This window comes from Microvirga subterranea, assembly GCF_003350535.1.
Lineage (GTDB): Bacteria > Pseudomonadota > Alphaproteobacteria > Rhizobiales > Beijerinckiaceae > Microvirga > Microvirga subterranea.
On sequence record NZ_QQBB01000001.1, the window covers coordinates 685198 to 795888 of the forward strand.

Annotated in this window: 108 protein-coding genes (1 of these 108 only partly in view); 63 read left to right on the top strand and 45 right to left on the bottom strand. The window is 68.1% G+C overall.

Translation table 11 applies throughout. From position 1 onward, the window contains the following. Nucleotides 1–443: the 5' portion of a DUF1772 domain-containing protein gene (locus DES45_RS03245; protein ID WP_114768510.1), read on the bottom strand. It extends 43 nt beyond the left edge of the window; 443 of the gene's 486 nt are visible here — the first part of the coding sequence; its start codon is at nt 441–443; the stop codon falls past the left edge of the window. A 320-nt stretch (nt 444–763) separates the two neighbouring features. Here DES45_RS03245 and DES45_RS03250 point away from each other — a divergent pair, with 320 nt between their 5' ends. Next, nucleotides 764–1243 carry a cupin domain-containing protein gene (locus tag DES45_RS03250; protein ID WP_114768511.1) on the top strand — a complete coding sequence of 160 codons (480 nt, stop codon included), beginning with the start codon at nt 764–766 and terminating at the stop codon, nt 1241–1243. A 354-nt stretch (nt 1244–1597) separates the two neighbouring features. Then, entirely contained in the window at nt 1598–3100 is a 1503-nt protein-coding gene (locus DES45_RS03255) for an MDR family MFS transporter (protein ID WP_114768512.1), read from the top strand. Between the two features lie 58 nt (nt 3101–3158). Here DES45_RS03255 and DES45_RS03260 read toward each other — a convergent pair whose 3' ends face one another. The 4 genes from DES45_RS03260 to DES45_RS03275 are packed head-to-tail and all read right to left on the bottom strand — an operon-like array spanning nt 3159 to nt 6910. Beyond that, nucleotides 3159–4331: an ABC transporter permease gene (locus DES45_RS03260; protein ID WP_114768513.1), complete on the bottom strand. Its 1173-nt coding sequence runs from the start codon at nt 4329–4331 to the stop codon at nt 3159–3161. Beyond that, entirely contained in the window at nt 4328–5284 is a 957-nt protein-coding gene (locus DES45_RS03265; RefSeq protein ID WP_425374251.1) for an ABC transporter ATP-binding protein, read from the bottom strand. The genes DES45_RS03260 and DES45_RS03265 overlap by 4 nt, the downstream gene beginning before the upstream one ends. Before the next feature lie 7 nt (nt 5285–5291). Further along, nucleotides 5292–6266, bottom strand: coding sequence for an HlyD family secretion protein (locus DES45_RS03270; protein WP_114768514.1), 975 nt, complete (start codon nt 6264–6266; stop codon nt 5292–5294). Continuing rightward, complete coding sequence (locus DES45_RS03275) at nt 6263–6910, bottom strand: TetR/AcrR family transcriptional regulator (protein WP_114768515.1); 648 nt, start codon at nt 6908–6910, stop codon at nt 6263–6265. Before DES45_RS03275 ends, DES45_RS03270 begins: the two co-directional genes overlap by 4 nt. A gap of 174 nt (nt 6911–7084) precedes the next feature. Between DES45_RS03275 and DES45_RS03280 the strand changes: the two genes are divergently transcribed. Continuing rightward, nucleotides 7085–7558: an AAC(3)-I family aminoglycoside N-acetyltransferase gene (locus DES45_RS03280; RefSeq protein ID WP_114768516.1), complete on the top strand. Its 474-nt coding sequence runs from the start codon at nt 7085–7087 to the stop codon at nt 7556–7558. Between the two features lie 22 nt (nt 7559–7580). Here DES45_RS03280 and DES45_RS03285 read toward each other — a convergent pair whose 3' ends face one another. Then, complete coding sequence (locus DES45_RS03285) at nt 7581–7811, bottom strand: hypothetical protein (RefSeq protein WP_114768517.1); 231 nt, start codon at nt 7809–7811, stop codon at nt 7581–7583. A 185-nt stretch (nt 7812–7996) separates the two neighbouring features. Here DES45_RS03285 and DES45_RS03290 point away from each other — a divergent pair, with 185 nt between their 5' ends. From DES45_RS03290 to DES45_RS03320, 7 genes are all read left to right on the top strand, one after another. After that, the gene (locus DES45_RS03290) at nt 7997–9541 is read left to right on the top strand and encodes a helicase HerA domain-containing protein (RefSeq protein ID WP_114768518.1); all 1545 of its coding nucleotides are present in this window, start codon (nt 7997–7999) and stop codon (nt 9539–9541) included. A 162-nt stretch (nt 9542–9703) separates the two neighbouring features. Further along, on the top strand, nt 9704–10129 hold the full coding sequence (locus DES45_RS03295; protein WP_114768519.1) for a GFA family protein: 426 nt from the start codon (nt 9704–9706) through the stop codon (nt 10127–10129). Between the two features lie 158 nt (nt 10130–10287). Next, complete coding sequence (locus tag DES45_RS03300; RefSeq protein ID WP_114768520.1) at nt 10288–11724, top strand: M20 family metallopeptidase; 1437 nt, start codon at nt 10288–10290, stop codon at nt 11722–11724. A gap of 17 nt (nt 11725–11741) precedes the next feature. Then, nucleotides 11742–12749, top strand: coding sequence for a D-cysteine desulfhydrase family protein (locus tag DES45_RS03305; RefSeq protein WP_114768521.1), 1008 nt, complete (start codon nt 11742–11744; stop codon nt 12747–12749). 118 nt (nt 12750–12867) lie between these two features. Next, on the top strand, nt 12868–13809 hold the full coding sequence (locus tag DES45_RS03310) for a ring-cleaving dioxygenase (protein ID WP_114768522.1): 942 nt from the start codon (nt 12868–12870) through the stop codon (nt 13807–13809). Between the two features lie 141 nt (nt 13810–13950). Then, nucleotides 13951–15504 carry a serine hydrolase gene (locus DES45_RS03315; RefSeq protein ID WP_114768523.1) on the top strand — a complete coding sequence of 518 codons (1554 nt, stop codon included), beginning with the start codon at nt 13951–13953 and terminating at the stop codon, nt 15502–15504. 20 nt (nt 15505–15524) lie between these two features. Further along, the gene (locus tag DES45_RS03320) at nt 15525–15845 is read left to right on the top strand and encodes a hypothetical protein (RefSeq protein WP_114768524.1); all 321 of its coding nucleotides are present in this window, start codon (nt 15525–15527) and stop codon (nt 15843–15845) included. A gap of 49 nt (nt 15846–15894) precedes the next feature. On the opposite strand, the gene DES45_RS03325 is transcribed toward DES45_RS03320, so the two are convergent. Further along, nucleotides 15895–16812, bottom strand: coding sequence for a Gfo/Idh/MocA family protein (locus tag DES45_RS03325; RefSeq protein ID WP_114768525.1), 918 nt, complete (start codon nt 16810–16812; stop codon nt 15895–15897). Nucleotides 16813–17016: 204 nt separating this feature from the next. Here DES45_RS03325 and DES45_RS03330 point away from each other — a divergent pair, with 204 nt between their 5' ends. The 11 genes from DES45_RS03330 to DES45_RS03380 all read left to right on the top strand — a co-directional run bounded on the left by DES45_RS03330 (nt 17017) and on the right by DES45_RS03380 (nt 26958). Further along, nucleotides 17017–17847, top strand: a complete 831-nt coding sequence (locus DES45_RS03330; RefSeq protein WP_114768526.1) for a MipA/OmpV family protein — start codon at nt 17017–17019, stop codon at nt 17845–17847. 35 nt (nt 17848–17882) lie between these two features. After that, the gene (locus DES45_RS03335; protein ID WP_114768527.1) at nt 17883–18977 is read left to right on the top strand and encodes an AbrB family transcriptional regulator; all 1095 of its coding nucleotides are present in this window, start codon (nt 17883–17885) and stop codon (nt 18975–18977) included. 259 nt (nt 18978–19236) lie between these two features. After that, a complete protein-coding gene (locus tag DES45_RS03340) occupies nt 19237–20313 on the top strand; it encodes an aromatic ring-hydroxylating dioxygenase subunit alpha (RefSeq protein WP_114768528.1) in 1077 nt (358 codons plus the stop codon). Between the two features lie 10 nt (nt 20314–20323). After that, nucleotides 20324–21298: a PDR/VanB family oxidoreductase gene (locus DES45_RS03345; RefSeq protein ID WP_114768529.1), complete on the top strand. Its 975-nt coding sequence runs from the start codon at nt 20324–20326 to the stop codon at nt 21296–21298. An 84-nt stretch (nt 21299–21382) separates the two neighbouring features. Then, on the top strand, nt 21383–22138 hold the full coding sequence (locus DES45_RS03350; RefSeq protein ID WP_114768829.1) for a GntR family transcriptional regulator: 756 nt from the start codon (nt 21383–21385) through the stop codon (nt 22136–22138). A gap of 22 nt (nt 22139–22160) precedes the next feature. Beyond that, on the top strand, nt 22161–22907 hold the full coding sequence (locus DES45_RS03355; protein ID WP_114768530.1) for an alpha/beta fold hydrolase: 747 nt from the start codon (nt 22161–22163) through the stop codon (nt 22905–22907). 5 nt (nt 22908–22912) lie between these two features. Further along, complete coding sequence (locus DES45_RS03360; protein ID WP_114768531.1) at nt 22913–23263, top strand: extradiol ring-cleavage dioxygenase; 351 nt, start codon at nt 22913–22915, stop codon at nt 23261–23263. A 2-nt stretch (nt 23264–23265) separates the two neighbouring features. Further along, nucleotides 23266–24132, top strand: a complete 867-nt coding sequence (locus tag DES45_RS03365) for a class III extradiol dioxygenase family protein (protein WP_114768532.1) — start codon at nt 23266–23268, stop codon at nt 24130–24132. A gap of 4 nt (nt 24133–24136) precedes the next feature. Further along, nucleotides 24137–24451 carry a YciI family protein gene (locus DES45_RS03370; RefSeq protein ID WP_114768533.1) on the top strand — a complete coding sequence of 105 codons (315 nt, stop codon included), beginning with the start codon at nt 24137–24139 and terminating at the stop codon, nt 24449–24451. Nucleotides 24452–24520: 69 nt separating this feature from the next. Continuing rightward, a complete protein-coding gene (locus tag DES45_RS03375) occupies nt 24521–25696 on the top strand; it encodes an ABC transporter substrate-binding protein (RefSeq protein WP_114768534.1) in 1176 nt (391 codons plus the stop codon). Nucleotides 25697–25830: 134 nt separating this feature from the next. Beyond that, nucleotides 25831–26958, top strand: coding sequence for a 5-methyltetrahydropteroyltriglutamate--homocysteine S-methyltransferase (locus DES45_RS03380; protein WP_114768535.1), 1128 nt, complete (start codon nt 25831–25833; stop codon nt 26956–26958). Nucleotides 26959–27027: 69 nt separating this feature from the next. Here DES45_RS03380 and DES45_RS03385 read toward each other — a convergent pair whose 3' ends face one another. Further along, entirely contained in the window at nt 27028–27249 is a 222-nt protein-coding gene (locus DES45_RS03385) for a dodecin (RefSeq protein ID WP_114768536.1), read from the bottom strand. Nucleotides 27250–27302: 53 nt separating this feature from the next. After that, nucleotides 27303–28019 (bottom strand): winged helix-turn-helix transcriptional regulator, encoded by a 717-nt coding sequence (locus DES45_RS03390; protein ID WP_114768537.1) that lies wholly within the window; start codon nt 28017–28019, stop codon nt 27303–27305. A gap of 57 nt (nt 28020–28076) precedes the next feature. Here DES45_RS03390 and DES45_RS03395 point away from each other — a divergent pair, with 57 nt between their 5' ends. Together DES45_RS03395 and DES45_RS03400 are read left to right on the top strand one after the other, a co-directional pair. Continuing rightward, on the top strand, nt 28077–28508 hold the full coding sequence (locus tag DES45_RS03395; RefSeq protein WP_114768538.1) for a VOC family protein: 432 nt from the start codon (nt 28077–28079) through the stop codon (nt 28506–28508). Nucleotides 28509–28539: 31 nt separating this feature from the next. Continuing rightward, a complete protein-coding gene (locus DES45_RS03400; protein WP_114768539.1) occupies nt 28540–29019 on the top strand; it encodes an SRPBCC family protein in 480 nt (159 codons plus the stop codon). A gap of 91 nt (nt 29020–29110) precedes the next feature. Here DES45_RS03400 and DES45_RS25985 read toward each other — a convergent pair whose 3' ends face one another. Then, nucleotides 29111–29629 (bottom strand): cold-shock protein, encoded by a 519-nt coding sequence (locus DES45_RS25985; RefSeq protein ID WP_342633498.1) that lies wholly within the window; start codon nt 29627–29629, stop codon nt 29111–29113. A 397-nt stretch (nt 29630–30026) separates the two neighbouring features. Here DES45_RS25985 and DES45_RS03410 point away from each other — a divergent pair, with 397 nt between their 5' ends. Both DES45_RS03410 and DES45_RS03415 read left to right on the top strand, forming a co-directional pair. Then, nucleotides 30027–30281, top strand: coding sequence for a hypothetical protein (locus tag DES45_RS03410; protein WP_114768541.1), 255 nt, complete (start codon nt 30027–30029; stop codon nt 30279–30281). 83 nt (nt 30282–30364) lie between these two features. Continuing rightward, entirely contained in the window at nt 30365–31027 is a 663-nt protein-coding gene (locus DES45_RS03415; protein WP_114768542.1) for a DUF6766 family protein, read from the top strand. 19 nt (nt 31028–31046) lie between these two features. Here DES45_RS03415 and DES45_RS03420 read toward each other — a convergent pair whose 3' ends face one another. After that, on the bottom strand, nt 31047–31859 hold the full coding sequence (locus tag DES45_RS03420; protein ID WP_114768543.1) for a Crp/Fnr family transcriptional regulator: 813 nt from the start codon (nt 31857–31859) through the stop codon (nt 31047–31049). A 200-nt stretch (nt 31860–32059) separates the two neighbouring features. On the opposite strand from DES45_RS03420, the gene DES45_RS03425 reads away from it, so the two are divergent. Continuing rightward, entirely contained in the window at nt 32060–33688 is a 1629-nt protein-coding gene (locus DES45_RS03425; protein WP_114768544.1) for a histidine kinase famiy protein, read from the top strand. 8 nt (nt 33689–33696) lie between these two features. Here the strand turns inward: DES45_RS03425 and DES45_RS03430 are convergent, their stop codons facing one another. Further along, nucleotides 33697–34095 (bottom strand): DUF983 domain-containing protein, encoded by a 399-nt coding sequence (locus DES45_RS03430; protein ID WP_114768545.1) that lies wholly within the window; start codon nt 34093–34095, stop codon nt 33697–33699. Between the two features lie 125 nt (nt 34096–34220). Between DES45_RS03430 and DES45_RS03435 the strand changes: the two genes are divergently transcribed. Further along, on the top strand, nt 34221–35600 hold the full coding sequence (locus DES45_RS03435; protein ID WP_114768546.1) for an aminotransferase-like domain-containing protein: 1380 nt from the start codon (nt 34221–34223) through the stop codon (nt 35598–35600). A 34-nt stretch (nt 35601–35634) separates the two neighbouring features. Here the strand turns inward: DES45_RS03435 and DES45_RS03440 are convergent, their stop codons facing one another. Then, the gene (locus DES45_RS03440; RefSeq protein ID WP_114768547.1) at nt 35635–36519 is read right to left on the bottom strand and encodes a LysR substrate-binding domain-containing protein; all 885 of its coding nucleotides are present in this window, start codon (nt 36517–36519) and stop codon (nt 35635–35637) included. A gap of 70 nt (nt 36520–36589) precedes the next feature. On the opposite strand from DES45_RS03440, the gene DES45_RS03445 reads away from it, so the two are divergent. From DES45_RS03445 to DES45_RS03460, 4 genes are all read left to right on the top strand, one after another. Next, nucleotides 36590–36802 (top strand): hypothetical protein, encoded by a 213-nt coding sequence (locus tag DES45_RS03445; protein WP_210210175.1) that lies wholly within the window; start codon nt 36590–36592, stop codon nt 36800–36802. Nucleotides 36803–36886: 84 nt separating this feature from the next. Beyond that, nucleotides 36887–37708, top strand: a complete 822-nt coding sequence (locus DES45_RS03450; protein WP_114768548.1) for an alpha/beta fold hydrolase — start codon at nt 36887–36889, stop codon at nt 37706–37708. Nucleotides 37709–37733: 25 nt separating this feature from the next. Then, the gene (locus DES45_RS03455) at nt 37734–38642 is read left to right on the top strand and encodes a DMT family transporter (protein WP_114768549.1); all 909 of its coding nucleotides are present in this window, start codon (nt 37734–37736) and stop codon (nt 38640–38642) included. A gap of 306 nt (nt 38643–38948) precedes the next feature. Next, nucleotides 38949–39230 carry a hypothetical protein gene (locus tag DES45_RS03460; RefSeq protein WP_114768550.1) on the top strand — a complete coding sequence of 94 codons (282 nt, stop codon included), beginning with the start codon at nt 38949–38951 and terminating at the stop codon, nt 39228–39230. Nucleotides 39231–39350: 120 nt separating this feature from the next. On the opposite strand, the gene gyrB is transcribed toward DES45_RS03460, so the two are convergent. The 11 genes from gyrB to mutM form a co-directional block, all read right to left on the bottom strand. Continuing rightward, nucleotides 39351–41777 (bottom strand): DNA topoisomerase (ATP-hydrolyzing) subunit B, encoded by a 2427-nt coding sequence (gyrB, locus tag DES45_RS03465; protein WP_114768551.1) that lies wholly within the window; start codon nt 41775–41777, stop codon nt 39351–39353. A gap of 163 nt (nt 41778–41940) precedes the next feature. Next, entirely contained in the window at nt 41941–42555 is a 615-nt protein-coding gene (locus DES45_RS03470; RefSeq protein ID WP_114768552.1) for a LysE family translocator, read from the bottom strand. Nucleotides 42556–42560: 5 nt separating this feature from the next. Next, the gene (locus DES45_RS03475; protein ID WP_114768553.1) at nt 42561–43331 is read right to left on the bottom strand and encodes a CPBP family glutamic-type intramembrane protease; all 771 of its coding nucleotides are present in this window, start codon (nt 43329–43331) and stop codon (nt 42561–42563) included. Further along, nucleotides 43328–44488, bottom strand: coding sequence for a DNA replication/repair protein RecF (recF, locus tag DES45_RS03480; RefSeq protein WP_114768554.1), 1161 nt, complete (start codon nt 44486–44488; stop codon nt 43328–43330). Before recF ends, DES45_RS03475 begins: the two co-directional genes overlap by 4 nt. A 111-nt stretch (nt 44489–44599) precedes the next feature. Next, nucleotides 44600–45718, bottom strand: coding sequence for a DNA polymerase III subunit beta (gene dnaN, locus DES45_RS03485; RefSeq protein WP_114768555.1), 1119 nt, complete (start codon nt 45716–45718; stop codon nt 44600–44602). Between the two features lie 156 nt (nt 45719–45874). Further along, the gene (dnaA, locus tag DES45_RS03490) at nt 45875–47380 is read right to left on the bottom strand and encodes a chromosomal replication initiator protein DnaA (protein ID WP_114768556.1); all 1506 of its coding nucleotides are present in this window, start codon (nt 47378–47380) and stop codon (nt 45875–45877) included. Nucleotides 47381–48287: 907 nt separating this feature from the next. Further along, complete coding sequence (gene rpsT / locus DES45_RS03495; RefSeq protein WP_114768557.1) at nt 48288–48554, bottom strand: 30S ribosomal protein S20; 267 nt, start codon at nt 48552–48554, stop codon at nt 48288–48290. Between the two features lie 170 nt (nt 48555–48724). Beyond that, nucleotides 48725–49516 carry a TSUP family transporter gene (locus DES45_RS03500; protein WP_114768558.1) on the bottom strand — a complete coding sequence of 264 codons (792 nt, stop codon included), beginning with the start codon at nt 49514–49516 and terminating at the stop codon, nt 48725–48727. Between the two features lie 3 nt (nt 49517–49519). Next, entirely contained in the window at nt 49520–50293 is a 774-nt protein-coding gene (locus DES45_RS03505) for an enoyl-CoA hydratase (protein WP_114768559.1), read from the bottom strand. 93 nt (nt 50294–50386) lie between these two features. Continuing rightward, entirely contained in the window at nt 50387–51181 is a 795-nt protein-coding gene (locus tag DES45_RS03510; RefSeq protein ID WP_114768560.1) for a DUF2189 domain-containing protein, read from the bottom strand. A gap of 139 nt (nt 51182–51320) precedes the next feature. Further along, on the bottom strand, nt 51321–52202 hold the full coding sequence (gene mutM / locus DES45_RS03515) for a bifunctional DNA-formamidopyrimidine glycosylase/DNA-(apurinic or apyrimidinic site) lyase (protein WP_114768561.1): 882 nt from the start codon (nt 52200–52202) through the stop codon (nt 51321–51323). Nucleotides 52203–52299: 97 nt separating this feature from the next. On the opposite strand from mutM, the gene ubiE reads away from it, so the two are divergent. From ubiE to DES45_RS25000, 11 genes are all read left to right on the top strand, one after another. Beyond that, entirely contained in the window at nt 52300–53049 is a 750-nt protein-coding gene (gene ubiE, locus DES45_RS03520) for a bifunctional demethylmenaquinone methyltransferase/2-methoxy-6-polyprenyl-1,4-benzoquinol methylase UbiE (RefSeq protein ID WP_114768562.1), read from the top strand. A 1-nt stretch (nt 53050) separates the two neighbouring features. Beyond that, on the top strand, nt 53051–54622 hold the full coding sequence (gene ubiB / locus DES45_RS03525) for a 2-polyprenylphenol 6-hydroxylase (RefSeq protein ID WP_114768563.1): 1572 nt from the start codon (nt 53051–53053) through the stop codon (nt 54620–54622). Nucleotides 54623–54624: 2 nt separating this feature from the next. Further along, the gene (gene coaBC, locus DES45_RS03530; protein WP_114768564.1) at nt 54625–55836 is read left to right on the top strand and encodes a bifunctional phosphopantothenoylcysteine decarboxylase/phosphopantothenate--cysteine ligase CoaBC; all 1212 of its coding nucleotides are present in this window, start codon (nt 54625–54627) and stop codon (nt 55834–55836) included. Beyond that, nucleotides 55833–56303, top strand: a complete 471-nt coding sequence (dut, locus tag DES45_RS03535) for a dUTP diphosphatase (RefSeq protein WP_114768565.1) — start codon at nt 55833–55835, stop codon at nt 56301–56303. Before coaBC ends, dut begins: the two co-directional genes overlap by 4 nt. Continuing rightward, nucleotides 56300–56749, top strand: coding sequence for an RrF2 family transcriptional regulator (locus tag DES45_RS03540; protein WP_114768566.1), 450 nt, complete (start codon nt 56300–56302; stop codon nt 56747–56749). The genes dut and DES45_RS03540 overlap by 4 nt, the downstream gene beginning before the upstream one ends. A 75-nt stretch (nt 56750–56824) precedes the next feature. Next, the gene (gene cysK, locus DES45_RS03545) at nt 56825–57808 is read left to right on the top strand and encodes a cysteine synthase A (RefSeq protein WP_114768567.1); all 984 of its coding nucleotides are present in this window, start codon (nt 56825–56827) and stop codon (nt 57806–57808) included. Between the two features lie 141 nt (nt 57809–57949). Beyond that, nucleotides 57950–58300, top strand: coding sequence for a hypothetical protein (locus DES45_RS03550; RefSeq protein ID WP_147282338.1), 351 nt, complete (start codon nt 57950–57952; stop codon nt 58298–58300). Between the two features lie 4 nt (nt 58301–58304). After that, nucleotides 58305–58589 (top strand): hypothetical protein, encoded by a 285-nt coding sequence (locus DES45_RS03555; protein ID WP_114768569.1) that lies wholly within the window; start codon nt 58305–58307, stop codon nt 58587–58589. 18 nt (nt 58590–58607) lie between these two features. Then, nucleotides 58608–58853, top strand: a complete 246-nt coding sequence (locus DES45_RS03560) for a hypothetical protein (RefSeq protein ID WP_114768570.1) — start codon at nt 58608–58610, stop codon at nt 58851–58853. A gap of 22 nt (nt 58854–58875) precedes the next feature. Beyond that, nucleotides 58876–59112 (top strand): hypothetical protein, encoded by a 237-nt coding sequence (locus DES45_RS03565; protein WP_114768571.1) that lies wholly within the window; start codon nt 58876–58878, stop codon nt 59110–59112. Nucleotides 59113–59131: 19 nt separating this feature from the next. Further along, entirely contained in the window at nt 59132–59299 is a 168-nt protein-coding gene (locus DES45_RS25000) for a hypothetical protein (protein WP_170151368.1), read from the top strand. 90 nt (nt 59300–59389) lie between these two features. On the opposite strand, the gene typA is transcribed toward DES45_RS25000, so the two are convergent. Both typA and DES45_RS03575 read right to left on the bottom strand, forming a co-directional pair. Beyond that, on the bottom strand, nt 59390–61216 hold the full coding sequence (gene typA, locus DES45_RS03570; protein WP_114768572.1) for a translational GTPase TypA: 1827 nt from the start codon (nt 61214–61216) through the stop codon (nt 59390–59392). Nucleotides 61217–61425: 209 nt separating this feature from the next. After that, a complete protein-coding gene (locus tag DES45_RS03575; RefSeq protein ID WP_114768573.1) occupies nt 61426–62109 on the bottom strand; it encodes a hypothetical protein in 684 nt (227 codons plus the stop codon). Between the two features lie 143 nt (nt 62110–62252). Between DES45_RS03575 and DES45_RS03580 the strand changes: the two genes are divergently transcribed. From DES45_RS03580 to DES45_RS03605, 6 genes are all read left to right on the top strand, one after another. After that, a complete protein-coding gene (locus DES45_RS03580) occupies nt 62253–62831 on the top strand; it encodes a PepSY domain-containing protein (protein WP_114768574.1) in 579 nt (192 codons plus the stop codon). After that, on the top strand, nt 62831–63493 hold the full coding sequence (locus DES45_RS03585; protein WP_114768575.1) for a response regulator transcription factor: 663 nt from the start codon (nt 62831–62833) through the stop codon (nt 63491–63493). Before DES45_RS03580 ends, DES45_RS03585 begins: the two co-directional genes overlap by 1 nt. Beyond that, a complete protein-coding gene (locus tag DES45_RS03590; protein WP_114768576.1) occupies nt 63490–64926 on the top strand; it encodes a sensor histidine kinase in 1437 nt (478 codons plus the stop codon). Before DES45_RS03585 ends, DES45_RS03590 begins: the two co-directional genes overlap by 4 nt. Nucleotides 64927–65008: 82 nt before the next feature. Next, nucleotides 65009–66802, top strand: coding sequence for a thiamine pyrophosphate-requiring protein (locus DES45_RS03595; protein WP_114768577.1), 1794 nt, complete (start codon nt 65009–65011; stop codon nt 66800–66802). A gap of 236 nt (nt 66803–67038) precedes the next feature. Beyond that, complete coding sequence (locus tag DES45_RS03600; protein WP_114768578.1) at nt 67039–68187, top strand: CAP domain-containing protein; 1149 nt, start codon at nt 67039–67041, stop codon at nt 68185–68187. A 136-nt stretch (nt 68188–68323) separates the two neighbouring features. After that, nucleotides 68324–69184: an urea carboxylase-associated family protein gene (locus DES45_RS03605; RefSeq protein ID WP_114768579.1), complete on the top strand. Its 861-nt coding sequence runs from the start codon at nt 68324–68326 to the stop codon at nt 69182–69184. Nucleotides 69185–69253: 69 nt separating this feature from the next. Here DES45_RS03605 and DES45_RS03610 read toward each other — a convergent pair whose 3' ends face one another. Further along, complete coding sequence (locus DES45_RS03610; protein WP_114768580.1) at nt 69254–70486, bottom strand: argininosuccinate synthase; 1233 nt, start codon at nt 70484–70486, stop codon at nt 69254–69256. Between the two features lie 192 nt (nt 70487–70678). On the opposite strand from DES45_RS03610, the gene DES45_RS03615 reads away from it, so the two are divergent. From DES45_RS03615 to DES45_RS03670, 12 genes are all read left to right on the top strand, one after another. Continuing rightward, nucleotides 70679–71305 (top strand): 2-hydroxychromene-2-carboxylate isomerase, encoded by a 627-nt coding sequence (locus tag DES45_RS03615; RefSeq protein ID WP_114768581.1) that lies wholly within the window; start codon nt 70679–70681, stop codon nt 71303–71305. 339 nt (nt 71306–71644) lie between these two features. Continuing rightward, nucleotides 71645–73348, top strand: coding sequence for a 30S ribosomal protein S1 (gene rpsA / locus DES45_RS03620; protein WP_114768582.1), 1704 nt, complete (start codon nt 71645–71647; stop codon nt 73346–73348). 124 nt (nt 73349–73472) lie between these two features. After that, nucleotides 73473–73880 (top strand): YkvA family protein, encoded by a 408-nt coding sequence (locus DES45_RS03625; protein WP_114768831.1) that lies wholly within the window; start codon nt 73473–73475, stop codon nt 73878–73880. 152 nt (nt 73881–74032) lie between these two features. After that, complete coding sequence (gene sppA / locus DES45_RS03630; protein ID WP_114768583.1) at nt 74033–75001, top strand: signal peptide peptidase SppA; 969 nt, start codon at nt 74033–74035, stop codon at nt 74999–75001. Nucleotides 75002–75028: 27 nt separating this feature from the next. Next, the gene (ihfB, locus tag DES45_RS03635) at nt 75029–75340 is read left to right on the top strand and encodes an integration host factor subunit beta (protein WP_114768584.1); all 312 of its coding nucleotides are present in this window, start codon (nt 75029–75031) and stop codon (nt 75338–75340) included. A gap of 15 nt (nt 75341–75355) precedes the next feature. Further along, nucleotides 75356–75709, top strand: coding sequence for a lipopolysaccharide assembly protein LapA domain-containing protein (locus DES45_RS03640; RefSeq protein WP_114768832.1), 354 nt, complete (start codon nt 75356–75358; stop codon nt 75707–75709). An 11-nt stretch (nt 75710–75720) separates the two neighbouring features. Beyond that, nucleotides 75721–76668: a bifunctional Delta(1)-pyrroline-2-carboxylate/Delta(1)-piperideine-2-carboxylate reductase gene (gene lhpI, locus DES45_RS03645; protein ID WP_114768585.1), complete on the top strand. Its 948-nt coding sequence runs from the start codon at nt 75721–75723 to the stop codon at nt 76666–76668. 9 nt (nt 76669–76677) lie between these two features. Continuing rightward, on the top strand, nt 76678–77337 hold the full coding sequence (locus DES45_RS03650; protein WP_114768586.1) for a phosphoribosylanthranilate isomerase: 660 nt from the start codon (nt 76678–76680) through the stop codon (nt 77335–77337). A 32-nt stretch (nt 77338–77369) separates the two neighbouring features. Next, nucleotides 77370–78590 carry a tryptophan synthase subunit beta gene (trpB, locus tag DES45_RS03655; RefSeq protein WP_114768587.1) on the top strand — a complete coding sequence of 407 codons (1221 nt, stop codon included), beginning with the start codon at nt 77370–77372 and terminating at the stop codon, nt 78588–78590. Between the two features lie 176 nt (nt 78591–78766). Then, a complete protein-coding gene (trpA, locus tag DES45_RS03660) occupies nt 78767–79609 on the top strand; it encodes a tryptophan synthase subunit alpha (protein ID WP_114768833.1) in 843 nt (280 codons plus the stop codon). A 163-nt stretch (nt 79610–79772) separates the two neighbouring features. Continuing rightward, nucleotides 79773–80654 (top strand): acetyl-CoA carboxylase, carboxyltransferase subunit beta, encoded by an 882-nt coding sequence (gene accD / locus DES45_RS03665; protein ID WP_114768588.1) that lies wholly within the window; start codon nt 79773–79775, stop codon nt 80652–80654. Nucleotides 80655–80674: 20 nt separating this feature from the next. After that, a complete protein-coding gene (locus DES45_RS03670) occupies nt 80675–82000 on the top strand; it encodes a bifunctional folylpolyglutamate synthase/dihydrofolate synthase (RefSeq protein WP_114768589.1) in 1326 nt (441 codons plus the stop codon). A 56-nt stretch (nt 82001–82056) separates the two neighbouring features. Here DES45_RS03670 and trxA read toward each other — a convergent pair whose 3' ends face one another. From trxA to DES45_RS03730, 12 genes are all read right to left on the bottom strand, one after another. After that, nucleotides 82057–82377 (bottom strand): thioredoxin, encoded by a 321-nt coding sequence (trxA, locus tag DES45_RS03675; protein ID WP_114768590.1) that lies wholly within the window; start codon nt 82375–82377, stop codon nt 82057–82059. Nucleotides 82378–82480: 103 nt separating this feature from the next. Beyond that, entirely contained in the window at nt 82481–85915 is a 3435-nt protein-coding gene (addA, locus tag DES45_RS03680; RefSeq protein WP_114768591.1) for a double-strand break repair helicase AddA, read from the bottom strand. Next, nucleotides 85912–89082: a double-strand break repair protein AddB gene (gene addB, locus DES45_RS03685; RefSeq protein ID WP_114768592.1), complete on the bottom strand. Its 3171-nt coding sequence runs from the start codon at nt 89080–89082 to the stop codon at nt 85912–85914. The genes addA and addB overlap by 4 nt, the downstream gene beginning before the upstream one ends. Nucleotides 89083–89091: 9 nt before the next feature. Further along, nucleotides 89092–89820 carry a nucleotidyltransferase family protein gene (locus DES45_RS03690; RefSeq protein WP_114768593.1) on the bottom strand — a complete coding sequence of 243 codons (729 nt, stop codon included), beginning with the start codon at nt 89818–89820 and terminating at the stop codon, nt 89092–89094. Nucleotides 89821–89837: 17 nt separating this feature from the next. Next, nucleotides 89838–91388 carry a tRNA (adenosine(37)-N6)-threonylcarbamoyltransferase complex ATPase subunit type 1 TsaE gene (gene tsaE / locus DES45_RS03695; RefSeq protein ID WP_245429718.1) on the bottom strand — a complete coding sequence of 517 codons (1551 nt, stop codon included), beginning with the start codon at nt 91386–91388 and terminating at the stop codon, nt 89838–89840. Nucleotides 91389–91417: 29 nt separating this feature from the next. Then, entirely contained in the window at nt 91418–93982 is a 2565-nt protein-coding gene (locus tag DES45_RS03700) for a sensor histidine kinase (protein WP_114768595.1), read from the bottom strand. A gap of 360 nt (nt 93983–94342) precedes the next feature. Further along, nucleotides 94343–95773 (bottom strand): adenosylhomocysteinase, encoded by a 1431-nt coding sequence (ahcY, locus tag DES45_RS03705; protein WP_114768596.1) that lies wholly within the window; start codon nt 95771–95773, stop codon nt 94343–94345. Between the two features lie 101 nt (nt 95774–95874). After that, a complete protein-coding gene (locus DES45_RS03710; protein WP_114768597.1) occupies nt 95875–96192 on the bottom strand; it encodes an HPr family phosphocarrier protein in 318 nt (105 codons plus the stop codon). Nucleotides 96193–96197: 5 nt separating this feature from the next. Continuing rightward, complete coding sequence (locus DES45_RS03715; RefSeq protein ID WP_114768598.1) at nt 96198–96599, bottom strand: PTS sugar transporter subunit IIA; 402 nt, start codon at nt 96597–96599, stop codon at nt 96198–96200. A gap of 88 nt (nt 96600–96687) precedes the next feature. After that, entirely contained in the window at nt 96688–97143 is a 456-nt protein-coding gene (locus tag DES45_RS03720; RefSeq protein ID WP_114768599.1) for an HPr kinase/phosphorylase, read from the bottom strand. A 7-nt stretch (nt 97144–97150) separates the two neighbouring features. Further along, the gene (locus tag DES45_RS03725; protein WP_114768600.1) at nt 97151–98965 is read right to left on the bottom strand and encodes a sensor histidine kinase; all 1815 of its coding nucleotides are present in this window, start codon (nt 98963–98965) and stop codon (nt 97151–97153) included. 26 nt (nt 98966–98991) lie between these two features. After that, a complete protein-coding gene (locus tag DES45_RS03730) occupies nt 98992–99690 on the bottom strand; it encodes a response regulator transcription factor (RefSeq protein WP_114768601.1) in 699 nt (232 codons plus the stop codon). 502 nt (nt 99691–100192) lie between these two features. Here DES45_RS03730 and DES45_RS03735 point away from each other — a divergent pair. Together DES45_RS03735 and DES45_RS03740 are read left to right on the top strand one after the other, a co-directional pair. Continuing rightward, nucleotides 100193–101803, top strand: coding sequence for a phosphoenolpyruvate carboxykinase (locus DES45_RS03735; RefSeq protein ID WP_114768602.1), 1611 nt, complete (start codon nt 100193–100195; stop codon nt 101801–101803). Nucleotides 101804–101870: 67 nt separating this feature from the next. After that, entirely contained in the window at nt 101871–102965 is a 1095-nt protein-coding gene (locus tag DES45_RS03740; protein ID WP_114768603.1) for an NAD(P)/FAD-dependent oxidoreductase, read from the top strand. 3 nt (nt 102966–102968) lie between these two features. On the opposite strand, the gene DES45_RS03745 is transcribed toward DES45_RS03740, so the two are convergent. Continuing rightward, nucleotides 102969–104375, bottom strand: coding sequence for a sodium:proton antiporter (locus DES45_RS03745; RefSeq protein WP_114768604.1), 1407 nt, complete (start codon nt 104373–104375; stop codon nt 102969–102971). 171 nt (nt 104376–104546) lie between these two features. On the opposite strand from DES45_RS03745, the gene DES45_RS03750 reads away from it, so the two are divergent. After that, entirely contained in the window at nt 104547–105338 is a 792-nt protein-coding gene (locus DES45_RS03750; protein ID WP_114768605.1) for a class II glutamine amidotransferase, read from the top strand. A 4-nt stretch (nt 105339–105342) separates the two neighbouring features. On the opposite strand, the gene DES45_RS03755 is transcribed toward DES45_RS03750, so the two are convergent. The 5 genes from DES45_RS03755 to DES45_RS03775 all read right to left on the bottom strand — a co-directional run bounded on the left by DES45_RS03755 (nt 105343) and on the right by DES45_RS03775 (nt 110658). Then, a complete protein-coding gene (locus DES45_RS03755) occupies nt 105343–105630 on the bottom strand; it encodes a hypothetical protein (RefSeq protein WP_114768606.1) in 288 nt (95 codons plus the stop codon). Between the two features lie 154 nt (nt 105631–105784). Further along, the gene (locus DES45_RS03760) at nt 105785–106495 is read right to left on the bottom strand and encodes a glutathione S-transferase (RefSeq protein WP_114768607.1); all 711 of its coding nucleotides are present in this window, start codon (nt 106493–106495) and stop codon (nt 105785–105787) included. A gap of 41 nt (nt 106496–106536) precedes the next feature. Continuing rightward, nucleotides 106537–106827, bottom strand: coding sequence for a hypothetical protein (locus tag DES45_RS03765; RefSeq protein WP_147282339.1), 291 nt, complete (start codon nt 106825–106827; stop codon nt 106537–106539). 150 nt (nt 106828–106977) lie between these two features. Beyond that, a complete protein-coding gene (gene polA / locus DES45_RS03770) occupies nt 106978–110019 on the bottom strand; it encodes a DNA polymerase I (protein ID WP_114768609.1) in 3042 nt (1013 codons plus the stop codon). 57 nt (nt 110020–110076) lie between these two features. Then, the gene (locus DES45_RS03775) at nt 110077–110658 is read right to left on the bottom strand and encodes a hydrolase (protein ID WP_245429720.1); all 582 of its coding nucleotides are present in this window, start codon (nt 110656–110658) and stop codon (nt 110077–110079) included. Nucleotides 110659–110691 lie beyond the last annotated feature (33 nt).

The following is a 110691-nucleotide window of genomic DNA, read 5'->3' on the forward strand; positions in this document are numbered from 1 at the left end:
GCCGTCGCCATGAAGCCGAGGAGCTTGAGGGCCGCCACCGCCATGTGGCCTGTCTCCCAGCGGTTGCGGACCCCGTGGAAGTCGTCCGGGACCGGGCCGGGCTGCCAGGTGGCCAGAACGGCGTTGGCCGGCGCCACCAGGGCGACCCAGGCGGCGAGCGCGAAGGCGAAGAGAACGGTGCCGGCCAGTGCGAAGCGGAAGCGGCCCGGTTCGTGGCGCAGCAGATAGGCCAGGACGCCGACGATCGGGATGATCCCGAGATCGAGCGGCGCTCCCACGAAGGCGAAGAGCCGGAACTGCCCATTGAACACGGTCGCGTCGCGCCACAGCTCCGGCGACCAGACGGCAAGCCGCGGCGGCGCCTCCAGCACATGGGCGAAGGAGGGCCCGAGGCTGAGGGCCGCGATGGTCAAGGCGACAAGGGTCCAGATCCGGAGCATCATGCGACACTCTCCCTTTCGGCCGCCGGCCCGAGGGCGAGCGGCCGACGGGCCACCTTAGAGCATCGGACCCAAAAGTGGACTTGCACTTTTGGGACCAATCCGATGCTCCACTCTTGGCGGCGCATCGTTCTTTGCGGAAAACCGGGTCCACTTTTCCGCACGATGCGCTGGCATCGCCCCCGAAGGCCCCCATCCCGCGTGGCGCCTCAAGCGGTTCCTTGACAACGCACGGCGAAAGGCAGAGCGTCGACCGTGCGGCAGATCATCCGATCCGGCCGCGTGCGTTTGCGTCCGCCACATCATCCTTTCGGGAGGTTGTGATGCAGTCGTTTATGCTTTCGGCAACAGCTTGCGCTTCAGCCCTTCTGTTCTTCGCGGCGCCAGCCGCCGCGCAACAGCAGCACCAACACACCATGGTCAATCCGGGCGACATCACCTGGAGGGACGGTCCTCCTTCCCTTCCCAAGGGGGCGCAGATGTCGCTCCTCTATGGGGATCCGTCGAAGGAAGGCATGTTCGTGATGCGGTTGAAGTTCCCGGAAAACTATAGGATTCCGCCCCACACCCATCCGACCGACGAGGTCGTCACCGTCGTCGACGGGGAGTTCAACATCGGCATGGGGCCGACCTTCGACCCGGGCAAGACGAAAACCATCACGGCCGGGGGCGTCATCGCCATGCCGCCGGGCACGCAGCACTTCGTGCAGACCGGGACGGAAACCGTGGTGCAGCTCAGCACCCGGGGTCCGTGGGGGATCACTTACGTGAATCCGGCGGACGATCCCCGAAAGACCCAGTAGACCGCCCCGCACGAGAAGACGGCCGAGGTTAAGGCCGGTCCGGGGCGTCCGATCGACGGGTTCCTACCCGCCACTGCGCTCCGGTCGGGGGCTGATATTGCTGTGGCCCGGCGCTCGAGGCCTGCGCCGGAACGAACGCATATCTGCCCTGCAGCCATGTCCTGGGACAAGCTCCGGCCTGTCCCCTAAAGCATCGGACCCCGGAACGGACAGGCGCTTTTCCGGCCCGATCCGATGCCCTCTCCTTGCTTGGGAGCATCGTCGATGGTGGAACTGGCGGTCCGCGTCAGCGCGAACCGGGTCCACTTTTCCGCACGATGCGCTACATCGGCTGCAGCGAGGCGAAGGACGAAGATGGACCAGTCGACACGAGAGACGCTGCGGCCCGGCACGGGGCACATGCTGAGCCAGGCCGAGATCCGCCGGATCATCTTCGGCATCATGCTGTCGATGCTGCTCGCGGCCCTCGACCAGACCATCATCGCCACGGCCCTGCCGACCATCGGGCGCGAGCTCGGCGACCTGGAGCACCTGCCCTGGGTGGTGACGGTCTATCTCCTCACCGCCACGGCCGTGACGCCCCTCTACGGCAAGTTCAGCGACAGCCATGGCCGGCGGGTCACCATGCTGATCGGCATCGTGGTCTTCATCATCGGGTCCGTGGCCTGCGCGCTCGCGCCCTCCATGATCGTCCTGATCCTCGCGCGCGGCCTGCAGGGGCTCGGCGGCGGCGGGCTCATTGCGCTCGCCCAGACCATCGTGGCCGATCTCGTACCCCCGAAGGAGCGCGGGCGCTACCAGGTCTATTTCGCCAGCGTGTTCATGACCTCGAGCCTGCTCGGGCCGGTCCTCGGCGGCTTCTTCGCCGAGCACCTGCACTGGTCGGTGATCTTCTGGATCAACCTGCCGCTCGGGCTCGTGGCCTTGTTCATCGCGTTCCACGGCCTCAAGAAGCTGCCGCAGGTGCACAGGCCCCACCGGCTCGACCTTCTGGGCGCGCTTGTCATGGTGACCGCGACCGTGTCGCTCCTGCTGGCGCTGAGCTGGGGTGGCCTGCGCCACCCGTGGGGCTCGTGGCAGATCCTCGGGCTCTTCGCCGGCTCCGCCATCCTCTGGGGCCTGTTCGCCCTGCGCATGCGGATGGCGCCGGAGCCGCTGATCCCGCCGGGCGTGCTGCACAATCCCGTGGTCCGCATGGGCACGCTCGCGGCCTGCTTCGGCATGGGCACCTATATCGGGCTGACCATCTACCTGCCGGTTTATTTCGAGGCGGTGCGCGGCCTCTCGGCCAGCGCCTCGGGCCTGGCGCTCATCCCCCTCATGGCCGGCACGGTGGTGGGCGCCACCCTGTCGGGCCGCATGATGGCGAAGGTGAAGCACTACAAGCGCCTGCCGGTCGGCGGGCTTCTGGTCGCCATGGCGGCCACGGGGGTGCTGGCGGCCTATGGCGCCGCGATCCCGCTCCTCGGGGTCGAGGCGGTCCTCGCGGTGATCAGCATCGGGCTCGGCACGCTCCTGCCGGTCTCGACGGTGGCGATCCAGAACGCGGTGAAGCCCCATGAACTCGGCACGGCGACCGGCGCAGCGAACTTTTTCCGCTCCCTCGGCGGCGCCCTGATCGTGGCGATCTTCGGCGCGATCGTGCTGACCGGCACGGGCCTGTCGGGTGCCGCGAGCTTCGAGAGCCTGGCGGCGACGGCAGCGCAGAGCGGCGTCAACCTGTCGGACGTGTTCAGCCATGTCTTCATGGCGGCCGTGATCGGCTTCGCGCTCGCCTTCCTGTTCCTCCTCGCCATGGAGGAGCGGCCCCTGCGCGGCAGCGCCGTCAAGGCCGCCGAGTCGGCGGTCGCGGATTGACGATTCAGGGGCCGCATTTCCTGACGGCGAACCGGAACCACTTCGCCTGAAAATGCTCTCAGTCGAGCGTCTGCCGGAAGCGCAGCACCGCGACCGTCATGGCCGCGAGCGTGAAGGCCCCGAGGGCCAGCACGTCGGTTTGCAGGTCCACGAAGCCCGCGCCTTTCAGCATGATGCCGCGCACGATGCGCAGGTAATGGGTCAGCGGCAGCGCCTCGCCGACGGCCTGCGCCCAGCCCGGCATGCCGCGGAACGGGAACATGAAGCCGGACAGCAGGATGTTGGGAAGGAAGAAGAAGAACGACATCTGCATGGCCTGGAGCTGGCTCGTGGCGATGGTCGAGAAGGTGTAGCCCACCGACAGGTTCGCCAGGATGAACAGCAGCGTCAGCGCCACGAGAAGCGCGAGGCTGCCGACGATCGGCACGCCGAACAGGAGCTTCGCGGCCCCGAGGATCAGCGCTCCCTGCAGCCCGCCGATCACCAGGTAGGGGGCGATCTTGCCGAGCATGATCTCGACGGGGCGGATCGGCATGGCGAGCAGGCTCTCCATGGTGCCGCGCTCCACCTCGCGGGTGACCGAGAGGGCCGTGAAGATCAGCATCGTCAGGGTCAGGATCGTGCCCATGAGGCCCGGCACGATGTTGAGCCGGGTCTCGCCGGCCGGGTTGTAGCGCCGGTGGATCCTGAGCTCGTAGGGCAGGGGCTTGGGCGCTAAATTCGCCACCGGCCCGGTGAGCTCGCGGGAGAACACGCTCGACGACAGGCCCTGCAGGGCCGAGACCGCGCCGCCCGCCGCCACCGGGTCGCTCGCATCCGCGATCACCAGCACGGCCGGCCGCTCGCCCCGGATCAGGTCGCGGCCGAAATGGGCCGGGATTTGGACCCCGAATTGCACCTTGCCGGAGAGGATCAGGTGATCGAGCTCCTGCTCGCTCGCGGCGCTCGCCCGGATGTCGAAGTAATCGCTTACCCGCATGGCCGAAAGGAAGGAGCGCGCGAAGGAACTCTCGTCCTGGATCAGCACCGCGGTCGGCAGGTGCTTCGGGTCGGTGTTGATGGCGTAGCCGAACAGGAAGAGCTGGAAGAGCGGGATGAAGATCATCGTCGCGAAGGTGATGCGGTCGCGGCGCAGCTGCAGCAGCTCCTTGACGAAGGCCGCGTAGATCCGCCCCAGGGAAGCGGCCAGCCCCCGTCCGCGCCCGTCGCCGGTGCCTGCGCCCGCGCTCATGCGAAATTGTCCTTCGTGCGGCTCATCAGGTCGATGAACACGTCCTCGAGGGTGGCGTCGCCCGGCGTCCAGACCTGCGGCCCGTGCTCGCGCAGCTCCCGGGTCGAGGCGTCGAGCGCCGCCGCGTCGCGTCCGCTCACATGCAGAGCCGTGCCGAAGGGCGCCACCATGTCGACGCCCGGCAGCGCCTTCAGGCGCTCCGCAAGATCGGCGAGATCCGGCCCGGTGACCGTGTAGGTGGCGAGATGCGCATCGGCGATCACCTCGTCGACGGTCCCCTGCGCGAGCAGGTCGCCATAGGCGATGTAGGCGATCTCGTGACAGCGCTCGGCCTCGTCCATGTAGTGGGTCGAGACCAGCACGGTGATGCCTTCGTGAGCCAGAGTGTGGATCTCGTCCCAGAAGTCGCGCCGCGCCTTCGGGTCGACGCCCGCGGTCGGCTCGTCGAGGAGGAGGAGCTGCGGCCCGGGCAGGATGCAGGCGCCGAGGGCGAGGCGCTGCTTCCAGCCGCCCGAGAGCTCGCCCGCGAGCTGGTCGGCCCGGTTCTCGAGCCCGAGCCGGCGGATTGCGTCGCGGGCGGCCGCGCGCGGGTCGGGGAGGTTGTAGACGCGGGCGACGAATTCCAGGTTCTCGCGGATCGAGAGGTCCGCATAGAGCGAGAAGCGCTGGGTCATGTAGCCGACATGGCGCTTGATCTCGGCCGACTGGGTCAGGATGTCGTAGCCGAGGCACGTGCCGCTGCCGCCGTCCGGCGTCAGCAGGCCGCAGAGCATGCGCAGGGTCGTGGTCTTGCCGCTGCCGTTCGGCCCGAGGAAGCCGTAGATCAGGCCGCGATGGACCTGCATGGAGAGGTTGCGCACCACCGTCCGGCCACCGAAGGACTTGGTGAGTCCGTGCACGTCGATGACGATCTCTGACGCAGGCTCGGGCTGGGTGGCGGGCTGCATGGTCATGATCCGCTCACTCGCCGAGAGGCAGGACGGTGACGGGCAGGCCGATCGGCAGGTTGGCGCCATCGGCGGGCTTCGCCTCGATCCGGAACACGAGCTTGGCGCGCTCCTCTTGGCTGAAGATCACCGGCGGCGTGAACTCCGCCTCTCGGGCGATGAAGCTGATGCGGGCGCGAAGCCCCGGCTGGCAGCTGTCGCAGGTCACGGCGACTTCCTGCCCGAGCGCGACCGTCGCGAGCTTGGGCTCGGGCACGTAGAAGCGGATGCGCCGGTTCTCCGGCGGCAGGAGGGACAGGACCGGCTGGCCCGCATTCACCGTCTCGCCGGCCCGGAAGAACACGTCCTGCACCTGGGCGTCGGCCGGGGCGGCGACCCGGCGCTTGGCGAGCCGCGTCTCGGCCTGGTTCAGGCCGGCCTCGGCGGCATTCACGGCGGCTTCCGCGGCCTCGATCGTGGCCGAGCGCGCCGCGATGCGGCCGGCCTCGATCTGCCGCTGCACCTCCTCGAGCGCCGCCTTGTCGCGATCGAAGGCGGTCCGGGCCTGGTCGTACTGGGCTTTCGCCGCGATGCCGCGCTCGTAGAGGGTCCGCTGCCGGTCGAGTTCCGTCTGCGACAGGCTGAGCTGCGCCTTCGCCCGCTCCTCCTGGGCCCTCAGAATCGCGATCTGCTCCGGGCGCTGGAGGGCGGCCTGGAGATCGGCGAGCTCGGCGCGCGCCTGCTGCAGCTTCGCGTCGGCTTCGTTGCGCTGGGCAAGCTGCGTGGAGGATTCGAGCACGAAGAGAGCGTCGCCCTTTTTCACCTGGTCGGCGGAATCGACCGAGAGCGTCTCGATGCGTCCCCCGTCCTCCGGCGCCATGAAGACGAGGTAGCCTTCCACATAGCCCTGGTATCCCTGGACGGTCCCTTTCGGGCGCAGCAGGTACCAGGCCCCGAACCCGCCGGCCGCGAGGATCACCGCCAGCCCGATGAGCAGCGCGCGCTTCATGACGGCGGTCCTTTGAGCGCTTTCATCATCAGGGCGAGATGCGCGTCGAGCATCCCGGCGACGTCGAGCGGATCGAGGCGCTGGAACAGGCTGGTCCAGATCAGCGCCATCAGTCCCGGCGCGATGGCGAGCTGCGGGAAGCGCACGATCTCGTCCGACCGGAACTCGCCGCTCGCGACGCCGCGCTCCGCGATGCCGCGCAGGAGGGCGAGGCCCCGGCTGATCACCTCGCGGTGGTAGATCTCCGCCAGTTCCGGAAACCGCGAGCCCTCGCGCAGGAACAGGCGCACGATGTCGAGGCGGCGGGTGCCGAGCACCTCCTGACGGAGGAAGGCGAACAGCGCCCGGAACTGCTCCTCGGCCGTCATGTCGAGGGTCAGGACCTTCTGCTCGATGGTGCCGAGCGCGCCGCCGATGCCCGATTGCACCAGGGCTTCGAACAGAGCCTGCTTGGACGGGACGTAGAGGTAGATCGTGCCCTTCGCGACCCCGGCGCGGGCCGCCACGTCGTCGAGGCGCGCCTCCGCGAAGCCCTTGTCGAGAAAGACGTCGAGGGCCGCATCCAGGATCGCCTGCAGCCGCGCCTGCCGGTCGTTCTCGCTCCGGGCCGGAGCCTTCTTGGCGGGGCGCTTCTTCAGCGACATGCCCTGGCCTCTCGTATATGACTGACTAGTCAGTCAGTAATACTCTCCTGTGATGCTCCTGTCGAGGGCTGATGGATCGCAACTCACGAGTCGGACGACATCGACGGGTCGTGCCGCTCAACCCACAATGTTTTGACAATTCATCAAGCCTCGGCAGCGCTATAGCTTAGGCTCATGAGCCAGCCCTCCATCGCCCTCCGCCGCCTCGCGCCCGCCGACCTGCCGCTGATGCGCAGGCTCAACGGCCTGTTCGCCGAGGTCTTCGACGAACCGGACACCTATGGGGCCGAGCCGCCGGACGATGCCTACCTCGAAGCCCTGCTCGCCAAGGAGCATGTGATCGCCCTCGCGGCGCTCTCGGGCGAGGAGGTGGTCGGCGGGCTGGTCGCCTATGAGCTCGACAAGTTCGAGAAGTCCCGGCGTGAGGTCTACATCTACGACCTCGCGGTCGACGAGGCGCATCGGCGGCAGGGCGTCGCCACGGCCCTGATCGAGCACCTTCGCGCCATCGCGGCGCGCCGGGACGTGTGGGTGATCTACGTCCAGGCCGATTACGGGGACGATCCGGCGGTCGCGCTCTACGAGAAGCTCGGGGTCCGGGAGGAGGTCATGCATTTCGACATCCCGGTCGACCGGGCGGCCCGCTGACCGTCTCGGGAGTCTTCAGGGCTCAGCGGCGCTGGCGGATCAGGATCCAGGCGGCCGCCACCGCGATCACCAGCATCAGGCCGATGCCCACCGTCTCGAACAGGGCTTCCATCCGGGCCTCGCCCGGAGGCGGCGCGTCCGTGCCGCCCTCGCTGCCTGGCGGTGACCCCGCCGAGCCGGTGAGGACGGGGGAAATTTCCGGCCAGAGAATCAGCAGGTCGGGAAGGGCGTGGTCCGGGGTGATCCGCGGCATCGGTCCTCCTGGCTGGCGTCCTGCATGGTTAATGATCGGTCCTCAGGCCGGTTTCCGCGCCCCTGCGGCCTCATGCCTGGGGATAGCCGCGCGAGCCTGTGGAGGATTCCGGGAATTCGGGCACTTTCCCGGCCCGCCGCGTGTTAGGACGAGGCGGGTTTCGAACATTCGCACGAGGGAGGCTGATGAAGGTCGGCATCGACATGGGACAGGTGTCCTCCGCGCCCGGAGGAGGGTCGGCGCTGCTCGATCTGGAGGAGCTTTTGGCGACGCGCCTGCTCGTCCAGGGCAATTCCGGCTCCGGCAAGTCGCATCTGCTGCGCCGGCTCCTGGAGCAGAGCGCATCCCTGGTCCAGCAGGCCATCATCGACCCGGAGGGCGACTTCGTCACGCTGGCCGACAAGTTCGGCCACGTGGTGGTGGACGCCTCGCGCAGCGAGGGCGACATCCAGCGCATCGCCGCCCGCGTGCGCCAGCACCGGGTCTCGGTGGTGCTGAGCCTGGAGGGCCTCGACGCCGAGGCGCAGATGCGCTGCGCGGCGGCTTTTCTCGGCGGCCTGTTCGATGCGGACCGCGACTACTGGTACCCGATGCTCGTGGTGGTGGACGAGGCGCAGCTCTTCGCGCCGGCCGCCGCGGGCGACGTGTCGGACGAGGCTCGGAAAGTCTCGCTCGGCGCCATGACCAACCTCATGTGCCGCGGCCGCAAGCGTGGGCTCGCCGGCATCATCGCGACCCAGCGCCTCGCCAAGCTCGCCAAGAACGTGGCGGCCGAGGCCTCGAACTTCCTCATGGGCCGCACCTTCCTGGACATCGACATGGCCCGCGCGGCCGATCTTCTTGGCATGGAGCGCCGCCAGGCGGAGATGTTCCGCGACCTCGAGCGCGGGCACTTCGTGGCGCTCGGCCCCGCCTTGTCGCGCCGCCCGGTGCCGATCCGCATCGGGACGGTCGAGACCTCGGCCCGCTCCGGCAGCTTCAAGCTCGTGCCGCTGCCGGAGCAGCCGAAGGAGGAAGCGCGCGATCTCATCTTCAAGCCGGGCGAGGACGAGCCCGTGCGTCCGGTCATGCCGCGCCGCGCCCCGCCGCCCCCGCCGGCGCCCTCCACCAACGACCTTCTCGCCCAGCTCGCCCGCACGCGGCCGGCCGCCGCGCCGGAGCCCGAGGCCGAGGCGACGGAGGAATCGAAGGCGGAGCGCGACGCGACCCTCGACGCCATCCTGCGGGAGATCCTCGACGATCCGGAGGCCGCCTTCCGCACGGTGGCGGTGCTCTACCAGGACTTTCTCGTGCGCTGCCGCATCCGCCGCGTCGCCGGCGAGCCATTGAGCCTTCCGGCTTTCCGCCGCCGGCTGGCGGTGGCGCGCGCCGGCGTCGACACGGCGACCGCCGAAGGGACGGAGTGGGACCGCGCGGTCGCCTTCGCGGCGGATCTGGCGGAGGACATCCAGGGGGTGTTCCTGCTGCTCGCCCGCGCCGCCATGGAAGGCTCGGCATGCCCGCCCGACGGCGAGATCGCCCGCGCCTGCGGCAGCCGCTCGCCGGGCCGCGCCCGGCGCCTCATCGCCTACATGGAAAGCCGCGGCATCGTGGTGACCCGCAACGACCCGCGGGGGCTTCGCATCATCGCGCTGCCCGATCTCGGCTGGGAGACCGGTCCGGGCGACCCGAACGCCTTCGAGGAGCCGGTGGGGAGTTCCGACAACCGGGACCTGTTCGCGGTCGGGTAGGGGCGGCGTCACCGCCGCCCGCCGTGCTGCTCAAAAGTGGCATCGACGATATCGCCGAGAGGGATGCCTTGTCAGGGTTCCGGTTCGCCTATTCAATCGCTCCCGGGGCCGTTCTCTTGCGCGTGTTGGCGGGGCTGCTGACGCCGAACCGGAGAGGGAGCCATGACGACCTATCACGGACAATGCTTTTGCGGCGCGGTTGAAGTCGAAGTCACCGGGGCGCCGGAGGGCATGGGCTACTGCCACTGCCGGTCGTGCCGCTCCTGGTCGGCCGGACCCGTCAACGCGTTCAGCCTATGGAAGCCCGAAGCGGTGCGCGTCACGGCCGGGGCCGAGCATGTCGCGACGTTCCAGAAGACGCCGTTCAGCCAGCGCCAGTACTGCGCCAAGTGCGGCGGACACCTGATGACCAACCATCCGACCATCGGCCTCGTGGATGTGTTCGCCGCGACGATCCCTACCTTCCCGTTCACCCCCGGCGTTCATGTCAACTACGCAGAGACAGTGCTGCCGATGCGCGACGGCTTGCCCAAGTTCAAGGATTTCCCCGCCGAGATCGGCGGCTCCGGAGAGACGGTGCCGGAGTGACGGCGGAAGCCGTCCGGCTCTTCATCGCGCTTCTTGATCTCGGCTGACACGGGCCGGGTTTGCGGGTAGGTCTTCTGCTTCAATGAGCCACCGCCGTCATTCAGGGACCGCGCAGCGGAGCCCGGAACGACGGCTGGGGTTAGGTACAGGGAAGCGACATGCACAACGACCGTCTGAGCCTCGATGAAATCGCCCGCCGCGTCGACGCGAAGGCCATCGATTATTGCGACCTCAGCGACCGGATCTGGGCGACGCCGGAGCTCGCCTTCGAGGAGCACCGCTCGGTCGAGGCGCAGATCGCCATGCTGGAGGCCGAGGGCTTCCGTATCACCCGCAATGTCGGCGGCATGGCGACCGCCTTCGTGGCCGAGTTCGGCCGCGGCGGACCGGTCGTGGGCATCCTCGGCGAGTTCGACGCGCTGCCCGATTTGGCGCAGAAGTCCGGGGAGATCTCCCACGCGCCGACAATCGCCGGCACGCCGGGCCACGGCTGCGGCCACAACCTGCTCGGCGCCGGCTCGGCCCTCGCGGCCGTCGCGTTGAAGGACGCGCTCGAGGCAGAGGGCATCGCCGGCACCGTGCGCTATTACGGCTGCCCGGCGGAAGAGAGCGGATCCGGCAAGACCTTCATGGCCCGGGCGGGCCTGTTCCACGATCTCGACGCCGCCTTCTGCTGGCATCCGAGCGTCGTGAACGAGGTGCAGACCACGTCGTCTCTCGCCTGCATCCAGGCCTACTTTCGCTTCCGGGGCCGCGCCTCCCATGCGGCCGCCGCGCCCCATGTGGGCCGCAGCGCGCTGGACGCGGTGGAATTGATGAACGTGGGCGTCAACTACATGCGCGAGCACATGCCCTCCGATGCGCGCGTGCATTACGCGATCACCAACACGGGCGGCGACGCGCCGAACGTGGTGCAGGCCTACGCCGAGTCGCTCTACCTCGTGCGCTCGCCCCACCTGCCCGACGCGGAGCGCCTGTTCGAGCGCGTGAAGAAGATCGCCGAAGGCGCGGCCCTGATGACGGAGACGAGCGTCTCGGTGCAGATCACCGACGCGACGTCAAATGTCGTGCCCAACAAGGTCCTGCAGGAGGCCATGTACGAGAACATGCGCCGCCTCGGGCCGCCGACCTTCGACGACGCCGACTTCGCCTTCGCGGAAAAACTGCGCAAGGCGGCGCTGACGGAAGAAGACGTCGTCGCCAGCGTGAAGCCGCACGACATGTCGCTGAAATCCCGGATCCTGCACGACGGCCTGCTCGCCATGCCGACCCGCGAGGAGGTCATGATGGGCACCACCGACGTGGGCGACGTGAGCTGGATCGTGCCGACCGTGCAGTGCCACACGGCCTGCTTCGCGATCGGCACCCCGTTCCACACCTGGCAGCTCGTGGCCCAAGGCAACCTGCCGGCCGCCCACAAGGGCATGGTGCTGGCCGCCAAGGCCATGGCGTCGACCGCCGCCGATTGCTTGCGCAACCCGGACCTCATCGCCCGCGCCAAGGCGGAGCTGAAGGAGCGCACCGGCGGCCGGGACTACGTGTGCCCGATTCCCGACGACGTGACGCCGGAGGATCTTCGCGCCAAGGCGGCGTGAGAGACGAGGAGCGTGCCATGACGAATGCCGATCATCCGGGGACGTGGCACAAGGTGCCGCTGGCGCATCTGCCCACCCCGCTCGAGCCGCTGCCCGCCCTGTCGCGTGCCCTCGGCGGCCCGGAAATCTGGGTGAAGCGGGACGACTGCACGGGGCTGGCGGGAGGCGGCAACAAGGCCCGCAAGCTCGAATACCTGATGGCCGAGGCCCTGGCCCGGAAAGCCGACAGGATCGTGACCGCAGGCGGCATCCAGTCGAACCACGCGCGCCAGACGGCGGCGGCAGCGGCGCGGCTCGGTCTGCGCTGCACCCTTGTCCTGACCGATTCTGTGCCCGGCCGGGGCACTGCCTATCACGGCAGCGCGAACCTGCTCCTCGACCGGCTCTTCGGCGCTGACATCCGCCTCTACGAGGGAAGCGCCGATCCGGATGCCGCCATGGCGGAGGTCGCAGCATCCCATGCGGCCGAAGGCGAGCGGCCCTACGTGATCCCGGTAGGCGGTTCGAATGCGGTCGGCGCCCGCGCCTACGTGGATGCGGCGGCCGAGTTGGCGGACCAAGCCGCGATGCTGGGCCAGCCGTTCAGCCACGTGATCCTGGCCACCGGCAGCGGCGGAACCCATGCGGGTCTCGCGCTCGGCCTCGCCGCCTGCGACCCGGCGATCCCGGTCATCGGCATCAGCGTCAGCCGCGCCCGCGATGCCGCGACGGAGCGCGTGCGGACGCTCGTCGAAAGCACCGCCGCACTGATCGGCGTCAAGCGCGATCCCGAGATCCTGGTGGATGACCGCTTCGTCGGTCCCGGCTACGGCCTGCCGACCGAGGCGATGAGGGAAGCGGTGGGTCTCGCCGCGCGGACGGAAGGGCTTCTGCTCGATCCGGTCTATACCGGCAAGGCGATGGCCGGTCTGATCGCCCTCGTGCGCGAGGGACGCCTCGCGCAGGGCGACCGGGTCCTGTTCTGGCACACCGGCGGCAGCGTCGCGCTGTTCGCCTATGACGAGGTCTTTGCCGAGAAGCGGTGATTTTCATCCGGTTAGGTGTGTCGACTTTGCGTTTCGGCAAGCGCATTTTGGCATTTCCCAGGGTCGCGCTTGCAAGTCTGCAACCTTATCTTCCGGGCAGACCGATAAGGAGAGCGTCATGAAGCTGACCGGAATCCATCACCTGACCGCCGTCACGGCGAACGCCGCCGGCAACCATGCCTTCTACACCCAGGCGCTCGGCCTGCGCCTCGTGAAGAAGACCGTGAACCAGGACGACGTCTCCGCCTATCACCTGTTCTACGCCGACGGGCTCGCCTCGCCCGGCACGGACATCACGTTCTTCGACTGGCCGGTGGAGCGCGAGCGGCGCGGCACGCACAGCATCGTCAACACGGCCATGCGGGTGAACGGCGAGAAGACGCTTGCGTGGTGGAAGGAGCGGTTCGATTCGCTGCGCGTTCCGCACCAGGGCATCGCCGAGCGCGACGGCCGCCTGTGGCTCTTCTTCGAGGATCCGGAAGGCCAGCGCCTCGCGCTGGTGGACGACGGCGGGCGCGGCGACGAGGCCCATCCGTGGGCGCGCAGCCCCGTCCCGGCCGAGCACCAGATCCGGGGCCTCGGCCCCATCACCATCAGCGTGCCGCGGATCGACCGCACGGCGGCGGTGCTCACCATGGGCATGGACATGCGCGCCGCGCGGGAATACCGCGCCGGCGACACCCCAGTTCATGTGTTCGAGATGGGCGAGGGCGGTCCCTCGGCCGAGCTGCACGTGGCGGTGGAGCCGCATCTCGACCCGGCGCAGCCGGGTGCGGGCGGCGTGCACCACGTGGCGTTCCGCACGCCCAACGACGAGACCTACCGGGAATGTGCCGAGCGCCTGCGGGCGATGCGGGCGCCGTCGAGCGGACCGGTCGACCGCTACTACTTCAAGAGCCTCTATTTCCGCGAGCCGAACGGCATCCTGTTCGAGATCGCCACGGACGGCCCGGGCTTCGCCACCGACGAGCCCATGGAGAGCCTGGGCGAGCGCCTCGCTCTGCCGCCCTTCCTGGAGCCGCGGAGGGCCGAGATCGAGGCGGGCCTCAAGCCGCTGTAGGACGCCGACCGTCTCCCCCGTCTGACGAAGGGCGGGGGAGATATAGGAATATGATCTAGGACTCGTGCCTTTCCGCATTGAGAACGCAACGAAGTTCTGACACCATCGCTCCGATCGCCAAAGGCGGACGAGGGGGCTCGGATGTCAAACTTCCTGTCGATGCGGATTTCGGCCTTTGCCGCAGCCCTGGCTCTTGCGGGCGCGGCGACCTCTCCGGCGCAGGCGCAGGGCGCCGGCCCAACGGCCATGCGAGAGCGGATCGACAGGCTGATCCCGGAATTCGAAGCCTACCTTCAAACCGGCATGAAAGGCTTCAAGGTGCCGGGCCTCGCCGTCGGCATCGTGCACGACGACAAGCTCATCTACATGAAGGCATTCGGCGCGAAGGAGCTGGGCAAGCCGGATCCGGTGAATCCCGCCACGATCTTCCAGATCGGCTCCACCACCAAGGCCTTCTTCAGCGCGACGCTGGCCCAGGCGGTCGATGCGGGCAGGCTCGAATGGAGCGACCGCGTCTCCGACCTCCTGCCGGAATTCCAGCTGAGCGATCCCTGGGTCGGACGCGACTTCCGCGTCGTCGATCTCGCCGCCCAGCGCAGCGGATTGACGCCTTACGTGAACGATGGCCTGACCGCGCTCGGCTATGACGCCACCACGCTCGTCCGTTCCCTGCGCGGCGCCCCCCTGACGCTGACGTTCCGCTCCGACTTCACCTACACCAACATCACCCATGTGGCCGGCGGGATGATCCTGGCGCGGAAGATGGGCGTGCCGTCCTGGGGCGACGTGGTCAGGAAGGGCCTCTTCGAGCCCCTGGGCATGACCTCGTCCACGACCTCGGCGGCTGCCATCGAGGCGGCGCCCGACCATGCCACCGGCCACCGTCAGGACAAGGACGCCACCGTCGTCATCCCGTTCCACGAATCCTTTCCCTACATTCATGGTCCGGCCGGCGGGATCAACTCCAACGTGCCCGACGTATCGCAATGGCTGCGCATGCAGCTCGGGCGCGGTCAGTTCGAGAACAAGATCATCGTCTCCGAGAAAAACCTCGACGCGACCTGGACCCCCCGCGTCGCCATGAACGAGCGGATTTCCTATGCGCTCGGGTGGGTCGTCACCTCGACCCCGAACGGACGGATCATCTGGCACAACGGCGGCACCATGGGCTTCGGCGCCCATATCGGCTTCCTGCCCGACCGCGACGTCGGCGTGGTCGTTCTCACCAATGCGCAGAATCAGGGGTTTCCCGACGCGGCCGCGCAATGGTTTTACGACCGCCTCCTCGACAACGATGCCGTCGACAACGTGGCGCTCGCCCTCGAGGCGGCTCGCGCGCGGGAGGTCGCCGACCAGGAGAAGGCCGGGCCTCCGGTCGAAGCTCCCGCCCAGGCCGCGGCGGACCTTGCCGGAACCTACGCCTCGCCGCTTCTGGGCGACGCCACGGTCAGCGTCGAAGGCCGGACGCTCCGGCTGAGGCTTGAGGATACGGAGGCCGTGCTGACCCTGACGATCCGCGACGACGATCTCTTCGACGCGCATCTCGATCCTGCCGGGGCCTACGCGCCCATCGTCGCCATGATGGGCGACGAGGTCGTCGCGCAGGTCCGGTTCGAGCGGGGCGCCAACGGCGCGGTGAAGACCATGAACTGGATCTCGCCGATCCTGCCGCAGGTCTTCGAGCGTCGACAGTAACGGGACAGGAGACGAGCCCCATGGCACAGATGAATCGCTTCGTCCTGACAGCCATCCTGGCCGGCCTCGGCGCCGCCCCGGCATCCGCCCTTCCGGCCGCGTCCCTGTCCGGCCCTGATCCGGTCGCCGTCCCGGCGCAGTTCTTCCAGTTCTCCATCGACAGCGAGGACGATGGATACATCCACGACCGGCACTACGACTGGAAACAGTATCGCGACGCCACCAGCCGCAAGGAGCGGGTCCGGGACTATTACCGGATGCAGAAGGAGGCGGAGAAGGATTACTGGCGGGCCCAGAAGGACATGCAGAAGCAGATGATCAAGCGCCAGCGCGGCTGGTAGACGAGCCTCGGAGCCCGGTTGCGGGAGCGGCGTCGCGTCTCAAGAGGCCTCAGGCCATCGCTCGGCCTGAAGCCGCCAGAATTCCTTCGATGAGATCGACCACGTCGGCCGCCTCGCGCACCGTCGCGAGGCGGCTTTTCTGTCCCGAAAGCAGCCTGGCGAGCTCCGCGATCTGATACCCGTCGGCGCGGGCCGGCTCGATGTCGCCGCCCGAATGGGTCAGCCGGTACCACTCGCTCATCGCGGCGATGTCCCTCGAGCCCTTCACCTCGAAGCGGTTGAACTCCTCGGCCTCGCCCTCGACCGCCGCATCGATGGTCATCCGCGCCTTCGCGAAGTGCAGCACGGCGTGCAGGCGCGTCTCGCTCCCGTTGGGGCCACGCTCGACCTGCTTCTCGACGATCCTGCCCGGTCCGAACAGGCGGCCGGCCAGGAACATGAAGTGGGACACGACCTCGCGGGTGAAGCCGCCCTGCTCGGGGCCCGCGAGCCACCCAGCCGCGCCCTGCTGCCAGCCCCGCGGCCAGGTGCGGAAGCGCAGGGTCAGATGGGCCGAGAGATCCTCCCCGAGGGCGCCGGTCTCGACCAGCTCCTTCATGCGCACGGCGGCCGGCGCCGTCGCGAAGGGAAAGTTCACGGCCGCCGGCACGCCGGCGCGCTCCACCGCCTCGAGGCAGCGGCGCGCGCTCGCCGGATCGGCTGTCAGAGGCTTTTCGCAGAACACCGCCTTGCCGGCGTCGACCACGGCCCGGACGAGCTCCTCGTGCGTCGCCGGCGGGGTCGCGATGTAGATGCACGCGACCGCCGGATCGGAGAGAAGCGCCGCGACGCTCTCCACGCGCGGCACGTCGGTCTCGACCGGCGCGGGATCGTAGGCGCCTCGAATCAAGAAATCCGGGTTGGCCTTGAGCCCGCTGATGAAGCGCCGGCCCATGACGCCGAGACCGATGATGCCGATACCCACCATGACCGCGTGTTCTCCTGCTGCGATGCCTCTGCCTATAGCGCCTGCCCTGACGCTGCGCGAGGGCGGGGAAAGAAATCGGAAACCTGGATTGTGTATCGATGCGCATTCCGGCCTTGCGGGACGCTCGCCGCTTCGCCGATCATGCTTGACCTTACGGAATTTTGCGGCCACGAGGGCTCAACCGCAGCCGAAGCAGGAATCGACATGCGCCTCTCGAAAACCCTTGCACTCATGCCGTTCCTCGCCATCGGGGCTTCGCTCGCCCCGGCCCAGGCCGCGGACCTGCTCTTTACCCAGGCGCCCGTCGCGTCCGCGAGCTGGATCGCCACCATCAAGGGCAATCTGAGGGTCGGGCCGTCCTACCCGGGCGCGGACGATTTCAGCGTCGTGGGCTTTCCGTCGGTCAGCTTCCGCCGCTCCGGCACCCCGGAGCGCTTCAGCGCGCCGGACGATGGCCTGAGCTTCTCGCTCCTGGAGGAATCGGCCGTCCGGGTCGGCTTCGTGGGCCGCTTCCAGGGCGGGCGCTACTACAAGGACGACCGCCGCCTCTACGGCCTCGACAAGATCGACTGGGCGGTGGAGCCCGGCGTCTTCGTCGAGTACTGGCCGGTGGAGTTCCTGCGCGCCCGCGCCGAGCTGCGCCGCGGCGTCGGCGGCCATGAGGGCTTCGTGGCCGATCTCGGCCTCGACCTCGTTCAGCGCTTCGGGGCCTTCACGGTCTCGGTCGGCCCGCGCCTGGCGCTGGGCGACAGCGAGTTCACCCGGACCTATTTCGGCGTGACGCCGCTCGAGGCGGCGATCAACGGCCAGGTCGTGCCCTATCGTCCGTCCGGCGGCCTCACCTCGGTCGGCGTGACCACGGGCGTGACCTACGAGTGGTCGCCGCAATGGTCGACCACCGCCTTCGTGACCTACAAGCGCCTCGTGGGCGATGCCGCCGACAGCCCGATCGTCAAGCGCTTCGGCGACGAGAACCAGTTCGGCCTCGGCCTGACGGTCTCCTACTCGTTCGACACCGGCTTCACGGGCTTCTAAAGCATCGGACCCGGCCCTGCCGGAGCTGAGGAACGATGGTTTCCGAACTCGTGGCGTCTTGCCGGAGCTGGGTCAGGAGCCTGTCGCCTGCCGTGTTTCCCTACGGCCGCTTCATGGCGGCCCTGCTGATCGGCGCGCTCGGCGGCTGGATCTTCCTGAAGTTGCGCCTGCCGTTGCCTTGGATGCTCGGCTCCATGACCGCCTGCACCCTTGCGGCGCTCCTGCGGGCCCCCATCAAGGCGCCCGGGACGGTGCGGCCGCCGATGACGATGATCATCGGCGTGATGCTGGGCGCGGGCTTCACGCCCCAGGTCGTCGAGAGCGCCACCCACTGGCTGCCGACGATCCTGGGCCTGATGGCCTTCGTGGCCGTGAGCGGCGCCGCCTGCGTGTTCTATTTCCGCCGGGTGGCGGGCTTCGACATGCCGACCGCCTATTTCTCCGGAATGCCCGGCGGGCTCGTCGAGATGGTGATCGTCGGCGAGGACAAGGGCGGCGATCCCCGCCTGATCGCCCTCGTGCATTCGGCCCGGGTCCTCCTCGTGGTGCTCACCCTGCCGTTCCTGATCTGGCTGACCAGCGGCGTCGTCGTCGGGGCGCGGCCGCAATTCGGCGTGTCGATCACGCAGACGCCCTGGACCGAGGAGGCCTGGCTCCTGGGCACCGCCGTGGTGGGCAGCCTTGTGGGCCATTTTCTCCGCTTGCCCGCGCGTCTCCTGCTCGGGCCGATGCTGGTCAGCGCCGCCGTCCACATCTCGGGCCTGACGCATTTCGTGCCGGCCGTGGAGATCGTCACCGCCGCGCAGCTCGTGCTCGGCACCACCATCGGCTGCCGCTTCGCCGGCATCCTGCCCCGCGAGATCCTGCGCATTCTCGTGCTGTCGCTCGGATCGACGGTCCTCCTGCTCACTATCACTTTCGCGTTCGCGGCCGGCGTGAGCCGCCTCTCGTCCTACAGCGAGGTGACCCTGCTGCTTGCCTATTCGCCCGGCGGGCTCGCGGAGATGAGCCTCGTGGCGCTCTCGCTCGGAATCGAGGTCGCCTTCGTGGCGGCGCATCACATTATCCGGGTGTTCCTCGTCATGATCGGGGCGGCACCGGTCTTCGCCCTGGTGCGGCGCCGGACCTAGACGCCCCGCGCCCGGAAGCGCCGCCGATGGACCCGTGGCGGCCTCTCCCAAGATCGCCGCTCAGGCGGCCTTCTGCTCGAGCAGGCGGGCGGTCTCGTCCTTGAGTCGCAGAGGCCGAGACACTCCTATCCCAGGACTATGTATACATAAGATCCCATATCCGCCTCTATTGCTGCGGCGCAGCAACGATTTCGCGGGCGAGCAGGCTTGCCGCAAGGGAAGGTCTGTATACACTCTGTCCCCAACGGAGGAAACAAGCATGGACGCCAAGCCATTTCCCCTGAATGCCTGGTATGCGGCCGCCTGGAGCCATGAGATCAAGCACGAGCTCGCGGCCAGGACGATCTGCGACCATGACGTCGTGCTCTACCGGCGCACCGACGGCCAGGTCACGGCCCTGGAGGATGCCTGCTGGCACCGGCTGCTGCCGCTCTCCATGGGACATCTGAAGGGCGACGAGGTCGTCTGCGGCTATCACGGCCTCGTCTTCAACGCCGCCGGGCGCTGCACCTACATGCCGGCCCAGAAGACCATCAACCCGTCGGCTTGCGTGCGCGCTTATCCGGTCGTCGAGCGCCATCGGCTCGTGTGGCTCTGGCCCGGCGATCCGGCGCTCGCGGATCCGGCCAAGATCCCGGACTTCCACTGGAACGACGGCACCGACTGGGTCGGGGAGGGCGGCACCTTCTACGATCTCGGCTGCGACTACCGGCTCGTGATCGACAACCTCATGGACCTGACCCACGAGACCTACGTCCATGCGGGCAGCATCGGCGACGAGGCCATCACCAGCGCGCCCTTCGACGTGACTCATACGGAGCGGACCGCCACCGTGACCCGCTGGATGATCGATATCGAGCCGCCGCCCTTCTGGGCCAAGCAGCTCAACCGCCCGGGCGAACACGTGGACCGCTGGCAGATCATCTATTTCCAGGCCCCGTCCACCGTGGTGGGCGACGTGGGCGTCGCCGTCACCGGCACGGGAGCGCCGCAAGGAGACCGCTCGCAGGGCGTCAACGGCGCGTTCCTGGCGGCGATCACGCCCGCGACGGAAAAAACCTGCCACTATTTTTGGAACTTCGTGCGCACCTTCCGGACCGACGACGAGCAGCTCTCGCGCGACATCCAGAAGGCGCACGTCAACGAGGGCAAGGGCGTCTACGACCAGGACCACGTGGTGCTGGAGGCGCAGCAGAAGGCCATCGACCGCAATCCGCGCATGCCCTTCTACAACCTCAACATCGATGCCGGCGCTCTGTGGGCCCGTAAGCTGATCGACGCCATGCTGGCCGAGGAGCACCCGAAGCCCCACGTGCCCAGCCAGGCGGCCGAGTAGGTCGCGGGCCATGAGCGAGCCCGTCGAATGGGGCGGCGCGACCCTGCGCAGCATCCGGGATCTCACGCCCGACATCCGGCTCTTCGAGATCGAGCCTGAGGGCGAGTTCGTGCATCCGACGCCGGGCAGCCACATCAACGTCGCGGTGCTGATCGACGGCCGCGCGGACGTACGGTCCTACTCGATCGTCGGCCCCTGCACGGACGGGTTCTATCAGATCGCCGTGAAGCTGTTGGGGGATACCCGCGGCGGCTCGGCCTATATGTGGAGCCTCGCGCCTGGCGCCAAGCTCACCGTCTCGACGCCGGGCAATCATTTCGAGCTCAGCCGCGGCCGGCCCGAATACCTGCTGCTCGCAGGCGGCATCGGCATCACGCCGATCTACACGATGGCGCTCGCCCTCGCGCAGGCCGGCGCGAATGTCCGGCTCCTCTATGCCTGCCGGCGCCGGCAGGACTTCGCGTTCCTCGACGACCTGCAGGAGCGCCTCGGGCCGCGCCTTCAGGTCTTCGTGGACGAGGAGGGGCAGCGCGCCGATCTCGACGCGGAGATCGCCCGCCTCGCACCGGGCGGCGAGCTCTATGTCTGCGGCCCCATCGGCATGCTGGAGGCCGCCAAGCGCGCCTGGCACGCGAGCGGCCGTCCGGTGGATCAACTGCGCTTCGAGACCTTCGGCAACAGCGGCCGCTATCCGTCCGAAGCCTTCCGGGTGAAGATCCCGCGGCTGCACATGGAGATCGAGGTTCCGCAGAACAAAACCTTGCTGGATGCGCTGGAGGAAGCGGGCGTCGGCATGATCTCCGACTGCCGCCGCGGCGAGTGCGGGCTGTGCGCGCTGCCGATCCTGGAGACGGACGGAATCGTCGACCACCGCGACGTCTTCTTCAGCGACGAGGAGAAGGCCGCGAACGTGAAGCTCTGCACCTGCGTGTCCCGGGTCGCCGGCGGCAGCATCACCATCGACACCGCCGACAGGGCCGCCTGATGTCGCGATCCCGCAACAGCCGCAGCGTTCATCACCGGCGCGTCATCGCACGGCTGGAGCGCATGACGAACGGGGGCTCCCATGGTGGCTGACAAGGGTGGCGAACGGGCCGTGTCCCAGACCGTGAAGGCGCAGCTCGCCCTGCGCGACCTCATCCTCACCGGATCCTTGAGCCCGGGCGAGCGCGTCTCCGAACTCCAGATGGTGGACAGGCTCGGCGTCTCGCGCACGCCGGTGCGCATGGCGCTCGTGCGGCTGGAGGAGGAGGGGCTGCTCGAGGCCATTCCGTCCGGCGGGTTCGCGGTGCGGGCGTTCTCCGAGCGCGAGGTGTTCGAGGCCATCGAGATCCGCGGCACGCTCGAAGGGCTGGCGGCGCGGTTGGCTGCCGAGCGCGGCGCCAGCCGCACGGATCTCCAGACGGCGTCAGCCTATCTCGACGCCATCGACGAGGTCGTGCGGCGCGAGGCTTTCGACGTGGACGCGATCTCGCGCTACGTAGAGCTGAACGCGCAGTTCCACGCTTTCCTGATCGATCTCGCCGGAAGCCAAGCGCTGGCGCGGCAGCTCGAACGGGCGAGCGCGCTGCCCTTCGCATCGCCCAGCGCCTTCGTGGAGGCGCAGTCGAACGCCCCGGAGGCGCACCACATCCTCACGGTCGCGCAGGACCAGCACCGCTGCGTCCTCAACGCCATTGAGCGCCGGGAGAGCGGGCGCGCGGAGGCGATCATGCGCGAGCATGCGCGGCTCGCCCACCGCAACTTGGAACTCGCTCTGTCCAATCAGCGGATCTTCGATCTCGTGCCGGGCGCCACCCTCATCAGGAGGCGCGTCCGCGCGTAACCGGAACCATGTGCACGAACCCATGAGCAAGCGACCGACCATCATTCTCCTGCCGGGCCTCCTCTGCGACGCCAGTGTCTGGGCCGCGCAGGTCGAGGCCTTGAAGCCTCATGCGGACGTCGTCGTGGCGGATTTCTCGCGGCACGATTCCATCGAAGGCATGGCCCGCTCGGCCTTGGCGCTCGCGGACGGTCCCGTCACGGTCATCGGCCATTCCATGGGCGCAAGGGCCGCCATGGAGATGGCCCGTCTCGCACCCGAGCGCGTCGAGCGCCTCGCCCTGATCGACACGGGGATCCATCCGCGCCGGGACGGGGAGGAGGCGAACCGGCAGGTGCTCGTCGACCTCGCCTTCGCGCAGGGCATGGGCTCCCTGGCGGAGAAATGGCTGCCGCCCATGGTGCACGAGGATCGCGTCGAGGACCGGGCGCTCATGGAGCCGCTGAAGGCTATGGTCCTGCGCGCCACGCCCGAGCAGCACCAGCGCCAGATCCGGGCGCTGCTCGACCGGCCGGACGCCCGGGCCTACCTGTCGGGCATCGCCTGCCCGACCCTCGTCATGGTCGGGCGCCAGGACCGCTGGAGCCCGCTCGCGCAGCACGAGGAGATCGCCGCCGCGCTCCCGAACGCGGAGCTCGTGGTCATCGAGGACAGCGGGCACATGTCGCTCGTGGAGCAGCCCGAGCAGGTCTCGCAGGCGCTGCTGCGCTGGCTGGGTTTCAAGAACGAGAATGCGGGCGCCCCTCGGGCCGCCGCATCGGGGAGGTGATACGCATGGACGACAAGGATGCATCGGACCGCATTCCGGATACGCCGCTCTTCGACCGCAAGCGCTCGCTGGCCGGATACCGCATCAACAAGATGGCCATGGGCTTGAGCAAGCCTGAGAACCGGGAGGCGTTCCGCCAGGACGAGGGCGCCTACCTCGACCGCTTCGGCCTCACGCCCGAGGAGAAGGAGGCGGTGATGTCGCGCAACTGGCGCGAGATGGTGCGGCTCGGCGGCAACCTGTTCTTCATTCTCAAGATCTCCGCCGTCGACCCGGTCCGCATCACCGAGATCGGCGCCCATCAGGCGGGCATGGACCACGCGGATTTCCTGCGCGACCGTTTAGGGAAGAAATAGCCATGGCAAAGCTCATCGGAGGTCTGGGAACCTCTCACGTTCCCTCGATCGCGGCGGCGCTCGACAAGGGCCTGCGCGACACGCCGGACTGGAAGGCCTTTTTCGACGGCTACATTCCCGGCCAGGACTGGGTGAAGGAGCACAGGCCCGACGTCGCCGTCGTCATCTTCAACGATCACGGCAACACCTTCTTCCTCGACAAGGTGCCGACCTTCGCGGTCGGCTGCGCGGAGGAATACCGCCCGGTCGACGAGGGGTGGGGGCCGCGTCCGATCGCGCCGTTCAAGGGCGAGGTCGATTTCTCGTGGCACTTCATCGACACGCTGGTGGAGAACCGGTTCGACCCGATGATCTGCCAGGAGATCGAGGTCGATCACGGCCTCCAGGTGCCGATGGAGCTGTTCTGGGGCCGCCCGGCCGAGTGGCCCGTCAAGGTGGTGCCGATCTTCGTCAACGTGATCCAGTACCCGATCCCGCTTCCGAGCCGCTGCTACGAGATGGGTCGCGTGCTCCGTCAGGCGATCGAGAGCTACGACAGCGACGAGCGCTTCGTGATCCTCGGCACGGGCGGGCTCTCGCACCAGCTCCAGGGCGCGCGCGCCGGCTTCGTCAACCCGGAGGCCGACCAGGCGTTCCTGAAAGACATCGCCGACAACCCCGACAAGCTCGCGGCCATGTCGCGCGAGCAGTACGTGGAGATGTTCGGCAGCGAGGGCGCCGAGCTGATGATGTGGCTCGTCATGCGCGGCGCCATGGACCGCGACGTGGTGGTGCGGCACAAGCACTATTTCGTGCCCGCCTCCATGACGGGTGCCGGCATGATCGTGATGGAAAACAAGGAAGCGGCCGCTCCGGCCGCGGCGGCGTGATCCCATGTACTGGCTCATGATCTGCCGCCACCGGGCGAACGCCGACGACCTGCGCGAACGGCACCGTGACGCACACCGGCAGCACGTGGCCACGGGCGGCGGCGGGCTCGCGAAGGTGCTGATCGGCAGCGCCCTGACCGAGGACGACGGCGAGACGCCGATCGGCAATTTCGGCGTGCTCGAAGCGCCCACCCGCGAGGCCGCCCAGGCCTTTGCCGAGAGCGATCCTTACGCGCTCAACGGCCTCGTGCAATCCATCGAGATCACGGCGCTCGCATCCCGCTTCCAGGCGCATCGGATCGACCCGATGACGCGCTAGCCTTTCAAAAAACGGAAAACCGGGCCGCTGGAGAGCCCGGGCCGAGGGAACATCCACAGGAGGAGACGCATGAAACGACGGACGGTTCTAAAGGCGGGCGCAGCCGCGCTGGCGCTTTCGCTCAGCGCAGGCTTCGCATGGGCACAGGAGACGGTGAAGATCGGCCTGATCCTGCCGATGACGGGGCCTTTCGCCTCGACGGGGCGGCAGATCGAGGCGGCCGCGAAGCTGTACATGCAGCAGAACGGCGACACGGTGGCGGGCAAGAAGATCCAGCTCATCGTCAAGGACGATACCGGCGTCGCCGACGTCACCAAGCGCCTCGCCCAGGAATTGATCGTCCAGGAGAAGGCCGCGGTCCTCGCCGGGTTCGGCCTCACGCCGCTGGCCCTCGCCACGGCGCCTCTGGCGACGCAGGCCAAGGTGCCGGAGGTCGTGATGGCGGCCGCCACCTCGATCATCACCGAGCAGTCGCCCTTCGTCGTGCGCACCAGCTTCACGGCCGCGCAGGCCACCGTCCCGCTCGCCGAATGGGCTTCGAAGGAGGGCCTCAAGAAGGTCGTGACCCTCGTGTCCGATTACGGCCCGGGCATCGACGTGGAAAAGGCGTTCTCGGAGACCTTCACCAAGGCGGGCGGGCAGGTGGAGAACCTGCGGGTGCCGTTGGCGAACCCCGACTTCTCGCCCTTCCTGCAGAAGGTGGCCGACGCCAAGCCCGATGCGCTTCTCGCCTTCGTGCCGTCCGGCGTCGGCGCGCAGTTCATGAAGCAGTTCGTCGAGCGCGGCCTCGACAAGAGCGGCATCCGGTTCTTGGCGGAGGGCAGCGTCACGGACGACGACCTGCTCAACAACATCGGAGACGTGGCGCTCGGCGCCGTGACCTCGCATCATTATTCCGCGTCGCACGACAGCCCGGAGAACAAGGCGTTCGTGGAGGCGTTCAAGAAGGCCAACGGCGGCATGCGGCCGAACTTCATGGCGGTGGGCGGCTATGACGGCATGCACCTGATCTACGAAGGGCTGAAGAAGACCAACGGGGCCGGCGGCCAGGCGCTGATCGACGCCATGAAGGGCCTGAGCTGGACCAGCCCGCGCGGCCCGGTCTCGATCGACCCGCAGACCCGCGACATCGTGCAGAACATCTACGTGCGCAAGGTCGAGCGGGTGAACGGCGAGCTCTACAACGTCGAGTTCGCCACCATCCCGAACGTCAAGGACCCGGTCAAGGCCGCTAAGGCCAACTGATCTGACGACCAGGAGGCGCCGTCCGAGCGGACGGCGCCTCCTCGCGTCTTCCGGCGGCACGGAGCGGCGAAGAAATCCTTGCTTCGCCTGCCGCCGCAGGCATGATCCCCCAACTCTGAAGGAGACAATCTCTCATGCAACGCACCACACCTCCGTTCCGGGCCGACATGGTCGGCAGCCTGCTGCGCACGCGGCCCCTCAAGGAAGCGCGCGAGAAGCATCATCGCGGCGAGATCTCGGACGAGGCCCTCAAGGCGGTCGAGGACCAGGAGATCCGCGCGCTGATCAAGCGCCAGGAGGAGATCGGCCTCAAGGCCGTGACGGACGGTGAGTTCCGCCGCGCCTACTGGCATTTCGACTTCCTGGAACACCTCGACGGCGTCACCTCGATCGAGGCCGATTCCGGCATGAACTTCAAGGGCGGCGTCGGCATCGCTAAGGCGCTGCGCGTCACCGGCAAGGTCGGCTTCAGCGACCACCCGATGATCGACCACTTCCGGTTCGTGAAGGAGAACACGAGCCGCGTCGCCAAGATGACGATTCCGGGCCCGAGCATGCTGCACTATCGCGGCGGCCGGAAGATGATGAACATGGGCGTCTATCCAGACATGGACAATTTCTATGCGGATGTGGGCGCGGCCTACAACAAGGCGGTGCACGCCTTCTACGACGCCGGCTGCCGGTATCTCCAGCTCGACGACATCTCGTTCGCGTATCTTTGCGATCCCGCCCAGCGCGAAATGCTGCGCGAGCGCGGCGACGACCCCGAGAAGCAGCCCGACATCTATGCCGGCATGGTGCGCGAGGCCCTGAAGGACAAGCCGTCCGACCTCGCGGTCACGATGCATCTGTGCCGCGGCAACTTCCGCTCGACCTTCATCGCGTCCGGCGGCTACGAGCCGGTGGCCGAGATCCTGTTCAACGCCATGCCGATCGACGGCTATTTCATGGAATGGGACACGGACCGCGCCGGCGGCTTCGAGCCCCTGCGCTTCCTGCCCAAGGGCAAGCAGGTCGTGCTCGGCCTCGTCACCTCCAAGACCGGCACGCTCGAGAAGAAGGACGACATCAAGCGCCGCATCGAGGAGGCGACGAAGTACGTCGACCTCGAGCAGCTCTGCCTGTCGCCGCAATGCGGCTTCGCGTCGACCGAGGAGGGCAACACCCTCGCCGAGGACGAGCAGTGGGCGAAGCTGCGCATGATCATCGAGATCGCCGAGGAGGTGTGGGGCAAGGCCCCGGCTCCCGCAAAGGCCGCCTGATCGGCCCGACCGATTCCGACACGAAGGGCTCCGCAGGGCGGAGCCCTTTTTCGTTTGGCACCCCGGTGCTCAGATCGGATATTCGCCTTCCAGCGTGAAGCCGACCTTCAGGACGACCTGATAGTGCTTCACCTGACCGTTCTCCACATGGCCGCGGGTCTGCACGACCTCGAACCAGCGCAGGGAGCGCAGGGTCTGATCCGCGCGCTTCACGGCGTTCTGGATCGCATCCTCGATGCTGGTGGGGGACGACCCGACGAGCTCGACGATCTTGTAGGTATGTTCCGACATCGCACGCTCCTGCTGTGTTGCCTTTCAAGAGCTAGAGCGTGGCGCCGGCCCTGCTAGGGTTGGGGCGACGAGGCCGGGTGCGCGGCCTTCGGCGGGAGCGGGAACAGGGTCGTGAAGCGCTCGGCCAGGGCGCGGTCGCCCTCGATGCGCAGCGCTCCGTCGGCTTCCAGCGCCGCGAGGGGGACGCCGCCATAGAGCGCAGCCGCCACGATGGGGGCCGTCCCGGCGAAGACCACGTCGGCGCCGTCGAGCGGCGCGCGTGCGATCGCGATGGCCCCGTCCGCAAGATGCGCCATCAGGGTCTCCTCGCCGAGGCGGAAACCGATCCGTGCGTCGAGCCCATCCGCCTTGCCGGCGTCGAGCATCGTGCGCATGGAGAGCATCAGCGACACGTTGCTGAAGGGCAGGGATGGGTCGTGGGCAGGCGAGCGCGCCGCCCAGCGCCCGAGGGCCTGGAAGATCGGCTCGCTCTCGTAGCCCCATTCCGTCAGCTCGTAGACCTGGGTGGCCGCGGGGGGCAACAGGCGCCGGCGTACGAGGATGCCGGCGGCCTCCAGCCCCTCCAGCCGCTGAGTGAGCACGTTGGCGCTGATGCTCGGCAGGCTCGCCCGCAGGTCGCTGAAGCGCCGCGGCCCAAGCATGAGCTCGCGCATGACGAGGAGCGCCCAGCGCTCGCCCACGAGGTCGAGCGCGTGCGCCGTTGCGCAGGCATCGTCGTAGTGGCGCCTCTGAGCCGTTTCGGAAGTCTTAGTTATTTTTTCTAACTTCATAGTTGCTTTTTATAACTAAATGCGGAATCGTTGTCAAACCAACCTGGAGGAAACCCCATGTCCAAGCTGATCTTCGTCAACCTTCCCGTCGCCGACCTGGACCGCGCCGTCGCGTTCTACGAGGCTGTCGGCGCCGTGAAGAACGAGCAGTTCACCGACCACACCGCCGCCTGCATGGTCTTCTCCGAGACCATCCACGTGATGCTGCTCACCCATGACAAGTTCCGGCAGTTCACTCCGAAGCCGATCGCGGACTCCAAGGCCGCGACGGAGGTCCTGATCTGTATGTCGGAAGAAAGCCGCGAGGCGGTCGACGCCACGCTCGCGAAGGCAGGAGCCGCCGGCGGGCGGATCGATCCCGGCCCGAAGCAGGATTACGGCTTCATGTATGGCCGCAGCTTCGAGGATCCCGACGGCCATATCTTCGAGGTGATGTGGATGGACGTTGCGGCCGCCACGCAGGCCGCAGGCGAGATGGCGACGGCCTGATCCTGATTTCGGAAACAAGGGGACGAATACCATGACCAGCCAGCCCGCCGCCCTCCACGAGCTCATGATCACCCGCCGAATCGCGGCCTCTCCCGAAACCGTCTACCGCGTCTGGACCGAGCGTCTCGGCGAATGGTGGGCGCCGCGCCCCTACACCACGCCCATGGTCGAACTCGACCTCAGGCCGGGCGGCCGGGGCCTCATCGTAATGCGCTCGCCCGACGGGACGGACATGCCGACCGAGGGCGTTTTTCTCGAGATCGAGCCGAACCGGAAGATCGTCTTCACCAACGCGTTCGCGACCGGGTGGATTCCGCAGGACCCGTTCATGGTCGTGATCGTCACCTTCGAGCCGGAGGGCGCGGCCACCCGCTACACCGCCCGCGTCCGGCACTGGGACGAGGCGACCCTGAGGCGCCACGAGGCCATGGGCTTCCATGAAGGCTGGAGTATCGTCGCGGGCCAGCTCGCCGATCTGGCCGAAGGCCTGCCGGCCGCCACGGCCGCCTGAGGCCGGTCCGGAAGCTGCGTCCAAACGAAAAAAGGGCGGGTCCCGCCGAGGACCCGCCCTTTCCTTAATCCCTAGTGGCGCGAGGAGCCGGTCAGGCCAGCTCGATCGCTCCCGCCTCGCGGCCCTTGCGGCCATCGACGATGGCGACGCGCACCGTCTGGCCCTGATCGAGCCGGCTGATGCCGGCGCGCTCCAGGACGGAGACGTGGACGAAGAGGTCCTTCGGCTCGCCGTCGACGGCGATGAAGCCGAAGCCCTTGGTCTCGTTGTACCACTTCACGGTGCCGAGGGTGTCCGGCACCGCGTCGATCGGCCGCGACTGGCCGGGACCGCTGGAGCGCGGCGGGCGGCTGCCGAACGGGGCTCCTCCTCCGCCTTCCGGACGCGGGCGCCGGCCGCGCTCGGGCTCGGCCGTGCTGGTGTCGACGCTCACGATCTCGTTGACCTGGGCGCCCTTCTGGCCCGGTCCGACCTGAACCACCAGCGTCGCGCCGGAGGGCAGGGTGGTGTGGCCCGAGGCCTCGACCTGCCTGATGTGCAGGAACGCCTCGCCGGAGCCGTCGGTCAGCTCGACGAAGCCGAACCCCTTCTCCGGGTTGAACCATTTCACGCGGGCCTCGGCCTCGCGGTCCGATCCCGACCGAGGTGCCTGTGGGCGCGGTGCGCGATCGTATGACGGTTGCGGTGGAGCGTAGTCGCCCCACGGATCCGCGGGCTGACCGCCAAATTGGCGTTGGCGATTGCGGTGCTCGTTACCCCGGCCCATCCGTATGCCTTCTAAAGTCTCTCGTGTGTTCGAGCCATAGGCGTAGCGCGCCCGCAGCCCAAGGGCAAGAAGGTTACGAGCTTTGATCGACAGATGTCATGTCGAATCTGCAAAGAAGATCGATTTTTTCGAACCCGGGCCCCGCATCCTCGGCCTCTCGGCCGGATCTTAGGCACGAATTCCCGGCTGGGCCGTTGTCGAACACCAGCAGCCGGAAGGCCGGCGCGACGAAGGAGGCACGATGCCGCGCGAGATCACCGACGCCGACGGAATCACATGGTCCTGCATCCAGGCCTTCGCCGGGCTGGGCGACGACCCGGAAAAGGCGGACGCCGCCCGCGTGGAAGGCTCGCCGGACGAGGTCCATGTCGTCTGCACCCCGAGCGGCGGCGCGAAGTCCGTCCGCCTGGAGCTGCCCTCGGATTGGGAAAGCCGCCTGTCCGACGACGAACTGCTGGACGCCATCCGCTCCCAGGCTCCCGAGGAGGCGCGTTAGGCGGCCGCCGATCGGCCGGGAAACCGAAAAGCACAGCTTCGCGTTGTCCAATCGTGACAGTAGCAGCGTATGAGGTCGGGCGTATGCGTCGGTTCCTGCGAGACAACGGGCTTTCCGTGGCGTTGTTTTTCCTCTTCGCGGTGTCCCTGGTGGGCCAGGCGGTTACCGGATGGAGGGCTCATCTCGAGGAGCTGTCGCTCCATGGCCTGCCGAAGATCGGCTTTCTAGCCTACCTGACCAGCGGCCATTTCATCTCGGCGGTGTTCGAGAACTGGGAGAGCGAGTTCCTCCAGATGGCGGTCTATGTCCTTCTGACGGTCTTCCTCGTCCAGAAGGGCTCGGCCGAATCCAAGAAGCCCGACGAACCCAATCCCGAGGAGGAGGCGCCCGAAAGGCATCGCGGCGATCCCGACGCGCCCTGGCCGGTCCATCGCGGCGGCCTGCTCCTGAAGCTCTATTCGCATTCGCTCAGCATCGCCCTGGTGGGGCTGTTCCTGATGTCGTTCTGGCTGCATCTGGCCGGCAGCACGCGCCGGATGAACGAGGAGGCGCTTCAGCACCATCGGCCCACGCAGACCATAGCCGAAACGCTGCTGGAGCCCGGTTTCTGGTACGAGAGCTTCCAGAACTGGCAGAGCGAGTTCCTGTCGATCGCGGTGCTGATCGTGCTCGGCGTCTTCCTGCGCGAGCGCGGGTCTCCGGAATCGAAGCCGGTCGCCGCTTCCCACGCCGCGACCGGGCATTGACCGCGTCAGGAGCGCCCGGTCACTCCCGCATGCGCGAGCCCGGGCGCCGGCCGTCGGACTGAGCCTTCTGGGCGGAGCTCTCCTCGGGACTCGGATAGACGCCCGCGAGCACCTGGTCGAAATGGCGGCGCAGCGCGTCGTTGCAGCCGCAGGACAGGGAGCCGAGCTCGTCGAAGTTCTTCACGCGGACGCCCCCGCGTCGGGTTTCGAGCACATCCCGGCTCTTCAAGGACTGGATCACCCGGCTCACATAGGAGCGGCCGACGCCCATCATGCCGGCGAGCTGTTCCTGGGTCAGGGGAATGTCGTGATCGCCCGTGCGGTCGATGGCGGCCATGAGCCATTTGACCGTCCGCTGCTCGATGCTGTGGGCGGCATTGCAGGCCACCGACTGGAAGACCTGCGCCAGCACGCAATCCGCATAGCGGGCGAACAGGTGCCGCAGGCTCGGCGACGACGCCTTGGCGCGCTCCAGGTCGGCCGCCTGGATCCGCAGGAACGGACCGGGGAACTGCACCACGGCGCGCGCATAGGCCGGAAGCCGGCCCTGGCTCACGATTCCTCCGACGGCGCCCTCGCGGCCGATCAGGGCCGTCTCGACCGCACGTCCGTCGTCGAGCACCACGATGAAGGAGACGAGGCTCGGCCCGCAAGGGAAGTAGGCGCATTGCACGTTGTCGCCGGGCTCGTAGAGCACCGTCCCGGCATCGGCTTGCCAATCCTGGAGGAGCGGCTCGAGCAGGGCGAGGTCCTCGGGCTTCAAGGCGCGCAGGAGGTTGTTCCCGAAGCCGTTGCCGGCCGTACTCGCCTGTTCGCTCGCTGCGATCTTCATGTGTCCTCCCCGATTCGTGTCTCGTGTCCGGGTGGAACGCAGAAGTCCTGCTTGTGTTCACTAGTGGACAGACAGTTCAGCGCGATCTGTCTACAAGGCGACACAACGCCGGCTTTCGCACTCCTTCATCAGGGGCGAGTGGCGGCGTTCATGTTTCGCCCCGACGCCGCCGGCGCCCGGCACACCCCATGGATTGACGTTTGACCGAGGATTTCAACGCTCCCCTGCCGCCCGCTCCTCGGATCGACCGGGATGCGAACGCCTCCGGACTGCAGCCGCACAACAACGACATCTTCTTCGCGGCCGTCGAGACGACTCGGATGCCGATGATCGTGACCGATCCGCACCAGCCCGACAATCCGATCGTCTTCGCCAACAACGCGTTCCTGCGCATGACCGGCTATCGCGCGGACGAGATCCTCGGCTTGAACTGCCGCTTCCTCCAGGGGCCCGACACGGATCGGGGCGCCGTCGACGAGGTCCGCAGCGCCATCGCGGCCGAGCGCGAGATCGCCACCGAAATCCTCAACTACAAAAAGGACGGCTCGACCTTCTGGAACGCGCTCTTCATCTCGCCCGTGTACAACAAGGAAGGGCAGCTGGTTTACTTCTTCGCCTCGCAGCTCGACGTGAGCCGGCGGCGCGACGCGGAGGACGCCCTGCGCCAAGCGCACAAGATGGAGGCGCTGGGCCAGCTCACCGGCGGCATCGCGCACGACTTCAACAACCTGCTTCAGATCATGGTCGGGTATCTCGACCTCATGGAGAACGGCCTCGCCAAGCCCGATCTCGACCGCCACCGCCTGGAGCGCGGCGCCCGCAACATCCGCTCCGCCGTCGACCGCGCCACGACCCTGACGCAGCAGCTTCTCGCCTTCGCGCGCAAGCAGAAGCTCGATGGACGCGTCGTCAACATGAACGAACTGCTGCAGAACATCGCCGCGCTGGCGGAGCGCGCCGTCGGCGGCGACACGGAGATCGCATGGTCCTTCGCGGCGGATCTCTGGAACTGCCGCGTCGACGTGAACCAGGCGGAACTGGCGATCCTCAACATCGTGTCCAACGCGCGCGATGCGGTGCAGGCGGCTTCCACCAAGGCGGTCGCGATCGGCACCCGCAACGTGACGGTCGGCGAGGAGGAACTGTCGGCCTACGAGAATCTCGTGCCGGGCAATTACGTCTGCGTGGAGGTGACCGATTCGGGCAGCGGCATCCCGGCCGAGATGCTCACGCGGGTGATGGACCCGTTCTTCACCACCAAGGACGAGGGCAAGGGCACGGGGCTCGGCCTCTCGATGGTCTACGGCTTCGCCAAGCAGTCCGGCGGCGCGGTGCGGATCTACTCCGAGGACGGCCACGGCACCACCGTGCGGCTTTATTTTCCCGCCGTCGACGAGGCGGCCGGGCGGGAGCCGCAGGTCGCGCGCCAGCCCAACGTTCGGAAGGGCACGGAGACCATCCTGGTGGTCGACGACAGGGACGATGTGGCCGAGCTCGCGGCGTCGATCCTGGAGGATTTCGGCTACAAGGTGCTGCAGGCCCATTCGGGACGCGAGGCCCTGTCGATCCTCGACCGCGGCGAGCCGGTCGACATGCTCTTCTCCGACCTGATCATGCCCGGCGGGATGAACGGCGTCGTCCTCGCCCGCGAGGCTCGTCGCCGGCAGCCCCGGCTCAAGGTGCTTCTCACCACCGGCTATGCGGAGGCCTCCCTCGAGCGGACGGATGCGGGCGGACGCGAGTTCGAGGTCATCGCCAAGCCTTATGGCCGGCTCGACCTCGCCCGCAAGGTCCGCTTCGTGCTCGAAGGGCCGACCGGCGTCGGGTAGCCCCGGCCTCACCGCATGGCCGTGACCGGGGCGTCCTTCGCTTGGGCGGAAGTATCGAAGCGGACCTCTTCGGCCTTGTTCACGTACTGGCTCGCGACCAGCATGCCCTTGGCGAAGCGGATCGGCGGGATGCAGGTCAGCAGCATGAACGGTCCCGATGTGAGCAGGTGAACCCAGACGGACGGCTCCCACATGATCTCCACCCAGACGCCGAACCCGGCGGCCGGGATACCCATGATGATCATGATGAAGAAGGCCGGGCCGTCCGCCGGATCCGCGAAGGAATAGTCGAGGCCGCAGACCTCGCAGCGCGGAGCCAGGGTCAGGAACCCGTTGAAGAGGCGGCCCTTGCCGCATTCGGGGCAGCGGCACTTGAGGCCGTACTTGAGCACGGAAGCTTTGGTCATCGTCGGTCCTGGGATGCCGCGAGAGCTGGCATCGGTCATTTGTATGGCTTGAAGATCCATACAATATATGGTAGTCGTGACGGACAATATCCATACAATCTTCGGGCCGAAGGGTCAAAGAATACGTGCTGTCCTGGTTGCCGCAGATCGAAGACGCAGGTGGGCCGAAATACCTCGCCATCGCCGAGGCGTTGCGGGCCGACATCCGGTCGGGCCGCCTCGAGGCCGGAGCCCGTCTGCCGCCGCAGCGGCTGCTGGCGCGGGCGCTCGGGGTCGATCTCACCACGGTGACGCGCGCCTTCAACGAGGCGCGCCGTCTCGGCCTGATCGACGCCACGACGGGCCGGGGCAGTTTCGTGCGCGCCACGGCGAAGGATCCCACGGCCTCGGCCGGGTCACCCGTCATCGATCTCAGCATGAACATGCCGCCCCAGCCGGAGGAGGCCGATCTGCGGGAGCGGATCCAGGACGGAATCGCGCGGGTGCTCGCCTCGCCCCACGGCATGCTGCATCTCTCCTACCAGGAGAGCGCGGGCGCCCGGCCCGACCGGGCCGCCGCCTGCCTCTGGCTCGAAGGGCGCCTCGGGCCGGTTCCGGTCGAGCGGACGGTCGTCACCGGCGGTGCCCAGACGGCGCTTTACGCCATCATGCGGGTGCTGGCCCGGCCGGGCGACGTCGTCTGCGTTCCGACCGTCACCTATCCGGGCCTGCGGGCGATCGCAGAGCGGCTCGACATCCGCCTCGTCCCGTCACCGATGGACCACGAGGGCTTCGATCCCGATGCCCTGGCGGAGACCTGCGCCCGCGAGAAGCCGAAGGCGATCTACTGCGTGCCGACCATCCACAACCCCACCACCGCGACCATGTCGCGCCCGCGGCGCGAGGCCGTCGCCGAGGTGGCCCGCCGGCACGGGGTTCCGATCATCGAGGACGACGCCTACGGCGTCCTGCCCCGGCAGGCGCCGGTGCCGCTCGCCGCGCTCGCTCCCGACATCGCCTGGCACATTGCCACCCTGTCGAAATGCGCAACGCCGGCCCTGCGCACGGCCTATGTGGTCGCGCCCGCCATGGCCGACACCCTGCGGCTCGTGGCCGAGATCCGCGCCATGGCCCTGATGATGCCGCCGCTCATGGCGGCGCTCGCCTCCCTGTGGATCCACGACGGCACCCTGGACATCGTCACGGCGGCGATCCGGCGGGAGAGCGCGGCCCGACAGACGATCGCGCAGCGGATCCTCGGAGGGCTCCCGTTCCAGGCCCATCCGGAGGGGCATCACCTCTGGCTCGCCCTGCCGGAGCGCTGGCGTCAGGCCGACGTGACCGTCCATGCCCGGCGGTCCGGCCTCGCCCTGGTGCCGAGCGAGGCCTTCGCGGTCGGCACAGCTCCCGATGCGATCCGCGTGTCCCTGGGGGCGGCCCGGAGCCGGGCCGAGCTGGAGCAGGGCCTGAGCCTGCTCGCGACCGTCCTGTCCCACGGCCCCGGCGCCCTGTCGTCGATCGTCTGAGGATGTCCGTGGCCGTTCCGCCGAACGCCGCTTCTCACCGGCCGACGGAGAGTTCCGCCTTCAGCCAGTCCCGGAAGGCCGCGACGGTGCGCGTTGCGGGTGCGGAGCGGGAGGTCACGAACCAGTAGGCGATCCCGGTGGCGTAGCGGTCCGGAAACGGCGCCGCGAGACGCCCCAAGGCGATCGCGTCGCAGGCGAGTGTCTCCCAGCCGAGGAAGACCCCCTGGCCGGCGATCGCCGCGTCCAGGCACAGGGAAGCATCGGAGAAGACCGGCCCGTCGCCGAGGATCGCCTCGCCCAGTCCGTTCGGGCCGAGCCATGCGTCCCAGCCAAACATCGGCGTCGGCTCGCGGATGATCGGCACCCGGGCAAGGTCGCGAGGGTGCCGCAACCGCTCGGCCATCGCCGGGCTGCATACCGGGAAGACGAGCTGGTCGAGCAGCCTTTCGGCCCTGACGTTCGGCCAATTGCCCCGCCCGACCCGGATGCACACGTCCACGTCCGAGGCGTTCGGGTCCACCAGCGAGACGTCCGCGTCGATGCGGATGCGGATGTCGGGGTGCCGCTCCCGGAAGTGCTGCAGGCGCCACACGAGCCACTTGCTGGCGAAGACCGGAGCGACCGACACGGTCAGCACGCCTTCCCGCCGCCTTTCGGCCAACGCGAGCCCGGCGGAGATCTCCGCGAAGCCCGCCCCGAGATAGCCCAGGACCTCCTGGCCGAACGGCGTCGGCCGCAATCCCTTCGGGTGGCGCTCGAAGAGGGGGTGCCCGAACTGCTCCTCGGCCTTGAGCACCTGCTGGCTCACCGCCCCGATCGTGACGCCGAGCTCCTCGGCCGCGGCCCGCAGGCTTCCCAGGCGCCCGGCCGCCTCGAGGGCGCGCAGGCCGTTCAGGTGGAAGCGGTTGAGGTTGCGCATATAGCTTTCCTACAGTCTGCGGCAGAAAAACGCCATTTATTCCGGGAGGAGATCGAGAGAGCCTGCAACCATGACGAACCTGTTCACATGGCTCCGGCGGCTGAAGGATTCCTGGCAGACCGACGGGGACGACGCGGCCTGCCGGGAGCGCGCGAGGGACCCGCTCTCTCATCCGGCCCTGCAGCGGATGACGCTCGAGGAACTCGCCGACCTGCCGTTCGACCGGGGGTGCCCCGCGGCTGCCCCCGCTCCTGGCCTCGACGGGTCGCTCGACACGCCATAGCGCTCGCGGCGACCAGCCTGGGCAAATCCGCCGCTTCTGCGAAGCGTCGCCGCGTGATAGGTCCCTCCGGACCGAGCCACGCACATGATCTCCATGCCCGATACGCCACCCATCGCCGTCCAGGAACAGGAACGCCGGATCCGGATCGAGGAGGGCCGCCTCTTCGCCAAGACCTGGACGCCGCAGGCTGCTGAGACAGCGCGTCTCGCGCCGATCCTGCTGTTTCACGATTCCCTCGGCTGCGTGGAGTTGTGGCGCAGCTTTCCCAGGCATCTGGCGCAAGCCACGGGCCGGCGCGTCGTCGCCTACGACCGCCTCGGCTTCGGCCGCTCCGATCCCCATCCGGGGCGACCGGGCTTCGATTTCGTCGCCAGGGAGGCGCAGCATGTCGTTCCGCGCCTGTGCGAGGACCTTGCCGTGCAGGACTTCGTCGCCTGCGGTCATAGCGTCGGCGGCGGCATGGCGGTCGAGACAGCGGCCCGCTTCCCGACCCGGTGCCGGGCGCTTGTGACGATTGCGGCCCAGGCCTTCGTGGAGGACAGGACCCTCGAAGGAATCCGCGTCGCGCAGCGCGACTTCCAGGATCCCGCCAATCTGGCGCGGGTGGAGAAATACCACGGCGACAAGGCCCGGTGGGCGTTGGATGCCTGGATCGGGACCTGGCTCCGTCCGGACTTCGCGGACTGGACCCTGGATGGGGCCCTGGCGGCGGTCCGCTGCCCGGTGCTCGCCATTCACGGGGAGCGGGACGAGTACGGATCGCGCGCGCATCCCGAACGCATCGCCGCCGGACGGGGAACCGCGCACATCCTTTCCGGGATCGGGCACGTTCCGCACCGCGAGCAGGAGGCTCTGCTGGTCGACGTGATCGACCGGTTCCTCGCGACCGCCGACCCGCTCCGCTGACAACCGGCCCCGCGAGACATTTCCCTTGGCTTTCTTCGCTCTCGGCACATCCTTCTGCATCGCGCTCGCAACCTTGATCTCCGCCGAGGTCGTGAAGTCCGTGGGCGGTCCTATGGCGCTGTCGCGCTGGCGCATGCTCATCGGCTTCCTGATGCTGGCCGTCCTCGCCACGGTGGTCGGCAACTGGGGCAGCCTCTCGGCGGACCACGTGCCGCTGATCGTGCTCTCGAGCCTCGTGGCCATCGTGATTGCCGACCCGGCCTTGAACGCCGGCATCGCGCTGATCGGCGCGCGCCGGACCGGCCTGATCTTCTCGCTGAGCGCACCTTTCGCGGCGGCGCTGGGATTTCTGGTCCTCGGCGAGACCCTGAGACCGAGCCAGCTGATCGGCTGCGCCCTGGTCGCAGGCGGGATCGCGTTCGCGGTCGGCTTCGGCCGTAGGCCCCCGGCCGATCAGGATGCGGCGCGCAACAGCTCCGTCCATGCGGAGGTCCGCCTGTCGGCCGCGGGCGTCCTGCTGGCCGTGCTCGCCGCCTTCGGCCAGGCCGTCGGCATCCTGTCGATGCGGCCGGTGATGCTCGACAATCCCGATCCGTTCGCCGTGATGGCGGCGCGTGCGCTCGTGGCCGTGGTCGTCCTGTGGGCGTACCATTTCGCCTTCCCGGGAACATGGAAGAACGGCATCGCGATTCCGGAGCGGCGGGTCCTGGCCCGTGTCTCGCTCGGCGTCTTCATCGGATACGTGGCCGGCATGTCGATGCTCATGGTGGCCCTGACCGGCACCAGCGTGGCGGTCGCGTCGACGCTCTCCTCGATGGCGCCGGTCGCCATCCTGCCGATGCTCTGGCTCCGCACGGGGACGAGGCTCGCCTGGCAGGCTTGGTGCGGTGCGTTCGTGACGGTCGTCGGCACCGCCGTGCTGTTCTGGCGCTAGAAATCGGAGCAGGCTTCGTCCGGCTCCATTGCTTGACCAATGGTCGTGCGGGTCGGTTCAGGTGCGGAACCGCACATGCCGGTCCATGTGGGCCCTCCGCAGGGGCGATCTCCACCATCTGGTGGAAGATCGTTCGCCGCCCGGCTGCAATCATCGTCCTCGTCCAGCATTGATGGGGTTCGAAAAGGAGCCCCCAAGCGGCGGATGCGGCAAGGGACTGCCTGGGCCTGACGGCCATCGAGAACCTCCCAGTGATGACCGCTGTCAGCAGCTGTCCGCCGCCAATGCGCTTCATGGAGAAACGCCATGCGCCTGTTTACCCACACGATCGCTGCCGCAGCCATGATGGTGATCAGCCAGGGCCCCACCCTCGCCGACTGCCGCTCCTCTGATCTTGCCATTCCGTTCGGCGCCGTCAGCAACGATGCCGAGAAGGACACGTTCGGGTTCGCCTGCACCGGAGTCGAGGTGGATCGAACCGGCTCCACGACCATGCGGGCTCCGATGCACGTGATGCAGGTCGGGCCCAGCACCGGCGACGCGGAGAAGGACAGCTGGGGGTATGTCCAGGCCACCGACGCCCCATAGGGCAGGCATTGCGAAGCGGATCAGGACGGTGAATCGCCGCCCACGAAAAAGGCGCCGGAGTCATCTGCCTCCGGCGCCTCCGATGGGGTGACGCGTCACGTCCCGTTTTTCTGATCGGCCTTATACGTCCAGGTTCGCCACGCTCAGGGCGTTCTCCTGGATGAACTCGCGGCGCGGCTCCACCACGTCGCCCATGAGCTTCACGAAGAGGTCGTCGGCGTCGGTGGTGTCCTTCACCTTCACCTGCAGCAGCGAGCGCACGTCGCGGTCGAGGGTGGTCTCCCAGAGCTGCTGGGCGGTCATCTCGCCGAGGCCTTTGTAGCGCTGGAGCTGGAGGCCCTTGCGGCCGCTCGCCAGCACGGCCGAGAACAGGGTGACCGGGCCGTCGATCGGCGTCTCGTCGTTCTTGCGCGCCAGCACGGCGGGCTTGGCGTAGACGTCCTGCAGCGTCGCGGCGCGCTCGTCGAGCTTCTTGGCCTCCTGGCTGGCGATGAGGGCCTGGTCCAGGATTGCGGTCTGCGTCACGCCGCGCACCGTGCGGGAGAAGGCGTAGCCGCCCTCGCGCACCTCGCCGGTCCAGCCGCGCTCAAGTTCGTCCGAGATCGCGTCGAGCCGCTGGGCGATGTAGGCCGCAGCGGCCGGGCCGCGCTCAGGATCCTCGACCACGTCCGGGCGCAGGGCGCCGGCGATCGCCGCCTGCTCCACGACCGAGCGGTCGTAGCGGGTGTGCAGGCTCGACAGGACCTGGCGGACGAGGCGCGCCTCGTCGATCAGGCCCTTCAGCTGGTCGCCGTGGAACTCCAGGCCGGTCTCGAGGCGCAGGGATGCGTTCTCGATGCCGGCATCGATGAGGAAGTCCTCCAGCGCGCGCTCGTCCTTCAGGTAGATCGAGGATTTGCCGCGGGTCGCCTTGTAGAGCGGCGGCTGCGCGATGTAGAGGTGCCCGCGCTCGATCAGCTCCGGCATCTGCCGGAAGAAGAAGGTCAGCAGCAGGGTGCGGATGTGCGAGCCGTCCACGTCCGCGTCCGTCATGATGATGATGCGGTGGTAGCGCAGCTTGTCGAGGTTGAACTCCTCGCGGCCGATGCCCGTGCCGAGCGCGGTGATCAGCGTGCCGATCTCCTGGCTCGAGAGCATCTTGTCGAAGCGCGCCCGCTCCACGTTGAGGATCTTTCCGCGCAGCGGCAGCACGGCCTGGAAGGAGCGGTCGCGGCCCTGCTTGGCCGAGCCGCCGGCCGAGTCGCCCTCGACGAGCAGCAATTCGCATTTCGACGGATCGCGCTCCTGGCAGTCGGCGAGCTTGCCGGGAAGCGACGCGATGTCGAGCGCGCCCTTGCGGCGGGTGAGCTCGCGGGCCTTGCGGGCGGCCTCGCGGGCGGCGGCCGCTTCCACGACCTTGCCGACCAGCGTTCGGGCCTCCTGCGGATGCTCCTCGAGCCAGTTGTTGAGGGCCTCGTTGACCACGTTCTCGACGGCGGGGCGCACCTCGGACGAGACGAGCTTGTCCTTCGTCTGCGACGAGAACTTGGGATCGGGCACCTTCACGGACACGACGGCGGTCAGGCCCTCGCGGCAATCGTCGCCGGTGAGCGAGACCTTCTCCTTCTTGGTGAGGCCGGAGGATTCCGCGTAGCCGTTCACCTGACGGGTCAAGGCTGCACGAAAGCCCGCGAGATGCGTGCCGCCATCCCGCTGCGGGATGTTGTTGGTGAAGCAGAGCACATTCTCGTGGTAGGAGTCGTTCCACCACAGGGCGACCTCGACGCCGATGCCGTCCCGCTCGGAGCGGATCATGACCGGCTGCTGGATCAGCGGGGTCTTGGCGCGGTCGAGATAGCGCACGAAGGCCTCGACGCCGCCCTCGTACATCAGCTCCTCGCGCTTGTGCTCCGCATGGCGCTTGTCGGTGAGGACGATGCGCACGCCCGAGTTCAGGAAGGCGAGTTCGCGCAGGCGGTGCTCTAGGGTGGGGTAGTCGAACTCCACCATGGTGAAGGTTTCAGGCGACGGCGTGAAGGTCACCTCGGTGCCGCGCTTGCCGGGCGCATCGCCGACGATCGCGAGCGGCGCCACGGCATCGCCATGGCGGAACTCCATGAAGTGTTCCTTGCCGTTGCGGTAGATACGCAGCTTGAGCGAGGTGGACAGGGCGTTCACCACGGACACGCCCACGCCGTGCAGGCCGCCCGAGACCTTGTAGGAGTTCTGGTCGAACTTACCGCCCGCGTGCAGCTGGGTCATGATGACCTCGGCGGCCGAGACGCCTTCGCCCTGGTGGATGTCGGTCGGGATGCCGCGGCCGTTGTCGGTGACCGTCACCGAGCCGTCCGCGTTGAGCGTGACGGTGACCTCGGTGGCGTGGCCGGCGAGCGCCTCGTCGATGGCGTTGTCCACCACCTCGTAGACCATGTGGTGCAGGCCCGAGCCGTCATCGGTATCGCCGATGTACATGCCGGGCCGCTTGCGCACCGCATCGAGGCCCTTGAGGACCTTGATCGATTCCGCGCCGTAGGCGTCGGCATTCACGTTGATTGCGGGTTCGGCCATCTGGGATCCTTGAAGGCGCGGCAGGACAAGGGAGGATGCGCGCCGGGGTGTTTGATTCGTCAGATCAGTTATTTAGTGACTCGGGATTGAAATTTCACCCCCACGCGCATACGCGCGCGTGGGAAAGCGGGGAAAAAACGCCCGAAAACGGCAGTTTTTTGGCTCAGCGGGAGGCTATCGCTGCGGCAGCCCCGGCCATGACCGTGCCGGTGGTCCGGTTGAGGATCCGGATGGCCTTCGGGCTGGTGAAGAGCCGCCTTGCCCGGGCCGCCAGCCCAATATAGGCGGCGAAGACCACCGCCAGCACCGTCAGGGTCGCGCCGACGAGTTCCGCATAGCCCAGCAGGGTGATCCGGGTCAGGTCCACGATGGTGGGCAGGAGCGCCAGGTAGAACACCATGACCTTGGGATTGCCCATGGTCACGGCCAGGCCTCCCAGGAAGACCTTGGCGGGATGTTCGGCCTTTCGGTCGGCTACCACCTCCTGGGGCGCGGCCGGGGCCGTCCAGAGCTTGTAGGCGATGTAGAGCAGGTAGGCGGCACCGACCCATTTCACCACCAGGAACACCCCGTGGAAGGCCTGGGCGAGGGCCGCGAGGCCCGCAATCGCGAAGGTGAGCCAGATCACGTCCCCGATGGCGAGGCCCGCCCCGAAGGCGGCCGCTCCCTGCGTGCCGCGCCCCAGCACCCGCGCCACGATGGCGGCGATGCCCGGCCCCGGGGAGGCGGCCGCGATGAAGAGGGCGGTGGCGAAGACCAGAAGGCCGGTGATGTCCATGATGTCTAAAGACCGAGAGCGGAAAGGAGCGGTGTCGCGGTCCAGAATACCGCATGGGTGGCCATGTGCGCCAGCATGGCGTGCTCCAGGCTGCGCGAGGCGTAGAGCCAGCCGTAGACGAGCCCGAGCCCCGCGTTCAAGGCAAGGGTCCGCAGGACCAGGAGCGTGTCGGGCTGTCCCAGGCTCAGGAGTGCCGGCAGGTGCCCGGCCGCGAAGGCGAGGGCCGCCAGGGCGATGGCGGTCCAGACGAGCCAGAGGGGGCGGCGGCCGCGCAGGGCGCGCATCCCGAGCCAGACTAGGAGGGTCATGAGCCCGAAGCGGATCATCAGCTCCTCGGTGATGCCGCCGTAGAGCAGGGCCGTGGCCCGACCCGCGAGGGACACGTCGTCGAGGCGCGGGATGCTGGCGAAGGAGCCGGGCGAGAGGGTGCGCAGGATGAGATCCGCCGCCGCAGCGATCGTGCCCGCGCCGATGGCCAGGAGGAGGCCGGAGAGCCACCCGCCCGCGGCTTCGGGCGCCGCCTTTCCGCGGCAGCGCCGGAGCAGGATGGACACGAGGCCCGCCCGCTCCGCGAGCGCGACCCCGATGGCGACGGCGGCCAGGAGAAGGATCGCGGGCTGAATGAGCAGGATTGCGGTGAGCGCCGCGTCCGACACCGGCGGAGCATCGGGCAGATAGCGGATCTGCTCGATGGCGGCGTCGAGGGTCGGGACCAGGGCCAGGACCCCCAGGAGGCCGAGGACGCTCAAGGCCAGGAAGGGACGCAAGGAACTCATGCGGCTTCCATCGGGTCGATGCGGCCGGGGGAGACCTGCAGCACGTCGGCCCGGCCTTCAAGCTCCGCGAAGAGGCCGGGATCCGCGCCCGTCATCCAGACCTGCCCGCCCAGCGCCTCCAGGGCCTCGAACAGGCCGGCGCGGCGGCGGGGGTCGAGATGAGCCGCCACCTCGTCGAGGAGCACGAAGGGCGCGATGCCGCTCATGTTGCCCACGAGCCTGGCATGGGCCAGGACCAGGCCGATGAGAAGGGCCTTCTGCTCGCCCGTGGAGGCCATGCCGGCCGGAATGTCCTTCGGCCCGTGGCGCACGAGGAGGTCCGTGGCCTGCGGCCCCACGAGGGTGCGCCCGGCGGCCCGGTCGCGAGGGCGCTGGTCGCGCAGGATCGCCCGGTAGCGGTCCTCGGCGTCGACCGCCGGCAGGGTGGCCACGAGGGCGTCGATCTCGCCCTCCAGGCCGATCGTGGCGAACGGGAAGGGGGAGGATTCCTCCCGGGTCTCCTGGATCATGGCCGCAAGGCGTCCCACGGTCTCCTGGCGGGCCGCCGCTACCGCGATGGCGAGTTCCGCCACCTCCCGCTCCAGGGCGTCGAGCCAGAGGCGATCGTCGGGGTTTTCCTCCAGCACCCGGTTGCGGGAGCGCAAAGCCCGCTCGAGGGCGTTGACGCGGGTGCCGTGCTCGGCATCGACCGCGAGCACGAGCCGGTCGAGGAAGCGGCGGCGGTCGCCGGCCGGTCCCCGGAAGAGGGCGTCGAGATCGGGCGTGAGCCAGACGATGCGCAGGAACTCCGCGAAGGCGGACGGGGAGGAGGCCGGCATGCCGTCGATCCGGCAGATGCGGGCCGCGCGGGCAGCCTCTCCCTGGAGTTCGAGTCCCGTCCCCAGCCGGTGCTCGCCGTAGGGAGCATCGAGGGCGACCGAGACCGCGAAGGACCCGGACCCGCCCTGGCGCGCCATGTCGGCGAGCTCCGCCCGCCGAAGGCCCCGGCCGGGCATGAACAGGGAGATGGCTTCGAGCACGTTGGTCTTGCCGGCCCCGTTCTCGCCCACGAGGGCCACGAGCGGCCGCGAGACGGCGAGGTCCAGTCCCGCATAGGTGCGGAAATCCTGGAGGATCAGGCGGGTGATTCGGGACTGGCCGAGGGGAGCGGAGGACATATGAAATCTCGGCCCCTTCTTTCCGGGAGGCGGGCCGAAAGATCAAGCGGATTGGTGTCGCCCTCCGACATTCCGGGACCGCGCAAGCGCAGCCCGGAATGGAAGTCGGGATTACACCCGCATCGGCATCAGCACGTAGAGCGCCGACGCGCCCTCGCGGTCCTGCACGACGGTGGGCGAGCCCGGGTCGGCGAGCTTGAACAGGGCGGTGTCGCCGTCGAGCTGGGCCGTGATGTCGAGGAGGTAGCGGGCGTTGAAGCCGATATCGATCGGTGCCGAGTCGTAATCGACCTCAATCTCTTCCGTGGCGCTGCCCGAATCCGGGTTGTTGACGGTGAGCGTCAGGCGGCCGTCGTTGAGGGCGAGCTTCACGGCGCGGCCGCGCTCCGACGAGATGGTGGAGACGCGGTCCACCGCCTTGGCGAAGTCGGCGCGCTCGACGGTGAGCAGCTTGTCGTTCCCGGTCGGGATGACGCGCTGGTAGTCCGGGAAGGTGCCGTCGATCAGCTTGGAGGTGAGCACCACGCCGTCGAAGGTGAGGCGCACCTTGGCGGAGGAGAGCTCGATCGTGATGTTTTCCGATCCGTCCTCGACCAGCTTGACGATCTCGGCCACGGCCTTGCGCGGCACGATCACGCCCGGCATGCCGTCGGAGCCTGCGGGCGCCGGCATCTCGACCCGCGCGAGGCGGTGCCCGTCGGTCGCGACCGCGCGCAGCATGGTGGCGCCGCCGACATCGATCGTGTGCAGGAAAATGCCGTTGAGATAGTAGCGGGTCTCCTCGGTGGAGATCGCGAACTGCGTCTTCTCGATGAGGCGCTTGAGGTCGGTGGCCGCGAGAGTGAAGCGGTGCGGCAGGTCGCCGGCCGCGAGGTCCGGGAAGTCGCTCTCGGGCAGGGCCTGGAGCATGAAGCGCGAGCGGCCGGAGCGGATCTGCATCTGGCCCGTGTCGCCGGTCATCTCGAGGGAGACCTGCGACCCGTCCGGCAGCTTGCGGACGATGTCGTAGATCATGTAGGCCGGAACGGTGGTCGAGCCGGCATCCGTGATCTCGGCCGGGATCGTCTCGGTCACCTCGATGTCGAGGTCGGTCGCCTTCAGGCGCAGCATGCCGTCCTCCGCGCGCAGGAGGACGTTCGACAGGATCGGGATCGTGTTGCGCCGCTCGACGACGCGATGCACATGCCCGAGCGCCTTCAGAAGGGCGGCGCGCTCAACTGTAACTCTCATAGTCCCAACACCCGTTTTCGTTGGAATTCTTGGCTCGACCGCGGCGGATGGCCGGCGGAAAAGCGGGGCAGCAAGAGTGGCGGGTGTTGCAGGAGAAAGCAAGGCCGGGCCCCTGCCTTCCCCGAACATCCGCCATCAAAGGCCTGCGAGGGCGGCTTACTCCTGAAGCATGCGCTTCAGGAGCTCGACCTCGTCCGAGAGGGCATGGTCCTCGCCCAACGCCTTCTCGATCTTGCGCACCGCATGGAGCACGGTGGTGTGGTCGCGGCCGCCGAAGCGCCGGCCGATCTCCGGAAGCGACCTCAGGGTCAGCACCTTCGACAGGTACATGGCGATCTGGCGCGGGCGCACTACGGCGGCCGTGCGGCGCTCCGACAGGATGTCCGACCGGGAGACGTTGTAGCGCGAGGCCACCAGCTTCTGGATGTCCTCGATCTTCACCCGCTTCGGCTCGCGATTGCGCACCAGGTCGCGGATCGCGGCCTCCGCCGTCTCGAGCGTGATGGCCGAACCCGTCAGGGTCGCGTGCGCCAGGAGCCGGTTGACGGCGCCCTCCAGGTCGCGCCCGTTCGCAGTGATGGACCGGGCCACGTACTGGATCACGCTCGGTCCCACCTCGAAGGTGGGATGGACGGTCTTCAGGGACTCGATACGGGTGGTGAGGATCGAGGCGCGCAGGGCCTCGTCCAGGGACCCGACCTCGACCACGAGGCCGCCCGCGAGGCGCGAGCGAACCCGCTCGTCGAGGCTCTCGAGATCCGCCGGCGGACGATCCGCCGCCACGACGATCTGCCGGCCGGCATCGATCAGGGAGTTCAGGGTGTGGCCGAATTCCTGCTGGATCTGCTTGCCCTGGATGAACTGCACGTCGTCGATGATCAGAAGGTCGATGCCGCGAAGGCGCTCCTTGAAGGCAAGCGACGTCTGGGCCTTCAGGGACGCCACGAAGCCGTACATGAAGCGGTCGGCCGTGAGGTAGATCACGCGCCGGCCCTGCGAGCGAACCGCATGGCCGATGGCGTGCAGGAGGTGCGTCTTGCCCAGCCCCACCCCCGCATGGAGATAGAGCGGGTTGTAGATCACCTGGCCGTTCTGCGACTGGGCGACCCGGTCGGCGGCCGCGTGGGCGAGGGCGTTGGAGCGCCCGATGATGAAGCTGTCGAAGGTCAGGCGCGGATCGAGCGGAGCGCCGCCGAGATCGGAGGCCTCGCCGCGGGGCTCCGGCGCAGGCGCCGCGAAAGCCTTGGCATCCGCTTCGGAGGGCGTTCCCGCAATGGTGGCGGCGGACGTCGCCGGCGCGGGACGGGCGGGCTCGCCGGCGCGGCGCACCGGCGCATCGCGGCCCAGGGTGTTGCGCACGCCGATCGCGATGCGCTCCACGTCGGAGGCCTCGGAGCGGTAGACCGCGAGGACGCGGTCGGAATAGTGGGATTCGATCCAGCTCTTCAGGAAGCGCGTGGGGACCGTCAGATAGGCGCAGCCCTCCACGACCGCGTCGAGTTCGAGGCGGCCGAACCAGCTGGCGAAGATGTCCTCGCCCAGCTCCGCCCGCAGCCGGCGCTTGACCCGCGCCCATACGTCCGATGCCGTCTGTTCAGCCGAAGGTTCGACACCTCTTTCGTCCGGAGCCGAAAAAGTGCGGTGGTCCTCACTGCGTTGCATCAATTATCCCCTCCAGGAGGTCCGCCCCAAAAGGTCAGGACCCCAACGCCACTGCCCGTTTTGAACACCGGAGACACAACTGTCCCACAGGAAGCCAAAACGTGGCGCCCCCAATCGTACTAAAGATTTATGATTTTTACAGAAGATGAGATAGCTGAACTGAGCTATCTTCTTAGTGCCCTCTCAAGTCTTTCCAAGTGAACCCTGGGCGAGAGACAGACATTCTTTTGTGTTTCAGACGCGTGTAACAACGCCCTGTCCTCGTGTGTGAGCTCTATACATCGGCACTTGAGTGGATGACTTCGCGGCGAGCCGTCGAAGTGGATTGACCTTACACAGGGGGTGGGGGGGGTGCAACACGGGCGACGGGGCGGATCGGGACTCGGGGAGGTCCAGAAGGCTCCACAGGGCCGTCCACAGCTTTTCACCGGAAGCCATAAAGTCCTGACTCTTCAACTGATTCACTGTTCGGTCACAGCTTGTGCGCAGCGGTGCAAAAAGAGTTTCGGCGCAACGTTGATTCAGGATCGATTCGGGTCGAGTCGGAGGCGGAACGGAATGCTTCGCGAAGCTTTGCCTGCTAAGATGTTGGCTAAGCTTGGTTTTTTGTGTGCGGTTTTGATCCCGCCCCGGGCGTGCTTCACCCCGTTTTCGGATCGGCGAGTCAAGGGCTTATGTGGATAAATCCGGGTGTTCGTTCGCGAGGGAATTGATCCCGAAAGTGGCGTCTCCTTTCGGGATCGATGGGCCGCTTCCCGGGCGGCGCATTGCTTGAGAAGCCGGAGATCCGCGCCGGCGAAAACCGGATCCGCCGCTTCTGTCCGCCATGCCGGAAGCAGGCATGAAAAAACCCGGCCTTTCGGGCCGGGTCTGATCGTTCTTGGCAAGGCCGCGAAGGCTGTCGCCCTTAGGCACTCAGAGCCTTGATGCGGTGAGCGAGGCGCGACACCTTCCGGGAGGCGGTGTTGCCGTGCAGGATGCCCTTCTGGGCGGCACGCATCATCTCGGGCTCGGCGGCGCGGAGCGCGGCAGCGGCCTCGGCCTGGTTCCCGGAGGCGATCGCCTCCTCGACCTTGCGGATGAAGGTGCGCATGCGGCTGCGGCGCGAGCGGTTGATCGCGGTGCGCTTCGCGATCTTGCGGGTCATCTTCTTGGCCGACACGGTGTTGGCCATGGCCTAACCTCGTTCTCTAAAGTCCGATGCGACGAGCCTGGCTTGAGAAAGCTCCGCGGCGATCGGTTGATTGCATGGAAACCGAAGAGCCCGCGGAACGCGCGGGCTCATGTGTGGCCGGCTTATAGCCGCGGCGCCGCCCAACGTCAACGGCGCAGTGCCTTTGCGCGTCAAAAAAGCGCTTTGAGGCCCTGGCGCCACGGATTGGCCGGGTCGAGGAGCAGCCTGAGGGCCATCAGGCCCGACACCACCACCAGCAGCGGACGGATGAGCCGGCTGCCCAGCCGCATGGCGAGCCGCGAGCCGATCTGGGCCCCGAGCAGCGAGGCGCCCGCCATGGCGATTCCTACGGGCCAGACCACTGCGCCCGTCGCCGTGTAGAGGAAGAGGCTGCCGAGATTGCTGGCGAAATTGAGCAGCTTGGTATGGGCAGTCGCCCGCACCACCCCGTAGCCCAGGAGGGTCACGAAGGCGAGCATATAGAAGGAGCCGGCCCCGGGCCCGAAGATGCCGTCATAGAACCCGATCGCCACCGGGGCCGTGAGCCCGAAGGCCAGCGGCGGGAGCCGCGCATGGGCGTCCGCGTCCTTGATGCGGGGCGAGAGCGCGAAATAGACCGCGATCACGATCAGCAGGACCGGGATCAGCACGTCGAGCACGGAGCGGGGCAGGAAGCGCACGCACAGCGCGCCGGCGACGCCGCTCGCGAAGGCGACGAGCGCGAAGCGTCCGGCCGAGCGCCATTCGATCAGGCCCTTGCGGCCGAACGTGTAGGTGGCGGAGGCCGCAGCGACCGAGCCCTGGACCTTGTTGGTGGCGATGGCCTGCGCCGGGTCGAGCCCGGCGAGCAGGAGCGCCGGCACCGTCAGCAGCCCGCCGCCTCCGGCGATGGAATCGACGAAGCCGGCCAGAAAGGAGACCGCGGTCAGGACCGCGATCATGTCGAGACCGATGTCGCCCACGGTCTAGCGGTCTTTGAACTCGGGCGCGCGCTTCTCGACGAAGGCCGCCATGCCTTCCTTCTGGTCGGCGGTGGCGAACATGGCGTGGAAGACGCGCCGCTCGAAGCGGATGCCCTCGGCGAGGAACATCTCGTCGGCGCGGTTGATGGTCTCCTTCGTCATCATGACGATGGGCAGCGACATGGACGCGATGGTCTCGGCGGTCTTGAGCGCCTCGTTCAGGAGGTCGGCCGCCGGCACGACGCGGGCCACGAGGCCGGAGCGCTCCGCCTCGGCCGCGTCCATCATGCGGCCCGTGAGGCACATCTCCATGGCCTTGGCCTTGCCGATGAGCCGGGTCAGGCGCTGGGTGCCGCCCATGCCGGGCATCACGCCGAGCTTGATCTCGGGCTGGCCGAACTTCGCCGTGTCGGCCGCGATGATGAAGTCGCACATCATGGCGAACTCGCAGCCGCCGCCGAGCGCGAAGCCCGCCACCGCGGCGATCATCGGCTTGCGCCGGTTGGCCACCCGGTCCCAGCCGCCGAACTGGTTGTCGAGATAGATCTGCGGATAGGTGAGGCTCGCCATCTCCTTGATGTCGGCGCCGGCCGCGAAGGCCTTCTCCGAGCCGGTGACGACGATGCAGCCGACGCCGTTGTCCGCCTCGAAGGCGTCGAGGGCCTGGTTGACCTCGTCGAGGAGGGCGGAATTGAGCGCGTTCAGGGCCTTGGGCCGGTTGAGGGTGATGAGCCCCACCTTGCCGCGGGTCTCGACGAGAATCGTTTCATAGGCCATGCGCCGCCTCCTTCAGGGAGGCCCACCGGTAGGCGAGGCGGCGGGGCTCGGCAAGAGGGAAAAAGCGCAGGGTCCGATGCGCCGATTGCAGCCTTAAGGAGAGACCACGCGGCGGTAGAGGTGCCAGGTGGCGTGCCCGAGGATCGGCAGCACCACCGCGAGCCCGAGGAAGAGCGGCAGGAACCCGACGACGAGAGCTCCGGCGACGATGACGCCCCACAAGGCCATGGGGCCGGGATTGACCGCGACCGCCCGGATCGAGGTGCGCACCGCCGTCGCGGCGCTCACGTTCCGGTCGAGGAGGAGCGGAAATGACACGACGCTGACCGCGAGCGCCACCGCGCTGAAGACGAGGCCGAGGAGGTTGCCCGCCACGATCATCGTCCAGCCCCGGCGGGTGCCGAAGACCTGGGTGAGGAAATCCGACGCGGAGGCCGGCTCGGCGGCCCCGAAGGCGGTGCGGTAGAGAAGCCCCGCGGTCGTGAGCCAGACGATGAAGATGATGAGGAGCAAAAGCCCCAGCGCCACGATGGACCCGATGACGGGCGAGCGCAGCATGCCGGTCATGTGGGCCCAGCTGAACGCCTCCCCGTCCTCCCGGAGCCGGCTGAGCTCGTAAAGCCCGATCGCCGCGAAGGGCCCGATCAGGGCGAAGCCCGACATGATCGGGAACAGGAGCGGCATCACGTCGTAGCCGAGGATGACACCCGCAAGCACCAAGCCCAGGACCGGATAGATCAGGGCGATGAAGAACGCATGGGTCGGCATCGCCTTGAAGTCGTCGACCCCGTCGACCAGCGCGTCCCAGAGATCGGCCGGGCCGATCCGGCGCACGAAGGGCTCGTCCAGCGCCGCATGGGAACTGTGTAGAGCGTGGAGTCTCGCCATGGGCCTGTCCTCCCGAACGGTGTTCAGGCGGATGCGGATGAGCGTCGAGCGGTGCGCCCCGGCCCCCCGCAGGACCCCGATCGCGAGAGCCGCAACCTGCCATCGACGATCGGGACTCTACGCCTTTAAGGCGCAGCTGTCATTTCTGGCATGAGGGGCAGTAGAAGGTGGAGCGTCCCGACTGGACGAGGCGGGACACGGTGCCGGTGCAGCCGGGGGTCACGCAGGGCTCGCCCTCCCGGTCGTAGACCCGGAAGGAATGCTGGAAGTAGCCGAGCGATCCGTCGACCTGGGCGTGGTCGCGCAGGGTCGAGCCGCCTGCCTCGACCGCCTCGGCCAGCACCTCGCGGATGATCCCGGCGAGACGGTGCGCCTTCTCGGTGGGTTTTCCCGCCTTGTCGGCGAGCGATCCGGCCGGCGCCTCCGGGTGGAGCCCGGTGCGGAACAGGGCCTCGCACACATAGATGTTCCCTAAGCCCGCGATCAGGCGCTGGTCGAGAAGGGCCGCCTTCAGGGGCGTGCGCTTGCCGGAAAACAGCCTCGCGATCACGTCGCCCGAGAGTTCGTTGCCGAGGGGCTCGATCCCCATGTCCTTGAAGTGCCGGGAGGTCTCGATCCCGGAGCGCGGCACCAGGTCCATGAATCCGAAGCGGCGGGCGTCGTTGTAGGTGACGGTGGCGCCGTTCGAGAGGCCGAAGACGACGTGGTCGTGGGCGCCCAATCCCCCATGCTCGTGGTGGAACTCGCCGGGCATCACGGTCTCGCCACCCTTCGTAACGAGGAAGCGGCCCGACATGCCCAGATGCATGACCAGGACCTCGCCGGAGGACAGGTCCGCCAGCAGGTACTTGGCCCGGCGCCCGAGGGAGGTCACCTCCTGGCCTTCGAGCCGCTCGGCGAAGCGGTCCGGGAAGGGAAAGCGCAGGTCCGGCCGGCGCTGCGCCACCTTGGTGAAGCGGGCTCCCACCATGGCGGGCTCCAGGCCGCGGCGAACGGTTTCGACTTCGGGCAGTTCAGGCATCAACCATCTCTTCGGTTCCGGAGCCTCCTTACATAGCCTTCCGGGCCCGCATCCGCTATGGATCGCGGCAACATGCACGTGAGAGGTTTCTGAGCCCATGACCGACGAGAAGACCCATTTCGGGTTCCAATCCGTGCCGCTCTCCGAGAAGCAGGGGCGGGTCAACGAGGTCTTCCACTCGGTCGCGGGCCGCTACGATCTCATGAACGACCTCATGTCGGCGGGTCTCCACCGGCTCTGGAAGGAAGCCCTCGTCACCACCCTGCGGCCGCCGCGGGACCGGCCGTTCCGGCACCTGGACGTGGCCGGCGGCACCGGCGACGTCGCCTTCCGCATCCTCGACGCGGGCGGGCCGCAGACTCACGTGACCGTGCTCGACATCAACGGCGAGATGCTCAAAGTGGGGCGGGAGCGGGCGGGCCACCGCTACGACGGCCGCATCGACTTCGTGGAAGCCAATGCGGAGGAGCTGCCGCTCGAGTCGAAGACCTATGACGCCTACACCATCGCGTTCGGCATCCGGAACGTGCCGCGCATCGATGCCGCGCTCCGCGAGGCGCACCGGGTGCTCAAACCGGGCGGGCGCTTCCTGTGCCTGGAATTCTCCAAGGTCGACGTGCCGGGACTGGACCGGGTCTACGACGCCTATTCGTTCAACGTCATCCCGCGGCTCGGTCAGATGGTGACGGGGGACGCGGAATCCTACCAATACCTCGTCGAGTCGATCCGCCGCTTCCCGACGCCCGCTGCCTTCGCTCGGATGATCGAGGAAGCCGGCTTCCGGCGCGTGACCCACCGCGCCCTGACGGCCGGCGTCGTGGCGATCCATTCGGGCTGGAAGATCTGACGTGATCGGCAGCCTCGTCCATCTCGCTCGCAACGCCCAGGCCGGCTTCATCCTGGCCCGCGAGGGCGCACTCGCTCTCATTGACCCGAACGTGCTTCCGCCCTCCGGCCGGGCGCTCCTGCGCCTCGCGCGGCTGATCGAGCGGCCGGGCGCCGGCGACGGCGCGGCCCGGCTCTCGGCGGCGCTCACCCGGCTCGGGCCGTCTTACGTGAAGTTCGGCCAGTTCCTGGCGACGCGCCCCGACATCGTCGGCGTCGCGGCCGCGCGCGACCTGGAGCGCCTTCAGGACCGGATGCCGCCATTTCCGAAGGCCGAGGCGGTGCGCATGATCGAGATCGCGCTCGGCCGGCCCATCGAGGCGCTTTTCCTTGAGTTCAGCGAGCCGATCGCGGCCGCCTCCATCGCGCAGGTCCACAAGGCCACGATCAGGACGCCCGAAGGGGTCGAGACGGTGGCCGTCAAGGTGGTGCGCCCCGGCGTGCGCGAGGGCTTCGCCCGCGACCTCCAGGCCATGCGGGCCGCGGCGCGCCTCTTCGAGCGCCTGGTGCCCGACGCCCGTCGCCTGAAGCCCATGGAGATCGTCGAGACGCTCGCCCGCTCGGTCTCAGTCGAGATGGACCTGCGCCTCGAGGCGGCGGCCGTGTCGGAGCTGGCCGAGAACACCAAGGACGATCCCGACTTCCGCGTGCCGAAGCCCGAATGGGATCTGACCGCCCGGGACGTGCTCACCACCACCTGGATCGAGGGCATCCGCCTCAACGACCTCGCGGCCATCGAGGCCGCCGGCTTCGACCGGGTGGCCCTGGGCCGGGCGGTGATCCAGTCCTTCCTGCGCCACGCCATCCGCGACGGCTTCTTCCATGCGGACATGCATCCGGGGAACCTGTTCGTGGACCCGGCGGGCCGGCTCGTTGCCGTCGATTTCGGCATCATGGGCCGGCTCGGCATGAAGGAACGCCGCTTCCTGGCCGAGATCCTGCTCGGCTTCATCCGCCGCGACTACCAGCGGGTGGCGGAGGTGCATTTCGAGGCCGGCTACGTGCCACCGCACCACTCGGTGCAGGACTTCGCCCAGGCGATCCGCGCCATCGGCGAGCCGATCCACGACCGGCGCGCCGACGAGATCTCGATGGCGAAGCTGCTGACGCTGCTGTTCGAGATCACGGCCCTGTTCGACATGGCGACGCGCATCGAGCTCGTCATGCTGCAGAAGACCATGGTGGTGGTGGAGGGCGTCGCCCGCAACCTCGACCCGAAGCTCGACATGTGGACCACCTCCGAGCCGGTGGTGCGCGAATGGATCGAGCGCCATCTCGGGCCCATCGGCCGCATCGAGCAGGCCGGCAACGGCCTGTGGACCCTGGCCGGCGTCGTCGGCGACCTGCCCGACCTCGCCCTGCGGGCGGAGCGGGTGCTCAACCAGCTCGAGGACGTGACCGCCCGCGGCGTCTCCCTCGACCGGGACAGCGTCGCGGCCATCGGCCGGGCCGAGGCGCGGGGCAACCGCTGGAGCACGGCGGCCTTGTGGATCATCGCAGCCTCGCTGATGATCATGCTGATCGGAAGGTTCTGACGATGGCGCTCTCGGGCAAACGGATCCTCCTCGTCATCGGCGGCGGCATCGCGGCCTACAAGTCCCTCGACCTGATCCGCCGCCTGCGCGAGCGCGGCGCCTCCGTCCGCTGCATCATGACGAAGGGCGCCCAGGAGTTCGTGACGCCGCTCGCGGCCTCCGCGATCTCGGGCCAGCGCACGCACACGGACCTGTTCGACCGGGAGGACGAGGCGGATATCGGCCATATCCGCCTGGCGCGGGATGCGGACGCGGTCGTGGTCGCGCCCGCCACCGCCAACCTGATGGCCAAGATGGCCGGCGGCCATGCGGACGATCTCGCGTCCACGGTGCTGCTCGCTACGACGCTCCCGATCCTGATCGCCCCGGCCATGAACGTGCGCATGTGGCTGCACCCGGCGACGCAGCGCAACCTCGCGGCCCTTCAAGGGGACGGCGTGCGGGTCGTGGGTCCCAACGAGGGCGCGATGGCCGAGGCCGAGACGGGACCCGGCCGCATGTCCGAGCCGCTGGAGATCGTCGCGGCCGTCGAACGGCTTCTCGCCCCCTCTGGGCCGCTTGCCGGCAGACACGTGATCGTCACCTCGGGCCCGACCCATGAGCCGATCGATCCGGTGCGCTACATCGCCAACCGCTCCTCCGGCAAGCAGGGCCATGCCATCGCGAAGGCGGCGGCGGAGGCGGGCGCACGGGTGACCCTGGTGTCCGGGCCGGTCGACCTGCCGGATCCCGCCGGCGTCACCACCATCCGGGTCGAAAGCGCGCGGGACATGCTCGCGGCCGTGGAGCAGGCGCTTCCCGCCGATATCGGCATCTTCGCGGCCGCCGTCGCCGACTGGCGCGTGGCGAATGCGGGCGAGCAGAAGATCAAGAAGGACGGCGGCAGGCTGCCGGAATTAGCTCTGACCGAGAATCCCGACATCCTCGCCACCATCTCCCGTCGCAACGAAGGGCGTCCCCCCCTGATGGTCGGGTTCGCGGCTGAGACCGAGCACGTGATCGAATACGCCAAGCGCAAGCTTGCCAAGAAGGGCTGCGACCTCATCGTGGCCAACGACGTGTCGGCGGAAGGCGGCGTGATGGGCGGCGACCGGAACACGGTGCACCTCGTCAGCCAGGCCGGGGTCGAGACCTGGCCGACTCTCGACAAGGCGGAGGTCGCGCGCCGGCTGGTCGAGCGGCTCGGAACCTGGAACGTGGGCGGCAAGGCATGAGCCGCCTGCTCCGCATCCGGCGCCTGGACCACAACCGGGACCTGCCGCTCCCACGCTATGAGACGGCCGGGGCCGCCGGCATGGATCTCGTGGCCGCCAATCCGGCGGATGCCCCTGTCGTGCTGGCGCCCTCACAACGCGCCCTCGTTCCGACCGGCCTCGTGATCCAGCTCGAGCCCGGATACGAGGCGCAGGTGCGTCCCCGGTCCGGCCTCGCCCTGAAGCATGGCGTGACGGTTCTCAATGCGCCGGGCACCATCGACGCGGATTATCGCGGCGAGGTGCAGGTGCTGCTCGTCAATCTAGGCCAGGAGCCGTTCACGATCACCCGCGGCATGCGCATCGCCCAGATGGTGGTGGCTCCCGTCACCGTGGTGGAGCTGGTGGAGGTGGAGGATGTGGACGAGACTGCGCGTTCCGCGTCGGGCTTCGGATCGACAGGGCTCGTGAGGACCGAGAACTCATGAACTTTCTCTCCCGCCGTTCCCTGCTGGCCATCGCGGCCGTCACGGACATCGCCCTCCATGCGCGCCCCATGCCGGTTTCGGCCAAGGCGCTGGCGGCGCGGCACAACCTGCCGCCGCGCCATCTCGAACCGGTGCTTCAGGCCCTCGTGCGCCACGGCATCCTCAAGGGCGTGCGCGGCCCGCGCGGCGGCTACGAGCTCGCCCGGGAACGGCGGCGGATCACGGCGGGCGACATCGTGCGCGTCGCCATCACGGCGACTGAAGAGGACGCCGCCTCGCCACGGCCCGAATCCCGGCTGGCGGAGCGTGTGGTCGAGCCCCTCGTGAAGCGCGGAACCGAAGCGTTCCTGGCGGAATTGGATCAGGTGACGGTCGAGGATCTCTGCAGTCAGGCTCAGGCCGAGGCGGCCGTCGAACCGAATGTACCGGTTGATTTCACGATATAGTATGTGAAATCAGGCAATTATCGACAACTGCTGCAAAAAGGAATAAAGATCTCCTGTATTTCGAGGAGGACCCCCATGGCTGACACGCTCAACAAGCCGGCCGACGCTGCCGCCAAGCCCGGCCGCGGCCGCATCTACGGCTCCATCACCGAGACCATCGGCAACACCCCGCTCGTGCGCCTGAACCGGCTGCCCAAAGAGCATGGGGTCGATGCGGAGATCCTCGTGAAGCTCGAGTTCTTCAACCCGATCTCGAGCGTGAAGGACCGTATCGGCGTCAGCATGATCGAGGCCATGGAGGCGGAGGGCCGGATCAAGCCGGGCGACACCCTCGTCGAGCCCACCTCCGGCAACACCGGCATCGCGCTCGCCTTCGTGGCCGCCGCCCGCGGCTACCGGCTGATCCTCGTCATGCCCGAGACCATGTCGATCGAGCGCCGCAAGATGCTGGCCTATCTCGGGGCCGAGCTCGTCCTCACCCCCGGTCCGATGGGCATGAAGGGCGCCATCGCCCGCGCCGAGGAGATCCTGCAGGAGATCCCGAATTCGGTGATGCCGCAGCAGTTCAAGAACCCGGCCAACCCGGAGATCCACCGCCGCACCACCGCGGAGGAGATCTGGAACGACACCAACGGCCAGATCGACGCCTTCGTGGCCGGCGTCGGCACCGGCGGCACGATCACGGGCGTCGGCCAGGTGATCAAGCCGCGCCTGCCTGGCATGAAGGTCTTCGCCGTGGAGCCGGAGGATTCCGCGATCCTGTCCGGCGGCCAGCCCGGCCCGCACAAGATCCAGGGCATCGGCGCCGGCTTCGTGCCGGACGTGCTCGACCGGTCCGTCATCGACGGCGTCGTGACGGTGGGCAACCAGACCGCCTTCGACATGGCCCGCAAGCTCTCGAAGCTGGAGGGCATTCCCGGCGGCATCTCCACCGGCGCGAACGTCGCGGCGGCTCTCGAAGTGGCGGGCCGCCCCGAGTTCAAGGGCAAGCGCATCGTCACGGTCGCACCGTCCTTCGCGGAGCGCTACATCTCGAGCGCGCTGTTCGAGGGGCTCTGAGCCTCGTCGCACGCGTCACGGATCAAGGCGGCTTCGGCCGCCTTTTTCTTTGGCTCAAAAGCTTTTGACCGAGGTTCTGCCAAGCGTGACCAGAACCTCTCCGGCTGCGCCGTGTTCTCCCCCCAGCAAAAGGAGTTCCCCATGGCGGAAAGACACGCCCCCCATTCGTTGAAAGACCAGAGTGCGGACCAGATCCGCAACGAGCAGCGCGGCGGAAACGACAGCCCGGTCGATCCCAACCGCGACGGCGGGCCGGAGGCCAACGCCACCATGCGCCGCGTCTGGGACGAACCCGGCGGGGAGGCGCACGCCTATCGCAACGCCACGATGGGAGCGGGCGGCAAGGCGGACGATCACAGCGATCTCACGGCCGCCGAAACGCCCGAGACCACGAAGCACTTGAGCGATGCAAGCCTCGGCCCGGACGACAAGGACGCCACCGCCGAGGCGATCGAGCGCGCGACCGCCGTCAACGGCAAGGACAAGGGCTGATCCCATGCCCAAGAAGAACGACAATATCGTCGGCCGGCCCGAGGGCCCGCCGGTGGCCGGAGGCCACCAGACCCGTCAGCAGGCCGAGATCGTGAAGCAGGAAGGCGGCGGCCGGACGGATTCCGAGCGCGCTGCCGAGGCCGCGGAGCGGTCGCAGCTGCCCGGAAATCCGGCGATCGGCGGTTCCTCGAACGGGCATTCCGACCAGATGGGGTCCCGCGGCGCCGAGGACGACCGCAAGGTCGCCGGCGGGCTCTACCGGACCGAGAGAGACCACGACGAATCTTGAGAATCGCAGGAGAACCCCATGGGCAATGCAGGCTACGGCAACCACACGCAGGATTACGGCGACGCCGGGCGGACCGATCCCGCCAAGGAACAGGAACGCCAGGCATCGTCGACCAAGGGTGCCGGTAAGAAGGACCAAGCGGGTGACACCCCGCCGGCCGGACCCCACGCGGACCCCTCGCTGACCAATCCCGACGCCACGCCCGGCGCCGGAACGCTTCCCTCCGCCAGCCGGGACAGCGACGTCGATCCGGCTGGCGGCTGACGACCCTTGTCAGGAGCGCACGATGACAGGACACAAACCCTCCGAGCCCCGAGTTCCGACCGAGCGGCCCGATCCGAAGGCGGCGAACCGCAAGCCCGAGGCCGGGTCGGAGGACCGTCCGGGCTTCGACCTCGGCGGCGCATCGGATGAAAACACCACCGGCGTCGGCTCGAACACGGTGCCGGGCGGTCCCCGCAGCAGCACTTCCAGCGGCTCCAACGCCAGCGGCCGCGCCGATGGCTCCGGCAGCGAGTCTTAGATCCAGGAGAGGATGCAGCATGGCTCAGTCCGACAGCAAGAAACCGAACCAGGCCAATGAGGACGATATCAGCGCCCCGCGCTTGACCCCGCAGGGGCGTGAGAACCCGAACGCCTCGGGCGAGGACTCCACCAACCCCATGGGCGAGGGCGCCAAGAAGGGGCAGGGCAGCAAGGCCGAGGGGTGATCGCCCCTCGTTCATCATCCGGGGCGCACCGGACAGATATGAAAAAGGCCGCCCGGAGGGGCGGCCTTTGTCTCTTCGGAGCGGGAACGCTTACGCGCTCAGCGCTTCCTTCTGCTTCTCGGAGCGCTTGCGGTCGTTCGGATCCAGGATCGCCTTGCGGATGCGGATCGACTTCGGGGTCACCTCGACCAGCTCGTCGTCCTCGATCCAGGCGAGGGAGCGCTCGAGAGTCATGCGGATCGGCGGGGTCAGGCGCACCGCCTCGTCCTTGGAGGTGGTGCGGATGTTGGTGAGCTTCTTGCCCTTGAGCACGTTCACCTCGAGGTCGTTCTCGCGGTTGTGCTCGCCCACGATCATGCCCTGATAGACCTTCCAGCCGGGCTCGATCATCATCGGGCCGCGGTCTTCCAGGTTCCACAGGGCATAGGCCACGGCCTCGCCCGAGTCATTGGAGATCAGCACGCCGTTGCGCCGTCCCGCGATCTCGCCCTTGTAGGGCTCGTAGGCATGGAACAGGCGGTTCATGATCGCGGTGCCGCGGGTGTCGGTCAGAAGCTCGCTCTGGTAGCCGATGAGGCCGCGGGTCGGAGCGTAGAACACGAGGCGCTGGCGGTTGCCGCCCGAGGGACGCATCTCGACCATCTCGGCGCGGCGCTCGGACATCTTCTGCACCACGACGCCGGAGAACTCCTCGTCCACGTCGATCACCACTTCCTCGACCGGCTCGAGAAGCCCGCCGTTCTCGTCCTTCTCGAACACCACGCGGGGACGCGACACGGCGAGCTCGAAGCCCTCGCGGCGCATGGTCTCGATCAGGATCGCGAGCTGGAGCTCGCCGCGGCCGGACACGTAGAACGAATCCTTGTCGGCGGCTTCCTCGATCTTCAGGGTGACGTTGCCTTCCGCTTCCTTGAACAGGCGGTCGCGGATCATGCGGCTCGTCACCTTATCGCCCTCGGTGCCGGCAAGCGGGCTGTCGTTGACGATGAACGACATGGTCACGGTCGGCGGATCGATCGGCTGGGCCTGGATCGGGATGTCGTTCTCAGGGGCGCAGAAGGTATCGGCCACCGAGCCCTTCACGAGGCCCGCGATGGACACGATGTCGCCCGCCTCGCCGACCTCGATCGGCTGGCGCTCGAGGCCGCGGAAGGCCAGGATCTTGGACACGCGGCCGCTCTCGACCACCTTGCCCTCGCGGTCGAGGACCTTGACCGTCTGGTTCGGCCTGACGGTGCCGGAGCTGATGCGGCCGGTGACGATGCGGCCCAGGAACGGGTTGGCTTCCAGCAGCGTGCCGAGCATGCGGAACGGGCCTTCCTCGGTCTTGGCCGGAGGCACGTGCTCGAGCACGAGGTCGAAGAGCGGGGCCAAGCCTTCGTCGCTCGGGCCTTCCGGGGACTTCGCCATCCAGCCGTTGCGGCCGGACCCGTAGAGGATCGGGAAGTCGAGCTGCTCGTCGGTGGCGTCGAGCGCCGCGAACAGGTCGAACACCTCGTTGATCACCTCCTGGTGACGGGCGTCCGGACGGTCGATCTTGTTGATCGCGACGATCGGCTTCAGGCCGATCTTGAGCGCCTTGGACACGACAAACTTGGTCTGCGGCATCGGGCCCTCGGCCGCGTCCACCAGAACGATTGCGCCGTCGACCATGCTCAGGATGCGCTCGACCTCGCCGCCGAAGTCCGCGTGGCCGGGGGTGTCGACGATGTTGATGCGGGTGTCCTTCCAGACGACCGAGGTCGCCTTGGCCAGGATGGTGATGCCGCGCTCCTTCTCCAGGTCGTTGGAGTCCATCGCGCGCTCTTCCACGCGCTGGTTCTCGCGGAAGGCGCCGGACTGCTGGAGCAGCTTGTCGACGAGGGTGGTCTTGCCATGGTCGACGTGGGCGATGATGGCGATGTTGCGCAGCTTCATGGAGTAGAGACTTTCAATGCAAAGCGGCCCGGTCCGCGGCAAGCTTGACCGCGCCCCTGGCTCGAACCGGGCGAAAAATTGATGAAGCTGCAATATAGTGATGCGGGAGCCGCCGCAATAGGGCGGCGGTCAGAATATTCCTTGTGCGGCTAAGGTTTGCCGTTGAGGAAGGACGGGAACGGCAGGGGAATTCCCCTGCCGCATCGGCCTTAAAGCCCGTTCTTCCGGCGGTCGTCGCCGGGCTCGAACCGCTTGTCGCGGGGCGTGCGGCCGCCGCGGTCGTCCCGCAGGGCGGCCGAGTCGTCGAGGCCCCGTCCGCGGCGTCCGCGCTCGGTCACGATGTCGTCGGCGCCCCGGGTCCGGGTGCGGGTCCGGTCGCCGGTCCGGCTGCGGCTGCGGGAGCCGTCGTCGAGGCCGGGGCCCTGTCGGTGATCGTCCCCGGCCCGCGCGACCTGTCCGTCATCCGCCCCGCGGCCCCGCCCGCGCCCGCCGTCGTCATCGCCGCCGCGGCCCCGGCCATGTCCGCCGCTGTCGGCCCTGCTGCCGCCGCGGCCGTCGCTCCGGGCGCCGTCATCCGAACCGCGGCCCCGTCCGCCCCGGTCGTCGCCGCCCCGGTCGTCGCCACCGCGGCCGCCGCCGTTGTCGTCCCCGCCTCGGCCGCCCCTGTCGCCACCGCCATGGTCGCCGCCGCGTCCACCGTGATCGCCACCACGCCCGCCGTCATCGCCGCCGCGTCCGCCGTCCCCTCCGCCGCGGTCGCCGTCACCGCCCCTCGCGAAAGCCGGCGACAGAATCGCGCCAGCGACCATCGCCGGAACCGCAGCCGCCGTCATGGACAGGAGGATCGCACCGAGAATGGGGGCGCTCGGGCCCTTCGAGATCTGCTTCGACATCGTCTTTCTCCGTTGATGTGCGGCGCAGGAGGGCAGCGCCGATGCCGTGCAATCTGAACCGGCTGGGGCATGCGAACCTGACGGGTGACGTCAGGGAAATATCAGCTTGGGCGTGCTAAGCTGGCGCGCTTGGGAAGAAATCCATGAACCGGCGCCGCCTTGCAGTCCTGCTTTCGTCCGTCCTGGCCCTGGCCGCCGCGAACGTCACCGCACCCTCACCCGCCGTCGCGAAGGACGGGGGAGGCGGCGGCGGTGACGGCGGCGGTCGTGGCGGAGGTGACGGCGGCGGACGCGGGGGAGGAGACAACAGCGGACGCGGCAGCGACAACAGCGGCCGGGGCGGCGACGATGGCGGGCGTGGCCGCGGTGGAGACGACAGCGGTCGTGGAGACGACGGCCGTGGCCGAGGACGGGGCGGCGACGACGATAACGGCGACCGGGGACGCGGGCGCGACGACGACGGACGCCGTGGCGGCGGCTGGGGCAGCACCTCCTCGGAGAATGCCCGCGACGCGGTCTCGCGAGGGTGGGCGCTCGCCCTGAGCACCGTGCTCCCCACGGTGTCGAAGGCCGTGCCCGGCCAAGTTCTCGAGGTGGACCTGCGCCAGTCCTGGACTGGCGAATGGCGCTACGAGTTCCTCGTCCTCACCCGCGACCGCCGCTACCGGGAGGTCGTGGTCGACGCCCGCCGCAACCAGGTCATCGAGATCAGGAGACGCTGATGAGGATTCTGCTCATCGAGGACGAGCCGGCGATCGCCGCCGACGTGGCGGGCGCCCTCGCGGCGACTGGCTACGTGACCGACATCGCACGGGACGGCGAGGAGGGCTGGTTCAAGGCCTCGACCGAGGAGTACGACGCGCTCATCCTGGATCTCGGCCTGCCCAAGCTCGACGGCCTCTCGGTGGTGCGGCGCCTCCGGGAGGACGGCAGCCCGGTTCCGATCCTGGTCCTGACCGCCCGGGGCGCCTGGCTCCAGCGCGTCGAGGGCATCGACGCCGGGGCGGACGACTACCTCACGAAGCCCTTCGAGATGGAGGAGCTTCTCGCCCGCCTGGCGGCCTTGCTGCGCCGGGTCGGACGGCACGTGACGCCGCTGATCGAGGTCGGGCCCTTGCGCATCGACACGCGCCGACTGCGGGTGATGATCAACGGCCGGGCCATCGAGCTCTCGCCGCTCGAGTTCCGCCTGCTGCGCTACCTCGCCCACAACCGCGACCGGGTCGTCTCGCAGGGCGAGCTCGTGGAGCACGTCTACGGCAGCGACGAGCCGGAGAGCAACGCGGTCGAGGCCCTGGTGGCGCGCCTCCGGCGCAAGATCGGGGCGGGCACGATCGAGACCCGCCGCGGCCACGGCTACATCATGGAGACCCCTGCGCCATGAGACCGACAGGAAACTCCCTCCAGGTCCGGCTGCTGGCGGTCGCCGTCACGTCCATCCTGGTGACGATCGGGGTCGCGGGTGCGTCCCTCGTGGTGTTCTTCGAGCGGCAGGTCCTGCGCTACGTGGAGCAGGACCTCAACCTGCACTGGACGGAGCTCGCGACCGTGTTCGGGACGGACGGGGAGGCGGGGCTCAGCCAGAAGCTCACGGATCCCCGCTACCACCAGCCCTATGGGGGCGCCTATTGGCAGATCGCCGAAGGCGGCCGTGCGATCGTGCGCTCGCGCTCCCTGTGGGACAAGGAGCTTCCCGTGGCGGCACGCCCGAAGGGTCCCGACGGCGAGCGGGCCTTCGAGGTCGACGGCCCCGACGGCGGCGAGCTCTACGTGGTCGAGCGGGACGTGACGGTCGACGGCCAGAACGGTCCGCGCACGGTCAGCCTCGCGGTGGCCCTGGACCATGCCCAGGTGGTGGAGCTGCGCCAGGCCTTCGGGTGGGACGTGACCCGCATCCTCATCCCCATCGCGGTGGTCCTCGTCCTGTTCGCGTGGCTCCAGCTCTGGCTCGGCCTGCGCCCGCTGCGCGCCGTCGGCCAGGAGCTGAATGCCGTGCAGACCGGCCAGGCCCGGCGCATGACGCGGCGTTTCCCGGTCGAGATCGCGCCCCTGGCCGACAGCATCAACCGGCTGCTCGACCGCCAGGAGGACCTCGTGCGCAAGGCGCGCGACCGCGCCGGGGCGCTGGCCCACGGCTTGAAGACACCGTTGACGATCCTCGGCGGCGAGGTGCGTCGCCTCGACCAGGCGGGGCTCCGGGAGGCCGCCGAGCGCATGCAGGAGCAGCTGTCGGCGATCGCCGCCCATGTGGATCGCGAGGTCGCCCGCGCCCGCACGAGCGGCGCATCGGTCGGCTGCGGCGCCTATACGGAAGTGGACGGAACCGTCGCGCGTCTCGTGCGGCTGATGCGGCACATGCCGCGGGGCGACCGGCTGGCCTGGAGGGTCGAGATCCCGGCGGGCCTCGGCGTCGACATGGACCCGCACGATTTCGGCGAGGTCATGGGCAACCTCCTCGACAATGCGCGCAAATGGGCGGCCACGCAGGTCGTGCTGCGGGCGGAGCCGGTCGGCGACAAGGTCCGGATCTCGGTCGAGGACGACGGCCCGGGCTTCGCCCATGGCGGTGCCGGGCGCCGGCCCGAGCGCGGCATGGCGGAGCGCTCCGATCCCAGCTCCAGTGGCCTCGGCCTCGGGATCGTCGAGGACATCCTGGCGGAATACGGGACGGCGCCGGTCATTGACGGCCTCGGACGCTGCCGGATCGCATTCGAGGTTCCACTCTGCCGGGACGTGCCCGCCCCATCCGCCGAGGCGACGCCGCCGCGCGGCGCGAAAGCGCCCGGCCTGCGGAAGGAGGCCGCGACGCGAGGCTGACGGGTGACGGCTTTGTGTCCTGAGCCATGCAACCGTGCCCGAACGCCGGGGTTTACCGCTCGGTTTCGGACGGGAGCGCGGCATGGCGGACACGGTGGCTGACTTCATCTGGCAGCGCCTTCAGGAATGGGGCGTGCGCCGGGTCTATGGTTATCCGGGGGACGGCATCGGCGGCCTCATCGGCGCGCTGGCGCGGGTCGAGGACGCCATCGAGTTCGTGCAGGTGCGCCACGAGGAGATGGCGGGCCTGATGGCCTGCGGCGAGGCGAAGTTCACCGGCGAGGTCGGCGTGTGCATCGCCACCTCGGGGCCGGGCGCGATCCACCTCCTGAACGGCCTCTACGACGCGAAGCTTGACCACCAGCCGGTGCTCGCCATCGTGGGCCAGCAGGCGCGCACGGCGATCGGGTCCCACTACCAGCAGGACCTCGACCTGCAGTCGCTCTTCAAGGACGTGGCCGGGGCGTATGTGGAGACCGCCTCCACGCCCGTGCAGGTCCGGCACCTGATCGACCGCGCCTATCGCATCGCCAAGGCGGAGCGCCGGGTCACCTGCGTGATCCTGCCCAACGACCTGCAGGCCGAGCCCATGGTCCAGCCCTCGCGCGAGCACGGGATGACCCATTCGGGCGTCGGCATCGAGATGTCGCCGGTCGTGCCCGACGCGGCGGCGCTCGGCCGGGCCGCCGAGGTGCTGAACGCGGGCGAGCGCGTCGCCATCCTGGTCGGCGCGGGCGCGCTCAGGGCGACCGACGAGGTGATCGCCGTCGCGGAAAGGCTCGGGGCGGGCGTTGCCAAGGCCCTGCTCGGCAAGGCCGCCGTGCCGGACGACCTGCCGTTCTGCACCGGCTCCATCGGGCTTCTCGGCACGAAGGCGAGCTGGGACCTGATGCGGGACTGCGACACGCTCCTGATGGTCGGCTCGAGCTTCCCCTACACCGAGTTCCTGCCGAAGGAGGGGCAGGCCCGCGGCGTGCAGATCGACCTCGATGCCGGCATGCTGGGCCTGCGCTATCCCATGGAGGTCAACCTCGTGGGCGATGCGGCCGCGACGCTCGCGGCGCTCCTGCCCCTGCTCGAAGCCAAGTCCGACCGCTCATGGCGCGACGCGATTCAGGCCGGCGTCGAAGCCTCGCATGAAGAGATCCGCGGCATGGCGCAGACGCCTGCGGAGCCGGTCAATCCGCAGCGCGTCGCCTTCGAGCTGTCGCAGCGCCTGCCGGACCGCTGCATCGTGACGGCCGACAGCGGCACCACTACGGTCTGGTACGCGCGGAACCTCAGCTTCCGGCGCGGCATGATGGGGTCGGTGTCGGGAACGCTCGCCACGATGGGCTGCGCGGTGCCCTACGCCATTGCGGCCAAGTTCGCCCATCCCGACCGGCCCGTCATTGCGCTTGTGGGCGACGGGGCGATGCAGATGAACGGCCTGGCGGAGCTCGTCACCATCGCGAAGTACCGCGACCGCTGGGCCGATCCGCGCCTCGTCGTCATGGTGCTGAACAACCGGGATCTCGCTTACGTCACCTGGGAGGAGCGCATTCAGTCGGGCGATCCGAAATGGCAGCCGTCGCAGGCCCTGCCTGACGTTCCCTATTCCGAGTTCGCTCGCCTGATCGGCCTCGACGGCATGCGTGTCGATCATCCCGACCAGGTGGGCCCTGCCTGGGACCGGGCGCTCGCGGCGGACCGGCCCTTCGTGCTCGACATGGTGACCGACCCGAACGTGCCGCCGATCCCGCCCCACATCACCCTGAAGCAGGCGCGGCACTTCATGACCGCGATCGCCAAGGGCGACCCCGAATCGGGCAGCATGATCGCCAACACGGCGCGCGGGATCGTCGGGTCGATCCTGCCCTCGAAAGACAAGGATTAAGCGGACGCCGACGCTGCCGTCCGCTGGTGATTCGGACCTATTCGCCCTGAGGATGCGGCCTCCGGGCCGTTGCCTTTCGGCCACTGGTGCCGAAGGGCGCTCGGGCATTTCTCCAGAAATCACATTGTAAACACATTGGGCGGCGAAGCCCTGGAGCGCATTTCGAAAGATGAAATCTAATCATCGATCGTTTCGGAATGTAAACCTAAGAAGTTTGTCCAAGGGGCATCATAAGAATGACAACTCCCACCAGTCTCGAAACGCTCTTTCTTCAGCTTGTCAACGACGCTCGTGCCAATGCCGGGGCGAAACCGCTCACGTTCGACGGCGAACTTCTGGATTCGTCCGACGCGCACAGCGCCTGGATGGACCAGACCGACACCTTCTCCCATACGGGCGTGAACGGCTCCACTCCGGGCGACCGCATGACGGCGGCGGGCTACGGCTGGCAGGCCTATGGCGAGAACATCGCCTATGTGAGCGGCGGCATGACCGAGGCGACCGTCCGGCAGCTCCACACCAACCTCATGAACTCGCCGGGCCACTACGCCAACATCATCAACGGCAACTTCGAGGAGATCGGCATCGGCCTGAAGGAAGGCACGATCAACGGCTACAAGGTCGTGTTCGTAACGCAGAACTTCGGCACGCCGAACGCCATCGAGCGCGCCGAGCCGAACGACGTCGACGCCACGACGCCTCCGACCACCGAGCCCACGACCCCCACCCCGAGCCCGACCATCTCGGGCACGGACGGCAACGACGTGCTCTACGGCACAGCCGGCGACGACGCCATGTATGGCGGCCTAGGCAACGACACCTACTACGTGAACCAGGCGGGCGACAAAGCCTACGAATCGGCCGGGCAGGGCACCGACACGGTGATCAGCTCGATCACCTATTCCCTCTACGGGCAGGTCGTAGAGCACCTCACGCTGACGGGCTCCTCCGCGATCAACGGCACCGGCAACAGCCTGAACAACACCTTGCTCGGCAACGCCGCCGCCAACACCCTGCGGGGCGAGGACGCCAACGACGTCCTCAACGGCAATGGCGGACGGGACGTGCTGATCGGCGGCGCCGGCAACGACACGTTCCTGTTCGACAGCACCACGGAGGCCAACGGCGACACCGTGAGCGACTTCGTGCACGGCTCCGACAGGATCAGCCTGAGCGGCATCGACGCGAACACCCGTGTGTCGGGGGACCAAGCCTTCGCGTTCATCGGCGCGCAGGGCTTCCATAAGGTCGCGGGCGAGCTGAGGGCCTACCAGTCGGGCGGCAACACCTATGTGGCCGGCGACGTGAACGGCGACGGCTATGCCGACTTCGCCATCAAGGCCCTGGGCGCGCACAGCTTCGCCAAGGCCGACTTCGTCCTCTGACGACAACGGCCTCGGCCCGTTCAGGCCGGGGCCCCTCCGCCGACATTGCCCGCTTGCCCTTCAGTGAGGCTTCACGCTAGGCGTTTGTCTCCGCCGCTCCGCCAATGGGGCGGCCCAGGACCTGCGGGAGGGGCGAATGAAGCTTGCAAAGGGTGAGATGCCGGAGCCGTCCGACGCCGAGGCGCGCCGGGCGATCAGGCCCGTGATCTGCTATCCTGTCGACAGCCTGGTCCCGCCCGATCTCGCCTCCTACCGCGCCGCGCGGGAGGGCTGGGAGAAGGTCGGCGAGGTGGTCGTGCCGCCGCGGGACGCCCGCACGTTCGAGGTGCCGGCCGGCTCGTTCTTCCGCATCGTGTCGGTCGAGGGGCCGCAGGTCGGCGACCTCGACCTCTGGGCGGCGGACAACATCAACGAGCGCTTCTTCTCGGGCAAGACCCGCGCGCTCCACGGCACGCACCTTTCGACCGGCGACCGGCTCTGGTCGTGCCTGCCGTATCTTCGCCCGATGGCGACGATCACGCAGGACACCCTCAACTGGTACGGCTTCGACCAGTATGGCGGCTCGGTGCACGACGTGATCGGCACGCGCTGCGACCCCTATACGCACAAGCTCCTGTCCGGCCAGGACTACCATCATTGCTGCCACTCGAACCTGACGCGGGCGCTGGCTGAGCGCATGAAACGCCCCCTCGCCGAGGTTGAGCCCGCCGTGCACGACGTCCTCAACGTCTTCATGTGCACCGGCTTCACCCGCGACACGGGCCAGTACTTCATGAAGGCGAGCCCCGTGCGGCCGGGCGACTTCCTGGAGTTCTTCGCCGAGATCGATCTCCTCGGCGCCCTGTCCGCCTGCCCGGGCGGCGATTGCAGCACCGAGCATTCCAGCGACGCGGCGGCCTGCCATCCGCTCCTCGTGGAGATCTACCGCCCCGAGGCGCCGCCTGTGGGCTGGACCTCGCCGGAGCGGAACGCCTATCGCGGCGGGCATGGGGCTTGAGAAGCGGACTCCAAACAGAAATGGCCGGACTTGCGTCCGGCCATTCGGCTATTCTGGGATGAGGACCTCTTACAGCCCCAGCTTCTTCTTGCGCTGGGCCAGGGTGCGCAGCCGCAGGGCGTTGAGCTTGATGAAGCCCGCGGCATCCCGGTGGTCGTAGGCGACGGCGCCTTCCTCGAAGGTGACCAGGTCCTGGTCGTAGAGGGTGTAGGGGCTCTGGCGGCCGATGAGGTGGACGCCGCCCTTGTAGAGCTTGAGCGTGACCTCGCCGGTGACAAATTCCTGGGACTTGTCGATCATCACCTGGAGCATCTCGCGCTCCGGCGAGAACCAGAAACCGTTGTAGATGAGCTCCGCGTATTTCGGCATGAGCTCATCCTTCAGGTGAGCCGCGCCGCGGTCGAGCGTGATCGACTCGATGCCCCGGTGGGCGAGGTAGAGGATCGTGCCGCCGGGCGTCTCGTACATGCCGCGGCTCTTCATGCCCACGAAGCGGTTCTCGACGAGGTCGAGGCGGCCGATGCCATTGATCCGGCCGAGCTCGTTGAGCTTCGCCAGCAGGTCGGCCGGGCCCATCTTCTTGCCGTCGATGGCGACCGGGTCGCCCTTCTCGAACTCGATCTTGATGACGGTTGGCTTATCCGGGGCGGATTCGGGATCGTTGGTGCGCGAATAGACGTAGTCCGGAACCTCCGCGGCCGGGTCCTCGAGCACCTTGCCCTCTGAAGAAGCGTGCAGGAGGTTGGCGTCGACGGAGAACGGGGCCTCGCCGCGCTTGTCCTTGGCAATCGGGATCTGGTGCGCCTCGGCGAAGGCGATGAGCTGCTCGCGGGAGCGCAGGTCCCACTCGCGCCAGGGGGCGATCACGGTCACGTCGGGCTTGAGGGCATAGTAGCTGAGCTCGAAGCGCACCTGGTCGTTGCCCTTGCCGGTGGCGCCGTGGGCGACCGCGTCGGCCCCGACCCGCTCCGCGATCTCGATCTGCTTCTTGGCGATCAGCGGCCGGGCGATGGAGGTGCCGAGCAGGTAGAGGCCCTCGTACTGGGCGTTGGCGCGGAACATCGGGAACACGTAGTCGCGCACGAACTCGTCGCGCAGGTCCTCGATGAAGATGTTCTCAGGCTTGATGCCGAGCAGTTCCGCCTTCTTGCGGGCCGGCTCCAGCTCCTCGCCCTGGCCGAGATCGGCCGTGAAGGTCACGACCTCGCAGCCATAGGTGGTCTGCAGCCACTTGAGGATGATCGAGGTGTCGAGGCCGCCGGAATAGGCGAGCACGACCTTGTTCACGCGCTTCTCAGCCATAGCAAGGATTCCAAAGATTTGACCGCTCCGCGACTTAGAACGGAAGCTTGGGCGGCGCAACCGGGCATTTGGCGGTCGATATGCGTCTTGGGCATTGCTGATGGCGAAAACCCGGCATTGGTGCGCAAAAACCCGATGCGGTAGCAAGATCGGGCCGGGTCCCGGGAGGGCCCGCCCGTGGAAGAGACCGCCATGCAGCGTCCCCTGATCGAGTTCTGGTACGATTTCGCTTCGACCTATTCCTACCTCGCCGCCATGCGGATCGAGGCCGCCGCCGAGGCGGCGGATGTGGGGGTGGTCTGGCGGCCCTTCCTGCTCGGGCCGATCTTCGCCGCGCAGGGGTGGAACACCTCCCCGTTCAACCTCTATCCCGAAAAGGGCCGCTACATGTGGCGCGACATGGAGCGCGAGGCGGCGAAACTCGGCTTGCCCTTCTGCCGGCCCGATCCCTTCCCGCAGAACAGCCTCCTGGCGGCCCGGGTCGGTCTCGTCGGGGCCGAGCAGGGCTGGATCGGCGCCTTCACCAAGGCCGTGTTCCGGGCGGAGTTCGCCAAAGGCCGCGCGATAGGCGACCCGGCCGTCCTGGCCGAGATCCTGGCCGGGCTCGGGCAGGACGCCGATGCGGTTCTGGCCGAGGCGCAAGGGGAGACCAACAAGGCCCGCCTGCGCCGGGTCGGCGAGGAGGCCCAGGCCCGCGGCATCTTCGGGGCGCCGACCTTCGTGGCCGACGACCGGGAGGTCTTCTGGGGCAACGACCGCCTGGAGCGGGCCCTCGAATGGGCCGTGGCGCATGGGCGCCGGTCCGACTGGCCCGTTTGACCCGTCCGGCGCGGGTCCGTGGGCCTGCGCGGCTCGAAGGGCCGCAAAGGCTTGAAAGCCTTGTGGTCCCGGGCCACATGAGATAAAAGAACCCCCATCCGACAGGTCTTCGACGGTCCATAAGCGTTCAGGGTGCGTGATGCGCGCCCTTGTGGTGTTCCGTAAAGCCTTGAAGGTAAAGCGTTTCCATCCGCCGATGATGCGCCGGCCCGCTCCCAAGGAGCGGCACGTCCGGAACTTGGCCCTCGAGGGGCATTCCTGACGGCGGCGGCTGGAAGCGAACCCGTAACACGAGCCGCCGGCGTCGCCCCTTAAAACAAGGGCCATTCAGGAGAACATATGTCCGCAGCATACCAGCAAGCGCCGAGCCGCGAGGATTTCGCGGCCCTGCTCGAAGAATCCTTCCGCACGAACGAGATCAGCGAAGGCTCGGTCGTCAAGGGTAAAGTGGTCGCGATCGAAAAGGACGTCGCGGTCATCGACATCGGCGCCAAGACCGAGGGCCGCGTGGCCCTGAAGGAATTCGCAGGCCCGAACCGCGACCAGACGATCAACGTCGGGGACGAGGTCGAGGTCTATGTGGAGCGCATCGAGAATGCGCTGGGCGAGGCCGTCATCTCCCGTGACAAGGCCCGCCGTGAAGAGAGCTGGGTCAAGCTCGAGAAGGCTTTCGAGGCCGGCGAGCGCGTCAACGGCGTCATCTTCAACCAGGTCAAGGGCGGCTACACGGTCGACCTCGACGGCGCCGTGGCGTTCCTGCCCCGCTCGCAGGTCGACATCCGCCCCGTGCGCGACGTCACCCCGCTCATGGGCGTGGCCCAGCCGTTCCAGATCCTCAAGATGGATCGCCGCCGCGGCAACATCGTCGTGTCGCGCCGCACGGTCCTCGAGGAGAGCCGCGCCGAGCAGCGTTCCGAGCTCGTGGCCAACCTCGAAGAGGGTCAGGTCATCGACGGCGTGGTCAAGAACATCACCGAGTACGGTGCGTTCGTCGACCTCGGCGGCATCGACGGCCTCCTGCACGTCACCGACATGGCGTGGCGCCGCGTGAACCATCCGTCCGAGGTCGTAACCATCGGGCAGACGGTCAAGGTCAAGATCATCAAGATCAACCACGAGACGCACCGCATCTCGCTCGGCATCAAGCAGCTCCTCGCCGATCCGTGGGAGGGCATCGCCGCCCGCTACCCGGTGGGCGCCAAGCTCAAGGGCCGCGTGACGAACATCACCGACTACGGCGCGTTCGTCGAGCTCGAGCCGGGCATCGAAGGCCTGATCCACGTCTCCGAGATGTCCTGGACCAAGAAGAACGTCCACCCGGGCAAGATCATCTCTACCTCGCAGGAGGTTGAGGTCGTGATCCTCGAGGTCGATCAGGTGAAGCGCCGCATCTCGCTGGGCCTGAAGCAGACCCTGCAGAACCCGTGGGAGGCCTTCGCCGAGAAGCACCCGGTCGGCTCCGTCGTCGAGGGCGAGGTGAAGAACAAGACCGAGTTCGGTCTGTTCATCGGTCTCGAGAACGACGTCGACGGCATGGTCCACCTCTCGGACCTCGACTGGAACCGTCCGGGCGAGCAGGTCATCGACGAGTTCAAGAAGGGCGACGTGGTGCGTGCCCAGGTTCTCGACGTGGACGTCGAGAAGGAGCGCATCTCGCTCGGCATCAAGCAGCTCGCGGGCGACCCCTTCGCGGAAGCCGGCGAGATCAAGAAGGGCCAGATCGTCACCTGCGAGGTTCTCGAGGTGAAGGACGGCGGCCTGGAGGTGAAGATCGTCGACACCGACCTCACCACCTTCATCAAGCGCTCCGAGCTCGCTCGCGACCGCGCCGACCAGCGCCCCGAGCGCTTCGCCGCCGGCGAGAAGCTCGATGCCCGCGTCACGCAGTTCGACCGCAAGGCGCGCCGCGTCACCGTCTCCGTGAAGGCCCTCGAGGTCGCCGAGGAGAAGGAAGCCATGGCGCAGTACGGCTCGGCCGATTCGGGCGCGTCGCTCGGCGACATCCTCGGCGCGGCCCTCAAGGCCCGCACCGACAAGAAGTGATCACGCCGCAAGCGGCTTGATCATCCTCGGACTTGTCCGGGGATCCATTTCGGAACCCGCGCGAGACATCGCGCGGGTTTTTTGCTGCTATAATGGCCGCAGCGGAGGACAGGTGCTCGAAACCATGGCACCCCAGGAGGAGACGACCGGCTTCACGGCGCGGCTCAAGGCCTGGGCGCGCGAGATCAAGACCGATGTGGTGGCGATCTCGCTCGCGGCCGGAGACCCCCGCGTGCCCTGGCATGCCAAGCTCGTGGCCGCCCTCGTCGCGGCCTATGCCTTGAGCCCGATCGACCTCATCCCTGATTTCATCCCGGTGCTGGGCTACCTCGACGACGTGATCCTCGTGCCGCTCGGCATCCTCCTGGTGGTGCGGCTGATCCCGCCCGACGTGATGGCCGAGCTGCGGGCCGAGGCGCTGGCGCGCGCAGGTCGGCCGACGAGCAAGGTCGGGGCCGCCGCCATCGTGGCGATCTGGATTGCGGCCCTCGCACTGGCGCTCTGGGCTTTCTGGCCCGAGCGCGCCTCCTGAGGACAGGGATCGGGAGGGCAGGCGCGAGCTGCCGAATGCGTCAGGAGACGCGGATTTTTTATTGGCCTGATGCCTTGCAGCCCTATCTGCCTTCGCAATAGGGTGCCGCCTTCGACCAGGCTCCAAGCACTTCAGAGCAAGAGACGAGTTTCATGCCCATCGATGCCGAAGCCATCACCGACCGCTACCGCCTGCGCCGCAAGCTGACCTTCTGGCGCGTCGCCGGGATCCTGGCCCTAATCGCCGCCGTCGTCGCCATCGGCTACGCGGCCGCCGACCAGGTGGGATTCGGCCGCAGCCAGGCTCACGTGGCCCGGATCTCCGTCGACGGCTTCATCATCAGCAACCAGCAGCGCATGGCCGACCTGATGGACCGGGTGGGCAAGGCAAGCTCGGTCTCGGGCGTGGTGGTGTCCATCAACAGCCCGGGCGGCACCACCACCGGCTCGGAAGAGCTCTACCGCAACATCCGCCGGCTCGCCGACAAGAAGCCCGTGGTCACCTTCGTGGACGGCACGGCCGCCTCCGGCGGCTACATCACGGCCGTGGGGGCGGACTACATCGTGGCCCGCGAGACCTCCCTCGTGGGCTCCATCGGCGTCCTGTTCCAGTTCCCGGACCTGTCCGGCCTTCTCGGCCACGTGGGCGTGAAGGTGGAGGAGGTGAAGTCGGCTCCGCTCAAGGCCGAGCCGAGCCCGTTCAAGCCGGCCTCGCCGGAAGCCCGCGCGGCGCTCCAGTCGGTGGTGAACGACACCTATGACTGGTTCAAGACCCTGGTGCGCGAGCGCCGCCGCCTGAGCGAGGCCGAGCTCTCCGCCGCCTCGACCGGCCAGGTCTTCAGCGGCCGGCAGGGCATCCCCCTGAAGCTTGTCGACAAGATCGGCGGCGAGCGGGATGCCATCGCCTGGCTCGAGCGCGAGAAGGGCGTCGCGAAGGATCTGCCGGTGCGGGAATGGAAGCCGCGCAGCGACCGTGACTTCTCCCTCGTCGCCTGGGCCGCCACCGGCGCCGACCTCCTCGGCTTCGGGGGCATGGCCGATGCGCTGCGCCGCTCGGCCGCCAGCATGCAGGCCGCTCAGCTTGACGGTCTCCTGGCGGTCTGGCACCCTTCGGAAAAATAAAGCAGCGTCAAACATATAGCCCGTCCAATGATCAAATCCGAACTGGTGCTCAAGCTTGCTGAGCAGAATCCGCATTTGTATCAGCGCGACGTCGAGAACATCGTGAATGCGATTCTCGACACCATCGCCGATGCGCTGGCCAGAGGCGACCGGGTGGAGCTGCGCGGCTTCGGCGCGTTCTCCGTCAAGAAACGGGATGCCCGTACCGGGCGAAACCCGCGCACGGGCGAGGCCGTTTCCATCTCCGAAAAGGTGGTTCCCGTCTTCAAGACGGGGAAGGAAATGCGCCAGCGCCTCAATGCCTCCCCGAAGGTCCTGAAGGCCGCTGCCGCTCGATAACCCGGAGGATTGTTCGTGATTCGCTTTTTCAAGGCGCTGATTCTCCTGCCCGTCGCGATTCTCGTGGTGCTACTCGCCGTGGCGAACCGCGCCCCCGTGACCCTGTCGCTCGACCCGTTCTCGCAGGATGCGCCGGAATTCGCCGCGCAGGTGCCGCTCTTCGCCGTGATCTTCGCGGCCGTCGCGGTGGGCGTCCTGATCGGCGGGACCGCCTCGTGGCTCGCGCACGGCCGCAACCGCAAGGAGCGTCGCCGCTTCCGCCGCGAGGCCCGGACCCTGCGCTACGAGACCGAGCGCCTGCGCACGCAGGCTCCGGCCCCCGCGACCACGCTTCCGGCCACCTTGCCTTCCTCGCAGTCCCGCGCCTGACCAGAGTCCCCATGCACGTCATATCCGCCGCCGAGATCGACCGGGTCCTCACCTTTCCTGCCCTGATCGATGCCCTGGCCGATGCCTTTCGCGGCGACATCGTCACGCCGGTCCGCCACCATCACGAGATCGAGCGGCCCGGCGCCCACGGCACGCTTCTGCTGATGCCGGCCTGGACGGGGCCGAAGACGGAAGACGGCTATGTGGGCGTGAAGATCGTCTCGGTCTTCCCAGAGAACGGCGCCAAGAACCTTCCCAGCGTGCTCGGCACCTACATGCTGATGGACGGCGCCACCGGCGAGCCCCGCGCGGCCCTCGACGGCACGCGGCTCACCGTCTGGCGCACCGCCGCCGCCTCGGCGCTCGCGGCGCGTTATCTCGCCCGCGAGGATGCAAGCCGCATGGTGATGGTCGGCGCAGGCTCGCTGGCGCCCTTCCTGATCCGCGCCCATATGAGCCAGCGCCCGATTCGCGAGGTGGCCCTGTGGAACCACCGGCCCGAGAGGGCCGAGAGCGTCGCGGCCGAGTTGAAGGCGCAGGGATTGCCCGTGACGGCCGTGACGGATCTCGAAGGCGCGGTGCGCGAGGCCGATCTCGTCTCCTGCGCGACCCTTTCGACCGCTCCCGTGGTCAAGGGCGGGTGGCTGAAGCCGGGCGCCCATCTCGACCTGGTCGGCGCGTTCAATCTGAGGATGCGCGAGGCGGACGACGAGGCGATCCGCCGAGCCCAGGTCTTCATCGACACCCAGGCCGCCCGGCACGAGGGCGGCGACGTGGCGCTCGCCCTCAAAGGCGGCGCCATCGCGGACGACCACGTGCGCGGCGACCTGTTCGATCTCTGCCGCAACCCGCCGCGGCGGGACCCGCAGGCCATCACCCTGTTCAAGTCCGTCGGCACCGCGCTGGAGGATCTGGCTGCGGCGATGCTGGTGTGGCGCGGCGTGGCGAAAACGTCGTAAAGTCGGCCCATGGACAATCTGGTCAAGATCTGCGGGCTCTCCACCCCCGAAACCCTCGACGCTGCCCTCTCGGCCGGCGCGGATTGGGTCGGGTTCGTGCGCTTCGCCCGCAGCCCGCGCCATGTCGATCTCGATGTCGGCCGCGAGCTCTCGCGCCAAGCCAGGGGACGGGCCCTCAGGGTCGTGCTCCTGGTGGATGCGGAGGACACGGACATCGCCGACGCGGTCGAGGCGCTCCAGCCCGACCTGTTCCAGCTTCATGGCCACGAAACGCCGGAGCGCGTCGCCGCGATCCGCAAGGCGTTCGGCCGCCCCGTCGTGAAGGCGCTGGGCGTCGCGGAGGCTCCCGATCTGGCGGCGGTCGAAGCCTACGAGCATGCGGCCGACCATCTCCTCCTCGACGCCAAGCCGCCGCGCGGCGCGGGCGCCTTGCCCGGCGGCAACGGACTTTCCTTCGACTGGCGGCTCCTGGTCGGGCTTGACCCCGGCCTCTCCTTCATGCTGTCAGGAGGCCTTAATCCCGACAACGTGGCGGAGGCGATCCGGCTCACAGGCTCCCGCGCCGTCGACGTGTCGTCCGGGGTGGAGGTCAGGCCCGGCATCAAGGATCCAGGGAAGATCGAGGCCTTCGTCAAGGCGGCCCGGGCGGCCTACGCGGACCGGACCTAATTCGAAAACGCACAGCGCAAGGCAGAACAGGCGTGTCAGCTCAGACCCAACCGAATTCCTTCCGCACCGGACCCGACGAGCGCGGGCATTTCGGCATCTTCGGCGGCCGCTTCGTGGCCGAGACCCTGATGCCGCTGGTCCTCGAGCTGGAGAAGGCCTACGAGGCGGCCAAGGCGGATCCGGCGTTCCACGCTGACATGGAGTATTTCTCCAAGCATTACATCGGCCGCCCGAGCCCGCTCTATTTCGCGGAGCGCCTGACCGAGCATCTCGGCGGCGCCAAGATCTACTTCAAGCGCGAGGAGCTGAACCACACCGGCGCCCACAAGGTGAACAACGTGCTGGGCCAGATCCTCCTCGCCCGCCGCATGGGCAAGAAGCGCATCATCGCCGAAACCGGCGCGGGCCAGCACGGCGTCGCCACCGCAACCCTCTGCGCGCGCTTCGGGCTGGAATGCATCGTCTACATGGGCGCGGTCGACGTGGAGCGGCAGAAGCCCAACGTGTTCCGCATGAACATGCTGGGCGCCAAGGTGGTGCCTGTGCAGTCGGGCACGAAGACCCTGAAGGACGCCATGAACGAGGCGCTCCGCGACTGGGTCACGAACGTCGCCGATACCTTCTACTGCATCGGCACGGTCGCGGGGCCGCATCCCTATCCGGCCATGGTGCGCGACTTCCAGGCCGTGATCGGCAAGGAGACCCGCGAGCAGATGATGGAGGCCGAAGGCCGCCTGCCGGATTCGCTCGTCGCCTGCATCGGTGGCGGCTCCAACGCCATCGGACTGTTCCATCCGTTCCTGGACGACCGCAGCGTCGAGATCTACGGCGTCGAGGCCGCGGGCCACGGGCTCCACAAGCTCCATGCGGCCTCGCTCTCCGGCGGCCGCCCGGGCGTGCTGCACGGCAACCGCACCTATCTGCTCATGGACCGGGACGGCCAAATCCAGGACGCCCACTCCATCTCGGCCGGCCTCGACTATCCGGGCATCGGCCCGGAGCATGCCTGGCTGCACGACATGGGCCGGGTCAACTACATCTCGGCCACCGACGACGAGGCGCTCGAGGCGTTCCAGCTCTGCTCGAAGCTCGAGGGCATCCTGCCGGCCCTGGAGCCGAGCCACGCCCTCGCCAAGGTGATGGAGATCGCCCCCAAGAAGCCGAAGGACCACCTGATGGTGGTCAACATCAGCGGCCGCGGCGACAAGGACCTCTTCACCATCGCCGAGCACCTGAAGCAGGACATCGTCTGACACGAGCCGCCGGTGTCATCCCTGGCGGCCCGGAGGGCCGGGAAGGGGATCACCCTTCGGTTCGGCGCCTCTGGATCCCCTTCCCCAACGCTACGCTTCGACCGGGGATGACACGGGATTTGCCGCCTACGAGAAGCATTTCACACTCCTCGCCTTCCCATGCTATGGGACCGCCCATGACACAGCGCATCGAAGCCCGTTTCGAACAATGCCGCCAGGAGGGCCGGGCCGCCCTCGTGACCTACGTCATGGCCGGCGACCCGGATCCCGAGACCTCGCTGGCGATCCTCAAGAGCCTGCCGAAGGCCGGCGCCGACATCGTCGAGTTCGGCCTGCCCTTCACGGATCCCATGGCCGACGGCCCGGCGATCCAGGCGGCGGGGCTGCGCGCCCTGAAGGTGGGGCAGGACACGGACAAGACCCTCGACCTGATCCGCCGCTTCCGGGCCGAGGACCAGGACACGCCCGTGATCCTCATGGGCTATTTCAACCCGATCTACGTCTACGGGGTCGACCGCTTCCTGGTTGACGCGAAAGAGGCCGGCGTCGACGGCCTCATCGTGGTCGACCTGCCGCCGGAAGAGGACGACGAGCTCTGCCTGCCGGCCCTGAAGACGGGTCTGGCCTTCATTCGGCTGGCCACCCCCACCACCGACGATCACCGCCTCCCGGCGGTGCTCAAGAACACGGCGGGCTTCGTCTACTACGTTTCGATCACCGGCATCACCGGCGCGGCGACGCCGGATTTCGGCAAGGTCGCGACGGCGGTGGAGCGCATCAAGCACCACACACCGCTCCCGGTCGTGGTGGGCTTCGGCGTGAAGAGCGGCGTCCATGCGGCCGCGGTGGCCAAGGGAGCGGACGGCGTCGTCGTCGGCTCGGCGCTGATCGACGCGATGAAAGGCACCCTGGATGCGGACGATCGCGCCACCTCGCACACGGTCGAGGCCGTCACCACATTGGTGAAGGAATTGAGCGAGGGCGTCCGGTCGGTCGCCAAGAAGGCGGCAGCCGCATAAAGCAACAGAAGGCCTCCACCTGAGGAGCTGCGTCGGCAGCGTCTCGAAGGATCGGGGCCGGTTCCAGAGGGCTCCGGAGACGCCCCTCGTGCTTCGAGACGGTCACCGAGTGACCTCCTCAGCATGAGGGCTGCGGGGTACCTCTGAAGGAGAAGGTAGAAAGATGAACTGGATCTCCGAAGTCGTCCGTCCGAAGATCAAGACGCTCTTCAAGCGCGAGACGCCGGACAATCTCTGGATCAAGTGCCCCGAGACCGGGCAGGTCGTGTTCCACAAGGACGTGGAGGCGAACCAGTGGGTGATTCCCGGCTCCAACCACCACATGCGCATTTCGGCCGCGCAGCGCCTGGCCCTCATGTTCGACGGCGGCACCTGGCTCGACGTGGCGCTCCCGGAAGTGGCGGTCGATCCGCTGAAGTTCCGCGACGAGAAGCGCTACGTGGACCGCCTGAAGGACGCCCGCGCCAAGACCGGCCAGCAGGACGCCTTCAAGGTCGGCTTCGGCCGGGTCGAAGAGACGCCGATGACCATCGCGGTGCAGGATTTCGGCTTCATGGGCGGCTCGCTCGGCATGGCGGCGGGCGAGGCCTTCGTGAAAGGCGCGGAGACCGCCCTCGACAAGAAGACCCCTTACGTGCTCTTCGCCGGCTCCGGCGGCGCCCGCATGCAGGAGGGCATCCTGTCCCTCATGCAGATGCCGCGCACGACCGTGGCCATCCGCCGCCTGCGCGAGGCGCGCCTTCCCTACATCGTGGTGCTGACGAACCCGACCACGGGCGGCGTCACGGCGTCCTACGCCATGCTCGGCGACGTGCATCTGGCCGAGCCCGGCGCCCTCATCGGCTTCGCCGGCCCGCGCGTGATCGAGCAGACCATCCGCGAGAAGCTGCCCGACGGCTTCCAGCGCGCCGAGTATCTCAAGGACCACGGCATGGTCGACATGGTGGTGCACCGGCACGACCTCAAAGCCACCATCGCCCGCCTGTCGCGCCTCTTCACCAAGGCGCCGGTCACGGACGCACCCGTGGCCGAGGCGGCCGAGTAAGAGTTGTCGGAGGCAGGGCGATGGATTCCTCGGATGCGCTGATCGCGCGCTTTCTCGCCCTGCACCCGAAGACCATCGACCTGTCGCTGGGACGCATCCAGCGCCTCCTCGCGCAGCTCGGTCATCCGGAACGGCGCCTGCCGCCCACGATCCACGTGGCGGGCACCAACGGCAAGGGCTCGACCATCGCGTTCATGCGGGCGATCCTGGAGAGCGCCGGGCTCGCGGTCCACGTCTACACCTCGCCCCATCTCGTGCGTTTCCACGAGCGCATCCGCCTCGGCCGCATCGGCGGCGGGCGCTACGTGGACGAGGACCGGCTCGTCCAGGCCCTGCGCCGCTGCGAGGAGGTCAATGCGGGCGAGCCCATCACGGTGTTCGAGATCACCACCGCGGCGGCAATCCTGCTCTTCTCCGAGGAGCCGGCCGACGTGCTGCTGCTGGAGGTGGGCCTCGGGGGGCGCTTCGACGCCACCAACGTGATCGACCGTCCGGCCGCCGCCGTCGTGACCTCCATCGGCCATGACCACGCGGAGTACCTGGGCACGACCCTGGAGGCCATCGCGGGCGAGAAGGCCGGCATCTTCAAGCGCGGCTGCCCGGCCGTCATCGCTCCGCAGGATTACCTCGAAGCCGACACGACGCTCCGCAATGCGGCCGAGCGGGTCGGCGCCGCGCCGATTCTTGTCGGCCAGCAGGATTTCTCCGTCCACGAGGAGGGCGGGCGTCTCGTCTACCAGGACGAGAAGGGCCTGCTCGACCTGCCGCGGCCGAAGCTCGTCGGACGTCATCAGTACATCAATGCCGGCACTGCCATCGCGGCGCTCCGCGCCGCTGGGTTTGAGCAGTTCGAGACCTCGGCCTTCGAGGCGGGCCTCACCCACGCCGAATGGCCGGGCCGGCTCCAGCGTCTCGCGAAGGGCCGCCTGCCGGAGATCGCCCCCGAGGGGGTCGAGATCTGGCTCGATGGCGGCCACAATGCCGATGGCGGCCGCGTGCTCGCCGCCGCCATGGCGGACCGGAGCGAGCGCAACGATGCGCCCCTGGTGATCATCGCCGGCATGCTCGGCACCAAGGATTCGGAAGCCTTCTTCAGGAACTTCGTGGGGCTCGCCCGCGAGGTGATCGCAGTGCCGATCCCGGGCCAGATCGCAGCCCGCCCGGCCGAGGAGGTCGCCGCCATCGCGTCAAGCGTCGGGCTCACCACCTCCACGAAAGCCAGCGTCGAATCGGCGCTCGCGTCCCTTCACGACTATGTCTGGGAGCACCCGCCCCGGGTCCTCATCTGCGGCTCGCTCTATCTCGCCGGAGAGGTGCTGGCCGCGAATGGGACGCTGCCGGAGTAGCACGGACACGAAAAAGGGGCCTTTCGGCCCCTTTCGAATTTCTGCGGCTGGAGGGATCAGGCCGAGGCCTGGATCCACTTGGTGAGGTCGCCCTTGGGGGCGGCGCCGATCTTCTGGGCCACCACCTGGCCGCCCTTGAACATCATCAGGGCTGGAATGGAGCGGATGCCGTACTGCGACGCGACCTGCGGGTTCTCGTCCACGTTGAGCTTCACGATCTTCACCTTGCCGGCCATCTCGTTGGAGATCTCCTCGAGGGCCGGCCCGATCATGCGGCAGGGACCGCACCACTCGGCCCAGAAATCCACGACGACGGGCTCGGAGGAGTTCAGGACGTCCTGCGGGAAGCTCGCATCGGTCACCTTAACGGTCGCCATTGTGTCACCTTTGTAGTTATGAGCACGACTCACATCAGAGCCGCTCAACGATAAGGCCTAGTTAAGAACGGCCGTCCGGGGAATCAAGCAAGCGCCTGCTCCCTCACACCGCTTTGATGAGGGTAAGGGCCGAGTCGAGATCCGGTTCCTTGAGCTCGTGGATGACCGGCCCGGAGGTCCAGACCAGGAAGGCCCGGACCCGTTTCCCCGGATAGATCTCCTGAAGGAGCGACCGGTAGAGGGCGAGCTGAGTCACGTAGGAGCGGGGCGGAGACTGACCGGGACTGGGCGGCCGGGCCGTGGTCTTGAAGTCGGCCACGATCACCTCGTCGCCCGAAACCGCCAGCCGGTCGATCTGGCCCGACACCATGATCGGCCCATCCGGGGTCGGGACCTGCCCGGCGATGGGCGCCTCCGCCCGGGAGCCGGGGCCGAACAAAGGCTTCAGGTCCGCATGGTCCAATACCCCGAGCGCATGGGCGACCACCGCCTCGCGCAGGTCTTCCCGCAGGCGCGGGGCGCGGGCCTTCACGTAGGATCGCGCCATGGTCTCCCGGTGCTCGGCGCCCAGGCTCGGCAGCCGTTCCAGCAGGGCATGGACCAGGGTGCCGCGCAGGCGGGCGTCGGGCGCATAGGGACCGTCGCCGGGCCGCGCCAGCCGGTCCGCCGCGCCGAGCGCGCTCGACGGTCGGATCGGGGGCAGGGGCTCCGGTTCGGGGGCTGCCGGCAGGGTCAGCCAGTCGGGGATCTCGATGGGGCCTGAGACCGGCGCCTCGGCATCGACTGGGGGCCGGGCCAGCGGAGCGCCTTCGCGCCAGATCTCGATCGGCCCATAGGGCGCCTCGGCGAGCTCGAGGCCGCCCGCCTTCTGCACGAGGCCGTGGCGAATCATCTCGCACCAGGCCTCCTGCGGCGAATCCTTGCGGCCGGTGAGATAGGGGGCGATCACCAGCCGGTCCTTGGCGCGGGTCATGGCCACGTAGAGCAGGCGGTTGTGCTCCTCGTGGCCCTTGGCGTGCAGGGCCTCGCGGGCCTGCGCCATCACGTCGGAATCGTAAGACTTGCCGGGGGACCAGACTGGAACGGTCTCCCCGAACCGGGTCGGCAGCTGCAGCAGCGGCGGATCGCGGCCCAGCACCTCGCAGCCGTCGATGAGGATCACGATCGGCGCCTCGAGGCCCTTGGCCCCGTGCACGGTCATGACCCGCACCTCGTTGTTCACCGAATCGAGGTCGCGCTTGATGGTGTGGGAGGCGGATTCGAACCGGTTGAGGAAGACCGTCAGCGAGGGCGTCTCGGTCGTTTCCGACTGGTGCGCGAAGCACAAGAAGGCATCGATGGCGTCGCCCGCTTCGCTGCCGAGCCGCGCCACGAGCTGCGAGCGCCCGCCGCGGGGTCCGAGCAGCGTGGCGAAGAACCCGAAGGGTCCGTGCTCGCGGGCAAGCTCCTGCCAGGCGCCGAGAGCCTCGAGGCCGCGTCGCGCGGCCCCGTCGCCGGCTCCCGCGTGGCGCTCCAGGGCGGCGAGCAGGGATTCGTCGTCCGCCCGGTAGGCCGCGATGCGGATCAGGTCGTCGTCGGTCAGGCCCACGAGGGGCGATTTCAGGGCCGTCGCGAGGGTTAGGTCGTCCTCGGGCAGCAGCGCCGCGCGGCCCGCGGCCACGAGGTCGAGCACGGCGATGTGCTCGCCGATGTTGAGCCGGTCGGCGCCCGCCACCGGCACGCCGGCCTCCTTGAGGGCCCGGATCACCGCCTCGAAGGCGGCGCCGCGCTTTCTGACCAGCACCAGCACGTCGCCGGCGGACCAGACGCGACCCGTCTCGTCGCCCTTGGTGGTCCAGCACTTCACCGCCTGCGCAACCCGGCGCGCGACCACCACGGGCGGGGATTGCTGTTCGGCCTGATCGACCGGGAGCACCCAGGCCTCCGGCTCCTCCTCCTCGGCGGGCGTTTCGGTCGGCCACAGCTCCACGAGGCCCGGCGCGTGCGGGCGGGCGCTCTCGTGCACGGTGCCGACGGCCTGGTCCTCGAAGGACAGGCCGCGGAAGTGCCGGTCGACCGCAAAGGTCGCGTCGACCGCCGACAGCACGGCCTTTGCGGAGCGAAACGAGACGGTGAGGCGCACGTCCTCGAACGGCAGCTCCGCCGCGAGCACCTTGCGCGACCAGGTCTGCCGGCTCGATTCGAATTCCTGCGGGGCCGCACCCTGGAAACCATAGATCGACTGCTTGGGATCACCCACCGCGAAGAGCGTGCGCACGCGCCTTCCCTGCGCCCCGAAGCCTGCCGTGAAGTCCTCGGTGATCCGGCGCAGGATCTCCCATTGCTCGGGGTTCGTGTCCTGCGCCTCGTCGACCAGCACGTGGTCGATGCCGCGATCGAGCTTGTACAGCACCCAGGCCGCATCCCCGCGCGAGAGCAACGCCAGGGTCTTGTCGATGAGGTCCTGGAAGTCGAGGGCGCCGAGCCGCGCCTTGGCTTCGTCCACGCGCCGGCTGATCTCGGCCGCGAGCGTGAACAAGGCCGTCGTACGCTCGAAGGCGCGGGCGCCTTTCCGCTTCTCGATGAGCCGCCAGATGCGCTGCTGCTCGTCGAGGAGCCTTTCCTTCAGGGCGGGATCGACCGACTTGGTGACGAGGCGCGATTCCGCGCGCGGCGTCCAGTCGGACTCCTTCAGGAAAACGGTGAGGTAATGCGCGAGCTTCTCGTCCGGACTGGCGGCCTCCGACGCCTTGATGAAGGAGGCGGCGCGCTCCTGGTCGGTGGCCTTGCCGCGCAGGAGCTCCTGGGCGATGCCGGGCCAGCTCTCCGGCTTGATGCCGCCTTCGAGCATGAGCTGCTCGATGCCTTTGATCGTTTCGTCTTCGCCGAGCCCGAGCTCCTTTCGCAGCAGCGCAGGGCCGTCGACGCGATGGAGAAACGTCTTGCAGCGCATGGCGGCATTGAGGGCCGCCGTCAGCGCATCGCCCGCCGCTTCCACGCTCACGAGGTCGAGTGCCGCGGCGAGCTCCGGATAATTGCCGCTCGAGGCGTCCGCCAGCACGTTGGCCATGGCCTGCGCCAGCATCTCGTCGGTCTGGCTCTCGTCGAGCACGGCAAAGCGCGCGGGCACGTTGGCCTCGAAGGGCACGAGGTGCAGCAGCCGCTCGCAGAAGGCGTGGATGGTGTCGATCTTCAGGCCGCCGGGCGTCTCCACCGCGCGGGCGAAGAGGGTGCGGGCGAGGCGGACCTGCTGACGCGTCGGGCGTTCGCCCTCCAGTTCCGTCAGCTCCTTGACGAGGCTCTCCTCGTCGAGCGTCACCCATTTGCCGAGGCGCTCGAAGACGCGGATCGCCATGTTGGCGGCGGCTGCCTTGGTGAAGGTGAGGCAGAGGATGCGCCCGGGCGGTGAACCCGCGAGCAGCAGGCGCACGACCCGGTCGGTGAGCACTTTGGTCTTGCCGGCGCCCGCATTGGCCGACACCCAGGCGGAGGCGCGCGGGTTGGCGGCGCGGCGCTGGGCCTCGCGGGTGTAGTCGGGAATGACGAGATCGTGGCTCATTCGAAGCCCTCGCCGCCGCCCGCGCTCGCGAGCGACCATTCCTTCACGCGGGCCAAGTGGTCGTATTCGGAGAAGCGGCGCGCATATTTCGGGAAGGGCCGCGAGACGTAAGGAGCCTCGCCCTTGGCGTAGCGCGCGATCATGCCCTCGAACCGGCGGCGATGCTCCTCCACGATCTCAGGGACCGAACGCTCCTCGTCGCGACCCGGCTTGATCTCGCGCGGCCTGATCGGCTCACGTCCGCCGGTGGTGTGGATGTAGATGAGGTCCGGGGTCTCCTTGGCGGCCGGCATGCCCTTGAAGGCGCCCTTCATCAGCATCACGGCCTCGAGCGTCAGCTGCGGCGAGAAGCCCGCATAGACCTCGCGCACGCCGGGCGGCTGGCCGGTCTTGAAGTCGATGATGGTGAAGCCGCCGTCGCGCCTATGCTCGATCCGGTCGGCGCGGGCGCGCAAGGTGAACACGCTGCCGTCGGCGAGCGGGATCGGCAGCTTGCCGGAACGCTCGGCATAGACCTCCACGAGGTCGGGGCGGCGCGCCTGCTCCCACACCACGAACTCGGTGGCGAGACGCGTGAAGCGCGGCCACCATTCCGCGTAGAGCTCCGGGTAAGCCTCGGCGATGTCGGCGAAGGCTTCCGTGCCGCGGGAGAGCAGGTCTTCGAGCGCATGCGCGGGCAGCGCCTTCGGATAGGCTTCCGCGAAGCCGCCGAGCACGTCGTGGATGATCGTGCCCCGGTCGGCCGCGCTCGGGCCCACCGCGATGGCATCGAGCGCGTCCAGCTTGAGGATGTGGCGGGCGAAGATCGAATAGGGGTCGCGCACCAGCGTCTCGATCTCGGTGACGCTCAAGGTGCGCGGGAACAGCGCCGGATCGGGCTTCGGCCGCGGGCGGGGCAGGGGAGCGGCCGGCTTCGGTGTGTCGAGATGGCGCGCGAGGCGGCGGTAGCGGTCGCCGGCCTTGATCATCTCGGCCCAAACGTCCTTGCCCGTGAAGGCCTTGAGGCGCTGGAGGAAGCGCGAGGGCACCATGGGCGAGCCGTCGCGCTTGTGGGCGCGGGTGATCACCACGTCGCGGGTGCCGAGCGCCTGCACGAAATCGTGCGCGGTCTGGCCGATGCGGCGCTCGGGCGGCGCAAGGCCCACGCGGGCCCGCATGGGCCGGTTGAGGAACGCGTCCGTGACCGTGCGCGGCGGCCAGGTGCCTTCGTCGAGCCCGCCGAGCACCACCCGGTCCACCGTCAGGAGGCGCGCCTCCAGGAGGCCGAGGATCTTGAGGCGGCGATGGGTCGAGCGCGGCGACGGGCTCAAGGTGCGCTGCTTGGCAAGCGCCGTGAAGAAGGTCGGGTAATCGACGAAGCGGCCTTCGAGCGGATGCCCTTCCTCCTCGCGGATGTCCGAATGCGCCAGGTCGTCGAAGAGGGCCGCCACCGCTTCGAGCGAGGAATCGGGATCGACGATTTCGCCTTCGTCATCAGGGAGCGAGATCAGCAGGTCGAAGCTGCGGCGATGCTCCTCCGTCAGGGCCATCAGGTCGAGACGACCCTCGCCGTGCGCGGCGGGCGTGAAGCCCTCGAAGGCGAGGCCGAGACGCTGCAGCAGCTCATCGGCGAGGTCCCAGTCCTCGTCGGCCAGGCGCGCCTCCGGACGCGGGGTGCGGTGGTTCTTCTCGGCTCTGCGTGTCGCCAGGGCCGTGCGGATGCCCTCGACCCCTTGAGCCGGCGCGGGGCCGCGCAGCACGCCGATCTCAAGCACGCTCGCGGCCCGCTCCACGTTCGTGCGCGGCATGCCGAGCCGTACCAGCGGATGGGCCAGGAGCGCCAGCAGCCGGATCGGCCGCAGATCGTCGGCGGCCGCTTCCGCCGCGAGGCGCGCAAGGCGGCCGGCGGGTGTGTCGGAGAGCGGGATGCCGGCGGAATCCTCCACCGCCAGACCCCAGCGGGCGAGTTCCGCCGTGACGCGCGTGGCGAGCGCACGGTCCGGCGTGACGAGCGCCGCCGTGCGGCCCGGATGCGCGATGGTCTCGCGCAGCGCGACGGCGATGGACAACGCCTCCTCGCGCTCGTCAGCGGCTTCCACGATGGCAAGCCCCGCGCAGCTGCTCTCGCTCAAGGCGATGCGCTCCTCCGGCGCGATCAGGGACCAGCGGTCCGTCGTGTCGGCGGGGCGCAAAGCCTCCGAGAGCAGATGGTTGCGGGCGCGCGCCTGCTCGGGCACCTCGCCCAGGATCGTGACGTCGGAGCGCTTCACGCGCAGATGCCTGTCGACGAGGCGGCGCAAGTTCGCCTGCGGATGGCCGTGCACCGGATCGGTCTCGTCATCGCCGACACCCCCGATGGTGGCCCAGCTCTCCTCGTCGAGATCCGTGTCGAGGCCGGGAAGCACTACGGCGCCCTTCGGCAGGCGCGCGATGGCGGCCATGAGGGTGGCGGTCGCCGGCACCGAGCCGGTGGAGCCCGCCACGATGATCGGATTTGCCGGGTTGTCGCGCGACAGCCGCCGCGCCTCGGCCTCGATCAGGGCGACGCGGCGATGGGCCGGGTCGCTCGCCTGCCGCTCGGCCAGGATCATGGGCCAGTTCTCGCTGGCGATCTGCACGAAGTGCCGGGTGATGCGGAAATACTCGGAGAAGTCCGTGTCGACCGCGAGCTCCAGGGCGTGCCAGTCGATGCCTTCCGTCGTGAAGGCGTCCATCAGGGTTTCGAGATCGCCCGCGAGCCCTACCGCGTCGGCGGGCGAGGCCGGCACCATGAAAGGGACGCCGGGGCCGAGCTGCAGCAGGCTGCGGTCCACTTGCGCCGACCAGCGCTGCACGAGCCGGGTGAGGATGAGGCGCCGCTCCAGGGGCGGGATCGGCGGCTTGAGGGAGGCGGCCTCTTCCAGCGGCGTGCCCTCGAGCCCCGTCAGCTCGAACTCGGCCTCGTCGGTCTCCCCCAACGGTACGATCCGGGGCAGGAGCTGCGCCCTGCCTTCGCCGCTCTCCGCCAGCAGGGCGATCAGCGCGCGGGCGGCGCGGCGGGTCGGCACATAGATCGTGACGTCGGCGAGCGCCGCAGGATCGTCGGGCAGGGGACCGACCAGACGACCGTCGACCAATGCCTCCACCAGGGTCGGCAGGAAGGCGCAACCCGGGGGGATCGAAAAGACGTTGGCCGTGTGACGCGACACCGAAAATCCTCACCGCAGGCTGGCGGCAAGGCATTTTTCCGCCACAGGGATCGCCTGCGGTTCACCAACATGCAGCCACTGACCGTCAAGCTGCAACCCGTAGAGTCGCTCCCGGGCAATGGCGCGGTCGTAGAACAGATTGGCCGAAAACGGTCCTTCCGGGGTGTCGGCGACCATCTCGGGCTTCACGACGGCGACGCCGGCGTAGACGAACGGCACGGTCTCCTGGTCGCCCCTGCGGCGGCGCAGGCGTCCGTCCGGATCCATGCTGAAATCGCCGCGTCCCTCGTAGCCGACGCTTGTGGACAAAGGCGCCACGAGCATCAGGACGTCCATCCGCTCCGGATCCCAGGCGTCCAGGAGGCGCCTCAGGTTGGGCCTTTCGCCCTCGACCCAGATCGAATCGGAGTTGAAGGTGATGAACGGATTTTGCCCCAGAAGCGGCAGGGCCTTCTTCACGCCGCCGCCCGTTTCCAGCACCGCGTCGCGCTCGTCCGACACCACGATGTGCGGCATTTTGCGTGTGCGTAAGTGGTCCTCGAGCATATCGGCGAAGTGATGGACGTTCACCACGACGCGCTCCATGCCGGCCTCGTGCAGCCGGTCGAGAGCGAAATCGATCAGCGTGCGGCCGCCGACCTTCACGAGCGGCTTCGGCATCGTGGCGGTGATCGGCATCATGCGCTTGCCCAACCCGGCGGCAAGGACGATGGCGGTTCTGGGCGAAGGCGCGGTCAAGGCGGAGGGCTCTCGCTCTATTGGGAGGGATGGTCGTCCAGCGGGATCAGCCGCGGCAGGTAGGTCTCGTACCAGACCTTCAGCCTGCTCAGGGCCGGATGGGCCAGGTTGCGCATGAGATACGTCTCGATCCGCGGCAGGTGCCTCAGGTAATGGGGCTTCGCATCCCGCCGGTCGAGGCGGGCGAAGATGCCGAGGATCTTGGTGGCGCGCTGCGCCCCCATGATCGCGTAGGCGCGCGCGAAGGACGCGACGTCGAAATAAGGATCGGCCGCACGGCGCTCGCGCGCATAGAGACCGATGAGGCGCAGCTCGAGATCCGCCGGCACGGTGACGCGCGCATCCTGAAGAAGCGAGGCGACGTCGTAGGCGGGCGAGCCCAGCACCGCGTCCTGGAAGTCGATGAGCCCGACGCGGGCGAGGCCCTCGCGCTCAGGCAGCCAGATCAGGTTCGGGGAGTGGTAGTCGCGCAGGACCCAAGTCGTCGGACCCGCCAGGATTTCGCCGAGCGTCTCGGTCCAGAGATTGACGAATTCCGCGCGGGCGGAGCCGGAGAGCAGGTTGCCGATGATGTGCGGCACGTACCAGTCCGCCAAGAGCTCCACCTCGATCAGCATCGCCTCGAGATCGTAGGGCGGAATCGGGTGCTCGTAGCCGTCCGCGACGGGCAGCACCTGCGGCAGGTTCATGCCGTGCAGCCGCACGAGAAGACGCGTCGCCTCGGCGTAGCGGTCGGGAATCGGTCCGTTCGCATCCACGAAGGGCTCCGAGCCCAGATCCTCGATGAGGAGCAGGCCCGCGTCGAGGTCCTCGCCGTAGATGGCCGGCGCGCTGAAGCCCAGCGCCCGCAGGCCCTTGTCCATGGCCACGAAGGCGTGGACCGTCTCGGCGAGCTTCGCGATCGTCGTGTAGGGCTTGCCGCGGCGCACCGGCGGGCCCACGGGCCGGGGCGGGGAGATCATCAGGAGCGCGGTCGAGCCGTCAGGCTTCACCAGGCGCTCGTAGGAGCGGATGACCGACGCGTCGCTCTGCATCGGCAGGCGCGCGGCGCCCGTCCAGCCGCAGCGCGCGACGAGGTTCTGGAAGGCTTTGAGGCGCATCAGCCGCGCCTCGAACGGGCCGAAGCCCGCAAGCGTCGCGATGCGGCCGCCGCCGGGCGCGAGATCGAGCCGGATGTCGAGATGCTCCTCCTTCAGGGCATCCTCGGCCCGCTCGGGCCACTCGACGAGCGCGACGGCGTTCTCCGTCGTCTCCTCCCAGCCGAGCTCCACGAGCTCGTCGCTGCCCGACAGGCGGTAGAAATCCGCGTGCACGATCGGGAATTTCAGGCCGTCATAAACCTGCATCAGCGTGAAGGTCGGGCTCGGGACCTCCAGCTCCGGATCGCCTGCGAGCGCCCGCACGAGGGCGCGGGCGAAGGTGGTCTTGCCGGCACCGAGGCCGCCCGAAAGGGTCACGAGGTCGCCGGAACGCAGCTCCTCGGCCACGATCCGCGCCAGGTGTTCCGTGGCGTCGTGGTCCGGTAGCGTCACGACCCAGACGGGCTGAGAGACGTAGTCCTCGGTCATCAGGGGCAATCCATTCACCATCGCCGATCCTACTCGGCAGCGATCGGTGGTACCGCATTATTCGCCGAACGGCCATCCGAGGGCGATTCCTGCCGGTCGTTCGGGAAGATGCAGGTGACGGTGGTTCCGATTCCAGGCGTGGAGGCGACGTCGATGCGCCCGCCGTGCAGCTCCACGAAGGAGCGCACGATGGAGAGCCCGAGGCCCACGCCCCGGTGGCGGGTGCCGAGGGGATGGCTCTCGAAACGCTCGAAGATGCGCGCCTTGATTTCCGGCGGCATGCCGCGGCCCTGGTCCCTGACCTCGAAGATCACCTCGCCGCCGGTCTTGCGGGCATGGACCGTGATCGTCTGGCCCGGACCCGAGAACCCGACCGCGTTGGACAGGAGGTTGAACAGGATCTGCCGGATGCGCTTGCCGTCCGCCACGAAGGATCCGATGTCGTCGGGGGCGTCGATCACCACGGTGAGCGAGGATTCGCTGAGGCGGTCCTCGAGTCCGCGCATCGCCGCCTCGATGGTCGAGCGGATGTCGACGATCTCGGGGATGAGCTCCAGCGAGCCCGTGTCGATGGACGCGAGATCGAGAATGTCGTTGAGGATCGCCAGCAGCGACTTCGACGAGCGTTCGATGTGGTCCGCGTAGTCGCGCTGGCGCGGGTTGAGCGGGCCCGCGGTCTCGTCGCTGAGGAGATGCGTGAAACCGATGATGGTGGTGAGCGGCGAGCGCAGCTCGTAGGACACGTGGTGTACGAACTCGTCGCGCAGCCGCGAGGCGCGTTCGAGCGCCTCGTTGCGCTCGGTGAGCGCGCGCTCGACGCTCACGCTCGCCGTGACGTCGATGAAGGTGAGCAGCGTCGCGCCGTCCGGCAGGGGCTGGGCCGTACAGTCGAGCGCCGAGCCGTCGAGCCGCTCCATGCGGCAGAACAGGCCCATGCGCATGTCCGCGAGGCCCGCGACCGCGCCGCGGATCTCGATCCAGGGCTCCTCCTGCGGGGCGAGCACCCGGCAGGCCTTGATGACCGCGTCGATGTGCGGATGCTCCGCCGGCATGTCGCCCGGGAGGTTCCACATTTCCGCGAAGGCGCGGTTGTGCAGCTTGAGCCGCCCGTCCGAGCCGAACACCGCGACGCCTTCCTTCAGGGTGTCGAGGGTCTCGCTCTGGACGCGGGTGAGGGCGTTGACTTGGCTCTCCAGCTGGAAGCGCTCGCTCACGTCGTCGAAGAGATAGGTCACGCCCCCTTGCGGGTTCGGGTTGATGACCACGCGCAGGGTGCGGCGATCGGGCAGGTGCCACCAGATCTCCTGCGGCTCGACCGAGCGATAGCCGGACAGGAAATCCGCCTTCCAGGCGCGGAAATCCGCCTGCTCGGGCAGCTTGCGGGCGGCGCGGAGCCGGTCGAGCACCTCGCTGTCGAGCGGGCGCGAGGCCAGGAAGGCGGAGTCGAGGCCCCAGAGCTGCTGATAGGCGGCGTTGCTGAAGATCAGGTGTTGCGAGCCGTCGAAGATCGCGACCGCCGTCGGCAGCTGGTCGAGGGTGCGCACATGGGCGGCCATCTGCCGCTGGAGGTCGGTGCGCACGGCCTCGAGCTCGGACACGTCCACGGCGATGCCCGCGCTGCCGCCCGCGGTCGGGCGCTCGACCACGTCGAGCACGGAGCGCTGGCCCGCCATGACGGTGGTGACGCGGGCCGCGAAGGTGGCGCCGGCCTGGCGCTGGCGGCCGGATTCCTCGCGGGTCTGCCGGTCGAGCAGCTCGAGGGAGCGGTCTGTCGCGTCGTCGATGCTCCCCGCCTCGACGGCCTTCAGATAGGCCTGGTTCGCCCAGATGAGCCGGTCCTCGTCATCGCGGATCCAAAGCGGATAGGCGACCGCGTCGAGCAGCGTCGTCATCGAGCGCAGGTCGTTGCGGGCGGCCAGCAGGTCGGTTCGCGCCACCAGAAGCTCGGCCCGGTCGCCGGTGATGTCGCGCAGGCGCAGGATCGCCCGGCCGCCGATGGTGCGCCCCTCCACGTCGATGAAGCGGCCGCTCAGGGTGCGGGCGGTCAGGCGGAAGCTCTCGCCGCGCTGCTTGAGCTGCTCCAGCGCGCCGTCGACGGCGGCGGCGTCGCTCGGGGCGAGCCAGGCCCCGAAGGCCAGCGCGCGCTTCGCCGTCGAGCCCTCGGACACAATGGACGGATCGCCCTGGAAGCGCGGCTCCCCGTCCCGGCCCTGCCAGCTAATGAGGAGCTGGCGCTCCGAGCCCATCAGAAGGGTCGCGAGGTCGTCGGCGCCGCGCAGGCCCGCGATCTCCGCCCGCAAGGCCTCTTCCATGCGGGCCGAGCGCCGCTGCTCCCGCAGCAGCATCAGGGCGGTGGTGGTCGAGAAGGCTACGAGCCCCAGGAAGAGCCCGATGGAGCCGGCATTGTGCAGGTCGAGCCTGTGGAGGCCCAGAATGTCGGTCGCCTGTTGGGCGAAAGGAATCTCGGCCGCGAGGGCCGGCCCGGAGACGCCGGTCAGGAGCGCGACGGAAAGCGGCGTGCGCAGCGCGGCGACGAGGTCCTGCGTCAGGCCCTTCCGGCGCTCGTGTGGCTCCCCTTCTTTCCGCCCGGCCATGCCGCGCTGTCCTTCCCAATTGTTTTACGGCCCCGGCGAGGGGCCAAAATTATCCTGACTGCGGCGCGGCTTCCGACCCCGCAGGTGATCTCTCAGACGCATGAACGGAACTGCCGGCACGGCTCCCGGGAGCCTCGCGTAGCCGGACGATTCGCGTTCACAATAGACCAGTGCCGAGTCAGCCAGAAAGGGGGTTAAGGTCCGCTTAAGGTTCCTTTGGAGAAGGTGTGGACAATTGGCCACTCCCCTTGCGTAACCCTCTTTTTACGAGTCGCGAGGCGCCGATTCGTCGATGCCCGGGACATGAAAAAAGCCCGGCGGAGCCGGGCTTTTCGCGGGTTCGGCGGGAGGCCGAAAGCCTCAGTAGCGGTAGTGGTCGGGCTTGAACGGGCCCTTGTCGGACACGCCGATATACTCCGCCTGCTCCTTGGAGAGCTTGGTCAGCTTCACGCCGATCTTCTCGAGGTGCAGCGACGCGACCTTCTCGTCCAGGTGCTTGGGCAGGGTGTAGACCTTGCGCTCGTACTTGCCGGCATTCGTCCAGAGCTCGATCTGGGCGAGGGTCTGGTTGGTGAACGAGGCCGACATCACGAAGGACGGGTGGCCCATGGCGTTGCCGAGGTTCACGAGGCGGCCTTCCGACAGCAGGATGATGCGGTGGCCGTCGGGGAACTCGATCTCGTCCACCTGCGGCTTAATGTTGTTCCACTTGAGGTTCTTCAGGCCCGCGACCTGGATCTCGTTGTCGAAGTGGCCGATGTTGCAGACGATCGCCCGGTCCTTCATGGCGCGCATGTGGTCGAGGGTGATCACGTCCTTGTTGCCGGTGGCGGTGACGAAGATGTCGGCGCGGGGAGCCGCGTCCTCCATGGTCGTGACCTCGTAGCCTTCCATGGCGGCCTGGAGTGCGCAGATCGGGTCGACCTCAGACACGAGCACGCGGCAGCCGGCCTGGCGGAGCGAGGCGGCCGAGCCCTTGCCCACGTCGCCGAAGCCGGCGACCATGGCGACCTTGCCGGCCATCATCACGTCCGTGCCGCGGCGGATGCCGTCGACCAGGGACTCGCGGCAGCCGTAGAGGTTGTCGAACTTCGACTTGGTGACCGAGTCGTTGACGTTGATGGCCGGGAACAGGAGCTTGCCCTCCTTGGCCATGATGTAGAGGCGGTGGACTCCCGTGGTGGTCTCCTCGGAGACGCCGCGGATCGAGGCGGCGAGCTCGGCGAACCAGCCCTTCGGCTTCTCCTTCAGGAGGCGCTTGATGAGGGCGAACAGGACCTCTTCCTCTTCCGCGCCCGGCTTGTCGAGGAAGGCCACGTCGCCCTGCTCGGCGCGCAGGCCGAGATGGACCAGCATGGTGGCGTCGCCGCCGTCGTCGAGGATCATGTTCGGAACGCCGCCGCCATGCCAGTCGAACAGCTTGGCGGTGTAGTCCCAGTATTCCGTGAGGGTCTCGCCCTTATAGGCGAAGACCGGGATGCCGGCGGCCGCGATGGCGGCGGCGGCGTGGTCCTGGGTTGAGTAGATGTTGCAGGACACCCAGCGGATGTCGGCGCCGAGCGCCTTGAGGGTCTCGATCAGGACCGCCGTCTGGATGGTCATGTGGAGCGAGCCGGCGATGCGGGCGCCCTTCAGGGGCTGCTTCGGGCCGTATTCCTCGCGCACCGCCATGAGGCCCGGCATCTCGGTCTCGGCAATGGAGATCTCCTTACGGCCGAACTCGGCGAGGCCGATGTCCTTGACGATGTAGTCGTTCGCGGGCGTCGCGCTCTTCAAAGCGGCTTGGCTCATGATGTGTCTCTCGCAATCTCTCTTGGGATTGGCGCTGTCTCTACCAGAGACCCGCACGAGAGGCAATCAAGATATAAAGATGTCTTTATATGTCGTCCGGACTACTCGTCCTCGCCGAACCGGTTGGCCAGGAGGTCGTCGATGGCCTGGAGGCAGTCCGCCGCGTCCGGGCCCTTGGCCGTGACCGTGATCGAGGTGCCCTGGGCGGCCGCCAGGGTCAGAAGCCCCATGATCGAGCGGCCGCCGACGGTCTCGCCGCAGCGGGTCACCGTCACGTCGGAGTCGAAGCGCTCCACGGTCTGGACGAACTTGGCCGACGCGCGGGCGTGAAGGCCCCGGCGGTTGATGATCCGGATCTCGCGGGCCTGGGCGCCGTCGGGAATGGTCACGGGAGGGCAGTCGTCGTCGGCGCGGTCCATGGAGTCTACTTTCCCGACAGGACGCGCGAGGCGACGTTGATGTATTTCCGGCCCGCCTCCTGGGCGTGGGACACCGCGTCGGCCAGGGACTCCTCGTCCCGGACGCTGGCGAGCTTGATCAGCATGGGCAGGTTGATGCCTGCCACGACCTCGACCGATTTCCCGTTCATGCAGGAAAGGGCAAGGTTCGAAGGAGTGCCCCCGAACATGTCCGTCAGAACCACGACCCCGTGGCCCGAGTTGACCCGGCAGACGGCGTCCATGATGTCCTTGCGCCGCGTCTCCATGTCGTCGTCAGGGCCGATCGTGATCGTTTCGAGCTGCTCTTGAGGTCCCACGACATGCTCCAGCGCGGCCTTGAATTCCGTCGCGAGCTGCCCGTGGGTGACGAGCACCATTCCTATCATAATGTTTCAGGTCCGAACGCTCCGGGAGCGGAGCCGCTATTTTGTGCACTGCGAAGCCAAGCGCAAGAGCATTGAGACGAAAAGTTCATCACAGTGTCACGACCGTGTCGCAAACACCACTCAGGCGGGCGATGGCAATGTCGGCGGAGCTTGCACCGGCCCGCCCGCAAAGGCGAGGGACCATGACGCCGCAGAGTTCCACCCGCCCGTCCCGGTCCCCGGGATAGCGCTCCGGGTCCTCCGACAGGTCGATGACGAGCCGCACCACTGCCGCAGGTTCGAAGGGGCTCCGGACGATGCCGACGCCGCGCACCTCGAGGCAGCCGGACAGGGGCTCGACTGGGCTCGCGACGAGGCGTCCGTGCTGCGCGGCCAAGCGGGTCCGGTCGTCGCTGACCAGACGGCAGAAGCGCCCGGTGCGCCCGGCGCGAAACAGGATCTCCCGCACGAGGGAGGATTTGCCGGCGCCGGACGGTCCCCGGATCAGGAGGCCGGCTTCGCCAACCACCACGCAGGAGGCATGGATCGTCTCGGGGCCGGTCAAGGGGCGCTCATCCCTTCTGGCCGTTCTTGGGCCCGGCCTTCTGGTTCACCACCGGCAGGCGGATGATGAAGCGGGCGCCGAGCCGGCGCGGCTCGCCGGTCTCGTCCGGGGGGCCGAGCTGGTTCTCGGCCCGGATCGTGCCGCGGTGGGCCTCCACGATCTGGCGCGAGATCGACAGTCCGAGACCCGAGTTCTGGCCAAAGCCCTGTTCCGGACGGTCGGTGTAGAAGCGCTCGAAGATGCGGTCGAGGGCGTGCGGCTCGATGCCGGGGCCGTTGTCCTCCACCAGGACCTCCACGTCGGACTTGCGCCGCCGCAAGGTCGCCCGCACCGGCTGGTCCGGGGGCGAGAAGGAGCGGGCGTTGTCGATGAGATTGTTGAACACCTGGCTCAGGCGGCTGTCGTGGCCGAGGACCAGGAAGGCGTCCCGGCCGCGCGGGTTCTGCTCGACCTTCAGGCTGATGGCGGGATCGCCCTCGCGCCGGCGCTCGTTGGCGACGGACACCACCGCGTCCAGGAGGCGGGCCATGTCGACGGGCTCCGCATCGGCGCGGGCGAGCTCCGCGTCGAGGCGCGAGGCGTCCGAGATGTCGCTGATCAGGCGGTCGAGGCGCTTCACGTCGTGCTGGATGATCGACATGAGGCGCTTCTGGGAGTCCTCGCTGCGGGCGAGCGGCAGGGTCTCGACCGCGCTGCGCAGGGACGTGAGGGGGTTCTTCAACTCGTGCGCCACGTCGGCCGCGAAGCTTTCGATGGCGTCGATGCGGTTGTAGAGCGCCTTCGTCATGTCGCGGAGCGCGCCCGACAGGTGGCCGATCTCGTCGGCCCGGGCCGTGAAGTCCGGGATCTCCTGGCGGGACTTGGTTCCCCAGCGCACCCGCTCCGCCGCTTCCGCCAGCCGCCGAACCGGGCCCGCGATGGCGCCGGCGAGGAACAGCGACAGGACGATCATCACCACGGCCGCCACCAGGAAGACCTGGAGCAGGGCGAAGCGCTCGGACGCGATGATCGCGTCGATGTCGCCTTCCTGGGTCGAGAGCAGCAGCACGCCCTGCACGGTGCGGAAGCGCTGGATCGGTACCGCCACGGACACGATGGTCTCGCCGCGGGCGTTCACGCGCACCACGCTCGCCTGCTGGCCGCCATAGGCCTGTTGCACCTCCGACAGGGACTTGCCGTTTGCCGGGCCGGGCTCGTCGAGAACCGGGCGCTTGGTGCGCCGGAACATCTTGCGGACGCTGTTCCAGGTCCGCTCCATGACGCTCGTGGTGTCCTCGACATTCGCCACGGGCGGCAGGTCGAGGCGCAGGATGTCGCCGCGGGAATAGAAGCTGCGGGAATCGAGCAGGAGCAGCCCTTCCCGGTCGAAGATGCGGGCGCGGGTGCGGGTCGGCGTCACGAGGCGGCGCAGCAGGGGCGCGACCCGTTCCGGGTTGATGGAGAATTCGAGGGAGGACAGGTTCTCGTCGTTGAAGCGCTCGGTCTCGCCGAGCTGCATCTGCAGGAGCTTGTCCGGATCGATCGCGATGGTGTTGGTGTCGACCGTGGCCGAGCTTGCGATGGCGCCTGCGATGATCTCGCCCTGGATCAGGAGGCTCTGCACCCGGGCCTCGATCAGGCCCTCGCGGAACTGGTTGAGGTAGAGGAAGCCGACCAGGAGCGCCACGAGTCCGGCGAGGTTGAGCACGACGATCCGTCGCGTCAGGCTCGACGACGCGCGCTGCACGAGCAGCCGGCCGGCCTGCCGAAGCTGCGCCAGGACTCCACGGGGGGCCGGCGCGTCCTCCGCCGCCGCCTCGGCGTGGATGGGGTCAGCCTTCATGCCAGTCATTCATGACGCCTCGGGCGTCAGGCTTCCTTGAAGCGATAGCCGACGCCGTAGAGCGTCTCGATCATTTCGAAGTTCTGGTCAACCATCTTGAACTTCTTGCGTAGGCGCTTGATGTGGCTGTCGATGGTGCGGTCGTCCACGTAGACCTGGTCGTCATAGGCCGCGTCCATCAGGGCGTTGCGGCTCTTCACGACGCCGGGCCGGGTGGCGAGCGCCTGCAGGATCAGGAACTCGGTGACGGTCAGGGTCACCGGCTCGCCCTTCCAGGTGCAGGCATGGCGCTCGGGATCCATCTTGAGCTGGCCGCGCTCCAGGGCCTTCGCGTCGGCCTCGCGCGGGACCGTCTGGTCCTTCGGGGCGAAACGGCGCAGAACGGCCTTCACGCGCTCGACCAGGAGCCGCTGCGAGAAGGGTTTGCGGATGAAGTCGTCGGCGCCCATCTTGAGGCCGAAGAGCTCGTCGATCTCCTCGTCCTTCGAGGTCAGGAAGATCACCGGCAGGTCCGACTTCTGCCGCAGGCGGCGCAGGAGCTCCATTCCGTCCATGCGCGGCATCTTGATGTCGAAGATCGCAAGATCCGGCGGGGCATGCTTCAGGCCGTCCAGGGCGGAGGCGCCGTCCGTGTAGGTCTGAATGCGATAGCCTTCCGCCTCCAGGGCGATGGAGACGGATGTCAGGATATTGCGATCGTCATCGACAAGGGCGATCGTTGGCATGAACTCTTCCTTGTTTAACGCGAATGGCCGTTATCGGACTTGTTGGTCGGCTTCCGGTCTGACAACGCCGGAGGCATCAAAACGTGCCCAACTGCGCCTTTCTGATGGCATAAATAAGGTTGCCCCGTGGGGACTGCCAGGGGCCCTGTTACTTGTCCCATGGCTAAGGCGTCGTGCCCCAACCGGAGATGAACGCTCCGGGCGGCGCCGCGGCCCCATAGGTCTGGTCCGGGATGACGTTCCGCAACCATGGCGGCGTGCGGCAAAAAACCAGCCGTTTTCGCCGGAAACCGGCGCATAAGGCTGGAAAACGGCCTAGCCTGAAGCAAAATAGAATGCGATGGAACGCCCTCAGTTGACGGTGACGTCGGCTGACCCCACCATCGCCTCTAAGGCGGCTGGGCTCGATGGGTCGGGCGACGCCGCTTGAACAAGAACAATGTAGTGCCATTTTCAGGCGGTCACAGGCCGCCCATTGGCTGGCGATCAGGAGAAGTCTTCCGTGGAAACTATCGGCGTCTTCAACAGCGCGCATGGGGCCGAGACCTTCGGCCTTCGCAATCTCAAACGGGTCTACTGGAATCTCGAGGCGCCCTCCCTCTACGAGCAGTCCCTGATCCGCGGCGAGACCAAGCTGATCCAGGGCGGTGCGCTGCTGGCCGAGACGGGCGTCCATACCGGCCGCTCCCCCAAGGACAAGTTCGTCGTGCGCGATGCCGCTACGGAAGGGGCGGTCTGGTGGGAGAACAACGGCTCGATCACCCCCGAGCAGTTCGAGACGCTCCTGCAGGACTTCCTGGATCACGCCAAGGGTAAGGACCTCTTCGCGCAGGACCTCTACGGCGGCGCCGAGCCGGCCTACCGGGTCAAGACCCGCGTCTTCACGGAATATGCCTGGCATTCCCTCTTCATCCGCAACCTCCTCATCCGCCCCGATCGGGGCGACCTGAAGGACTTCGTTCCGGAGCTGACCATCATCGACCTGCCGTCCTTCAAGGCCGATCCGGCCCGTCACGGCTGCCGCTCCGAGACGGTCATCGCCATGGACCTGACGCGCAAGATCGTGCTGATCGGCGGCACGTCCTACGCGGGCGAGATGAAGAAGTCGGTCTTCACCTATCTCAACTTCGCCCTGCCGTCCGAGCACGTCATGCCCATGCACTGCTCGGCCAATGTGGGCTCGTCCAACGACGTGGCCCTGTTCTTCGGCCTCTCGGGCACCGGCAAGACCACGCTCTCGGCCGATCCGAACCGCATCCTGCTCGGCGACGACGAGCATGGCTGGGGTCCGAACGGCGTCTTCAACTTCGAGGGCGGCTGCTACGCCAAGACCATCCGCCTGTCCCGCGAGGCGGAGCCCGAGATCTACGCCACCACGGAGCGCTTCGGCACGGTGCTGGAGAACGTGATGGTCGACCCGATCACCCGCATCCCGGACTTCGACGACGCCTCGCGCACCGAGAACACGCGCTGCGCCTACCCGCTCGACTTCATCCCGAATGCGAGCACCACGGGCCGCGCCGGCATCCCGAAGAACATCGTCATGCTGACCTGCGACGCCTTCGGCGTGCTGCCTCCCATCGCGAAGCTCACGCCGGCCGAGGCCATGTACCACTTCCTGTCCGGCTACACCGCGAAGGTGGCCGGAACCGAGAAGGGCGTGAAGGATCCGGAGGCGACCTTCTCCACCTGCTTCGGGGCGCCCTTCATGCCGCGCCATCCGTCGGTCTACGGCAACCTGCTGCGCGACCTCATCGCCAAGCACCACGTGGATTGCTGGCTCGTGAACACCGGCTGGACCGGCGGCAAGTACGGCGTCGGCCGGCGCATGCCGATCCGCGTCACGCGCCGCCTGGTGACGGCGGCCCTCGACGGGTCGCTGTCCCGCGCCGATTTCCGCCGCGATCCCTATTTCGGCTTCGCGGTGCCGACCTCGGTGCCGGGCGTCGAGCCGCACATCCTGTACCCGGTGAAGACTTGGCAGGACAAGGCGGAGTTCGCCCAGACGGCCAAGCGCCTCGTCGACATGTTCAAGGAGAACTTCAAGCGCTTCGAGCAGCATGTGGACGCCGACGTGCGTGCCGCTGCGCCGCAGACGTCGATTGCGGCCTGACATCCGGCTTGATCTGTCCTAACAAGCGGCGGCCTTCGGGCCGCCGTTTTTCGTTCGGGTGTCAGCCATGGATGTTCTCGTCGTCGGAGCCGGTGTCGTCGGATTGGCCGTTGCGCGCGCGCTCGCCCGGCGCGGCCATGCGGTCGTGGTGGCCGAGGCGACCGGCGGCATCGGCAACGGCGTGTCCTCGCGCAACAGCGAGGTGATCCACGCCGGGATGTATTACCCCACCGGCTCCTTGCGCGCCCGCCACTGCGTGAACGGACGGCGCCTGCTCTACGCTTTCTGCGAAAGCCATGGGGTGCCACACGCCAAGTGCGGCAAGCTGATCGTGGCGACCAACGAAATGGAGCAGGCCAAGATCGAGGGCATCTACGAGCAGGGCATCGTCAACGGCGTGGAGGGATTGCGTTTCCTGAGTGCCGCTGAAGCCGTGGCGCTCGAGCCCAATCTCTCCTGCACCGGCGCGGTGCTCTCGCGCGAGACCGGCATCATCGACAGCCATTCCCTCATGCTCGCCCTTCAGGGCGACCTCGAGGATGCAGGCGGCATGATTGCCTTCGGCACGCCCGTCGAGCGGATCACCCGGACGCAGGCCGGCTGGGAGGTACGGATCGGGGGCGCGGAGCCCGACACGCTCGCCTTCGACGCGGTCGTCAATGCGGCGGGCCTCGGTGCGCAGCCGCTTGCGCGCGCGACGGAGGGCTATCCGCAGGGACGGGTGCCGCCCCTCGTGCTCGCCAAGGGCAATTACTTCGGCTGCCTCGGCAGGCCCGCCTTCTCGCGCCTGATCTATCCGGCACCGGTCGACGGTGGCCTCGGCACCCACGTCACACTCGACCTCAACGGACGCATGCGCTTCGGCCCCGACGTGGAATGGATCGACCGGGAGGCCTACGAGGTCGATCCGGCAAGGGCCGAGAGCTTCTACGCCTCCATCCGCCGCTACTGGCCGGGGCTGCCGGACGGGGCGCTGGTGCCCGATTATTCCGGCATCCGTCCCAAGCTCACCGGCCCCGGCGAGAAGGCCGCCGACTTCATGATCGACGGACCGGCCGAGCATGGGATCTCGGGCCTCGTGCAGCTCTTCGGTATCGAGAGCCCGGGTCTCACCTCGTGCCTGTCGCTCGCCGAGGACGTGGCCGAGAGGGTGGGGGCTTGAGCCTCACCCCCTGAAGAACAGCAGCGTCAGCAGCAGGAAGGTCGGGAGCAGGATGAGGCCCGACCAGACCAGATAGCCGAAGAAGCTCGGCATCTTCACGCCGCCCTGGCGGGCGATGGCGTAGACCATGAAGTTCGGGGCGTTGCCGATATAGGAGTTGGCCCCCATGAACACCGCGCCGGCCGAGACCGCCGCGAGCGTCAGGGCCATGTCGGTCATCAGGTGCTGGGGATCGCCGCCCGCGAGCTCGAAGAACACCAGGTAGGTCGGGGCGTTGTCGAGGAACGAGGACAGGCCGCCGGTGAGCCAGAAATAGGCCGCATTATTGGGGCTGCCGTCCGGGTTCGACACCAGGGCCACGAGGGGCGCGAAGACGCCCTCGCTGCCGGCCTTCAGCATGGCGAGCACCGGGATGATGGTGATGAAGATGCCGGCGAAGAGCTTCGCCACTTCCTCGATCGGACCCCAGTTGAACCCGTTCTCCTCGCGGTTCTCCTTGGGCGTCAGCGCCAGGGACACGATGGTGACCCCCACCATGATGGCGTCGCGCAGCGCATTGGCGAGCTCGACCTCGGTGCCGAGCACGGTGACGCGCCCGAGATCGACGGTGGCGCTCATCAGGATGGCCCCGATGATGACGAAGATCAGCAGGAAGTTGATGCCGCCCGTGATCCGCACCGGCTTATCGGGGGTCGGGTCGGGTTTGATGCGGCCTTCCTTGCGGTAGAGATAGGCGTCGAAGGCGAAGAACACGGCGAGCAGCAGAACGCTGGCGAACAGCGTCTCGGGCAGGAGATGCGTTGTCGTCCAGAAGAAGTCGACGCCGCGCAGGAAGCCGAGGAAGAGCGGCGGGTCGCCGAGCGGCGTGAGCGAGCCGCCGATGTTGGACACCAGGAAGATGAAGAACACGATCACGTGCACGTTGTGCCGGCGGTCGTCGTTGGCGCGCATCACGGGACGGATCATCACCATCGAGGCGCCCGTGGTGCCGATGAAGCTCGCCAGCACCGTGCCGATGGCGAGCAGCACCGTGTTGGTCACCGGCGCCCCGTGGATGTTGCCGCGCACGAGGATGCCGCCCGCCACCGTGAACAGGGCAAGCAGCAGCAGGATGAACGGGATGTATTCGAGCAGGGCCGTGTGGGCGAGGGCGCCGAGCGCCGTCGAGGGTCCCAGGATCAGTGCCATCGGCAGGAGCACGAGCACCCCCCAAAGGGCCGCGATCTTGCCGTGATGATGCTCCCAGACATGAGGCGCGACGAGGGGAAACAGGGCGATCGACAGGAGGATTCCCGCAAAGGGCAGGGCCCAGGCGAAGCCGAGGGTTCGTCCGTCCAGCTCCGCGGCGGATGCGGCTTCGGGCATCAGGAGCAGGATGGCGCCGAGCGCCAGGCCGAGTGCGCGATACATGTCTTGGAACCCCCCAGCGTCGGATCGATCCGATTGGCTCTTTTCAGCAAGCTTTAGGGCCGCAAGCCCGAGGCCGCAACCGCCCGTTCGTTAACCGGCTGTTCACCATGAGCGAAAGATCATACAACAAGGTTTCATGAGGGCGCCCGAGACGCCCGGGGGTGACAGCCGATGTGCCGCTTTCTTGCCTATCGGGGTGAGCCGATCTTCCTCGCCGACCACGTCTGCGCGCCGGCCCATTCCCTGGTTCACCAGTCGCTCCATGCGGTCGAGGCCAAGACGGGCACCAACGGCGACGGCTTCGGCATCGGTTGGTACGGCGAGCGCCCCGAACCCGGTGTCTACCGGGAGGTGCGCCCCGCCTGGTCGGACGAGAACCTGAGGAGCCTCTGCGAGCAGGTGCGCTCGGGCCTGTTCTTCGCCCATGTGCGCGCCTCCACCGGCACCTCGACCACGAGGGCCAACTGCCATCCCTTCGCCCACGGGCGGCATCTCTTCATGCACAACGGGCAGATCGGCGGCTACGGGCGCATCAAGCGCCGTCTCGAGGCGCTGATCCCGGACGAGCTCTACGACAAGCGCCTCGGCACCACCGATTCCGAAGCCCTCTTCCTGGCGGCCCTCGCGAACGGCCTTGAGGACAAGCCCGTCGCCGCCATGGCCCGCACCCTCAAGCAGGTGCGCGGCATGATGGGCGACGCCGGCATCGAGGAGCCCCTGCGGTTCACGGCGGCCGTCACCGACGGCGAGAGCCTCTGGGCCTATCGCTGGGCCTGCGACGGCAAGCCCCCGACCCTCTACTACCGCGAGGAGCAGGACGGGCTGCTGGTGGTGTCGGAGCCGATCGACGGCAAGGACCGCGGCTGGCGCGAGGTGCCCAAGGGCTGCACCCTCGTGGCGCGTCCCGACGGCAGCGTCGACGTGCAGTGCCTCAACGAGGCGATGAGCCGCGTGGCGGCCTGAACCCTCAAGCGTTCAGGTGGCGGACGGGTTGCTCGGACAGAAGGGGCAGAAGAGCGCCCTTGAGCGCCTTCATCTGCTGCATGGTCTCGTCGCGGGCGAGTTCCGCGTCGGGGGAGAGCTGGGCGCGCAGCCGCGCGACCTCGGCCGAGAGCCGGTCGTTCTCGGCCAAAAGGATCGCGACCTTCTCCTCGGCGATGCGGGCCCGCGCCAGGGCGTCGTTGCGCTCCTGCTCCCGGATCTGCACCCGGTCGCGCCAGAGGCGGGTCGCAACGGTTTCCGTATCATCACTCATGGTCGGCTCCTGGCGCAGTCATTGCGGCGAATCGTCGGTCCCGGCGAACGCATGATGCCGCAGCCTTCGTGGCGCCATCATGGTGCGGAACGTCCGGCCTCGGCCGCGCCAGAGTAGCCGGCCGTCCTTAAATGATCGTTGCTGGACGACGCCCTCAGCCGTCGAGCTCCGGATAGCGGCGGAAGATGCCGTCCTCGTTGAAGGGAATCCGGCGCGAGCTCTTGAGATAGGCCCTGATCCGGGGCCGCTCGGCGACGGCCTTGTGCAGGGCGGCGACCCGGGGCGCGTCGCCGAGCGCCCGCTCCATGGCCTTGGGGAATGCGTAGGACAGGCCCTCGACGACCTGGAACAGGGACAGGTCCACATAGGTCAGGGACGGACCGACGAGATGCCCATCGCCGGCCGGGTTGCGCGCCAGGATGCCCTCGAACCAGGCGAGGAATTTCGGGATGCGGCTCTTGCGGAAGTCCTCCGCCCGGCGCCGCGCCTCGCCCTTCTGGTCCTCGTAGTAGAGGTTCACGCCCACCGGGTGGTGCGTGTCGTGCGCCTCCGCCACGAGATCGGACAGGGTGAGCTGGATCTGCTGCGTCCACAGGCCCCCGGCCGGGTCCCGTGGGGCCAGGTGATGCCGCGCTCCGAGATAGAGCAGGATCGCGGCCGTCTGGCCGATGATCACGTCCCCGTCCTTGAGGAAGGGCGGCGCGAAGGGCGGATGCTCCGCCTGCTCCATCAGGCGCATCATGGCCGCCATGCCGTCCGGCCCGCGGGCCACATCGACGTAATGGGCGCCGGCCTCCTCCAGCACCAGCCTCACGAACTCGCCGCGTCCCTGGATCATAGGCCAGTAGTAGAGTTCGTAAGCCATGTGCGGTCCTCGCGATCTGCCTGAGAAGCCTTTGAGGCGAACTATGACGGATCGTTGAGCATCAACGATTTCAGAGTCAGCGCCAGCAGAAGTAGGGCCTGAATCTGCAAAATCATCCCGATCCGTCCGCCGGAGGATGACGGACGCACGGCGACGAACACGCTGAGCCCGAGAGCCAGGAGCCCTGCGCTTAAGTTGAGTGAGGCCCCGATGATCGCATTCCGGCGCGAATGATTGGCCCAGTCATCCGCAAACGGCCCCTCCCACCCGATCGGCAGACACCAGCCGTCGAGATCTGCCGGGGTCGCACATGCCGGCGCGCGCAGGGCCATGTCCATGTCATGGATGAAGAACAGGACCAGAAGAGTGCAGGGGAGAAGGACGAGGAAATAGCGCACAGGAAGGCGGAATGCATTGATCGCAGCACATTCTGCCTTCCCGGCTCAGAAAACAATCTGGTCTCGTAACGTCAACAAATACCTTTAATGCGCCTCGTCCCAGTTCTGCGCCGCGCGCGCTTCCACCGCGAGCGGGACCTTCAGGGACACAGCCGGGAATGGGGCCTCGGTCATCACGCGGGAGATCACCGGCAGGGTCGCGTCGATCTCGTCGTCGGGCGCCTCGAAGACCAGCTCGTCGTGCACCTGCAGCAGCATGCGGGCGGAGAGGCGCTCGGCCTGGAGGGCATCCTCCATGCGCACCATGGCGCGGCGGATGATGTCGGCGGCGGTGCCCTGGATCGGGGCGTTGATGGCCTGGCGCTCCACGCCCGCGCGTTCCGACGGATTGCCCGACTTGATCTGCGGGTAGTGGCAGACGCGGCCGAACAGGGTCGTCACGTAGCCCTTGTCGCGGCAGAACTTCTTGGTCTCGTCGATATAGGTGCGGATGCCCGGGAAGCGCTCGAAATACTGCTTGATGAAGGCCGCGGCCTCGGTGTTCGGAATCCCGAGGCGCACCGCGAGGCCGAAGGCCGAGATGCCGTAGATGATGCCGAAATTGATGGTCTTGGCCTGGCGGCGCAGGTCCGGGGTCATCTGGTCGAGGGGCACCCCGAACATGGCCGACGCGGTCGCCGCGTGAATGTCCTGGCCCTTGGCGAAGGCTTCCTGCAATTGCGGGATGTCGGCGATGTGGGCCAGCAGCCGCAGCTCGATCTGGCTGTAGTCGGCCGAGATGATCTTGTGTCCCTCCGGCGCGATGAAGGCCTGCCGGATCTTGCGGCCGGCTTCCGTGCGGATCGGGATGTTCTGCAGGTTCGGGTCCGACGAGGACAGGCGCCCCGTCGTGGTGGCCGCGAGCGAGAACGAGGTGTGCACCCGCTTGGTGTCCGGATGCATGTGCTCCTGCAGGGTGTCCGTGTAGGTCGACTTCAGTTTCGAGAGCTGGCGCCATTCGAGGATCTTCGCGGGCAGCTCGTGGCCCGCCTGGGCGAGCTCGTCGAGGAGCGTCGCGGGCGTCGCCCACTGGCCGGAAGGCGTCTTCTTCGCGCCCGGCAGGCCCATCTTGCCGAACAGGATGTCGCCGATCTGCTTCGGGGACCCGAGGGCGAATTTCTCGCCCGCCATCTCGTGGATCTCGTCCTCGAGCCGGGCCAGCGTCTGGGCGAAGTCGCCTGAGAGGCGGCTCAGGATCTGCCGGTCGACCAGGATGCCGCGCATCTCCATGCGGGCGATCACGTCGACGAGCGGCCGCTCGAGCGTCTCGTAGACGGCGGTGCGGTGCTCGGAGGTGAGCCGGGGCTTCAGCAGCTGCCACAGGCGCAAGGTCACGTCCGCGTCCTCGGCCGCGTAAGCCGTCGCCTTCGCGATCTCGACCTTGTCGAAGCTCACCTTGTTGCGGCCGGTCCCGGCCACGTCCGTGAAGCTGATCGGCGCGTGGCCGAGATGGCGGCGCGAGAGCTCGTCCATCCCGTGCGAGCCCTTGCCGGCATCGAGCACGTAGGAGATCAGCATCGTGTCGTCGATGGGACGGACGTCGATGTTGTGGCGCTTGAAGACGACCCAGTCGTATTTCAGGTTCTGGCCGATCTTGAGGACGGATGGGTCCTCCAGCATCGGCCGGATGGCGTCGAGGGCGTCGGTGACCGGGATCTGGCCCGGCACGAGACCGCCCCCGAAGAGGTCCGAATCGCCCCGGTGCTGCAGCGGCACGTAGCAGGCGCGGCCCGGCGCGAGGGCAAGCGAGAAGCCGACGAGATCCGCAAGGTTCGCGTCGAGGGCGCTCGTCTCCGTGTCGACGGCGACGTAACCCTGCTGGCGGGCTTCCGCCACCCATTCCTTCAGGCGGGCGAGATCCGTCACGGTCTCGTAGGCCTGCACGTCGATCCCCTGCGAGGAGGCCTCCGTGGCGCGCTTGGCGGCGAGCTGCGACGGCGTGCCGAGGCCCTCCACCGTCCTGCGCTTGGCGGGCTCCGGCAGGTCGAGGCCGGCGAAGGGATCGACCTCGCCCGTGGCGGCAGCAGCGGCCTCGAACGGGACCTCCTCCTCGACGGGAGCGGGACCGCCGAGCCGCTCCCAGCGGATCGCCTCGCCGCCCGGCATCAGGCGCGGATCAGGCTCGACGGCCGTAGGGTCGGCGTCGTAGAGCTCCGCCACCCGGCGGGTGAGGGTGTTGAACTCCATCGCCTTCAGGAAGCCGATCAGGGTCTTCGGGTCGGGCTCCGGCAGGCGCAGGTCGTCGAGCGGCACGGGGAGCGGCGCGTCGCAGTCGAGGGTCACGAGCTTCTTGGACAGCCGGGCCGATTCGGCGTTGTTGATCAGGGTCTCGCGGCGCTTGGGCTGCTTGATCTCGGGCGCGCGCTCCAGGAGCGTTTCGAGATCGCCGTATTCCTTGATGAGCTGCGCGGCGGTCTTCAGCCCGATGCCGGGCACGCCCGGCACGTTGTCCGACGTGTCGCCCATCAGGGCCAGCACGTCGCCGATCTTCGAAGGCGGGATGCCCTCCCAGCGCTCCGTGACGGCGGCCTCGTCGAGGTTGCGCTCGGGCCGGTAGCCCGGCTTGCCCTTAGAGCCCGATTCGAAGTCGTAGAAGCACACATGCGGCCCGACGAGCTGCATCAGGTCCTTGTCGGACGAGACGATGAGCACATCCGCGCCGCGCTGGGCCGCCTGGACCGCGTAAGTTGCGATGAGGTCGTCGGCCTCGTAGCGCTCCTTCTCCACCGGCTCCAGGCCGAAGGCGCGGATCGCCTCGCGCATGATCGGCATCTGGACCTTCAGGTCGTCGGGCGCGTCCGGGCGATGGCCCTTGTAGTCCTCATACAGCTCCTTGCGGAACGAGCCCTCCGACTTGTCGAGAACGATGGCGAGATGCGTCGGCATGAAGCCCGCCGCGCCGTCGCGGACGAACTGCAGCAGCTTGGACACGAACAGGCGCACCGCGCCGGTCGGCATCCCGTCGGAGATCCGGGAATTGTACTTCGAATCCTGGTTCATGGACTGGAAGTAGGCCCGGTAGATGAAGGAGGAGCCGTCGACGAGGAAGACGTGGTCGCCGGCTTGGACGGGACGGGAGGAAGCCATGGGTCTCGATCGTGAGAGAACGTTCCCGCAACAGATAGTGTTTTTGGAGGCCGATGGCTATGCCTCCAGGGCCGCAATGATCTCGGCTGTGGATCTCACCCGCGAGACTCGGGGCAAGGTGTTTCTGATGGCGAATTGGTGAAGCTCGGCGCTGAGGCTGCTCGATGCATCCTCGGCAATGATGGTGTGGTAGTTCTGTTGCCAGGCATCGCGTGCAGTCGACTCGACGCCGAAATTCGTCATCAGGCCTCCGATCACCAGATGGCTGACGCCGCGCCGCCGCAGCTGCAGGTCGAGCTCTGTGCCATGAAAGGCGCTCCACTGCCGCTTGGTGATCAGCACGTCGGGTCTCACGAGGCCGAGTTCGGCCGGGAACTCGGTCCAGTCGGCAGGCAGACCGCCGGGCGGAAGGACCATGGGCGTATCGGTGAGGCCACCGGGCTTGTCGGCATAGCCGTCCGAGAAAGCGACCCGGACGAGGACGACGGTGGCTCCCGTCTGCGAGAACCGGCTCGCCAACCGGGCGCTGTTCGCAATGACGGTCGCTGGCTCGTGCGGACCTGCCGCCGCGGCGAGGGTCCCCTTCTGCACGTCGATCAGAACGAGGGCGGTGGTGCGGGGATCGAGCTTCAGCATCATGAGGCTTTCCGGTATCGGAGGGAGGATAGCGTC

What these genes read in the sequence shown, in the direction of transcription:
- DES45_RS03360 (WP_114768531.1), top strand. Translation starts at nt 22,913, where the DNA reads ATGGACGACAAGGATGCATCGGACCGCATTCCGGATACGCCGCTCTTC.
- DES45_RS03340 (WP_114768528.1), top strand. Translation starts at nt 19,237, where the DNA reads ATGGACGCCAAGCCATTTCCCCTGAATGCCTGGTATGCGGCCGCCTGG.
- recF (WP_114768554.1), bottom strand. Translation starts at nt 44,488, where the DNA reads ATGTCCTCCGCTCCCCTCGGCCAGTCCCGAATCACCCGCCTGATCCTC.
- DES45_RS03280 (WP_114768516.1), top strand. Translation starts at nt 7,085, where the DNA reads ATGAGCCAGCCCTCCATCGCCCTCCGCCGCCTCGCGCCCGCCGACCTG.
- DES45_RS03315 (WP_114768523.1), top strand. Translation starts at nt 13,951, where the DNA reads ATGTCAAACTTCCTGTCGATGCGGATTTCGGCCTTTGCCGCAGCCCTG.
- ihfB (WP_114768584.1), top strand. Translation starts at nt 75,029, where the DNA reads ATGATCAAATCCGAACTGGTGCTCAAGCTTGCTGAGCAGAATCCGCAT.
- DES45_RS03505 (WP_114768559.1), bottom strand. Translation starts at nt 50,293, where the DNA reads ATGGCCTATGAAACGATTCTCGTCGAGACCCGCGGCAAGGTGGGGCTC.
- DES45_RS03440 (WP_114768547.1), bottom strand. Translation starts at nt 36,519, where the DNA reads ATGCGCAACCTCAACCGCTTCCACCTGAACGGCCTGCGCGCCCTCGAG.
- DES45_RS03550 (WP_147282338.1), top strand. Translation starts at nt 57,950, where the DNA reads ATGGCGGAAAGACACGCCCCCCATTCGTTGAAAGACCAGAGTGCGGAC.
- DES45_RS03400 (WP_114768539.1), top strand. Translation starts at nt 28,540, where the DNA reads ATGACCAGCCAGCCCGCCGCCCTCCACGAGCTCATGATCACCCGCCGA.
- DES45_RS03555 (WP_114768569.1), top strand. Translation starts at nt 58,305, where the DNA reads ATGCCCAAGAAGAACGACAATATCGTCGGCCGGCCCGAGGGCCCGCCG.
- DES45_RS03625 (WP_114768831.1), top strand. Translation starts at nt 73,473, where the DNA reads ATGGCACCCCAGGAGGAGACGACCGGCTTCACGGCGCGGCTCAAGGCC.
- DES45_RS03475 (WP_114768553.1), bottom strand. Translation starts at nt 43,331, where the DNA reads ATGAGTTCCTTGCGTCCCTTCCTGGCCTTGAGCGTCCTCGGCCTCCTG.
- DES45_RS03700 (WP_114768595.1), bottom strand. Translation starts at nt 93,982, where the DNA reads ATGGCCGGGCGGAAAGAAGGGGAGCCACACGAGCGCCGGAAGGGCCTG.
- typA (WP_114768572.1), bottom strand. Translation starts at nt 61,216, where the DNA reads ATGAAGCTGCGCAACATCGCCATCATCGCCCACGTCGACCATGGCAAG.
- tsaE (WP_245429718.1), bottom strand. Translation starts at nt 91,388, where the DNA reads ATGACCGAGGACTACGTCTCTCAGCCCGTCTGGGTCGTGACGCTACCG.
- DES45_RS03580 (WP_114768574.1), top strand. Translation starts at nt 62,253, where the DNA reads ATGAACCGGCGCCGCCTTGCAGTCCTGCTTTCGTCCGTCCTGGCCCTG.
- DES45_RS03600 (WP_114768578.1), top strand. Translation starts at nt 67,039, where the DNA reads ATGACAACTCCCACCAGTCTCGAAACGCTCTTTCTTCAGCTTGTCAAC.
- DES45_RS03595 (WP_114768577.1), top strand. Translation starts at nt 65,009, where the DNA reads ATGGCGGACACGGTGGCTGACTTCATCTGGCAGCGCCTTCAGGAATGG.
- DES45_RS03565 (WP_114768571.1), top strand. Translation starts at nt 58,876, where the DNA reads ATGACAGGACACAAACCCTCCGAGCCCCGAGTTCCGACCGAGCGGCCC.
- DES45_RS03730 (WP_114768601.1), bottom strand. Translation starts at nt 99,690, where the DNA reads ATGCCAACGATCGCCCTTGTCGATGACGATCGCAATATCCTGACATCC.
- DES45_RS03250 (WP_114768511.1), top strand. Translation starts at nt 764, where the DNA reads ATGCAGTCGTTTATGCTTTCGGCAACAGCTTGCGCTTCAGCCCTTCTG.
- ahcY (WP_114768596.1), bottom strand. Translation starts at nt 95,773, where the DNA reads ATGAGCCAAGCCGCTTTGAAGAGCGCGACGCCCGCGAACGACTACATC.
- DES45_RS03370 (WP_114768533.1), top strand. Translation starts at nt 24,137, where the DNA reads ATGTACTGGCTCATGATCTGCCGCCACCGGGCGAACGCCGACGACCTG.
- DES45_RS03725 (WP_114768600.1), bottom strand. Translation starts at nt 98,965, where the DNA reads ATGAAGGCTGACCCCATCCACGCCGAGGCGGCGGCGGAGGACGCGCCG.
- DES45_RS03765 (WP_147282339.1), bottom strand. Translation starts at nt 106,827, where the DNA reads ATGGCCCTGCGCGCGCCGGCATGTGCGACCCCGGCAGATCTCGACGGC.
- DES45_RS03265 (WP_425374251.1), bottom strand. Translation starts at nt 5,284, where the DNA reads ATGACCATGCAGCCCGCCACCCAGCCCGAGCCTGCGTCAGAGATCGTC.
- DES45_RS03255 (WP_114768512.1), top strand. Translation starts at nt 1,598, where the DNA reads ATGGACCAGTCGACACGAGAGACGCTGCGGCCCGGCACGGGGCACATG.
- DES45_RS03670 (WP_114768589.1), top strand. Translation starts at nt 80,675, where the DNA reads ATGGATTCCTCGGATGCGCTGATCGCGCGCTTTCTCGCCCTGCACCCG.
- rpsT (WP_114768557.1), bottom strand. Translation starts at nt 48,554, where the DNA reads ATGGCCAACACCGTGTCGGCCAAGAAGATGACCCGCAAGATCGCGAAG.
- DES45_RS03270 (WP_114768514.1), bottom strand. Translation starts at nt 6,266, where the DNA reads ATGAAGCGCGCGCTGCTCATCGGGCTGGCGGTGATCCTCGCGGCCGGC.
- sppA (WP_114768583.1), top strand. Translation starts at nt 74,033, where the DNA reads ATGCCCATCGATGCCGAAGCCATCACCGACCGCTACCGCCTGCGCCGC.
- DES45_RS03470 (WP_114768552.1), bottom strand. Translation starts at nt 42,555, where the DNA reads ATGGACATCACCGGCCTTCTGGTCTTCGCCACCGCCCTCTTCATCGCG.
- DES45_RS03740 (WP_114768603.1), top strand. Translation starts at nt 101,871, where the DNA reads ATGGATGTTCTCGTCGTCGGAGCCGGTGTCGTCGGATTGGCCGTTGCG.
- DES45_RS03355 (WP_114768530.1), top strand. Translation starts at nt 22,161, where the DNA reads ATGAGCAAGCGACCGACCATCATTCTCCTGCCGGGCCTCCTCTGCGAC.
- DES45_RS03300 (WP_114768520.1), top strand. Translation starts at nt 10,288, where the DNA reads ATGCACAACGACCGTCTGAGCCTCGATGAAATCGCCCGCCGCGTCGAC.
- DES45_RS03605 (WP_114768579.1), top strand. Translation starts at nt 68,324, where the DNA reads ATGAAGCTTGCAAAGGGTGAGATGCCGGAGCCGTCCGACGCCGAGGCG.
- DES45_RS03335 (WP_114768527.1), top strand. Translation starts at nt 17,883, where the DNA reads ATGGTTTCCGAACTCGTGGCGTCTTGCCGGAGCTGGGTCAGGAGCCTG.
- DES45_RS03420 (WP_114768543.1), bottom strand. Translation starts at nt 31,859, where the DNA reads ATGAAGATCGCAGCGAGCGAACAGGCGAGTACGGCCGGCAACGGCTTC.
- DES45_RS03310 (WP_114768522.1), top strand. Translation starts at nt 12,868, where the DNA reads ATGAAGCTGACCGGAATCCATCACCTGACCGCCGTCACGGCGAACGCC.
- addA (WP_114768591.1), bottom strand. Translation starts at nt 85,915, where the DNA reads ATGAGCCACGATCTCGTCATTCCCGACTACACCCGCGAGGCCCAGCGC.
- DES45_RS03290 (WP_114768518.1), top strand. Translation starts at nt 7,997, where the DNA reads ATGAAGGTCGGCATCGACATGGGACAGGTGTCCTCCGCGCCCGGAGGA.
- DES45_RS03590 (WP_114768576.1), top strand. Translation starts at nt 63,490, where the DNA reads ATGAGACCGACAGGAAACTCCCTCCAGGTCCGGCTGCTGGCGGTCGCC.
- DES45_RS03260 (WP_114768513.1), bottom strand. Translation starts at nt 4,331, where the DNA reads ATGAGCGCGGGCGCAGGCACCGGCGACGGGCGCGGACGGGGGCTGGCC.
- DES45_RS03430 (WP_114768545.1), bottom strand. Translation starts at nt 34,095, where the DNA reads ATGACCAAAGCTTCCGTGCTCAAGTACGGCCTCAAGTGCCGCTGCCCC.
- DES45_RS03615 (WP_114768581.1), top strand. Translation starts at nt 70,679, where the DNA reads ATGCAGCGTCCCCTGATCGAGTTCTGGTACGATTTCGCTTCGACCTAT.
- DES45_RS03610 (WP_114768580.1), bottom strand. Translation starts at nt 70,486, where the DNA reads ATGGCTGAGAAGCGCGTGAACAAGGTCGTGCTCGCCTATTCCGGCGGC.
- DES45_RS03410 (WP_114768541.1), top strand. Translation starts at nt 30,027, where the DNA reads ATGCCGCGCGAGATCACCGACGCCGACGGAATCACATGGTCCTGCATC.
- DES45_RS03415 (WP_114768542.1), top strand. Translation starts at nt 30,365, where the DNA reads ATGCGTCGGTTCCTGCGAGACAACGGGCTTTCCGTGGCGTTGTTTTTC.
- trpA (WP_114768833.1), top strand. Translation starts at nt 78,767, where the DNA reads ATGACACAGCGCATCGAAGCCCGTTTCGAACAATGCCGCCAGGAGGGC.
- mutM (WP_114768561.1), bottom strand. Translation starts at nt 52,202, where the DNA reads ATGCCTGAACTGCCCGAAGTCGAAACCGTTCGCCGCGGCCTGGAGCCC.
- trxA (WP_114768590.1), bottom strand. Translation starts at nt 82,377, where the DNA reads ATGGCGACCGTTAAGGTGACCGATGCGAGCTTCCCGCAGGACGTCCTG.
- DES45_RS03345 (WP_114768529.1), top strand. Translation starts at nt 20,324, where the DNA reads ATGAGCGAGCCCGTCGAATGGGGCGGCGCGACCCTGCGCAGCATCCGG.
- DES45_RS03380 (WP_114768535.1), top strand. Translation starts at nt 25,831, where the DNA reads ATGCAACGCACCACACCTCCGTTCCGGGCCGACATGGTCGGCAGCCTG.
- DES45_RS03445 (WP_210210175.1), top strand. Translation starts at nt 36,590, where the DNA reads ATGACGAACCTGTTCACATGGCTCCGGCGGCTGAAGGATTCCTGGCAG.
- DES45_RS03385 (WP_114768536.1), bottom strand. Translation starts at nt 27,249, where the DNA reads ATGTCGGAACATACCTACAAGATCGTCGAGCTCGTCGGGTCGTCCCCC.
- DES45_RS03295 (WP_114768519.1), top strand. Translation starts at nt 9,704, where the DNA reads ATGACGACCTATCACGGACAATGCTTTTGCGGCGCGGTTGAAGTCGAA.
- accD (WP_114768588.1), top strand. Translation starts at nt 79,773, where the DNA reads ATGAACTGGATCTCCGAAGTCGTCCGTCCGAAGATCAAGACGCTCTTC.
- DES45_RS03275 (WP_114768515.1), bottom strand. Translation starts at nt 6,910, where the DNA reads ATGTCGCTGAAGAAGCGCCCCGCCAAGAAGGCTCCGGCCCGGAGCGAG.
- dnaA (WP_114768556.1), bottom strand. Translation starts at nt 47,380, where the DNA reads ATGCAACGCAGTGAGGACCACCGCACTTTTTCGGCTCCGGACGAAAGA.
- lhpI (WP_114768585.1), top strand. Translation starts at nt 75,721, where the DNA reads ATGCACGTCATATCCGCCGCCGAGATCGACCGGGTCCTCACCTTTCCT.
- cysK (WP_114768567.1), top strand. Translation starts at nt 56,825, where the DNA reads ATGGCTGACACGCTCAACAAGCCGGCCGACGCTGCCGCCAAGCCCGGC.
- DES45_RS03375 (WP_114768534.1), top strand. Translation starts at nt 24,521, where the DNA reads ATGAAACGACGGACGGTTCTAAAGGCGGGCGCAGCCGCGCTGGCGCTT.
- DES45_RS03715 (WP_114768598.1), bottom strand. Translation starts at nt 96,599, where the DNA reads ATGATAGGAATGGTGCTCGTCACCCACGGGCAGCTCGCGACGGAATTC.
- DES45_RS03650 (WP_114768586.1), top strand. Translation starts at nt 76,678, where the DNA reads ATGGACAATCTGGTCAAGATCTGCGGGCTCTCCACCCCCGAAACCCTC.
- polA (WP_114768609.1), bottom strand. Translation starts at nt 110,019, where the DNA reads ATGGCTTCCTCCCGTCCCGTCCAAGCCGGCGACCACGTCTTCCTCGTC.
- coaBC (WP_114768564.1), top strand. Translation starts at nt 54,625, where the DNA reads ATGGCGCTCTCGGGCAAACGGATCCTCCTCGTCATCGGCGGCGGCATC.
- DES45_RS03540 (WP_114768566.1), top strand. Translation starts at nt 56,300, where the DNA reads ATGAACTTTCTCTCCCGCCGTTCCCTGCTGGCCATCGCGGCCGTCACG.
- rpsA (WP_114768582.1), top strand. Translation starts at nt 71,645, where the DNA reads ATGTCCGCAGCATACCAGCAAGCGCCGAGCCGCGAGGATTTCGCGGCC.
- ubiE (WP_114768562.1), top strand. Translation starts at nt 52,300, where the DNA reads ATGACCGACGAGAAGACCCATTTCGGGTTCCAATCCGTGCCGCTCTCC.
- DES45_RS03450 (WP_114768548.1), top strand. Translation starts at nt 36,887, where the DNA reads ATGATCTCCATGCCCGATACGCCACCCATCGCCGTCCAGGAACAGGAA.
- dut (WP_114768565.1), top strand. Translation starts at nt 55,833, where the DNA reads ATGAGCCGCCTGCTCCGCATCCGGCGCCTGGACCACAACCGGGACCTG.
- DES45_RS03460 (WP_114768550.1), top strand. Translation starts at nt 38,949, where the DNA reads ATGCGCCTGTTTACCCACACGATCGCTGCCGCAGCCATGATGGTGATC.
- DES45_RS03575 (WP_114768573.1), bottom strand. Translation starts at nt 62,109, where the DNA reads ATGTCGAAGCAGATCTCGAAGGGCCCGAGCGCCCCCATTCTCGGTGCG.
- DES45_RS03750 (WP_114768605.1), top strand. Translation starts at nt 104,547, where the DNA reads ATGTGCCGCTTTCTTGCCTATCGGGGTGAGCCGATCTTCCTCGCCGAC.
- DES45_RS03775 (WP_245429720.1), bottom strand. Translation starts at nt 110,658, where the DNA reads ATGATGCTGAAGCTCGATCCCCGCACCACCGCCCTCGTTCTGATCGAC.
- DES45_RS03320 (WP_114768524.1), top strand. Translation starts at nt 15,525, where the DNA reads ATGGCACAGATGAATCGCTTCGTCCTGACAGCCATCCTGGCCGGCCTC.
- DES45_RS03285 (WP_114768517.1), bottom strand. Translation starts at nt 7,811, where the DNA reads ATGCCGCGGATCACCCCGGACCACGCCCTTCCCGACCTGCTGATTCTC.
- DES45_RS03760 (WP_114768607.1), bottom strand. Translation starts at nt 106,495, where the DNA reads ATGGCTTACGAACTCTACTACTGGCCTATGATCCAGGGACGCGGCGAG.
- DES45_RS03510 (WP_114768560.1), bottom strand. Translation starts at nt 51,181, where the DNA reads ATGGCGAGACTCCACGCTCTACACAGTTCCCATGCGGCGCTGGACGAG.
- DES45_RS03560 (WP_114768570.1), top strand. Translation starts at nt 58,608, where the DNA reads ATGGGCAATGCAGGCTACGGCAACCACACGCAGGATTACGGCGACGCC.
- DES45_RS03325 (WP_114768525.1), bottom strand. Translation starts at nt 16,812, where the DNA reads ATGGTGGGTATCGGCATCATCGGTCTCGGCGTCATGGGCCGGCGCTTC.
- DES45_RS03710 (WP_114768597.1), bottom strand. Translation starts at nt 96,192, where the DNA reads ATGGACCGCGCCGACGACGACTGCCCTCCCGTGACCATTCCCGACGGC.
- DES45_RS03365 (WP_114768532.1), top strand. Translation starts at nt 23,266, where the DNA reads ATGGCAAAGCTCATCGGAGGTCTGGGAACCTCTCACGTTCCCTCGATC.
- gyrB (WP_114768551.1), bottom strand. Translation starts at nt 41,777, where the DNA reads ATGGCCGAACCCGCAATCAACGTGAATGCCGACGCCTACGGCGCGGAA.
- dnaN (WP_114768555.1), bottom strand. Translation starts at nt 45,718, where the DNA reads ATGAGAGTTACAGTTGAGCGCGCCGCCCTTCTGAAGGCGCTCGGGCAT.
- DES45_RS25000 (WP_170151368.1), top strand. Translation starts at nt 59,132, where the DNA reads ATGGCTCAGTCCGACAGCAAGAAACCGAACCAGGCCAATGAGGACGAT.
- DES45_RS03305 (WP_114768521.1), top strand. Translation starts at nt 11,742, where the DNA reads ATGACGAATGCCGATCATCCGGGGACGTGGCACAAGGTGCCGCTGGCG.
- DES45_RS03755 (WP_114768606.1), bottom strand. Translation starts at nt 105,630, where the DNA reads ATGAGTGATGATACGGAAACCGTTGCGACCCGCCTCTGGCGCGACCGG.
- DES45_RS03395 (WP_114768538.1), top strand. Translation starts at nt 28,077, where the DNA reads ATGTCCAAGCTGATCTTCGTCAACCTTCCCGTCGCCGACCTGGACCGC.
- DES45_RS03585 (WP_114768575.1), top strand. Translation starts at nt 62,831, where the DNA reads ATGAGGATTCTGCTCATCGAGGACGAGCCGGCGATCGCCGCCGACGTG.
- DES45_RS03390 (WP_114768537.1), bottom strand. Translation starts at nt 28,019, where the DNA reads ATGAAGTTAGAAAAAATAACTAAGACTTCCGAAACGGCTCAGAGGCGC.
- DES45_RS03330 (WP_114768526.1), top strand. Translation starts at nt 17,017, where the DNA reads ATGCGCCTCTCGAAAACCCTTGCACTCATGCCGTTCCTCGCCATCGGG.
- DES45_RS03745 (WP_114768604.1), bottom strand. Translation starts at nt 104,375, where the DNA reads ATGTATCGCGCACTCGGCCTGGCGCTCGGCGCCATCCTGCTCCTGATG.